General features: G+C 52.8%; 108 protein-coding genes and 1 pseudogene (1 of these 109 running past the window's edge). 32 read left to right on the top strand and 77 right to left on the bottom strand.

Features of this window, described 5'->3' with window-relative positions; all coding sequences use genetic code 11:
- The 4 genes from nrdA to bcp form a co-directional block, all read left to right on the top strand.
- Positions 1 to 189 carry the 3' portion of a class 1a ribonucleoside-diphosphate reductase subunit alpha gene (gene nrdA / locus Q8W24_RS08835; RefSeq protein WP_303433353.1) on the top strand. The gene continues 2,091 nt to the left of window position 1, outside the view, so the window shows 189 of its 2,280 coding nt (coding positions 2,092-2,280); its start codon lies off the left edge, out of view; its stop codon occupies positions 187 to 189.
- A gap of 176 nt (positions 190 to 365) precedes the next feature.
- Complete coding sequence (gene nrdB, locus Q8W24_RS08830) at positions 366 to 1,496, top strand: class Ia ribonucleoside-diphosphate reductase subunit beta (protein WP_303433354.1); 1,131 nt, start codon at positions 366 to 368, stop codon at positions 1,494 to 1,496.
- A 17-nt stretch (positions 1,497 to 1,513) separates the two neighbouring features.
- Positions 1,514 to 1,999, top strand: coding sequence for a class I ribonucleotide reductase maintenance protein YfaE (yfaE, locus tag Q8W24_RS08825; protein WP_305475070.1), 486 nt, complete (start codon positions 1,514 to 1,516; stop codon positions 1,997 to 1,999).
- 46 nt (positions 2,000 to 2,045) lie between these two features.
- Entirely contained in the window at positions 2,046 to 2,525 is a 480-nt protein-coding gene (gene bcp, locus Q8W24_RS08820) for a thioredoxin-dependent thiol peroxidase (protein ID WP_305475069.1), read from the top strand.
- A gap of 110 nt (positions 2,526 to 2,635) precedes the next feature.
- Here bcp and Q8W24_RS08815 read toward each other — a convergent pair whose 3' ends face one another.
- The 4 genes from Q8W24_RS08815 to Q8W24_RS08800 all read right to left on the bottom strand — a co-directional run bounded on the left by Q8W24_RS08815 (position 2,636) and on the right by Q8W24_RS08800 (position 6,420).
- Positions 2,636 to 3,934: a homoserine dehydrogenase gene (locus Q8W24_RS08815; protein WP_303433357.1), complete on the bottom strand. Its 1,299-nt coding sequence runs from the start codon at positions 3,932 to 3,934 to the stop codon at positions 2,636 to 2,638.
- Positions 3,935 to 4,080: 146 nt separating this feature from the next.
- Positions 4,081 to 5,292 carry an alanine transaminase gene (alaC, locus tag Q8W24_RS08810; protein ID WP_303433358.1) on the bottom strand — a complete coding sequence of 404 codons (1,212 nt, stop codon included), beginning with the start codon at positions 5,290 to 5,292 and terminating at the stop codon, positions 4,081 to 4,083.
- A 166-nt stretch (positions 5,293 to 5,458) separates the two neighbouring features.
- Positions 5,459 to 5,698: a hypothetical protein gene (locus tag Q8W24_RS08805; protein ID WP_303433359.1), complete on the bottom strand. Its 240-nt coding sequence runs from the start codon at positions 5,696 to 5,698 to the stop codon at positions 5,459 to 5,461.
- Positions 5,699 to 5,760: 62 nt separating this feature from the next.
- Positions 5,761 to 6,420, bottom strand: coding sequence for a YbhB/YbcL family Raf kinase inhibitor-like protein (locus tag Q8W24_RS08800; RefSeq protein WP_305475067.1), 660 nt, complete (start codon positions 6,418 to 6,420; stop codon positions 5,761 to 5,763).
- A 309-nt stretch (positions 6,421 to 6,729) separates the two neighbouring features.
- On the opposite strand from Q8W24_RS08800, the gene Q8W24_RS08795 reads away from it, so the two are divergent.
- Positions 6,730 to 7,242 (top strand): glycine cleavage system protein R, encoded by a 513-nt coding sequence (locus Q8W24_RS08795; RefSeq protein WP_303433361.1) that lies wholly within the window; start codon positions 6,730 to 6,732, stop codon positions 7,240 to 7,242.
- A 22-nt stretch (positions 7,243 to 7,264) separates the two neighbouring features.
- Here Q8W24_RS08795 and Q8W24_RS08790 read toward each other — a convergent pair whose 3' ends face one another.
- From Q8W24_RS08790 to Q8W24_RS08730, 13 genes are all read right to left on the bottom strand, one after another.
- On the bottom strand, positions 7,265 to 7,900 hold the full coding sequence (locus Q8W24_RS08790; protein WP_305475066.1) for a bifunctional 2-polyprenyl-6-hydroxyphenol methylase/3-demethylubiquinol 3-O-methyltransferase UbiG: 636 nt from the start codon (positions 7,898 to 7,900) through the stop codon (positions 7,265 to 7,267).
- A gap of 111 nt (positions 7,901 to 8,011) precedes the next feature.
- Positions 8,012 to 9,520 (bottom strand): ribosome biogenesis GTPase Der, encoded by a 1,509-nt coding sequence (gene der, locus Q8W24_RS08785; protein ID WP_305415390.1) that lies wholly within the window; start codon positions 9,518 to 9,520, stop codon positions 8,012 to 8,014.
- A 75-nt stretch (positions 9,521 to 9,595) separates the two neighbouring features.
- Positions 9,596 to 10,837 carry an outer membrane protein assembly factor BamB gene (bamB, locus tag Q8W24_RS08780; protein WP_305475065.1) on the bottom strand — a complete coding sequence of 414 codons (1,242 nt, stop codon included), beginning with the start codon at positions 10,835 to 10,837 and terminating at the stop codon, positions 9,596 to 9,598.
- Positions 10,837 to 11,496 (bottom strand): tetratricopeptide repeat protein, encoded by a 660-nt coding sequence (locus Q8W24_RS08775; protein ID WP_305415392.1) that lies wholly within the window; start codon positions 11,494 to 11,496, stop codon positions 10,837 to 10,839. Before Q8W24_RS08775 ends, bamB begins: the two co-directional genes overlap by 1 nt.
- Before the next feature lie 82 nt (positions 11,497 to 11,578).
- Positions 11,579 to 12,859: a histidine--tRNA ligase gene (hisS, locus tag Q8W24_RS08770; protein WP_303433366.1), complete on the bottom strand. Its 1,281-nt coding sequence runs from the start codon at positions 12,857 to 12,859 to the stop codon at positions 11,579 to 11,581.
- Between the two features lie 54 nt (positions 12,860 to 12,913).
- Positions 12,914 to 14,023 (bottom strand): flavodoxin-dependent (E)-4-hydroxy-3-methylbut-2-enyl-diphosphate synthase, encoded by a 1,110-nt coding sequence (gene ispG, locus Q8W24_RS08765; RefSeq protein WP_303433367.1) that lies wholly within the window; start codon positions 14,021 to 14,023, stop codon positions 12,914 to 12,916.
- Positions 14,024 to 14,048: 25 nt separating this feature from the next.
- Positions 14,049 to 14,849 (bottom strand): tetratricopeptide repeat protein, encoded by an 801-nt coding sequence (locus Q8W24_RS08760; protein ID WP_303433368.1) that lies wholly within the window; start codon positions 14,847 to 14,849, stop codon positions 14,049 to 14,051.
- Positions 14,850 to 14,860: 11 nt separating this feature from the next.
- Positions 14,861 to 15,979 (bottom strand): 23S rRNA (adenine(2503)-C(2))-methyltransferase RlmN, encoded by a 1,119-nt coding sequence (gene rlmN / locus Q8W24_RS08755; protein WP_303433369.1) that lies wholly within the window; start codon positions 15,977 to 15,979, stop codon positions 14,861 to 14,863.
- Positions 15,980 to 16,058: 79 nt separating this feature from the next.
- Entirely contained in the window at positions 16,059 to 16,484 is a 426-nt protein-coding gene (gene ndk, locus Q8W24_RS08750) for a nucleoside-diphosphate kinase (RefSeq protein WP_303433370.1), read from the bottom strand.
- A 108-nt stretch (positions 16,485 to 16,592) separates the two neighbouring features.
- On the bottom strand, positions 16,593 to 17,765 hold the full coding sequence (locus Q8W24_RS08745) for an aminotransferase class V-fold PLP-dependent enzyme (RefSeq protein WP_303433371.1): 1,173 nt from the start codon (positions 17,763 to 17,765) through the stop codon (positions 16,593 to 16,595).
- A 426-nt stretch (positions 17,766 to 18,191) separates the two neighbouring features.
- On the bottom strand, positions 18,192 to 18,674 hold the full coding sequence (gene iscR / locus Q8W24_RS08740; RefSeq protein WP_303433372.1) for a Fe-S cluster assembly transcriptional regulator IscR: 483 nt from the start codon (positions 18,672 to 18,674) through the stop codon (positions 18,192 to 18,194).
- 163 nt (positions 18,675 to 18,837) lie between these two features.
- A complete protein-coding gene (gene cysE / locus Q8W24_RS08735; RefSeq protein ID WP_305475063.1) occupies positions 18,838 to 19,734 on the bottom strand; it encodes a serine O-acetyltransferase in 897 nt (298 codons plus the stop codon).
- Positions 19,727 to 20,638, bottom strand: a complete 912-nt coding sequence (locus Q8W24_RS08730) for an RNA methyltransferase (RefSeq protein WP_368501382.1) — start codon at positions 20,636 to 20,638, stop codon at positions 19,727 to 19,729. The genes cysE and Q8W24_RS08730 overlap by 8 nt, the downstream gene beginning before the upstream one ends.
- Before the next feature lie 191 nt (positions 20,639 to 20,829).
- Here Q8W24_RS08730 and Q8W24_RS08725 point away from each other — a divergent pair, with 191 nt between their 5' ends.
- Positions 20,830 to 21,594, top strand: a complete 765-nt coding sequence (locus tag Q8W24_RS08725) for an inositol monophosphatase family protein (RefSeq protein ID WP_303433374.1) — start codon at positions 20,830 to 20,832, stop codon at positions 21,592 to 21,594.
- Between the two features lie 103 nt (positions 21,595 to 21,697).
- Here the strand turns inward: Q8W24_RS08725 and Q8W24_RS08720 are convergent, their stop codons facing one another.
- On the bottom strand, positions 21,698 to 22,141 hold the full coding sequence (locus Q8W24_RS08720) for a cold-shock protein (protein ID WP_303433375.1): 444 nt from the start codon (positions 22,139 to 22,141) through the stop codon (positions 21,698 to 21,700).
- A gap of 138 nt (positions 22,142 to 22,279) precedes the next feature.
- Between Q8W24_RS08720 and Q8W24_RS08715 the strand changes: the two genes are divergently transcribed.
- Together Q8W24_RS08715 and plsB are read left to right on the top strand one after the other, a co-directional pair.
- Positions 22,280 to 22,537 (top strand): SlyX family protein, encoded by a 258-nt coding sequence (locus tag Q8W24_RS08715; protein WP_305475061.1) that lies wholly within the window; start codon positions 22,280 to 22,282, stop codon positions 22,535 to 22,537.
- A 50-nt stretch (positions 22,538 to 22,587) separates the two neighbouring features.
- Positions 22,588 to 25,041 (top strand): glycerol-3-phosphate 1-O-acyltransferase PlsB, encoded by a 2,454-nt coding sequence (gene plsB, locus Q8W24_RS08710; RefSeq protein ID WP_305475058.1) that lies wholly within the window; start codon positions 22,588 to 22,590, stop codon positions 25,039 to 25,041.
- Between the two features lie 32 nt (positions 25,042 to 25,073).
- Here plsB and Q8W24_RS08705 read toward each other — a convergent pair whose 3' ends face one another.
- The 5 genes from Q8W24_RS08705 to ppc form a co-directional block, all read right to left on the bottom strand.
- A complete protein-coding gene (locus Q8W24_RS08705) occupies positions 25,074 to 25,859 on the bottom strand; it encodes a class I SAM-dependent methyltransferase (protein ID WP_305475056.1) in 786 nt (261 codons plus the stop codon).
- 11 nt (positions 25,860 to 25,870) lie between these two features.
- Positions 25,871 to 26,668: an undecaprenyl-diphosphate phosphatase gene (locus Q8W24_RS08700; protein ID WP_303433380.1), complete on the bottom strand. Its 798-nt coding sequence runs from the start codon at positions 26,666 to 26,668 to the stop codon at positions 25,871 to 25,873.
- A gap of 10 nt (positions 26,669 to 26,678) precedes the next feature.
- Complete coding sequence (gene tsaB, locus Q8W24_RS08695; protein WP_303433382.1) at positions 26,679 to 27,407, bottom strand: tRNA (adenosine(37)-N6)-threonylcarbamoyltransferase complex dimerization subunit type 1 TsaB; 729 nt, start codon at positions 27,405 to 27,407, stop codon at positions 26,679 to 26,681.
- 144 nt (positions 27,408 to 27,551) lie between these two features.
- Complete coding sequence (gene adk / locus Q8W24_RS08690; RefSeq protein WP_303433384.1) at positions 27,552 to 28,205, bottom strand: adenylate kinase; 654 nt, start codon at positions 28,203 to 28,205, stop codon at positions 27,552 to 27,554.
- A 330-nt stretch (positions 28,206 to 28,535) separates the two neighbouring features.
- The gene (gene ppc, locus Q8W24_RS08685; RefSeq protein WP_305415398.1) at positions 28,536 to 31,175 is read right to left on the bottom strand and encodes a phosphoenolpyruvate carboxylase; all 2,640 of its coding nucleotides are present in this window, start codon (positions 31,173 to 31,175) and stop codon (positions 28,536 to 28,538) included.
- A 159-nt stretch (positions 31,176 to 31,334) separates the two neighbouring features.
- Here ppc and Q8W24_RS08680 point away from each other — a divergent pair, with 159 nt between their 5' ends.
- Positions 31,335 to 31,667 (top strand): hypothetical protein, encoded by a 333-nt coding sequence (locus Q8W24_RS08680; protein ID WP_305415399.1) that lies wholly within the window; start codon positions 31,335 to 31,337, stop codon positions 31,665 to 31,667.
- Between the two features lie 53 nt (positions 31,668 to 31,720).
- Here Q8W24_RS08680 and mazG read toward each other — a convergent pair whose 3' ends face one another.
- The 4 genes from mazG to cysM all read right to left on the bottom strand — a co-directional run bounded on the left by mazG (position 31,721) and on the right by cysM (position 37,137).
- A complete protein-coding gene (gene mazG / locus Q8W24_RS08675; RefSeq protein ID WP_305475055.1) occupies positions 31,721 to 32,542 on the bottom strand; it encodes a nucleoside triphosphate pyrophosphohydrolase in 822 nt (273 codons plus the stop codon).
- On the bottom strand, positions 32,542 to 34,788 hold the full coding sequence (relA, locus tag Q8W24_RS08670) for a GTP diphosphokinase (RefSeq protein ID WP_303433390.1): 2,247 nt from the start codon (positions 34,786 to 34,788) through the stop codon (positions 32,542 to 32,544). Before relA ends, mazG begins: the two co-directional genes overlap by 1 nt.
- Entirely contained in the window at positions 34,781 to 36,097 is a 1,317-nt protein-coding gene (gene rlmD, locus Q8W24_RS08665; RefSeq protein ID WP_303433392.1) for a 23S rRNA (uracil(1939)-C(5))-methyltransferase RlmD, read from the bottom strand. The genes relA and rlmD overlap by 8 nt, the downstream gene beginning before the upstream one ends.
- A gap of 128 nt (positions 36,098 to 36,225) precedes the next feature.
- Positions 36,226 to 37,137, bottom strand: coding sequence for a cysteine synthase CysM (gene cysM, locus Q8W24_RS08660; RefSeq protein WP_303433524.1), 912 nt, complete (start codon positions 37,135 to 37,137; stop codon positions 36,226 to 36,228).
- Between the two features lie 250 nt (positions 37,138 to 37,387).
- On the opposite strand from cysM, the gene Q8W24_RS08655 reads away from it, so the two are divergent.
- The gene (locus tag Q8W24_RS08655; RefSeq protein ID WP_303433393.1) at positions 37,388 to 40,216 is read left to right on the top strand and encodes a response regulator; all 2,829 of its coding nucleotides are present in this window, start codon (positions 37,388 to 37,390) and stop codon (positions 40,214 to 40,216) included.
- Between the two features lie 29 nt (positions 40,217 to 40,245).
- Here Q8W24_RS08655 and acpS read toward each other — a convergent pair whose 3' ends face one another.
- From acpS to rpoE, 12 genes are all read right to left on the bottom strand, one after another.
- On the bottom strand, positions 40,246 to 40,653 hold the full coding sequence (gene acpS, locus Q8W24_RS08650; RefSeq protein ID WP_305475053.1) for a holo-ACP synthase: 408 nt from the start codon (positions 40,651 to 40,653) through the stop codon (positions 40,246 to 40,248).
- A complete protein-coding gene (gene pdxJ, locus Q8W24_RS08645; protein ID WP_305475051.1) occupies positions 40,653 to 41,390 on the bottom strand; it encodes a pyridoxine 5'-phosphate synthase in 738 nt (245 codons plus the stop codon). Before pdxJ ends, acpS begins: the two co-directional genes overlap by 1 nt.
- A 56-nt stretch (positions 41,391 to 41,446) precedes the next feature.
- Positions 41,447 to 42,175 (bottom strand): DNA repair protein RecO, encoded by a 729-nt coding sequence (locus Q8W24_RS08640; protein ID WP_305475049.1) that lies wholly within the window; start codon positions 42,173 to 42,175, stop codon positions 41,447 to 41,449.
- Complete coding sequence (era, locus tag Q8W24_RS08635) at positions 42,175 to 43,071, bottom strand: GTPase Era (protein WP_303433400.1); 897 nt, start codon at positions 43,069 to 43,071, stop codon at positions 42,175 to 42,177. The genes Q8W24_RS08640 and era overlap by 1 nt, the downstream gene beginning before the upstream one ends.
- Positions 43,068 to 43,754, bottom strand: a complete 687-nt coding sequence (gene rnc, locus Q8W24_RS08630) for a ribonuclease III (protein ID WP_303433403.1) — start codon at positions 43,752 to 43,754, stop codon at positions 43,068 to 43,070. Before rnc ends, era begins: the two co-directional genes overlap by 4 nt.
- Positions 43,755 to 44,114 (bottom strand): DUF4845 domain-containing protein, encoded by a 360-nt coding sequence (locus Q8W24_RS08625; RefSeq protein ID WP_303433404.1) that lies wholly within the window; start codon positions 44,112 to 44,114, stop codon positions 43,755 to 43,757.
- Positions 44,114 to 45,913: a translation elongation factor 4 gene (lepA, locus tag Q8W24_RS08620; RefSeq protein ID WP_303433405.1), complete on the bottom strand. Its 1,800-nt coding sequence runs from the start codon at positions 45,911 to 45,913 to the stop codon at positions 44,114 to 44,116. Before lepA ends, Q8W24_RS08625 begins: the two co-directional genes overlap by 1 nt.
- A 162-nt stretch (positions 45,914 to 46,075) precedes the next feature.
- The gene (locus Q8W24_RS08615) at positions 46,076 to 47,470 is read right to left on the bottom strand and encodes a DegQ family serine endoprotease (protein WP_303433406.1); all 1,395 of its coding nucleotides are present in this window, start codon (positions 47,468 to 47,470) and stop codon (positions 46,076 to 46,078) included.
- 96 nt (positions 47,471 to 47,566) lie between these two features.
- On the bottom strand, positions 47,567 to 47,989 hold the full coding sequence (locus Q8W24_RS08610; RefSeq protein ID WP_303433408.1) for a SoxR reducing system RseC family protein: 423 nt from the start codon (positions 47,987 to 47,989) through the stop codon (positions 47,567 to 47,569).
- Positions 47,990 to 47,995: 6 nt separating this feature from the next.
- Positions 47,996 to 49,015, bottom strand: coding sequence for a MucB/RseB C-terminal domain-containing protein (locus Q8W24_RS08605; protein WP_305475048.1), 1,020 nt, complete (start codon positions 49,013 to 49,015; stop codon positions 47,996 to 47,998).
- Positions 49,012 to 49,740, bottom strand: a complete 729-nt coding sequence (locus Q8W24_RS08600) for a sigma-E factor negative regulatory protein (protein ID WP_305451948.1) — start codon at positions 49,738 to 49,740, stop codon at positions 49,012 to 49,014. The genes Q8W24_RS08605 and Q8W24_RS08600 overlap by 4 nt, the downstream gene beginning before the upstream one ends.
- 20 nt (positions 49,741 to 49,760) lie before the next feature.
- Positions 49,761 to 50,348: an RNA polymerase sigma factor RpoE gene (rpoE, locus tag Q8W24_RS08595; RefSeq protein WP_303433412.1), complete on the bottom strand. Its 588-nt coding sequence runs from the start codon at positions 50,346 to 50,348 to the stop codon at positions 49,761 to 49,763.
- Between the two features lie 191 nt (positions 50,349 to 50,539).
- On the opposite strand from rpoE, the gene nadB reads away from it, so the two are divergent.
- Positions 50,540 to 52,165: an L-aspartate oxidase gene (gene nadB / locus Q8W24_RS08590; RefSeq protein WP_303433413.1), complete on the top strand. Its 1,626-nt coding sequence runs from the start codon at positions 50,540 to 50,542 to the stop codon at positions 52,163 to 52,165.
- A 27-nt stretch (positions 52,166 to 52,192) separates the two neighbouring features.
- Here nadB and Q8W24_RS08585 read toward each other — a convergent pair whose 3' ends face one another.
- Complete coding sequence (locus tag Q8W24_RS08585) at positions 52,193 to 52,621, bottom strand: hypothetical protein (RefSeq protein ID WP_305475047.1); 429 nt, start codon at positions 52,619 to 52,621, stop codon at positions 52,193 to 52,195.
- Positions 52,605 to 52,859, bottom strand: coding sequence for a succinate dehydrogenase assembly factor 2 (locus Q8W24_RS08580; RefSeq protein WP_303433417.1), 255 nt, complete (start codon positions 52,857 to 52,859; stop codon positions 52,605 to 52,607). The genes Q8W24_RS08585 and Q8W24_RS08580 overlap by 17 nt, the downstream gene beginning before the upstream one ends.
- Positions 52,860 to 53,036: 177 nt before the next feature.
- Between Q8W24_RS08580 and Q8W24_RS08575 the strand changes: the two genes are divergently transcribed.
- Complete coding sequence (locus Q8W24_RS08575; RefSeq protein WP_305475046.1) at positions 53,037 to 53,906, top strand: folate-binding protein YgfZ; 870 nt, start codon at positions 53,037 to 53,039, stop codon at positions 53,904 to 53,906.
- Between the two features lie 35 nt (positions 53,907 to 53,941).
- Here the strand turns inward: Q8W24_RS08575 and Q8W24_RS08570 are convergent, their stop codons facing one another.
- On the bottom strand, positions 53,942 to 55,063 hold the full coding sequence (locus Q8W24_RS08570) for an enoyl-CoA hydratase/isomerase family protein (protein ID WP_305415409.1): 1,122 nt from the start codon (positions 55,061 to 55,063) through the stop codon (positions 53,942 to 53,944).
- Positions 55,064 to 55,163: 100 nt separating this feature from the next.
- Between Q8W24_RS08570 and Q8W24_RS08565 the strand changes: the two genes are divergently transcribed.
- Complete coding sequence (locus tag Q8W24_RS08565; RefSeq protein WP_305475045.1) at positions 55,164 to 55,820, top strand: hypothetical protein; 657 nt, start codon at positions 55,164 to 55,166, stop codon at positions 55,818 to 55,820.
- Positions 55,821 to 55,899: 79 nt separating this feature from the next.
- On the opposite strand, the gene Q8W24_RS08560 is transcribed toward Q8W24_RS08565, so the two are convergent.
- The 9 genes from Q8W24_RS08560 to Q8W24_RS08520 form a co-directional block, all read right to left on the bottom strand.
- Complete coding sequence (locus tag Q8W24_RS08560; protein ID WP_305475043.1) at positions 55,900 to 57,195, bottom strand: tetratricopeptide repeat protein; 1,296 nt, start codon at positions 57,193 to 57,195, stop codon at positions 55,900 to 55,902.
- 11 nt (positions 57,196 to 57,206) lie between these two features.
- Positions 57,207 to 57,833 (bottom strand): energy transducer TonB, encoded by a 627-nt coding sequence (locus Q8W24_RS08555; protein ID WP_303433425.1) that lies wholly within the window; start codon positions 57,831 to 57,833, stop codon positions 57,207 to 57,209.
- Positions 57,834 to 57,835: 2 nt separating this feature from the next.
- Positions 57,836 to 58,246, bottom strand: coding sequence for a biopolymer transporter ExbD (locus tag Q8W24_RS08550; protein WP_303433427.1), 411 nt, complete (start codon positions 58,244 to 58,246; stop codon positions 57,836 to 57,838).
- Between the two features lie 17 nt (positions 58,247 to 58,263).
- Complete coding sequence (locus Q8W24_RS08545; protein WP_303433428.1) at positions 58,264 to 58,785, bottom strand: MotA/TolQ/ExbB proton channel family protein; 522 nt, start codon at positions 58,783 to 58,785, stop codon at positions 58,264 to 58,266.
- Positions 58,786 to 58,789: 4 nt separating this feature from the next.
- The gene (locus Q8W24_RS08540) at positions 58,790 to 60,160 is read right to left on the bottom strand and encodes a MotA/TolQ/ExbB proton channel family protein (protein ID WP_303433430.1); all 1,371 of its coding nucleotides are present in this window, start codon (positions 60,158 to 60,160) and stop codon (positions 58,790 to 58,792) included.
- Positions 60,160 to 60,924 (bottom strand): DUF3450 domain-containing protein, encoded by a 765-nt coding sequence (locus Q8W24_RS08535; protein WP_303433432.1) that lies wholly within the window; start codon positions 60,922 to 60,924, stop codon positions 60,160 to 60,162. Before Q8W24_RS08535 ends, Q8W24_RS08540 begins: the two co-directional genes overlap by 1 nt.
- Before the next feature lie 229 nt (positions 60,925 to 61,153).
- Positions 61,154 to 62,557, bottom strand: a complete 1,404-nt coding sequence (locus tag Q8W24_RS08530; RefSeq protein ID WP_305475042.1) for a hypothetical protein — start codon at positions 62,555 to 62,557, stop codon at positions 61,154 to 61,156.
- A 142-nt stretch (positions 62,558 to 62,699) separates the two neighbouring features.
- Positions 62,700 to 65,678 carry a TonB-dependent receptor gene (locus tag Q8W24_RS08525; RefSeq protein ID WP_305475040.1) on the bottom strand — a complete coding sequence of 993 codons (2,979 nt, stop codon included), beginning with the start codon at positions 65,676 to 65,678 and terminating at the stop codon, positions 62,700 to 62,702.
- Between the two features lie 315 nt (positions 65,679 to 65,993).
- Positions 65,994 to 67,046: a DUF2333 family protein gene (locus Q8W24_RS08520; protein WP_368501383.1), complete on the bottom strand. Its 1,053-nt coding sequence runs from the start codon at positions 67,044 to 67,046 to the stop codon at positions 65,994 to 65,996.
- A gap of 124 nt (positions 67,047 to 67,170) precedes the next feature.
- Between Q8W24_RS08520 and tsaA the strand changes: the two genes are divergently transcribed.
- Positions 67,171 to 67,983 carry a tRNA (N6-threonylcarbamoyladenosine(37)-N6)-methyltransferase TrmO gene (gene tsaA, locus Q8W24_RS08515; protein ID WP_305475038.1) on the top strand — a complete coding sequence of 271 codons (813 nt, stop codon included), beginning with the start codon at positions 67,171 to 67,173 and terminating at the stop codon, positions 67,981 to 67,983.
- A gap of 163 nt (positions 67,984 to 68,146) precedes the next feature.
- Here the strand turns inward: tsaA and Q8W24_RS08510 are convergent, their stop codons facing one another.
- A complete protein-coding gene (locus Q8W24_RS08510; protein WP_303433439.1) occupies positions 68,147 to 68,710 on the bottom strand; it encodes an alkylphosphonate utilization protein in 564 nt (187 codons plus the stop codon).
- 134 nt (positions 68,711 to 68,844) lie between these two features.
- Here Q8W24_RS08510 and Q8W24_RS08505 point away from each other — a divergent pair, with 134 nt between their 5' ends.
- Both Q8W24_RS08505 and Q8W24_RS08500 read left to right on the top strand, forming a co-directional pair.
- Positions 68,845 to 70,185, top strand: coding sequence for an RsmB/NOP family class I SAM-dependent RNA methyltransferase (locus tag Q8W24_RS08505; RefSeq protein WP_305475037.1), 1,341 nt, complete (start codon positions 68,845 to 68,847; stop codon positions 70,183 to 70,185).
- Positions 70,186 to 70,460: 275 nt separating this feature from the next.
- On the top strand, positions 70,461 to 71,027 hold the full coding sequence (locus Q8W24_RS08500) for a hypothetical protein (protein ID WP_305415411.1): 567 nt from the start codon (positions 70,461 to 70,463) through the stop codon (positions 71,025 to 71,027).
- 129 nt (positions 71,028 to 71,156) lie between these two features.
- Here Q8W24_RS08500 and Q8W24_RS08495 read toward each other — a convergent pair whose 3' ends face one another.
- The 3 genes from Q8W24_RS08495 to Q8W24_RS08485 form a co-directional block, all read right to left on the bottom strand.
- Positions 71,157 to 71,288: a hypothetical protein gene (locus Q8W24_RS08495; protein WP_303433444.1), complete on the bottom strand. Its 132-nt coding sequence runs from the start codon at positions 71,286 to 71,288 to the stop codon at positions 71,157 to 71,159.
- A 53-nt stretch (positions 71,289 to 71,341) separates the two neighbouring features.
- A complete protein-coding gene (locus tag Q8W24_RS08490; protein WP_305475036.1) occupies positions 71,342 to 71,533 on the bottom strand; it encodes a hypothetical protein in 192 nt (63 codons plus the stop codon).
- Positions 71,534 to 71,764: 231 nt separating this feature from the next.
- The gene (locus tag Q8W24_RS08485; protein ID WP_305475035.1) at positions 71,765 to 72,322 is read right to left on the bottom strand and encodes a Spy/CpxP family protein refolding chaperone; all 558 of its coding nucleotides are present in this window, start codon (positions 72,320 to 72,322) and stop codon (positions 71,765 to 71,767) included.
- Between the two features lie 605 nt (positions 72,323 to 72,927).
- Here Q8W24_RS08485 and Q8W24_RS08480 point away from each other — a divergent pair.
- The 4 genes from Q8W24_RS08480 (at position 72,928) to Q8W24_RS08465 (ending at position 75,130) form a co-directional block, all read left to right on the top strand.
- Positions 72,928 to 73,758, top strand: a complete 831-nt coding sequence (locus tag Q8W24_RS08480) for a BLUF domain-containing protein (protein ID WP_305475033.1) — start codon at positions 72,928 to 72,930, stop codon at positions 73,756 to 73,758.
- A 2-nt stretch (positions 73,759 to 73,760) separates the two neighbouring features.
- Entirely contained in the window at positions 73,761 to 74,339 is a 579-nt protein-coding gene (locus Q8W24_RS08475; protein WP_305415414.1) for an ATP/GTP-binding protein, read from the top strand.
- Positions 74,326 to 74,706: a roadblock/LC7 domain-containing protein gene (locus tag Q8W24_RS08470; protein WP_303433452.1), complete on the top strand. Its 381-nt coding sequence runs from the start codon at positions 74,326 to 74,328 to the stop codon at positions 74,704 to 74,706. The genes Q8W24_RS08475 and Q8W24_RS08470 overlap by 14 nt, the downstream gene beginning before the upstream one ends.
- Positions 74,707 to 74,767: 61 nt before the next feature.
- Positions 74,768 to 75,130 (top strand): hypothetical protein, encoded by a 363-nt coding sequence (locus Q8W24_RS08465; protein ID WP_303433453.1) that lies wholly within the window; start codon positions 74,768 to 74,770, stop codon positions 75,128 to 75,130.
- A 101-nt stretch (positions 75,131 to 75,231) separates the two neighbouring features.
- Here Q8W24_RS08465 and Q8W24_RS08460 read toward each other — a convergent pair whose 3' ends face one another.
- The gene (locus tag Q8W24_RS08460) at positions 75,232 to 75,519 is read right to left on the bottom strand and encodes a DUF3817 domain-containing protein (protein WP_305475031.1); all 288 of its coding nucleotides are present in this window, start codon (positions 75,517 to 75,519) and stop codon (positions 75,232 to 75,234) included.
- A gap of 238 nt (positions 75,520 to 75,757) precedes the next feature.
- On the opposite strand from Q8W24_RS08460, the gene Q8W24_RS08455 reads away from it, so the two are divergent.
- From Q8W24_RS08455 to Q8W24_RS08445, 3 genes are all read left to right on the top strand, one after another.
- Positions 75,758 to 77,383: an NAD(P)/FAD-dependent oxidoreductase gene (locus tag Q8W24_RS08455; protein ID WP_305475029.1), complete on the top strand. Its 1,626-nt coding sequence runs from the start codon at positions 75,758 to 75,760 to the stop codon at positions 77,381 to 77,383.
- Positions 77,384 to 77,506: 123 nt separating this feature from the next.
- Positions 77,507 to 77,932, top strand: coding sequence for a hypothetical protein (locus Q8W24_RS08450; RefSeq protein ID WP_303433458.1), 426 nt, complete (start codon positions 77,507 to 77,509; stop codon positions 77,930 to 77,932).
- Between the two features lie 439 nt (positions 77,933 to 78,371).
- Complete coding sequence (locus tag Q8W24_RS08445) at positions 78,372 to 79,145, top strand: type IV pili methyl-accepting chemotaxis transducer N-terminal domain-containing protein (RefSeq protein WP_303433460.1); 774 nt, start codon at positions 78,372 to 78,374, stop codon at positions 79,143 to 79,145.
- A gap of 48 nt (positions 79,146 to 79,193) precedes the next feature.
- On the opposite strand, the gene Q8W24_RS08440 is transcribed toward Q8W24_RS08445, so the two are convergent.
- The 8 genes from Q8W24_RS08440 to Q8W24_RS08405 all read right to left on the bottom strand — a co-directional run bounded on the left by Q8W24_RS08440 (position 79,194) and on the right by Q8W24_RS08405 (position 89,385).
- The gene (locus tag Q8W24_RS08440) at positions 79,194 to 80,063 is read right to left on the bottom strand and encodes a CPBP family intramembrane glutamic endopeptidase (RefSeq protein ID WP_305451958.1); all 870 of its coding nucleotides are present in this window, start codon (positions 80,061 to 80,063) and stop codon (positions 79,194 to 79,196) included.
- Positions 80,064 to 80,117: 54 nt separating this feature from the next.
- On the bottom strand, positions 80,118 to 81,452 hold the full coding sequence (locus Q8W24_RS08435; RefSeq protein ID WP_305475027.1) for a ferric reductase-like transmembrane domain-containing protein: 1,335 nt from the start codon (positions 81,450 to 81,452) through the stop codon (positions 80,118 to 80,120).
- Positions 81,453 to 81,684: 232 nt separating this feature from the next.
- Positions 81,685 to 82,350: a DsbA family oxidoreductase gene (locus Q8W24_RS08430; protein ID WP_305475025.1), complete on the bottom strand. Its 666-nt coding sequence runs from the start codon at positions 82,348 to 82,350 to the stop codon at positions 81,685 to 81,687.
- Between the two features lie 189 nt (positions 82,351 to 82,539).
- Positions 82,540 to 84,123, bottom strand: coding sequence for a DUF1501 domain-containing protein (locus tag Q8W24_RS08425; protein ID WP_305415420.1), 1,584 nt, complete (start codon positions 84,121 to 84,123; stop codon positions 82,540 to 82,542).
- An 18-nt stretch (positions 84,124 to 84,141) separates the two neighbouring features.
- The gene (locus tag Q8W24_RS08420; protein WP_305415421.1) at positions 84,142 to 86,028 is read right to left on the bottom strand and encodes a DUF1800 family protein; all 1,887 of its coding nucleotides are present in this window, start codon (positions 86,026 to 86,028) and stop codon (positions 84,142 to 84,144) included.
- A gap of 97 nt (positions 86,029 to 86,125) precedes the next feature.
- Positions 86,126 to 87,247 carry an ATP-NAD kinase family protein gene (locus Q8W24_RS08415; protein WP_305415422.1) on the bottom strand — a complete coding sequence of 374 codons (1,122 nt, stop codon included), beginning with the start codon at positions 87,245 to 87,247 and terminating at the stop codon, positions 86,126 to 86,128.
- Between the two features lie 28 nt (positions 87,248 to 87,275).
- Positions 87,276 to 88,367 carry a phospholipase A gene (locus Q8W24_RS08410; protein ID WP_305415423.1) on the bottom strand — a complete coding sequence of 364 codons (1,092 nt, stop codon included), beginning with the start codon at positions 88,365 to 88,367 and terminating at the stop codon, positions 87,276 to 87,278.
- A gap of 160 nt (positions 88,368 to 88,527) precedes the next feature.
- Positions 88,528 to 89,385, bottom strand: a complete 858-nt coding sequence (locus Q8W24_RS08405) for a DMT family transporter (RefSeq protein ID WP_303433473.1) — start codon at positions 89,383 to 89,385, stop codon at positions 88,528 to 88,530.
- Positions 89,386 to 89,554: 169 nt separating this feature from the next.
- Here Q8W24_RS08405 and Q8W24_RS08400 point away from each other — a divergent pair, with 169 nt between their 5' ends.
- Positions 89,555 to 90,130, top strand: coding sequence for a MarR family winged helix-turn-helix transcriptional regulator (locus Q8W24_RS08400; protein ID WP_303433475.1), 576 nt, complete (start codon positions 89,555 to 89,557; stop codon positions 90,128 to 90,130).
- Positions 90,131 to 90,139: 9 nt separating this feature from the next.
- On the opposite strand, the gene Q8W24_RS08395 is transcribed toward Q8W24_RS08400, so the two are convergent.
- Positions 90,140 to 90,913, bottom strand: a complete 774-nt coding sequence (locus Q8W24_RS08395) for a ferredoxin--NADP reductase (RefSeq protein WP_303433476.1) — start codon at positions 90,911 to 90,913, stop codon at positions 90,140 to 90,142.
- A gap of 140 nt (positions 90,914 to 91,053) precedes the next feature.
- Here Q8W24_RS08395 and Q8W24_RS08390 point away from each other — a divergent pair, with 140 nt between their 5' ends.
- Positions 91,054 to 91,938, top strand: coding sequence for a LysR family transcriptional regulator (locus tag Q8W24_RS08390; protein ID WP_303433477.1), 885 nt, complete (start codon positions 91,054 to 91,056; stop codon positions 91,936 to 91,938).
- 14 nt (positions 91,939 to 91,952) lie between these two features.
- On the opposite strand, the gene Q8W24_RS08385 is transcribed toward Q8W24_RS08390, so the two are convergent.
- Complete coding sequence (locus Q8W24_RS08385; protein WP_305475022.1) at positions 91,953 to 92,825, bottom strand: LysR family transcriptional regulator; 873 nt, start codon at positions 92,823 to 92,825, stop codon at positions 91,953 to 91,955.
- Positions 92,826 to 92,919: 94 nt separating this feature from the next.
- On the opposite strand from Q8W24_RS08385, the gene Q8W24_RS08380 reads away from it, so the two are divergent.
- A complete protein-coding gene (locus Q8W24_RS08380) occupies positions 92,920 to 93,420 on the top strand; it encodes a lactoylglutathione lyase family protein (protein WP_305475020.1) in 501 nt (166 codons plus the stop codon).
- A gap of 349 nt (positions 93,421 to 93,769) precedes the next feature.
- A pseudogene (locus Q8W24_RS08375) lies at positions 93,770 to 93,985 on the top strand (transposase); the annotation flags it as partial.
- A gap of 898 nt (positions 93,986 to 94,883) precedes the next feature.
- Here the strand turns inward: Q8W24_RS08375 and Q8W24_RS16905 are convergent.
- From Q8W24_RS16905 to Q8W24_RS08335, 9 genes are all read right to left on the bottom strand, one after another.
- Positions 94,884 to 95,150, bottom strand: a complete 267-nt coding sequence (locus tag Q8W24_RS16905) for a DUF3995 domain-containing protein (RefSeq protein ID WP_370693317.1) — start codon at positions 95,148 to 95,150, stop codon at positions 94,884 to 94,886.
- Between the two features lie 42 nt (positions 95,151 to 95,192).
- Positions 95,193 to 95,510 (bottom strand): hypothetical protein, encoded by a 318-nt coding sequence (locus Q8W24_RS08370; protein WP_303433479.1) that lies wholly within the window; start codon positions 95,508 to 95,510, stop codon positions 95,193 to 95,195.
- 17 nt (positions 95,511 to 95,527) lie between these two features.
- Positions 95,528 to 96,571, bottom strand: a complete 1,044-nt coding sequence (locus tag Q8W24_RS08365) for a YHYH protein (protein WP_305475019.1) — start codon at positions 96,569 to 96,571, stop codon at positions 95,528 to 95,530.
- 501 nt (positions 96,572 to 97,072) lie between these two features.
- Positions 97,073 to 97,360 carry a NadS family protein gene (nadS, locus tag Q8W24_RS08360; RefSeq protein ID WP_303433482.1) on the bottom strand — a complete coding sequence of 96 codons (288 nt, stop codon included), beginning with the start codon at positions 97,358 to 97,360 and terminating at the stop codon, positions 97,073 to 97,075.
- Complete coding sequence (locus tag Q8W24_RS08355) at positions 97,353 to 97,505, bottom strand: hypothetical protein (protein WP_305475017.1); 153 nt, start codon at positions 97,503 to 97,505, stop codon at positions 97,353 to 97,355. Before Q8W24_RS08355 ends, nadS begins: the two co-directional genes overlap by 8 nt.
- A 347-nt stretch (positions 97,506 to 97,852) precedes the next feature.
- The gene (locus Q8W24_RS08350; protein WP_303433486.1) at positions 97,853 to 98,323 is read right to left on the bottom strand and encodes a DUF302 domain-containing protein; all 471 of its coding nucleotides are present in this window, start codon (positions 98,321 to 98,323) and stop codon (positions 97,853 to 97,855) included.
- 41 nt (positions 98,324 to 98,364) lie between these two features.
- The gene (locus Q8W24_RS08345) at positions 98,365 to 99,021 is read right to left on the bottom strand and encodes a peroxiredoxin-like family protein (RefSeq protein ID WP_303433488.1); all 657 of its coding nucleotides are present in this window, start codon (positions 99,019 to 99,021) and stop codon (positions 98,365 to 98,367) included.
- Between the two features lie 163 nt (positions 99,022 to 99,184).
- On the bottom strand, positions 99,185 to 99,616 hold the full coding sequence (locus Q8W24_RS08340; RefSeq protein ID WP_305475015.1) for a hypothetical protein: 432 nt from the start codon (positions 99,614 to 99,616) through the stop codon (positions 99,185 to 99,187).
- Between the two features lie 255 nt (positions 99,617 to 99,871).
- Positions 99,872 to 101,089 (bottom strand): argininosuccinate synthase, encoded by a 1,218-nt coding sequence (locus Q8W24_RS08335; protein ID WP_303433492.1) that lies wholly within the window; start codon positions 101,087 to 101,089, stop codon positions 99,872 to 99,874.
- Between the two features lie 194 nt (positions 101,090 to 101,283).
- Between Q8W24_RS08335 and Q8W24_RS08330 the strand changes: the two genes are divergently transcribed.
- From Q8W24_RS08330 to pta, 5 genes are all read left to right on the top strand, one after another.
- Complete coding sequence (locus Q8W24_RS08330; RefSeq protein ID WP_305475013.1) at positions 101,284 to 106,404, top strand: alpha-2-macroglobulin; 5,121 nt, start codon at positions 101,284 to 101,286, stop codon at positions 106,402 to 106,404.
- Positions 106,397 to 108,868 carry a penicillin-binding protein 1C gene (gene pbpC / locus Q8W24_RS08325; protein ID WP_305475012.1) on the top strand — a complete coding sequence of 824 codons (2,472 nt, stop codon included), beginning with the start codon at positions 106,397 to 106,399 and terminating at the stop codon, positions 108,866 to 108,868. Before Q8W24_RS08330 ends, pbpC begins: the two co-directional genes overlap by 8 nt.
- A 173-nt stretch (positions 108,869 to 109,041) precedes the next feature.
- Positions 109,042 to 110,046 carry a methylated-DNA--[protein]-cysteine S-methyltransferase gene (locus Q8W24_RS08320; protein WP_305475011.1) on the top strand — a complete coding sequence of 335 codons (1,005 nt, stop codon included), beginning with the start codon at positions 109,042 to 109,044 and terminating at the stop codon, positions 110,044 to 110,046.
- 149 nt (positions 110,047 to 110,195) lie between these two features.
- Positions 110,196 to 111,377 carry an acetate/propionate family kinase gene (locus tag Q8W24_RS08315; protein WP_303433499.1) on the top strand — a complete coding sequence of 394 codons (1,182 nt, stop codon included), beginning with the start codon at positions 110,196 to 110,198 and terminating at the stop codon, positions 111,375 to 111,377.
- Positions 111,374 to 113,425: a phosphate acetyltransferase gene (pta, locus tag Q8W24_RS08310; protein WP_305415439.1), complete on the top strand. Its 2,052-nt coding sequence runs from the start codon at positions 111,374 to 111,376 to the stop codon at positions 113,423 to 113,425. The genes Q8W24_RS08315 and pta overlap by 4 nt, the downstream gene beginning before the upstream one ends.
- 20 nt (positions 113,426 to 113,445) lie before the next feature.
- Here the strand turns inward: pta and Q8W24_RS08305 are convergent, their stop codons facing one another.
- A complete protein-coding gene (locus tag Q8W24_RS08305; RefSeq protein WP_303433503.1) occupies positions 113,446 to 113,982 on the bottom strand; it encodes a DUF924 family protein in 537 nt (178 codons plus the stop codon).
- Between the two features lie 90 nt (positions 113,983 to 114,072).
- Positions 114,073 to 115,197, bottom strand: a complete 1,125-nt coding sequence (locus Q8W24_RS08300; RefSeq protein ID WP_305415440.1) for a putative zinc-binding metallopeptidase — start codon at positions 115,195 to 115,197, stop codon at positions 114,073 to 114,075.
- Positions 115,198 to 115,343: the final 146 nt, after the last annotated feature.

Here is a 115,343-nt window from a genome sequence, read left to right as displayed (position 1 = left end):
AACTATGACCCCGCCCGGTTCAGTGGCAACAAGGTGCCCATGCAGCAACTGATGCGCGACCTGTTAATGGCCTATAAATACGGCGTCAAAACCCTGTACTATCACAACACCCGTGATGGCATGGAAGACCCTCAGAAAGACGTGATCGAAGAAGACGATGACTGCGCAGGCGGAGCCTGTAAAATCTAGTACGAAAAATTCAACGTACTTTCTACTGATTCTCTTTTAACACTGCACAAGGCCGGTACAATCAACACGCTATGTTGATAGTACCGGCAACAACCCGCTGTGTAAGGAAGCGCACACGGGTCTTTTCAATCCGAAGAATGACAACGGCCGAACAGGCCAGCGAGACGATACTGGCTATGGCCTACACCACCTTCAACCGCAACGAATTTGATACCTTCAAACAGCCCATGTTTTTTGGCGAGCACGTCAATGTTGCCCGTTATGATCAACAGAAACACAAGATTTTTGAAAATCTGATCGAAAAACAACTGTCGTTTTTCTGGCGCCCTGAAGAAGTGGATTTGACTAACGACCGTAAGGATTTTCTTGATCTGCCCGATCATGAAAAACACATCTTCGTCAGCAACCTGAAATACCAAACCCTGCTCGACTCGGTTCAGGGGCGTTCTCCCAACGTGGCATTTTTGCCCGTAGTCTCGCTGCCGGAACTTGAGACCTGGATTGAAACCTGGTCATTCAGTGAAACCATTCACAGCCGCTCTTATACCCATATTGTCCGTAATATCGTGCCCAATCCGGCAACGATTTTTGACGACATCACCCGTAACGAGCACATCACTCGCCGGGCGGTCTCAGTGACACATTACTACGACAGCTTTATTGAACTGAGTAATTATTACCAGCAACTGGGCGAAGGTACGCATACCGTCAACGGCCAGACCGTTGAAGTCAATATGCACGAGCTCAAGCGTCGTCTGTATCTGACCCTGGTGTCCGTCAACGTATTGGAAGCCATCCGTTTTTACGTCAGCTTTGCCTGCTCTTTCGCTTTTGCCGAACGGGCCAAAATGGAAGGTAATGCCAAAATCATCAAGTTGATTGCCCGTGACGAAGCGCTGCATCTCACCGGCACCCAGCATATGCTGCAAATTATTGCTCGCGGTAAAGATGATGCCGACTTTGCCGTGATTGCCGAAGAGTGCAAAGCCGATGTTGTCCGTATCTTTGCCGAAGCCGCCCAGCAAGAAAAAGAATGGGCCGATTATCTGTTCAAGGACGGCTCCATGATTGGCCTGAACAAGGATATTCTCTGTCAGTACGTTGAATACATCACCAACCAGCGTATCGCCGCCCTGGGCTTTGATCGTATTTTTGAAGCCCGCTCCAACCCGCTGCCCTGGATCAACTCCTGGTTAAACAGCGACAACGTCCAGGTCGCTCCACAGGAATCTGAAATCAGCTCCTACCTGGTCGGTGCTCTCGACAGTGAAGTTGACACCAACGATCTCGGCGACTTTGATCTTTGATGAGTCGTCCATATCCCATGAGTCAACCCCCGGAGAGCAACCACCAGGATCTGTCTTCGTCAGCGAACGACAGCTTTGAGCTGGATGGCAACATCGAACCGGACAGTGGCACCGGACTGCCACCGTTCGAGTTGGAGCCCCCTCCGGCTACCTCCGACAGCTCTGCCCAACAGGTTGAGTTATATCTGCCGGAGCGTGACCCTGAACAGCCGGAGCAGACACCCCAGCTCGAGCTGGAGGGTATGGCTCCGCCTGTTTTTGCCATTACTCTCAATGATGGGCATCAGGCCCGCTTCCAATACGCAGCTAACTTGCTGGAGTCTCTTGAAGCCCAGCAGATCGATGTCCACTTTCAATGCCGGGAAGGCTATTGCGGCAGTTGCCGTGCCCAGCTGCTCAGTGGTGAAGTGCATTACGCCAACGACCCATTGGCCTGGCTGAATGAAGGCGAGATCTTGTTGTGCTGCTGTATCCCTCGCAGCGACGTCAAGATCAAGCTGTAGCGGTTGTAGCAGCGCTAATGAATCCAACGAATATAAGGAGAGCCTTATGTGCAGCGCACTTGTCTTACCAGAAGCCGGAACTCCGGCACCAGCCTTTACCACACTGAATCAGCGCGGTGACACCGTGTCACTCAGCGATTACCAGGGTAAAACCCTGATTCTTTATTTCTACCCCAAAGCCATGACGCCAGGCTGTACCACCCAGGCCTGTGGACTGCGGGACAGTCAGGCAGAGCTGGCAGCCCACAACGCCGTTGCCGTTGGTATCAGTCCGGATGCACCCGCCCGGTTACAAAAATTTATCGACCGCGATCAACTCAACTTCGACCTGCTTTCGGATGAAGACCATCAGATTGCCGAAGCCTATGGGGTATGGGGCCTGAAAAAATTCATGGGCAAGGAATATATGGGGATCAACCGCATCACCTTTATTATTGGTGCAGACGGTATCATTCAGCATGTGATGCCGAAGGTAAAAACCAAAAGCCATCACGATGATGTGATTGCGTTGCTGACCATCGCCTGAGTCCTTTCGGCCGCCTGACTGCGTGCGGAGAAAAAGCGTCGGAGAAAAAACCAACAAGGCGGCCAGAACGGCCGCCTGTGTCTATCATCTGTCTGCTACCAGTGTCTCTGTCAGTCGAGCTGCTCAACCCGGATCCGGGTTACTGCACCCACGGTGCTTTCCAGCGCTTCAATCGCTGCAATCGCCGCATTCATGGCTTTTTCCACAATACGGTGAGTCAGCAAAATAATCTGCGCCAGCTCTTCCCCTTCCTTGGGTTCTTTTTGAATGATGGCTTCGATATTAATGCCGCGCTCACTCAGAATCGTGGCTACCGATGCCAACACCCCGGTTTTATCCTGCACCTGAAGGCGCAGATAATACGAAGTGACCACTTCTTCCATCGGCAGGACCTGCTCATCTTCGATTTCGTTGTACGCCAGATGGTTCACCCGCACCGAGGCATCGGCTTCCAGCGTCCGCGCCAGATCAATGATATCCGCAACAACAGCAGAGGCTGTTGGGCCAGCACCGGCTCCCGCACCAACGTACAGCGTATCGCCAACGGCATTACCGTTCACCATCACAGCGTTTAATACGCCATCTACCTTGGCAATCGGCCGGGCTTCCGGAATCAGGGTCGGATGCACACGTAAATCAATGCCTTTTTCTGTTTGACGACTGACCCCCAGGTGCTTGATGCGATAGCCCAGCTCTTCTGCAAATTCAACGTCATCCCGGGTAATCTTGCTGATGCCTTCGGTGTAACAACGATCAAATTGCAACGGAATACCGTACGCAATCGATGCCAGAATTGTCAGTTTGTGGGCCGCATCAATGCCTTCAACATCAAAGGTAGGGTCTGCTTCGGCATAACCCAGCTGTTGGGCCTCTGCCAACACATCGTTAAAATCCCGGCCTTTATCGCGCATCTCGGTCAGGATAAAGTTGCCGGTTCCATTGATGATACCTGCCAGCCAGTTGATACGGTTGGCGGCCAGCCCTTCCCGCAGCGCCTTGATGATAGGAATACCACCGGCAACACCGGCTTCATACATCACCGACACGCCCTTGGCTTCTGCCTGGGCAAAAATCTCTGCGCCATGCTCGGCAATCAATGCCTTGTTGGCAGTCACCACGTGCTTGCCGTGCTCAATCGCCGTTAATACCAGCTCACGAGCGACCTCATAACCACCAATCAACTCCACCACTACATCGATTTCAGGGTTTTTGGCCACCTCAAAAATATCGTTAGTCATGGGAATAGTGCTGGTGTCGTAAGCGGGATTCGGACGACGAGCTCCGATCTGCGCCACAATAATCTCGCGACCTGCCCGGCGTGCAATGTTTTGCGCATTGGTCGTCAGTACATCAAATGTACCGCCACCGACTGTACCTAAACCGCAGATACCTACTTTTACCGGTTTCAAGGTCTTCTCCTCTTTGCTGGATAAAATCGAACGCTATAGCGCAGTGGCTGATCACCGTTCTTTATATATTGTTCACTGTATTTTAGCGGCTGTAATGCCTTGCCTTGCCGCATATCGCGCTGCCTGGTGCGAATTGTCAGCCCAGTTCAGTCACCCTGATAATGGCCATCCTTGCGCAGCATATGCTTGATACCACGCAGTGCCTGACGGGTACGCTGGTCGTTTTCAATCAGGGCCAGACGTACATGGTCGTCGCCGTATTCACCAAAACCGATACCCGGTGACACAGCGACCTTGGCATCCAGCAAGAGTTTTTTGCTGAACTCAAGTGATCCCATCGCCCGATATGGCTCAGGAATACGTGCCCAGATAAACATGGTGGCCTTGGGAATATCGACCTGCCAGCCCATATCATTCAAGCCTTTGCACAACACATCACGCCGATGTTTGTACATCTCGCAGATCTCGTGCACCACCGACTGGTCGCCTTCCAGAGCCGCAATAGCCGCCACCTGAATGGGAGTGAATGTACCATAATCAAGGTAAGACTTGATCCTGCCAAGGGCGTGAATCAGGTCTTTATTACCGCAACAGAAACCGACCCGCCATCCCGGCATATTGTAGCTTTTGGACAACGAGAAAAATTCGACCGCAACATCCCGGGCACCTTCAACTTGCAGAATCGACGGCGGTTGATAACCATCAAAGGCGATATCCGCATAGGCCAAATCCTGCACTACCCAGATCTGGTGTTCGCGGGCCATCTCGACCACCCGTTCAAAAAAATCCAGCTCAACACATTGCCCGGTCGGATTACCGGGAAAGTTAAGCACCAGCATTTTGGGTTTGGGCCAGCTGTTTTTGATGGCTTTTTCCAGCTCGGCAAAAAAATCCACGTCCGGAGTCATTGGCACATGGCGAATATCCGCACCGGCCAATACAAAACCATAAGGATGAATCGGGTAAGCCGGATTGGGCACCAGTACTGCATCCCCGGGGCCAAGCGTCGCCAGCGCCAAATGCGCCAGACCTTCCTTGGAGCCTATTGTAGTAATCACTTCAGTATCCGGGTCGAGCTCAACGTCGTAGCGGTTTTTATACCAGTTAGCCATGGCTTTGCGCAGCCGTGGAATGCCCTTCGACTGGCTGTAACGATGCGTGCCTTCTTTTTGCACCGTTTCAACCAGCTTGTCGACAATATGCTGTGGCGTATCCTGATCCGGGTTCCCCATCGATAAATCCACGATGTCTTCACCACGGGCTCGCGCCGCCATTTTCAACTCACCGATAACGTTGAAAACATAAGGGGGCAAACGCTCAATACGCGGAAAATGCTTGTTCATGGTGGACTCTTTCATCAATGGCAGAAAAGCCCAACAGGCTACTGGATGGCGGCGCTTTGATCAATGGAAGGCGTGCCGTTACGCTCACGCCTGGTGCTGTAGCGCAAGGCAACGACGGGCATGGAGCCATGTAGGAAGCACCGACGAGGCTTCCGTGTCGATGCCGTGAAAGCCTGCAATATTATGATTTTGGCATCGTCTTTATTTTACGTATCAGCCAATGACCCAACGCCACTTCCCCGATGGCCATCACACCGTACAGTGCGCCGAACATAAACGAAGAGCCGATAAAGGCAATAATGATCAAGGCGAGAAACGCCAGCATCAGGTTTCTTTTATCCCTGAGTAGTGTCGAATCACTGGATAAGACAAACCCAGCGAACATGCCGATCACGAGTCCTACAATAATGCGTCCTAACATGTGTCCATTTTCCTGAAAAAGCGATTGTTTATCGAAGCGACTCTGTTTCACAGCCGATATGTTTACGGTTTTTTGTCATGCGCCGGAATGGCTGTCCGTTCAAAGCTGACGCTTAACGAATCCGATGCCAGCACCCAATCATGCATGTGTTTTCGCAACATGGTGGCAGAAACCTTGTCTGCGGGCGTCAAATCCAAGGATTTTGACAGGGCATAAAGATGAAAGGTATAGACTTTGATGCCCGGACCTTTCGAGCAAGGCGGAGCATATTCGTTTTTCTGGTTCACAATATTATTCCCCAGTGTACCAACCGACTGCCCGGCTTCCGTACCCGCCACCGTTGGTGGAATATTGTACATGCTCCAGTACCAGCGTATGCCCTCCGGTCCTTTTGATGGCGGTGGCTGTGTGCCACCGTCTGCCCGACTGCCAGCGTCAGGATTGGGCCTGGAACTGGATTCGGGTGCTCGCGGAAGCTGTGGTTCCGGCCCTGGCCTGGGCTGATGATCCATAATGATCACCAGCGACCGGGTTCCATCCGGCACCCCACTCCAGCTTAGCGGTGGAGACATGCCACCACCGTCACAGGTAAATTGAAGCGGTAATGCACCACCATCGGAAAATGCGCGGCTGGTCAGTTCAAGACCGTCATTGGCCCGGACTGTCATTGGCATCAGCAATACCAGGCCTGCGATCGCGAGCGCCGTTATGCTTGCATTCATATTCATAATCCACCATCTCTTTGTATCATCCCGTCATCTCCGACAGGACTGTCAAGTCGAAGATCAGCCAGGCTATCCGGGGCTGAGCATTGTAGGGCCAATGCCCCGGAGCCACCAGACAGCGGGCAGCGACCATAGCGTCAGTCAGTACTGACACCCTGCTGCCAGGCTCGTTCAGGTAAAGAACAAGCGGCTTGTATTCAACCAAGACAAGGGCCTATCTCCTTGCTAGTCTTTTGATCTCAGGGCGTTTGACGACACCTCCCTGATCACAAAATGCCCTTTTCATTTTTCAGGTACTTTTTATTTATGACGTTATCTCTGGTTCTGACTGTCATTGCCGATGACAAGCCCGGCATTGTTGAAACAATTGCCGCCGTGATCAGTCGCCACCATGGCAACTGGACCGAAAGCCATCTTGCCAATCTGGCGGGCAAGTTTGCCGGTATTATTCTGGTGACTCTCAAAGAGTCTGCCGCTGCCAATGAGTTACAAACCGAGCTGGCAGCACTTGCAAGCCAGGGCATCGAGATTCGGGCCGAAGCTGGCTTGCCAGATCACCGCAGCAGCCACCATTTGAACCTGAGTCTGGTGGGTAATGACCGCCCTGGAATTGTCCAGGCCGTATCCAGGGTATTGGCCACCCTGGAGGTGAATGTACTGGAATTAAGCAGCGAATGCGCCCAGGCAGAAATGTCTGCGTTATCCCTGTTCAAAGCCCGGGCAGAGTTACAGGTTCCCGACACTCTGGATCACGAAACACTGACCGCCGCACTGGAACAGCTGAGTGATGAGTTGATGGTCGAAGTAACCCCCGTCTGAACCGACCGGCCAGCGGCCATCGTCAGCTATCCCGGTCGCGCCGTAAAATCACCGTTTGCCAGCTGACCTCAGGGCGTTCAAGCAGATCGCCCCGATCAGCTCTTGGGGTCAACTCTTCTACCGAGATTTTCAGAGGCTTGGCTATGGCTCTGACTTCAACGGCACTGACCGGGTACATCGGTCGTTCAGGATCTCCGGAACCACTGCGCAAGGTCATCACAATCACACCGGTATCAGCCAGCATTTGTACCAGTCGCCGCAAAGCGACTGGCCGATGCGCGATGGACAAATGCATCCAGACCGCTGACAGCAGAATCAGCTGATAACGCTCATCCGGTACTTTTTTCAGGGCTGGCAAGGAATCATCAATCCATTGCAGCTGGTCTGATCCCATTTCCAGTGCCATTGACCGCTGTTGACCTATTTCACGCATGCCGGCTGCCGGCTCCACCGCAGTGACATGCCAGCCTTGTTGCGCTAACCAGCAGGCATCCCGGCCGCAACCGGCCCCGACATCCAGCGCTCGTGCTCCTGGCTGCACAGGCACCAGAGGCAGCCAGCTACCGTGCACCTGCTCAACGGTCAGGCCGTCATAGCAGTCCGCCAGCCGTTTGGCATGGCGATGGTAAAAATCAACACTGGCAGTGGGAGATGGCATGACAACCTCAAAAAAAGCGCCGCCGCTACGACAATCGTAACGGCGGTTTGCGCTCACCCTATCACAACACCGGTAAGGGGCAAGATTTCAAACATTAAGCCCGGCAACAACTCAGGGTTTGTTACGTGCTTTACGATATTTATCGAGTTTGATCTGACGAATATTCGCCGTTTTGACCACCGCCTCTGCCCGACTCTTGCGACGGTGGCGAACCTCTTTCTGCTTGTCTGCAAACGGGTTTTCGCCCTGACGGAACTCAACCCGAATGGGCGTGCCCTTGATGGCCAGTACCCGGCGGAAGGTATTGGCCAGATAACGTTTGTAATCATCCGGCAAGTCATTCACCAGATTACCGTGAATCACCAGCACTGGCGGGTTGGAGCCACCCTGGTGCGCGTAACGCAATTTCGGCCGCCGATTACGTACCATCGGCGGTTGATGGGTTGCCACAGCGTCTTCCAGAATCCGGGTCAGCATATTGGTTTGCCATTTGCCCATGGCCGATTCGTAGGCCTGGTCAACCGATTCATACAGATGGCCGACACCCGTACCGTGCAAGGCCGAAATAAAGTGCATATCGGCGAACGTCAGAAAATCAAAGCGGCGGTCAATTTCATCTTTGACGCGCTGCTTTTCATCCGCTTCCATGCCATCCCATTTATTGATGGCAATCACCAGAGCCCGGCCTGCGTTCAGCACAAAGCTGAGCATATGCAGGTCTTGTTCAACAATACCGGTACGGGCATCCAGCACCAGAATACAGACATGACAATCCTGAATGGCTTGCAGGGTTTTGATAATAGAGAATTTTTCGGCGGCTTCACTGATATTCTTGCGACGTCGCACCCCGGCGGTATCGATCAGGGTGTAATCCTGGCCATGACGCTCATAGGGAATGTAAATACTGTCACGCGTGGTACCGGCTTCGTCATAGACCACAACCCGGTCTTCCCCCAAAAAGCGGTTCACCAGCGTCGACTTGCCCACATTCGGACGCCCGACCACGGCGATCTTGATGCCTTTGACGTCGAGCTCTTCGTGTACGACTTCTTCCGCCGGGCTTTCTTCGCCTTCATCCCAAACGTAGTGCCAGTCGTTTTCAGGGTGAGCAACCGGTTCGTCGGAGACCCCATGAAGCTCATCCATCACATGATCTATCAGTGAGGAAACACCACGGTTATGTGCTGCGGCAATGCCCAGCGGTTCGCCCATGCCCAGTTCGTACATTTCAACCAATACAACATCGGGGTTTTTGCCGTCGATCTTGTTGGCAATCAGATAAGCCGACTTGCCGCTTTTACGCAGGTAGTTGGCGATCATCCGGTCGCCTTCCAGAATACCGGCGCTGGCATCAACCATAAAAAAGACGATATCGGCTTCCTGTATCGCCTGAAAGCTCTGGGAAGCCATGGCTTCATCGATACCGACTTCTTCACCACTGATACCGCCGGTATCAATAACAATAAACGGCCGCTCGCCGACCTTGCCTTCACCATATTTACGATCGCGGGTCAGCCCGGCGATTTCCGCTACCAGTGCATCGCGAGACTTGGTAAGACGATTAAACAGAGTGGACTTGCCAACATTGGGACGACCCACCAAAGCGATGACTGGAACCATGAAATACCTCAGATAAAAAGGGGAGCCAATAAGCTCCCCGGAAAAACAACGCTGATCACTATGAAAGCAGCAAGACTATTCTTCTGCAGTGACCAGCATAACGTCACCGGCATTGGTATAGACCACTACGCCCCTGTCGGTGACCAGCAAGGGGCTACGCACACCAAAGTCACGACCATGCAGCTGCCGCCAGCGAGTGGCTTCCGACTGATTAGGATAGCTGACGTGTAAAGCATTGGGAATAAGAGACAAACGTGCCAGCAAGGCACCATCCACCTGACTGAGCAGATACAGGAAGCCTTCGCTGTCGGTGACGACCAGATTGTTCTGGTAAGCTTCGACGCCTCCCAGCTGGCGACCCTTCAGACTGCCCTGGGTCCAGACCGGATCACCACCATACACATCAAATGCGCGAATACTACTGTCATCCAGAGTCAGATAGACGTTACCCAGAGATAACACCGGGCTGGTATAGCTTGAGCCATCTTCTTCCCAACGCGTTTCACCCGTGGCACTGATGGCGGCTACCTTGCCGTGATAACTGGCGGCATAAATCAGTTGGTTTTCAACCACTACAGTGCCGTCTGCATCCACCAGGCGTTCCAGCTCGGAACGACCTTCCGGTGTTGCCAGGCGGACATCCCAGCGCGGAATACCCAAACGCCGGTCCAGCGCAATCACCTTGCCATTGGCCAAACCCAGTATTACCAGTTCACCGGATACCACAGGGGCGGCGGTACCGCGTACCGACAGAATCGGCATCGCGGTTTCATACGACCAGCGTTGTTCCCCGCTATAACGATCAAAGGCCGAGACCCGACCATCAATGGTGTGAACATAGACGCGCTCGTCATCCACTTCCGCAGCGGCCACCGCTTCACTGGACAATTGGGCTTGCCAGACAGGTTGGCCCTGATCAGCTGTCAGGCTATGCAGCACGCCATCAACCGTTACCAGAAACAGATGCTCACCGGCCAGCGTAACACCGGCCGATACCGGTTTTTCCAGCGTCTGTTGCCACAGCGTGCGACCGGAGTCCAACGCCAGCGACCAGACAGAGCCGGAGGTATCGGCGGCATACAGTACATCGTCCGCAGCCACGGCTTGCAAACGGCTGTAATTGCTACCCGGGCCATCCCCGATATGAGTGCGCCAGACAATATCCAGGCCATTACTGCCCAATGAAGGCAGGTTCTCGGCATCGGTTTGAGGTTGCGAAGAACAGGCGCTGACCAGAACGGCGGCCAACAGTAACCCGGTGCGGGTGACTCTGCCAGCGACCAGCCGTTGGCGGCCAAATTTCAGACCGCTCAGCATCAGGCGTCCTCAGCGGCGATCAGAAAATCGCTTTTGCGTTGCAGCAGCTGGGTATCCACACCCAGTACGGCAGCAGCATCCAGCGCTTCCTGATAGGCCACCCGGGCTGCTGCGCGGTCGCCTTTGCGGAACAAGGCATCACCACGGGCTTCCAGATACTGGGGGGCATAAGCCGGGTCCGGTACATCGCTCACCAGGGCCAGCGCCGCATCGGTATCATCCAGTTCAACCAGTACATCAGCCAGACGCGCGGTGGCCAGGTATTTGATTGGCGCTTCAGCGCTATCAACCAAGGCTCTCAGCTCGGCAGCCGCACTGTTCATATCACCGTTATCCGCAGCAAAGCGCGCCAGAAACAGGCTGGCAAACTGACTGTAAGTGCTTTTGCCAAAATCACTTTTCAGCTGCTCAGCCAGGACAATTGCTTCTTGCTGGGCAGCCTCATTACCAGACATGATAGCCGCAGAGGCTTTTTCAGTCAGTGAGGAATACAGCGCTGATGCCGCTTCTCCGGTGGTCTGTTGCTGGGTCTGATAATAATTCCAGCCCAACCAGCCAGCCGCAACCAACACAATGGCTATCAGCGTGCTCTTGCCATTTTCATCCCACCAGCGTTTGAGCATTTCTGCCTGTTCTTCATCCGTACGCAGTTCTGTCATGACCTGGCTACCTTATTCGTATTCGTTATGTTCATTCGATATCTATTAATGCCAGTGTAAGCACTGTTCAGCCGTCAGGCTGTTACAGCATTGCTTCAGCCAGCCAATCAGACAAGCCGGACTGGGCAATGGTTTGCTGCTCAGCATCATTCCGTAAATCCTTGATGGTGATCTGCTCTGCTGCCAATTCATTCTCACCCAGTAACAAGGCAAAACGAGCACCACTTTTATCGGCTTTTTTCATCTGGCTCTTGAAGCTGCCACCGCCGCAGTGGCACTGTATCCGCAGCCAGCTGTGTTCTTCGCGCAAGCGATCGGCCAGCAACAGTGCGGCCATGTCTGACCCTTCACCCATGGCGCAGAGGTACAGATCGACGGTTTGGGTGACCGCCGAAGGAATCACATCCAGGGTTTCCAGCAGCAGGATCAGCCGCTCAATCCCCATGGCGAAACCCACCGCCGGGGTCGGTTTGCCACCCAGCTGTTCCACCAGACCATCGTAACGGCCACCAGCACACACAGTGCCCTGGGAGCCAAGCTGGTCCGTGACCCATTCAAACACGGTCTTGTTGTAGTAATCGAGCCCACGTACCAGACGCTGGTTGATTTCATAAGCAACCCCGGCGGCATCCAGAATGGCACGCAGTTTGGCAAAATGTTCCCGGCTGTCGTCATCGAGATGGTCGTGCAACTGCGGGGCATCAGCCAGCAGCGCCTGGGTGTTGGGATCTTTCGAATCCAATACCCGCAGCGGGTTGCTTTCCAGACGACGTTGACTGTCTTCGTCAAGCTGGTCCTTGAACTGACTGAGATACGCCACCAGAGCGGCCCGATATTCAGCCCGGGCGGCGTTGCTGCCCAAAGTGTTCAGCTGCAGTGTGACCACATCCTTGAGGCCAAGTTGCTGCCATAAGCGGGCTGTCATCAAAATCAGTTCGGCATCGATATCTGCGGTGGCAATACCGAAGGTTTCCACACCCACTTGAAAGAATTGGCGATAGCGGCCTCTTTGTGGCCGCTCATGACGAAACATCGGGCCGGTGTACCATAACCGCTGGGTCTGGTTGTACAGCAAGCCATGTTCTTCACAGGCACGTACGCAGCTGGCAGTACCTTCCGGGCGCAGCGTCAGGCTGTCGCCATTACGGTCATCGAAGGTGTACATTTCTTTTTCGACGATATCCGTCACTTCACCAATCGAGCGTTTGAACAGGTTGGTGCTCTCAACAACCGGCATCCGGATTTCATCATAGCCATGTCCAGCCAGCAGATCCTTGACGGTACCTTCCAGGTACTGCCACACCGGGCTTTGCGCTGGCAGGATATCGTTCATGCCGCGAATGGCTTTTATTTTCTTGGACATAATCTCTGGGTTATTCCTGTAGTTCTGCAGTCTCAAATTCTGCTTTCTGCGGTCTCAGCCGGAGACAATCAGATTGTCACGTTCTTTGTCGAGCTGGTCGGCACGTTCACGAATCAGACGTTCGAGATCATCCACCAGCGTCTCGTTGTTCAGCTTTCCGGCCGGTTTGCCATCGATATACACCAGGTTGGGCTGACCACCGGCCAGACCCAGGTCAACTTCCTTGGCTTCACCAGGACCGTTCACCACGCAACCGATCACCGCTACATCCATATTGGTGCGGATATCTTCGACCCGGGTTTCCAGGTCGTTCATGGTCTTAATAACATCGAAGTTTTGTCGTGAGCAGCTGGGACAGGCAATAAAGTTGATGCCTCGGGAGCGCACTTTCAGTGACTTCAGCATATCCCAGCCGACTTTGACTTCCTGTACCGGGTCTGCTGCCAGCGACACACGAATGGTGTCACCGATACCGTCCCACAGCAGCAGGCCCAGACCGATGGAGGATTTGACCGTACCACCACGCAAGCCACCAGCTTCCGTGATACCCAAATGTAACGGCTGTTCGATCTGGCTGGCGATTTGGCGGTAAGCGGCCACCGTCATAAAAATATCGGAGGCCTTCAGACTCAGCTTGTATTCCTGAAAGTCGAGGCGATCGAGAATATCGATATGGCGCATGGCCGATTCCACCAGCGCTTCCGGGGTTGGCTCGCCGTATTTTTTTTGCAGATCTTTTTCCAGCGAACCGGCGTTCACACCGATCCGAATCGGAATATTATGGTCACGAGCAGCATCCACTACCGCGCGCACACGGTCTTCACGGCCAATATTGCCGGGGTTGATACGTAAACAATCCACTCCCAGTTCAGCCACACGCAAGGCAATGCGGTAGTCAAAATGAATATCGGCCACCAGCGGAATATTGACCTGCTTGCGGATCCGGCCAAAGGCTTCGGCAGCATCCATAGAAGGGACAGAAACCCGCACGATATCGGCACCAGCATCCTGAGCCTGCTGAATCTGCGCTACCGTAGCCGCGACATCCGTGGTTTCGGTGTTGGTCATGGTCTGGATCGAGATCGGTGCATCACCGCCAACCGCGACGTCACCGACCATGATCTTGCGACTTTTTCGACGTTTGATCGGATTTTCAAAATGCATCAGTCAGTCTCGCTCGTACCGGTTATCAATCGTTGCTGCTGTCCAGGGATTCCTGGTACAGACGGTATTCGTTGGAATTCGGAAATTGTTTTTTCAGTTGCGTCGCCAGCGTAATGACCTTGTCGGTATCCTGACGAATCGTCGCCAGCTTGATACCCAGCCACAGGCTGTGCGATGTATGACGGGTGTTACCCTTGCTGACCAGGCGATCCAGACGGTCAAAATACTTGCGTGACTCATCGTAGCGCTGGGCTTCAAACAGCAGGGTGGAGACATTCACCAGCGCATCAACACTGTATGGCGACAAACGTAATGCTTCCATATAGCTGTCAATGGCATTGGACGGCTGGTTCTGGCGGTAATAGTTCATCGCCAGGTCGTTATACGCACTGGCACGGCTGTCGTAATAACGATCTCCGGCTGCCGTTTCGAGCCATTTTTTCGCCTTGTCATACTCTTTCATCTGGATATACAGCCGTCCCAGATGATGTTTGGCGGCGGTATACGAGCTGTCGTTGGCAATGGCCTTACGCATAAAATCTTCCGCCAGGTCGTACTCGGCTTCCATTTGCCACACCAGCCCCATGGCGTCGTTGGCAGGGGCATGATTCGGGTCCATGGCCAGTGCTTTTTGCAACCTCTGGCGGGCCAGGTCCGGGCGATTCTGTTGCAGGTAGCCAAAGCCAAGCTGGGTGTAGTTTTCCAGCGCCTTGTCCGGGTTCTTGTTTTTTTGCAAGCGGCTTTCGGTGGTGGTTACACAGGCCGTCAAAACCAGTGCCAGGGTAATCATGACCAATTGCTGCAAGATATTACGGAGCTGTCTCATACCTGAGGGCCTTATTGGTTGGAATCCAGTTGCACCGCATTGATATAACGCTCACTGCGGCGAGTACGATCCTCGACCTTGCCGACCAGCTGGCCGCAAGCGGCGTCGATATCATCGCCGCGTGTCGAACGTATTGTCACAATATGATTCTGACTGACCAGATAATCACGGAAACGGTACACGCGATTATTGCTTGGACGTTTGTAGCCAGAATTAGGAAACGGGTTAAATGGAATCAGATTGATCTTGCAAGGTACCTGTTTCAGCAACTCTGCCAGCTCAATCGCCTGTTCCAGGCTGTCGTTGATACCATCCATCATGGTGTATTCGATGGTCGCCTTGCGTCGATCCGGCAACCTTGCCAGATAACGATTGGTAGCAGCAATCAACTCGGCAATCGGGTATTTGCGGTTGATCGGTACCAGCTGGTTACGCAACTCGTCATTCGGGGCATGCAGTGATACCGCCAGCGAGACGTCAGTGACTTCTCCTAGCTTATCCAGCATCGGCACCACACCGGAAGTACTCAGCGTTACCCGACGTTTCGACAAACCGTAGGCATTGTCTTCCATCATCAGATGCATGGCATCGACGACGTTATCAAAATTCAACAGCGGTTCGCCCATGCCCATCATCACCACGTTGGTAATACGACGTTCACGGCGTTCACCAGGCTCATGAAAACTCATCGAGGCAACGTAGACCTGGCCAATAATTTCCGCCACTGTCAAATCACGGTTAAAGCCCTGCTTGCCGGTGGAGCAAAAGCTGCAATCCAGCGAGCAACCTATCTGTGAGCTGACACACAGGGTGCCGCGTTCTTTTTCCGGAATGTACACGGTTTCAATCGAGCTGCCGCCAGGCATACGCATTACCCACTTGCGGGTACCGTCGGCAGAAATATTTTCATAGACCACTTCAGGCAGACGGATCTCGGCGAGATCGGCCAGCTTGGCACGCAAAGGCTTGCCCATATTGGTCATTTTTTCGAAGTCGGCTTCGCCATACTGATGAATCCACTTCAGCATTTGCTGGGCACGGAATTTCTTTTCACCAATATCGGTGAAAAAAGCTTCCATTTTTACTGGAGACAAGCCCAGCAAATTGATCTTTTGAGTGGTATCGGTCATCAAGCAGTTACCTGGCGTAGCGCTTCCGAGCAGGAAAAAACAGAACGAACGGGAGCAAACCGCTCCCGTTCAGACAAAATCAACGTGCGCAGATTTCGTCAGCAGAGAAGAAATAAGCAATTTCACGAGCAGCAGATTCTGCAGAATCAGAACCGTGTACTGCGTTGGCATCAATGCTTTCAGCGAAATCAGCGCGGATAGTACCGGCTTCAGCTTCTTTAGGGTTGGTTGCACCCATCAGTTCGCGGTTCAGCAGGATAGCGTTTTCACCTTCCAGAACCTGTACAACGACAGGACCAGAAGTCATGAAACCAACCAGATCCTTGTAGAAAGGACGTTCTTTGTGCTCAGCGTAAAAACCGCCTGCTTTATCATCGTCCAGGCGCACCATTTTGGCAGCAACAACACTCAGGCCAGCTTTTTCGAAACGGGCAATGATGTCACCGATTGCATTTTTGGCAACGGCATCTGGTTTGATAATAGACAGTGTACGTTCAACAGCCATGTGTAACTCCAATAGTAAATGTATTCAGGGGGTTAAAAATCCGGCGGATTATACGCACGTTTTGGTAAAAGGTGTACGCATGTAACCGCTGTCAGACCCAACCCCGTCTCAACCCCGGCTGGTCTGCTGACGTAACCGCGTTACAATCCGGCTCACCTGCTCAATGGCAAAGTCAATATCGTCCTCGGTGGTGTAACGGCCGACACTGAAACGCAGCCCGGCATGAGCCAGCGCATTGCTGCGCCCAATGGCTTTTAACACGTAAGAAGGCTCGATACTGGCAGAGGTACAGGCCGACCCGGACGATACCGCCACTTGCGCCAATGAGGCGAGCAGGATTTCACCGTCAACCCCGTCAAATGACAGATTAAGCAGACCAGCAACCCGCTGCTGGGCATGGCCATTCAGATAGACATCCCCCAACTCCAGCAAGGCCTGCTGTAACCGCTCGCGCAAGGCCGTGATACGCGGTAACTCTTCCGCCAGCAGGGTCGCGGCCATTTGCGCAGCCGTACCGATACCGACGATCTGGTGGGTTGGCAAGGTGCCTGAGCGCATGCCGCGCTCATGGCCACCACCGTGAATCTGGGCATCAATATGCACCTGTGGCTGACGGCGTACATACAACACGCCGATGCCTTTGGGGCCATAAAACTTGTGGGCCGATACCGATAACAGATCTACCCGCCAGTGGTTAACATTCACCGGCAGCTTGCCAACCGCCTGGGCAGCATCCACATGCAGCAGCGCCGGGTGATCACTCAACTGCTCTGCCACTGCGGCGATATCCGTCAGGGTACCGATTTCGTTGTTCACCGCCATCAGGGAAACCAGTACGGTATCGTCCCGCAAGGCATCGGCGACCTGTTGCGGCTGGATCAGACCATCGGCATCTGGCGTCAGCAGGGTAATGGCGACATCCTGTTGCTTCAGCCAGGCCAGGGTATCGAGTATCGCCTTGTGCTCAATGGCGGAACTGATGATATGGCAGGATTTGCCCGGATGATGGCGGCGGTAATATTCAACCACCCCTTTAAGGGCCAGGTTATTGCTTTCTGTTGCACCGGAGGTCCAGACAATTTCACGCGGTTCGGCACCCAATACGTCAGCCACCTGACGCCGGGCTTTTTCAACCGCCTGTTCCGCTTGCCAGCCAAAGCGATGGGAGCGTGAAGCCGGGTTGGCAAAATTGCCATCCATGGTAAGGCAAGCCGTCATGGCCTCAGCCACCGCCGGGTCAACTGGCGTCGTGGCAGCATAATCAAGATAAAGGGTTTTCATTGCAGATCCAAATCACATCGGGCGAAACAGATAACAGATAGTGTAGCGCTGCCACCAAGAGCGTCAGAATACAGTAAACACATGGCGGCAACGGGGAATAATAACGCAAAATTGCCGCTGATCGACAACAACCGCAGTTTACTCTCTCGATACGATTGGTCGCTTATGGCGTCGCGGACCTCTCTGATCCGGCTAACCTAACCATCCAATCAAACCGTTCAATCAAACCATCCAATCAAACCAAGCAGGTCGATCCGTTAACCCAAAGACACCGCTCAAACACCCGCTTGTCTGTTACTGCCCTTGGCTGTTACCGGGTGCCAACGGTGAAGATGATCAAACAAGGCCGTGTTTGACCGTTTTTGCCATACGCTTGTTGCGTTGCTGTCAGCGCCAGAAAAGAACAGTTCTGCAAGGCTGCAAGGGCTAGCCGTTCATGGCATCCGATAAAAATGCATTGATACGATTGCCGGTCTGCATATCCTGACGGTGTGCCGTGTGTTGGATTTCCTGGCGGGCGATCAGTTCTTGCAAGCTGATGGCTGACAGAAAATCGTGTATCTGCTCACTCAGATCCAGCCACAGATGATGGGTCAGGCATTCATCACCCTTCTGGCAATCTCCGCGTTTACTGCAGCGCGTGGCATCCATGGATTCATTCACGGCATCAACAATTTCTGCCACATTGATGGTATCCATTGCCCGGCCAAGACGATAACCACCTCCCGGCCCACGGACACTGGAAACCAGTTCACGACGTCGCAAACGAGCAAACAACTGCTCAAGATACGACAGGGAGATGCCCTGCCGTCCAGATATATCGTTCAGGCTGACAGGGCCATCTTCTGCGTGTATGGCCAGATCCAGCATGGCTGTCACCGCGTAGCGGCCCTTGGTTGTCAGTCGCATATAACAATTCCTCCGATCGGGTCGGTATTATGTTTATATCCGACTAATACAGTCAACTAAGTAAAGAGTAAAGTAAGCGGTAAAGCCTGTCCGTTGCCCCGGTTTCAGTCCTCACCGCTCTGATCCACCCACACAGGCCTTTTGATCAGCCCTCTGAGGGTCTTTAATCAGAAGTCCGTTCAGCAGTCCGTCCAGCTTCTGTTGCTGCAGTGTTTGGTGCTTCGGTGGCTGGTAATTCATCCTGATCCAGCGCGGCTTGTTTGGATGCGCCAAGCGAATCTGGCGTTGCCTCATCCTGATCATCCCCCAGGCAGACAAAATGCTCCCGCTCCAGTTCTGGCAGTGCGTCGTCGCAGTTATGAATACCCACCTGATGCAGGGCCTTGCACATGCGATCAATCTTGCTGTCCACCGCATCCATATGATCCATCATATTGTGGATCGAGCGGGCAATCGGGTCCGGGGTACCATCGGCAATACCGTAGGCGTCAAATCCCAGTTTTTCAGCCATACGGACAGTCCCTTCTGGCAAGGGATTTTTCTTGCCTGCCATCCGTACAATACGACCAGGAATCCCCACCACGGTAGCGCCGTCCGGCACGGGCTTGGTCACGACCGCATTGGAGCCGATACGGGCATTTTCGCCCACTTCGATTGGCCCCAATACCTTGGCACCGGCACCCACGACAACACCGTTGTGCAAGGTCGGGTGACGCTTGCCCTTGTTCCAGCTGGTGCCACCCAGGGTGACGCCGTGATACAGGGTGCAGTCATCACCGATCTCTGCGGTTTCCCCAATCACCACGCCCATGCCGTGATCGATAAAAAAGCGGTGACCAATCGTCGCACCCGGGTGGATTTCGATACCCGTCAGCCAGCGACTGCCGGTCGATAACAGCCGTGCCAACCATTTGAAGCCACGACGCCATAAACCATTGGCCAGCCGATAATGCAAAATGGCATGAACCCCCGGATAAGTGGTCAGGACTTCAAACGTATTACGGGCTGCGGGGTCGCGCTCGAAGACGCAGGCGACATCTTCACGGAGTTGTTTAAACATCAGAATGGCTCCCTTGGGTAGCACCATCAATGGCATCATCCATCGGTAGCTGGGCATCCGATCGCGGTGGTGTCTGAGGTGAGAATGATACATCGGTGACTGGTTGATCCTGGCGACGTCCAGCATGTTGCTGTATCGCTGCCAACATACCGCGCACCATATTGATTTCCATCTTGTCCGGTTCCGCCCGTTGATACAGGCGACGTAATCGGGTCATCAGTTGCTTGGGGGTATTTGGGTCCAGAAAGCCGATATCCACCAGTGTTTGCTCAAGGTGCAACATCATGCCGTTCAGCTCCTTGTGTGTGGCTGGCGGGTGATCCCATTCCACTCCCCAGCGTTGCCCCATCACCGCCGCCGTGTTGTCGGCATGGTTATCCGCCGCCGCAATGGCTGCCAGTCGCATTTCGTAACACAACACCTGAACGGCCTGCGCAACATTCAAGGAGGAAAAGGATTCCACCGTCGGAATATGAACATGGGCATGACAGAGGTGCAGTTCTTCATTGGTCAGGCCGCGGGACTCTCGCCCAAACACCAACGCCGCACGAGCGCCGGTTCCTGTTACCTGACACACACTCTCGGCCGCTTGCCTTGGGGTCATCAAAGGCCAGGGAATATGCCGACTGCGAGCACTGGTGCCGACAACCAGACTGGCGTCGGCAATGGCCTCTTCCAGGGTTGGTACAATACGCACCCGCTGCAGAATATCCTCCGCCCGGGATGAACGTGCCAGGGCTTCATCGTTAACGGTCGCGATCGGATCAACCAGAATCAATTGCCCCAGTCCCATGTTTTTCATGGCCCGGGCAGCAGCGCCAATATTGCCGGAATGCGTGGTATTTACCATCACGATGTCAATGGCATCGAGCAGAGGATAATGGTCACCTGCGTCTGAAATCACTTCACCCACCTTTCACTGTGCAACCATCAAGGATGGCTTGCTGGACGCAGCACCTGCCAATCGTCTGATTTATGTGGCAGGAACTGCTAAAAACCGCGAAGTGTAGCGAAAACATGCTTCGCCAACCAGAGCAGTACTGATATAATCACCGGTTCCCCGTTCTTTAAGAGATAGTTATCGCAATGCAGCCCATGGTGAACTTGGCGTTGCGCGCTGCGCGCAATGCGGGTCAGGATTTGGTCCGCCGACTGGACCGCTTCGATTCGTACCAGAGTACGGATCAGGAAAAAGCGAAGTTTATTGCAGACTGCACCATTGGTCTGGAAAAAAGCATCATCTTTGAACTGAAAAAGTCCTATCCGGAGCACAGCTATAACGGCCGTGAAACCGGTGTGAACTCAGGTGTTGAGAAACAGCCAATCTGGCAGATCTGTGTCATTGATGATATCGCCAACTTCCGTGTCGGTATCCCTGCGTTTGCCATTATCGTTGGCTGCCAGATCAATGGCAAAACCGAGCATGCGGTGGTAACCAACCCAATCAATGGCGATGAATTTACGGCTTCCCGTGGACGTGGTGCCCAACTGAGTGGCCGTCGTATCCGCTGCGGCCAGATCAACAATCTGTCCGATGCCATCGTTGGCTATACCCAGCCCGTTGGTGTTGGTGAAGATGCCTACGTCCAGCGCGAACGTATTATGAAACTGATGGGCAAGACCTATGAGTTGCGTAATATCGGTTCCAATGCCTTGTCTATCGCCTATGTCGCCGCCGACCGTTTCCAGGCCGCCGCATTAAGCAACGTTGACGAATTCAGCCTGCTCGCTGGCGGTCTGATCGCCTCTGAAGCAGGCTGTCTGATCTCAGATATCCATGGTGAACCACGTGTGCGCCAGGGCGGTAATTTGCTGGTCAGCAACCCACGCTTGCTCAAAAGCCTGATGTTCAAAGACTAACAGGCATTCGACTGCCATCCTTGGGTATTTTCTATCCAATGGTCTGGCAGGTCCCACAAAAAAAAGCGGCCAAGGCCGCTTTTTTTGTGCAGTATCAGCAGGCTTACTGCACCGCAGAGACATCTTCGGCTTGAGGGCCTTTATCGCCTCGCACCACAGTAAACTTGACTCGTTGCCCTTCTGCCAAGGAACGATGCCCTTGACCACGAATCGAACGGAAATGCACAAACACATCTTCACCGTTATCCCAGGTGATAAAGCCAAATCCTTTTTTGACGTTAAACCATTTCACTACGCCTCGTTCACGTCCATCTTCAACATCTTCCTCCACCACAGTGCCGGTGCTGCTGCGACTGCTGACTGGCTGTTCAACACTGGCGTTACCCAGTGAAACCACCAGCAAGCCAGCGCCAAAGGCAGCGGCAAAGACAATCAAGACCAAACCAGCGGGCAATGAAACACCATCCATCAGCCCTTGAAACGACAACCACAAAGCGACTGACACAATAACAGCTGTCAGTAATGCCAAACTTAATTTACGAACCATTGCGATACCTATAATTAACGTTTAAAACTGTTTTTAATTCTGGATCATGAGGCCATCGGGCCTCTCCGCATGAAATCCTAAATCCCTTAAAAAATCAATATGATAGCCATTGCCCCTCAACACAGTGAGCAAACCCGTATGAATAGTAGTACAAAGACCCCCGATCAGCACCGTTCTGACACACTGCAGCTGCTCGATCGTATTACTGAGCTGGAAACCCGGCTGAGCTATATGGATGAAACCGTCGACACCCTGAATGAGCAAATCACCCACCTGTCGGCAGACTTCACCCTTGCTCGTCAGGCCATGCAGCTGATGAATCGCCGTCTGGAACAACTGGCAGCCAATACCGGCGACCTCAAATCCAGCCAGGATGATGCCCCTCCACACTATTAATCTGTGCCCGCCCGATCACCCCAAAGGGATCACACAAAAGGACAGTATCGATGAACCGGTTCTCTCGCTGGCAACTGCGGCCACTTGGATGGCTGCAGGCACTACTTTACAGCCTGATCAAAACCCGCCTGATTGGCCCGGCCCAGCAACCCGCCACCCACAATACCTTGCGGGTTTATGCCCTGCTTTATCCTTCGCTCTCAGAAACCCTGGTCATTGACCGTGAAGTACAGGAGCTGAACTGGGCCAGCCCCCTGGATGCCGCCAACTCGCTCAACCAGACGGGACTGCCATCGTTTTTCCATGTTTACGGCCGTTCAAGAAGCCTTTTCCACCGTGCTGGCAAACCGGTCATCTGCGATTCACTGAAAATGCTGGCCGAATGGCAATTGGCCCACCCGGATCGTCCTCTTGAAGTGGTTCCTGTACGGGTTTTCTGGGGCCGAGGCCCCCAAAAAGAAGGCTCTTTCCTGCGTATCTGGCTGCAAAACAGCGGCTCGTTTGGTGGCCGTCTTCTGACCCTGCTGGCGATTTTATTTAATGGCCGCAATACCTTTGTCCATTTCAGCCAACCGTTATCACTGCAACAGCTGGCGCAAAAGGCTCGCACTCCCCACCGCCTGGCCCGTAAAACCGCGCTCTTGCTGCGTATCCATTTCCGTCAGGTCTCCGCCACTGTCATTGGCCCTGATCTCTCTCACCGTCGTACCCTGATCAGCCAGATTCCGAATCGCCCACTGGTGCAGACAGCCATTGAACAGGCGATAAAGGAACAGAACCTGACTCTGCCCCAGGCGCGTCAGAAAACACGCCAGTATGCCGACGAAATCGCCTCCAATATTTCCTATACCACGGTGCGGTTTATGGATGTCCTGCTCAGCTGGGTCTGGAATACCCTTTATGACGGCGTTCAGGTCAACCATATCGACCCGCTCAAAACAGCCGCCCGCGATAACGAGATCATCTACGTCCCTTGTCACCGCAGCCATATTGACTACCTGTTGTTGTCTTACGTGCTGTATCACAATGGCTTGCAACTGCCGCAAATCGCTGCTGGTATCAATCTGAATCTGCCAGTGGCGGGACCCATATTACGTCGAAGCGGGGCATTTTTCATGCGTCGTTCATTTCGTGACAACCCCTTGTATGCCGCGGTGTTCGACGAGTATTTACACAGTATTTTTACCCGGGGTTATGCAGCCGAGTATTTTGTTGAAGGAGGCCGCAGTCGGACTGGTCGAACCCTGCAGCCCAAAGCCGGCATGCTGGCCATGACGGTGCGCAGCTATCTGCGTGACTGCCGCAAACCCATTCTCTTTATGCCCGTGTATCTGGGCTACGAAAAGGTCTTTGAAGCAGGCAGCTACCAGAAAGAACTGAATGGCAAGAAAAAACGGCAAGAAAGCCTGCTCGGTGTTTTCGCCACACTGAAGTCCTTTCGACGCCATTTTGGCAAGGTACAGGTTACTTTCGGCGAGCCGATCTACCTGACCGAATTCCTGAACCAGCAGTACCCCGACTGGCGTCAACAGACTGCTGCCGATCATCATTACCGCCCGGACTGGGCACGGCCAGTGGTCGATCAACTGGCCCGGCGTATCGTCACAGGTATCAATCAGGCCACCTCCGTCAACCCCATCAACCTGGTCGCCATGGCACTACTGACCAGCCCTCGTGAAGCCATGGAAGAAAGCGTCCTGATCCAGCGACTGGAAAACTGGGCAGCCCTGATTCGGCAACAACCACTCAGCAATCGTACCCAGGTAACAGAAGGCAGTGCCAGCGACTGGATTCAGCAAGCCGAGACACTTGGCAGCATCCAGCGCCAGAGCCACAGCATGGGCGACCTGATATACGCCGACGATCGCCGCGCGATCGCCCTGACCTACTATCGCAATAACGTCTTACACCTCTTGGCCATCCCGTCGGTACTGAGTTGCCTGCTGGTGCACCGCCAGCCACACCAGGCCAAACAATTACACGCTCTGGTGCTGACCCTTTACCCCTATTTGCAGGCCGAGCTGTTTTTACCCTGGTCAAAGGCACAACTGGAAACAGTGATTAACGACTGGCTCGACACCCTGTGCCAGGCCGACTATCTCGAATGCAGCAACCATCACTATTGCGCCGTGGATGACCGTGAAGCCAGTTATACCGAACTCACGGCACTGGCAACCCTGATGATGCCAACCCTGGAACGTTATTACCTGACACTGGCCCTGCTGCGTCAGCGGCGGTCCGCTACCCTGACGGCAGAGCAGCTGGAGCGGCAATGCTCACTGATTGCTCAGCGAATCAGCTTGCTACATGGCCTGAATGCCCCCGAGTTCTTTGATACCAGCTTGTTCCGGACTCTGGTTGCAGAGCTACTGGAACAGCAGATTCTGACCCGACAAGACAACCATGGGGTACTGGTATTTGGTGAAGCCCTGGTCACATTGACCGAGCAGCTCGAACAGGCGCTAGACGGCCCCATGCGTCACAGCATCCTGCGCTGTATATAGACAGAAACCGATCATATACAAGCGCCAGAAGCTTACTCAGCCAATGGCGCCACTTTCGCCAACACATACACATCGAAGCGATTGGACTTGCCCGTCAGGGCATAGGAAGGAGCACGATTGGCCAGCGGTGCCGCCTTGCGGCCCCGCTTTACCACCACCCGGCAACGCGCCGCTTGTAACGCAGCATCGAGTAACTCATCGGCATCCGCATCACCACCCACCAGCGACCGGAATGCCTGCATGTCTTTTTTAACCTGGGCCGACCCCTTGGCATCCTCGCCAAACATAGGGTCGAGATAGACCACATCCGGCCGACGTGCCATATCCGCTTCCGGGATCAGTAACGTATGGCTGGAGCCAAACGAAAAACGGATACGGCGCACAATTTCCCCGGCTTCAACATCTTGTCGACCACGTATCAACCCATCGTCCAGCAAGGCCGCCACGACCGGTTGCCGTTCATGGGCAACCACCTGGCAGCCCAGTGTTGCCAGCACAAAGCTGTCGCGTCCCAAGCCGGCGGTTGCATCGATAACACTTGGCTGATAAGCCCCGGAAACGCCAACCGCTTTGGCGATATCCTGACCCAGCCCGCCACCAAAACGGCGACGATGCGCCGTAGCACCGGCCGCAAAATCAACTCGCACCACCGCCTTGCCGCCTGCACCTTCCCGCAGCGACAAGCCATCGCCCCCCAGACACAAATGAAAACCGGGCTGCTGCAGCCGCTCCACAGTGGCCGCCGTCAGGCCATAACGTTCAGACCAGACCGCTGCTTCAGCCGCATACTCTGGCGCCAAACAAATCAACTCAGCCATGGTGCTGCCACTCAGACAAAAAACAGAAACAGCATCGCACCCAGCAACAAGCGGTAAATCACAAACGGCAGCATACCCAGCTTGTCGACCAGCTGCAGGAAGTAGTGAATCCCCGCCCAGGCGCTGATGCCCGACACCGCCATCCCCAGCAACAGGCTAAACCAGTCCACTCCATCGGCAGCCTGAATCAGCTCCACCACTTTGAGGCCGGATGCTGCCAAAATCAGCGGGACCGACAACAGGAAGGAAAAACGGGCCGCATCCAGGCGATGAAAACCCAAAAACAGCGCCGCTGTCATGGTGATACCAGAACGCGAAGTCCCTGGAATCAGTGCCAGCGCCTGAGCCACCCCGATAATCAGAGCCAGGGCAACGGTCATCTCGACCAGGCTATGACGGCGTGACTGACAGCGGTCCGACAGCCCCAGTACCACACCAAAGAGGATTGTCGTGGTTGCAATCACCATGGTCGAGCGCAGGTTGGCTTCAATAAAACTCTCACCCAGCAAGCCAACAATCACCGCCGGTACCGTGGCAATCGCCACCATCCAGGACAAGCGACCATCTTCATTGGGGGTGCGGCTAAACCCAGTCGTGACCCAACCGACAATCATGCGTTGCAGCTCATTGCGGAAATACCAGACAACCGCCAGCAAGGTGCCAAAATGCACCGCGACATCAAACGCCAGTCCCTGATCCGGCCAACCGAACACCTGTGAGGGTAAAATCAGGTGAGCCGAGCTGGAGATCGGTAAAAACTCGGTAATCCCTTGCAGAATTGCCAAGACAACAGTTTCAAAAATTCCCACGATTGGTTCCTCAGCGTTTGAGCAGGCTTGGTTGCTCGTCCAGTTTTTTCCATGCGACGGAATCGCGCAAATATACGGGGGGGAAATCCTCGATGCCAGCAAATTCCCCTTGCTGCCAGGCAGCCATGACCTGATCTGCGGCGTAGTGGCTCAAAGGCTCAATCCCTTCGATCAGCGCTAGCGCGACCGGGTTATCATCCAGCGCAGCCAGCAGCGATACGCCATTGCCAGCCATCACACAGTCATTCGGATCAAGCTGCCGGGTCTGTAGCAACGCCTGCAACTGTTCGACACAGTGTCGGGGCTGACTGACTTGCTCAGTACCCAGCAGCCGACAAAGCGGCCCATTACGCTCGTACACAGCCCAGAATACTTCACCCATATGAGCATCCAGCACAGTTACCACCCGGCCTGCTGTTGTCTGCGTCAGCGCCTGTTGCGCCAACAGTTGCAGGGTAGAAAAACCGTATACCGGCACATTCAAACCCAGGGCAATCCCTTGAATCACACTGACGGCAATACGAATACCGGTAAACGAACCCGGACCACGGCTAAACGCCAAACCATCCAGCGCTGACTTGTCCACTGCGGCAGCTACCAGCACCTCATCGATCATCGGCAACAAGCGCTGGGCATGGCGGCGGGGCTGTCTTTCGGTCAGATCCTGGACACCTGCGGCGGAAATCAGACTGACGGAACATAATGCCGACGAGGCATCAACAATCAGCAAATTGGCCATTCCAAACCCTGCCCTCTCGTAAAAAGCGCGCAGTATAGCAGAGCCAATCCGACGCGCTGGCAAAACACCGGACATAAATACGGCGCATAAACAGCAGCCATAAAAAAAGCCCCCGAAGGAGCTTTTTTTATGGCTGGCAGGTGGTTAACCCAGCGCAGACATCACGGTATTGGTAATGTCTTGCATGGAGCCTACACCCGGAATATGGCTGTACTTGGGTGAGCTGGCATCCTGCTTGGCTTCCAGTTGCTTGTAGAAAGCAACCAGCGGCTCGGTTTGTTCGTGGTAAATAGACAAACGTTTGCGAATGGTCACTTCCTGGTCGTCGTCACGTTGTACCAGATCTTCACCGGTTTCATCGTCTTTACCGGCCACTTTTGGCGCATTGTAGATTACGTGGTAGACACGGCCAGAGCCTGGGTGCACACGACGGCCACTCAGACGTTTGACGATTTCTTCATCATCAACATCGATTTCAACGACATGATCGATCACCACGCCAGCTTCCAGCATGGCTTCCGCTTGAGGAATAGTGCGAGGAAATCCATCAAACAGAAAACCGTTAACACAGTCTTCCTGAGTAATACGTTCCTTGACCAGACCGATAATGATTTCATCCGAAACCAGACCACCGGTCTCCATGATTTCCTTGACCTTGAGGCCCAGCTCAGAACCTGCCTTGACTGCGGCACGCAGCATGTCACCGGTTGAAATTTGTGGAATATCGTACTTTTCACAAATGAACTTGGCCTGAGTGCCTTTGCCGGCACCTGGTGCGCCCAAAAGAATTACGCGCATGCGCTTCCCCTCGTTGTTAGATTGGTTTGGATCCATCTGGTTAATTTATGGTTATTTTTTAACCAGCCAAAAAATAGCTGTAACCTTACTCTGGCACAGGTCTGATCTCAACTTATTGTGACCAAAATCCTGTGGGAGTAACGCCCGACTTTGGTATACCGCATTGATTGTTATCATTTTAACGCGGCGTATTACGACCTGAGGTGCTATCCCCAGGTCGTATATAATCAATCAATCTGGCCCGCTTGTCTTGGTCAAAAAACCCCGTTTCTTGCTCCGAAAACAGAGGCGGGCAATCTGGTGATCCATCGAACCGGCCATACTTTATTCTTAACCGGTATTCCTCATACCGGCAGCAATACCGGCCATTGTGACCATCAATGCCTGCTCAACTTCCGGATTGATCATTTCCGGATGTCGCCGCTCACGATATAACAATTCCACCTGCAAATAGTGTAACGGGTCGGTATATGGATCACGTACCGTCATGGAATCACGCAATACCGGCTGACTGTCGAGCAATGCCTGCTGGCCATTGATGGCCAGTACCCGCGCCTTGACGTTATCCAGCCGCTGACGCAGTTGCTCTCCCAGTGGCTGCAAGCCTGGCTCAACCAGACGTGATTCATAATACTCGGCGATTGCACTGTCGGCTTTGGAAACGACCATCTCCAGCATATCGATATAGGTACGAAAGAAAGGCCAATCCCGGTACATGCCCTGCAAAACCGGTAACTCTCCCCGTTGTTGGCAGTCATCCAATGCGTCATCCGACCCTAACCAGGCCGGTAGCATCAGCCGCATCTGGGTCCAGGCAAAAATCCAGGGAATAGCCCGCAAGGTTTCGATACCGCCACCGGCTTTACGGCGGGCCGGACGACTGCCCAGAGCCAGTTTTCCCAGCTCCGGTTCCGGTGTGGCGCTACGAAAGTAGCGTACGAATTCCGGCGTATCGCGCACCATCGCCCGATACGATGCCACGCCTCGCTCGGCCAATCGGGTCATTTGTGCCCGCCATTCATCCCGCGCAGGCTCCGGTGGCAGCAAATTGGCTTCCAATACCGCCGACACATAGATCTTCAGGTTACGCCGTGCAACGTCTGGCTGGCCAAACTTGAAACGAATCATTTCACCCTGTTCCGTCACCCGCAAGCCACCGGCAACAGACCCCGGCGGCTGGGCCAGAATCGCCCGATGCGCCGGGCCACCTCCGCGGCCAACGGTACCACCACGGCCATGAAACAAGGTCAGAGAGATCCCGGCGTCACTGGCAGTCCGGGTCAAGGCTTCCTGAGCCTGATACTGCGCCCAAACCGCCGCCAGCTGACCGGCATCCTTGGATGAATCCGAATAGCCAATCATCACTTGCTGACGGTGCTGACAATAGTCGCGATACCAGTCCACCGCCCACAGCTTGCTCATGCGTAACGATGCCTGTTGCAGGTCGCCCAGGGTTTCGAACAGCGGTACCACCGGAAAATGCGCCCGCACGCCGGCGTCTTGTAGCAGCAGGATCACGGCAAGGATATCCGAAGGCTCGCTGGCCATCGAGATAATGTAGCACGACACCCCTTCACCGGCTTCGGTTGCCAGTACTGCCACAGTATCCAGCACCTCCTGCACATCTGCGGACGGTTGCCAGTGCTTGGGCACCAGCGGTCGCCGGGAAGCCAGCTCACGCAGTAAAAATGCCTGTTTTTCGTCTTCGTTCCAACTGAGGTAATCACCCCAGCCGTAATACTGGCAAATGGCCTGCATCACTCCGGCATGACGGGATGACTCCTGCCGTACATCGAGTCGCACCAGTGAGACCCCGAAACAAGCCACACGGCGAATGGTATCGAGCAGCTGGCCATCGGCAATGGTCTCCATGCCGTTCTCGAGCAAGCTGCGGTAACACAGGGTTAACGGTTCCAGCAGTTCTTCATCCCGGGTCAGGGGATTACCACTGGTTTCCTGCTGCTGAATGCAGTCTGTTGCCCACTGTTTGGTATCTTCCAGTCGCGAGCGCAAGACGTGCAAACAGGCCCGGTAAGGTTCGTCAGGGTCTTGTGGAAAGGCCTGCAAAAGCTCCTCTGACGCTGCCATCATCGACAGCTGGTTCCCCAGTTTATCGATGTCGCGTAAATACAGGTCGGCCGCCATCCAACGCGCCAGGTAGAGTACTTCCCGTGTTACTGGTGCCGTTACATTAGGGTTGCCATCACGATCACCGCCCATCCAGGAAGCAAATCGTACCGGCGCAGAATCCAGCGGCAGTACCTTGCCACCATGTGCCAATAGCTGCTGGTCGAGGTCACGCATCATTTTCGGCACCGCTGCCCAAAGCGAGTTTTCCACCACGGCAAACCCCCAGCGGGCTTCATCAATGGCGGTTGGCCGGGTCTTGCGGATTTCATTGGTATGCCAGACTTCTTCGATCAATCTCGCCAGACGTTGATCCAGTTCCTGCAGCAGTGGATGCTGGTCATGCAAATCATCACGCTGCTGTAGCAAACTGGTGATGGTGTCGTATTTCTGAATCAGGGTACGACGCGTGATTTCGGTAGGATGGGCCGTTAATACCAGTTCAATATTGAGGTCGGCGATACGCTCACTCAGGCCGTCGGCCTTGACCCCGGCGGCCTCAAGCCGTTCGAGCAGATCCGGAAACATGGTATCCAGACCGGGCGATAACTCTCCGGCCCGACGCCAGCTGCTGCCATGTTGCTGGTCGGCAATATTGGCGAGGTTAAGAAACTGGTTAAATCCCCGTACAACCGGCAGCAGGTTTTTTTCAGGCAGGTTTTTCAGGGTTTGCAGCAACTGCTCCCGTTCTGCCGGGTTCCCCTGGCGAGCTCGCTTGGCTTGCTGGCGTATCGATTCAATCGAGTCCAGTACATCACTGCCCTGACTGGCCTGAATGGTCTTGCCCAGCATGGTGCCAAGCATTTTTACCTTGTCTCGTAATAGTGGATCCAGTTCGCTCATCACGCTCCCTCCTGACTGATCGGTTTGACGTCCAATAGTGACGCGACAGAGCTGGCAGTGGTCTTGTGCTGCTCAGGTTGCCCCGTGATATCCATAAATTTTCTGAACCATCCCTGTAATTCATACCAAAATAAAGGGACCTTGTGAAAGGAGATTAATATGAAAGCGTCAGCTTTGATGGCTCACTGGCAGCAGGAATATGGCGACCCGGTGGCTGAGCACCACTATCCCGTTTCACTCAACATCAAGGATGCCGCCCGGGTGGAGGCGTTACTGGATATGTTTCCCGGTCTGTCGCGAGAGCGATTACTGGCAGACCTGGTACAGGCGGCATTAAACGATCTGACCAGCGGTTTTCCTTATGTCGCTGGCAACACGATTGTTGCACGGGACGAAGAAGGATTTCCGCTCTATGAGGATATCGGCCCAACACCGACCTTTCTGGCGTTAAGCCGTAAACATCTGGCCAGGATGGATCCCGGCCAGCATTAAAAACAAACCCCGGGACAATAGCAGATCAACAACAGGGCGGATAAGCGACTGCGTCAATCGGCCTGTTGTTTTTCCTGCTGTTTGGCGATTTGCCAGGATGCTTCCATATCGCTGAGTGTGGCCTGCTGCCAGCCACCAGACGCCAGTGCCCGTTCTTCAACCACGGCAAAACGCTGACTGAAACGCTGGTTGGTACCACGAATGGCCACTTCCGGGTCAATTTGGTAATGACGCGCCAGATTGGTTACCGCAAACAGCAAGTCGCCAATTTCAGACTCCAGACGCTGACGATCATTGGCCTCCACTTCCACGCTTACTTCTTCCAGTTCTTCACGGATTTTATCCATGACCGCTTGTGGGTCTTGCCAGTCAAAACCGACCGTCGCGGTTTTTTTCTGCAGTTTGACTGCCCGGGTAAGCCCCGGCAGATTCGCCGGAACCGAATCCAGCAATCGATCTGGCTGTTGTGATTTGGCTGCTTTCTCGGCTGTTTTAATGGCTTCCCATTGACGGCTGATATCCACTTCCTGTGGAGCAAGCCCAGCCTCCCGTTCACTCTCCAGGGTCCCTTCAGGAAACACATGGGGATGGCGACGGATCAGTTTGGCCACCAGGCGGTCGATAATGCTAGCAAGGGAAAAATACTGTTTTTCAACCCCTAACTGCCCGTAAAAAATCACCTGAAACAGCAAATCACCCAGCTCTTCTTCAAGGTGTGGCCAGTCCTGACGTTCAATGGCATCGGCTACTTCGTAGGCTTCTTCCAGTGTGTGCGGCACAATACTGGCGAAATCCTGTTGCAGATCCCAGGGACAGCCGGTTTGCGGGTGACGCAAACGGGCCATCAGGGTGACCAGGTCTTCCAGTTGATACATCAGGATTTCTCTCCGCGAATACGCCGCGCTGACATAATATTGGGCAGTTGTTCAACCTTGTTCATCAGGCGACCCAGATTTTCCAGACTTTCAACCTCGACCATCAGCTGCATGCTGGCGGTATTGTCTCCCTGGTTTGACTGGGTGGTAACACCGACGACGTTGACCCGTTCATTGGCCAACACCGCACTGACGTCCCGTAGCAGACCCGTACGGTCATACGCCAGGATCGATAACTCGACCGGATAGGTGCGGGTCGGTTTGACGCCCCAGGTAACTTGCAGCACTCGGCTGGGTTCGATTGCTTCCAGATGCAGCAGGTTTTCACAATCGCTGCGATGCACGGTCACTCCTCGCCCCATGGTAACGTAGCCCCGGATATCATCACCGGGCAGCGGCTGGCAACACTGCGCCATCTGGGTCAGCAGATTGCCAACGCCTTCGATGTAAATATCATCCTTACCCGGTTTGACGGTTGCTTCCAATGCTTTGCGGATAAGGGGTAATTCTTGCTGTGACTGGCCTGCATCGGTCTGCCGCAAGACAGCGTTCACTATTTGGCCAACACGCATATCACCGGCACCCACGGCGGCAAACATGTCATCTATCGATTTCATGTTCATTTTCTGGGCGATGTCATGCAGTGGCTCTTGCGCCAGATCCATGCGATCCAGTTCCCGTAACACCAGCGCACGGCCTTCTTCGATGTTCTGATCCCTGGCCTGCAACTTGAACCAGTGCGCCACCTTGGCTCTGGCTCTGTTGGTGTGGATATAGCCGGATTCGACATACAGCCAGTCACGGCTGGGGTTGGCGTCGGGATGGGTCAGAATCTCGATCTGCTCACCGGTTTTAAGGGTGTAGGTCAGGGGCACAATCCGGCCGTTGACCTTGGCACCACGACACTTGTTACCCACTTCGGTATGTACCCGATAGGCAAAATCCACCGGGGTCGCATTGGGCGGTAAATCCACCACATGGCCACTCGGCGTAAACACGTAGATACGGTCCGGGTTGATATCACTGCGCAAGGCCTGAGCCAGCTCGGGCAGATCATCCAGTTCTTCGTGCCATTCCAGTACCTGACGCAGCCAGGTAATTTTCTGTTCGTAGCCGTTATCCTTGCCGTTGGTGTCCGTGCCCTTGTATAGCCAGTGGGCGCAGACTCCCAGCTCGGCGTCTTCGTGCATTTCATGAGTACGAATCTGCACTTCCAGAATCTTGCCTTCCGGACCAATCACCGCCGTATGCAAAGAGCGATAGCCGTTTTCTTTCGGGTTGGCGATGTAGTCATCAAATTCATTGGGAATATGACGCCAGAGCGTATGCACTGTGCCGAGAGCGGCGTAACAGTCGCGTCGTTCCGGTACCAGAATCCGGACAGCCCGAATGTCATAGATCTGCGAGAAGTCGAGATTCTTGCGGCTCATTTTGCGCCAGATACTGTAGATGTGCTTGACCCGGCCATACACATCACAACGGATACCGTAATCCAGTAATTCTTCCCGCAGGCGCTGCACGACATCTTCAATATAGTCTTGCCGGGCAATCCGTTTTTCATCCAGCAAACTGGCAATCTGTTTATAGGAGTCCGGCTGCAGATAACGAAACGCCAGGTCTTCCAGCTCCCATTTAAGATGACCAATCCCTAACCGGTGAGCCAGTGGCGCATAAATATTAAACACTTCTTCGGCCACTTTCTGACGCCGGTCCGGTGGTGCATCCTTGACGGCACGGATGGCCGAGGTGCGTTCTGCCAGTTTGATCAGTGCCACCCGGACATCATCAATCATGGCCACCAGCATTTTGCGCAGGTTATCAACCTGGGCTTCACGCTGGCCCAGCACCACATCATCGGTTGAGTTCTGAATGGCACTGATGGCGGCCATGCGCAGCACGCCTTCAATCAACTTGGCCACCGTGCCACCAAAGTCACGTTCGACGCGTGGCAGCGACAAGCGCCCTTCCCGTACCGCACGGTACAGAATAGCTGCCACCAGCGATTCGGTGTCCAGTCGCAGATCCATCAACAGTTGAGCCATTTCAATGCCCATTTGCACACTGTCGACCGACCAGTAGGTCTGGTTGGCAATGGCTTCATCGGACAACTGCTTGGCCAGCTGCAGTGCTTTTAACAACACATCAGGATCGCGGATTTCATATCTCTGGGCGGCCCGCTCCAACCAGCGTTCAGCGTCCAGGGAACCATCGTGCCAAAGAGGAAGATCTTCTCTTACCTTAACCACGACGCTTGTCCTTATAGCGGAGCAGCACCATGGTTTCGACATGATGCGTCTGGGGAAACATATCCATAATTCCTGCCTTTTCTATCTGGTAGCCACCAGCCACCAGCGTACTCAAGTCCCGCGCAAGGGTCGCAGCGTCACAAGACACGTAAAGTACCTGCGATACCTGACGGGTGTTCAATTCTTGCATAAGGGCTGCCGCACCTGCTCGTGGCGGATCCAGCAGCACTTTGTCGGGGGCCGGCAGGTGAGCCAGCACGCCAGTATTTGATAAATCGGCTTCAATCGCATGCAAAGACAGCGCCAGAGACTCTGCCTGACGCTGCAAACTGCCAATCATGCTCTCTTGCACCTCGACAGCACAGACCTGTTGGCTACGCCGCGCCAGCGGCATACTGAAATTGCCGTGTCCGGCAAACAAATCCCAGATGACGTCCTCAGATTGGGGCTGCAGCCAGTCCAAAGCCTGTTGCACCATTGCCCGATTAACCGGGCCATTGACCTGAAAAAAGTCGCTCAGTTGCATTTTTAATGGCTGCTCATCGACAAAATGAACCAGATCGACCGGCTGGTCGGGAAAAATGCACACCGATGGCTCATCACGCCCCGGATTCAGCCATAGCTGTAATAACGAATCCCCCGTCAAGGCTTCGGCCTGGGCACACAAGATTTTCTGGTCAGCCAATGACAGCGGCTTGAGGATGCGGAACACCAGTGCCAGCGCGCTATCTGCCGCCACCACTTCAATCTGGGTAATATGATCCCGGCCTTGCAAGGTCGAAATACACTCACGCCAACGACTCCAATCCAATGCCGGTAAGGCTGGTAACACTGGGCAACGATCAATATTGGTCAGATGTTCGGAAGCGGCTTCACGAAAGCCAAGAAAGTTACGCTGCTTGTTTTTACTGAAACGCACGCCCAGGCGGGCCTTGCGTCGATAGCCCCACGGTTCCGCGGTAATCGGTGTGGTCCATTCGGGCACGATCAGGCCCTGTCGACTGAACTCGCGCTCAACACGTTGCTGCTTGAAAGTAACCTGGGCGGGGTATGACAGATGCTGCAAGTCGCAGCCACCACAACGCTGGTAGTGTGGGCAAGCTGGTGTCACCCGGTCGGGGGACATGGTGTCGATCGTGGTCAGCTTGGTCATCCAGACTTTTTTGCGGCGACCATCCAGGCGGGCAGTCACCTGTTCTCCAGGCAAGGCGCCCGGTACAAAATAGACATCGCGACCAAGGCGTGCGACCCCTTGTCCATCCGATGTCATGTTATCTATATTCAGCTGCAAGGTTTTTGCCGTAGCCACCCGTATCTCCTGAGCAAATGCCAGCTGGATATAGCTCCGCTGGCGGTAACGGCGCACAGTATTGGTACTCTCAGCGGGATTGCAACCCTGAAGCCCTGTCACGACCGGATTGGTGGCTATTTCCGGGTTTATTCCTGCTCGGGCGCAAAAATCCCGGACGACAAATAACGATCACCCCGGTCACAGACGATCGCTACAATCGTGGCATCCTCTAGCTGTAACGCCAACTGCAACGCGGCGTATACCGCACCACCGGACGACACGCCACAAAAAATGCCTTCTTCCCGGGCCAATTGTCGCATGGTGTTTTCAGCCTCTTGCTGGCCGATATCAAGGATTTGATCGACCCGCTGCCGCTCAAAAATGGTAGGCAAATACTCTTCCGGCCAACGCCGGATTCCCGGGATGGAGGCGTTATCTGCCGGCTGCAAACCGACAACACATACATTCGGGTTTTGCTCCTTGAGGTAGCGCGAGATGCCCATGATGGTACCGGTTGTTCCCATCGAGCTGACAAAATGAGTGACTCGCCCACCAGTCTGCTGCCAGATTTCCGGCCCCGTACCGACATAATGCGCCTCCGGGTTGGCCAGGTTGCCAAACTGGTTCAGCACCTTGCCTTGACCTTCGGCCTCCATCGCCAGGGCCAGATCACGAGCGCCTTCCATCCCATTACTGACCAGGATCAGTTCCGCCCCATAGGCTTGCATGGCCCAGCGCCGCTCCATGGTACTGGTGTCTGGCATGATAAGAATGATGCGATACCCCATCATTGCCGCGGCCATCGCCAGCGCAATGCCAGTATTACCGCTGGTCGCTTCAATCAGTGTATCTCCAGGCTGGATATTACCCTGCTGCTCAGCCAACCGGATCATCGACAGTGCTGGCCGGTCTTTAACCGAACCGGCCGGGTTATTACCTTCCAGCTTCAGTAGTATCTGATTACCCTTGCTGTTGATCCCCATACGCTGCAGCCGTACCAACGGCGTATGACCAATGCAATCTGCAATGGTTGGGTAGTTACAATCGGATTGGTTTATCACCGTCGTCACCTTGCCTGTTATTCATATAACCAAATACGCGATATAGTACGTGTTGGCTGAATAATTCGTTAATAACAATTACTGATTTCCATATAGCCCTCACTTGTCTTCGCACCAATGCAAGTAGCCATTGTGATTACCGTCAACCTGCGCCAGACAGATGTTCGAAGATTGCGTATAGCGCTATTACTCAGTACTCTTCAGGTTCATTTATCGACCTGCTGGTTCAGGTTGTCTGGCGAACACCATGAAAACCTGGAAGATTCAAAAGCGCGCGTTATTAATGGGGCTGGTGCCTGTCCTGATCGCCTCTGTCACTCTTGGCGGTTATTTTATCAGCCAGCGTTTCCGCGACCTCAATGATTTGCTCGATCAACGCGCACTGGCCATGGCCAAACAGCTGGCGCCGGTTTGCGAATATGGCGTCACCATTGGCAATGTGGCCATTCTGCAAAATATTGCCAATAACATGCTGGAAGAGCCCGACGTTCGTTCCGTCAGTATCTATAACCAGGATATGGAATTGATGGCCCACGCTGGGCCGCGAATGATCAGCCACCAGCTATCCGATTCCACACTGAAGCGCGGTCAATTACATCTGATGCATACCAGCGAGTCGGTACGGGTACGCACTCCGGTACTGGCACAGAATCTGGTTATTTCGGATCAGGTATCCACCCAGTTTTTTGCCGAGCAGGTGGCCGAACCCAAGTTACTGGGATGGGCAGAGCTGGAATTATCATCCAACAACACTCGCCTGCAGCGCTACCATTACGCCGCCTCCTCAATACTGATTATTCTGTTTGCGCTGATCTGCGGTTTTATCTCGGCAGCTTATATCAGCCGCCTGATTTCCCGTCCCATTACCAGCATCCTGCAAGCAATCCGCTCACTGGAAGAAGGCAAACATGAAGTCAGGGTGCGGGTTGAAGAAGGTGGCGAGATGGGTGAGATGGCCAGTGCGATCAACAGTCTTGCCGCCGGTCTGCATCAGAACGCGGTCGAGCAGCAGCGCCAGATCGAAGAAGCAACGCGCGACATACTGGAAACCATGGATGACCTTGAAATCCGTAACCGCCAGTTACAGCTCGACCAGCAAGAGGCTCAAGCAGCCAGCCGCCTGAAATCCGAATTCCTTGCCAATGTCAGCCATGAACTACGTACCCCGCTGACAGGGATTAAAGGCTACGTACAACTGATGGAGCGCACCACCCTCAGTGAACGACAAAGTGATTATATCGACACGATGCGCAAATCATCCGATGACCTGATGCGCATCATTAACGATATTCTCGACCTTTCCAAACTCGAAGCAGGCAAGTTGATCATCGAGCACAATCCGGTCAACCTCAGGGAGCTCACCGAGGATGTACTGATTGCCCTGACGCCGGACGCCATCAACAAACGGCTGGCACTGTCTCTCTCGATTGCGGACGACGTCCCCTGCCAACTGCTCAGCGATGAATTACGCCTGAAGCAGGTGCTGACCAATCTGGTAGGGAACGCCATCAAGTTCACCCCGTCCGGCTCAGTCGCCGTTGATATCAGTCTGATTAATGTGCGCGACAGTCAGGCCAACATCAGTATTACCATCAAGGATACCGGTATCGGCATGTCAGCGGAGCAGCAGAAACGCTTGTTCAGTGCTTTTAGCCAGGCCGATGCCAGTACCGCCCGCCAGTTTGGCGGCACCGGGCTGGGGCTGATTATCTCACGCGCGTTGGTGCAGTCCATGCACGGTGATATCAGTGTCAGTAGCAAACCAGGCGAGGGGTCCGAGTTCAGTTTTTACGTCAGTGCGGATATCGACCAGAACCCGCCGCCACCGCTGTGCAGCCTGAAACCGGGCCAGATCGCGGTACTGGATGAACATCCGGGTAGTAACCGTAACCTGTGTATTTTGCTCAAGGAATGGCAACTGGTTGGTACTCCCTGCTCCTCCATCCCGGAACTGGAGCAACGGCTACAGGCTCAAGGCAATCGACCGGATGTCATTATTATCACCGTCGATCATGATCACCTGAACAACAATTTATACCAGCAAATTACCCGGCAACTGCTGCCCTATGATGTTCCGATTATTACCCTGATAGACAGCCTCGATCACGACCAGCAAGATCAGTTCCGCCGCATTGGTGCATTCGCCTGTATGACCCGGCCATTCAGCAGCCGCAAACTGCACGCGCTACTGGCCAGCATCCTGAAGGGTGAGTCCGTCGAGGACGAACCCTCCACGGCCCTGCATCAACTCAACCAGGCCAGTGGCCTACCTCCACACGTGCTGGCAGTCGACGATAATGAAGCCAATTTACGTTTGGTGGTCACACTACTGAGAGAGCTTGGCTTACCCACTTATGGTGCCTCCTCTGGCCAGGAGGCCATCCAGATTATCCAGCAGCAATCTATTGATCTTGTGTTTATGGATATTCAGATGCCGGGGATGAATGGCCTGGAAGCCACCCGCAAAATTCGTTTGTTACCAAACAAACAAAGTATTCCTGTCATTGCCCTCACCGCTCACGCCATGGCCGATGAACGCCAGCAACTGCTCAATAATGGTATGAACGACTATCAAACCAAACCGATCTCCATGGATCAGCTGGTGCAGTGCATTCATCGCTGGACAGGGTATATGCCACCGACGGAGCCGATGCAAACAGCGGCAGAAACAAGCGCCGATAACCGACAGCAAGGTGAGCAAACCGATCAGCCCTGTCTGTTTTCGCTGGAGCTGGCCTTGCGCTGTGCCAGCGGCAAACCTGGCCTGGCGTGTGACATGATGGAAATGCTACTGACATCATTACCCAAAGAGATCATGAACATCCGCACACTGTGGGAAGAAGAAGCACTGGAAGATTTGCAGGCGGCAGTGCACCGTCTGCATGGCGCCTCACGTTATTGCGGCATACCGGCCCTGCGACATGATCTTGATGCGCTTGAGACAGCACTCAAATGCAAACAACACAGTCACTTGCCAGGACGGTTGCGAGCGATGATTGAAAGCGCTGAAAAACTGCAACAATGGGCAGATCAGCACGACTGGCGCAGCGACCTCAGTAACAGTAACCGGGATTAAATCACCGAAACCCCAACCCACTGTCTGGATTAACGGGACAGCACCGCAAATGCCAATACCAGCGCTTCCTCATCCGACAAGCTGACCCAGGCCTGTTTGCCTCCCAGCTGTTGCAAGCGGTCGGCGGCCGCGCCGTAGAGTGACACGCGCGGCGCCCCTGCAGCGCTCCGCAACACCTCCAGCTGCTGGAACCCCACTCCTTTGGCAATCCCGGTACCCAGCGCCTTGGCGAGGGCTTCCTTGGCGGCAAACTGCTTGGCAAGGAAGTTCACCGTGCCACCACGTTGTCGCCACAAGGCCTGCTCCGCCGGCGTCAGGATACGCGTCACCAATCGCTCACCCTTGCGGCGAAAGACCAGCCCGATACGCTCCACCTGAAGGATATCCGTGCCGACACCAACCACCGCTGACTCGCCAACGGGCAGGCTGTCTGGCATCACGCTGAAGCAGCAGCCAACAAGCTACGCATCTCGGCAACCGCTCGTTCCATACCAACAAACAGCGCCTGGGCAACAATCCCATGGCCGATATTCAATTCATTGATTTCAGCAATAGCCGCGATTGGCTCCACATTGTGGTAGTTCAGGCCATGTCCGGCATTAACCACCAATCCACAGCCATGAGCATAACGCGCCGCTTCCTGAATCCGCTGCAGCTCTTCATCAACCACCGCGGCAGAGGCATCGGCATAACGACCGGTGTGCAACTCAATCACAGGGGCTCCTGTGCGAACCGCAGCGTCAATCTGGGCGGTATCCGGGTCGATAAACAAGGACACCACACTGCCGACCTGTTGCAAACGGGCCACGGCTTTCCGGATTTGGTCTTCTTGCCCCACCACATCCAGGCCACCTTCCGTGGTCAGTTCTTCTCTCTTTTCTGGCACAAGACAAACACATTCCGGCTCTACTTCTTCTGCCAGTTGCAACATGGCTTCGGTAACGGCCATTTCCAGATTCATGCGCGTAGTCAGAGTTTCTTTCAAGACGTACACATCGCGGGTCTGGATATGACGACGGTCTTCACGGGGATGAATGGTAATACCATCGGCACCGGCCTGCTCAGCCACAAAAGCAGCCTGTACCGGGTCAGGGTAACGGGTACCACGAGCCTGCCGCAAAGTGGCTATATGATCGATATTAACGCCAAGAAGAACACGGCCGTTTTTAATCACAACAATTTCCTCAATCAATAGGGGATAAGTCACTGAACAAGCAGTCTTTGAACAGCTCAATGACAATCAGAGGGTAAATCACCAGCGGGGAATTTAACAGCAGCGAGGCGTCCGGCATCCGGTGCCTGTACCTGTGCCGCATGACCAGGCAGGTCAAACAAGCGGCGGCTGTTTAGCGGCCGTGACAAGCATTCCGATAACGCCTGCCGCAATACCCACTTGGCCAGCCGCAGTTCGGTTATGCCTAACTGGCCCTGATGAATCGCCAGTAATATCGAGCCGGGGAAACCAGCAGGATCTCGGGTTACTGCAAACCCGGCCTGCGCTTCAAAAGCATAATAAGCCGATGCCTGGATTGCAGCGCCAGTCTGATCCCGATGCCAATGAAAACCCAGCCCCAAATCCGACAGCAGCTGATACTCAAACATACGCAACCAGGGTTCCGCTGCCTGCCCGTCGGCCAGTGCCCTCAAGGTATGGGTATAACGCTGATACAAGCCGGGAAACGATTCACCCTGAGGTAACAGACGTAACAACAGCTCGTTCAGGTAAGCGGTACAAAACAGCGCCTCTCCTGTCAGGAAAAACGTCTGCTGAGGGTCAGCCAGCACCAATCGGGGCCAATCCTGTTCGGCTTGCCAGACCCCCTGATAAACCTGGTGCAGGTGTAATGTTTTGCGCCGGGGAGCCAGCAACAGCTGAAAACCGTCTTGCTCACACAGGGCAGACAGCAACCAGCCGGATTCTCCGGCCGGTTGCCGGTGTAACACCACCAGTGCTTGCATCAGACGCGGTCGTCGTAACCCAAACTACGCAAGGCACGCTCATCATCAGACCAGTTGGCTTTGACCTTGACCCACAGGTTCAGCATCACCTTGCAGTCGAACAGAATCTCCATATCCTTACGGGCATCCTGGCCAATTTGTTTGATACGAGAGCCAGCATCACCGATCACAATACGCTTTTGCGATGAGCGTTCGACCAGAATCAGGGCGCTGATTTCTGCCAGCCGACCGTCGTGGGTAAACTCTTCGATTTCAACCGTCATGGCGTAAGGAAGCTCATCCCCCAGCTGACGCATGATTTTTTCGCGCACCAGTTCTGCCGCCAGAAAGCGGGAGCTGCGATCAGTAATCTGGTCTTCCGGATAAAAATACCCGGCTTCTGGCAAATAACTGTTGATCAAGGATTCCAGCCGATCGACGTTACGGCCGGTTTTGGCGCTCAGCGGAACGATCTGGGCGAAGGCATACCGCTCGGACAGGGTTTGCAGATACGGCAGTAATTCTTCGTCTTTATCCTTGATAAAGTCGACCTTGTTGACCACCAGCACCACCGGCGCCCGTTGTTGGCTGACGGCTTGTAATACCAGGTCGTCTTCTTCCGTCCAGCGCGTCCGGTCGACGACCATAACAACCAGATCAACATCTTTTACTGCCGTTGTGGCCGCCTTGTTCATATAGCGGTTGATGGCTTTTTCCTGATGCAGGTGTATGCCTGGTGTATCGACATATACCACCTGCACATCCTCTTCTGTCTTGATACCCAGAATCTGGTGGCGAGTGGTTTGCGGCTTGCGGGAGGTAATGGACAGTTTCTGCCCAAGAATACGATTGAGCAGTGTCGACTTGCCCACATTGGGGCGACCGACGATGGCAACAAACCCGGTGCGTTGTGTCATTTTTCTTCCTCTCGGATACCGAGCTCGGTCAGTACTTGCATCGCCGCAGCCTGTTCTGCAGCCCGACGACTGGCACCTTCGGCGACCTGGGGTTCGGCATCCTGAATCTGGACTTCGACCTTGAATATCTGCTCGTTGGTTGGCCCCGTCAACGCCAATACATTGTATTTGGGCAGAGGCAAGTGTTTGCTCTGCTGATACTCCTGCAAGCGGGTTTTGGGGTCCTTGATCGGGTCTTCCAGAGACAGTTCATCCAGCCGGGTCTGATACCAGCTCAGAATACAGCGACGCGCAGCATCCAGGCCAGCGTCCAGATAGATGGCACCAATCAGAGCCTCTACCGTATCCGCCAAAATGGACTCGCGCCGATGTCCACCACTTTTCAGTTCACCAGACCCCAGAATCAGGAAATCTCCCAGGTCGAATTCACGAGCCAGGTCGGCCAGGGTTTTACCCTTGACCATGCGGGCACGCAAGCGACTGAGTTTGCCTTCACGAGCCTGATCAAAACGCTGGTAAAGATCTTCAGCAACAACAAAATTAAGAATGGAGTCACCCAGAAATTCAAGGCGCTCGTTGTTGGTACCACCTTTACTGCGGTGGGTAAGCGCCAGAGTCACCAGTTGTTCATTTTTAAAGGTGTAGCCCAGGCGCTGGGAAAGTTTTAACAGAGGGTCATTCACTTATTGAAATTCTTCATGATGAGTAAATTGGCCAATAACATACAGGTTGCCCATGAAATGTTCTTTGACTTCGTAAGTCCAGTCGATGGTCACTGCGCCTTTGGTGCGCATCACTACCATGTCATCGATAGTAATATTCAGGTTGTTGGAGCTGATACGCGCTGCCATGACCTTGTGTACTTCTTTGACCGACGTGGTCGCCGTGATGGTTTTTGAACTATGCAAGGTATCCAGCACCTGCTGCAACATGCGGTCATCCCAATACATGGGCATAACGGCGATGGCCGCTTTGGCCAGCACACCAACCATCACCAAGACCATAATGACAGAGTAAAACGACATGCCTGCTTGCTTTTTCATTAGTCATCCACCTTGAGAACAGCCAGAAATGCTGACTGGGGAATTTCAACACTGCCTATTTGTTTCATACGCTTTTTGCCGTCTTTTTGCTTCTGCAACAGCTTTTTCTTGCGACTGACGTCACCGCCATAACACTTGGCTGTCACGTTTTTACGCAGCGCCTTGATGGTGGTGCGGGCAACTACCTGATTCCCCATCGCCGCCTGAATCGCAACATCAAACATCTGCCGGGGAATCAGTTCTTTCATTTTTTCGGTCAAGGCCGCGCCCCGACGGCGGACATTATCACGGTGCATAATCACTGCCAGCGCATCCACCCGTTCTCCATTAACCAGCACATCCAGTCGCACCAATGGCGCCGCTTCAAAACGACTGAAGTTATAATCCAGCGAGGCAAAGCCACGACTGGCCGACTTCAGGCGGTCAAAGAAGTCCATCACCACTTCACCCATTGGCAATTCGTACTTCAATGCCACCTGGCTGCCGGTGTATTGCATATCCAGCTGCACGCCACGCTTGTCGATACACAGCGAGATCACATTACCCAGATATTCTTGTGGTACCAGAATATTGGCTTCAGCAATCGGCTCACGCATTTCCGTGATAGAGCCAATATCTGGCAGCTTGGACGGGTTATCCACTTCCAGAATATCGCCCTTCTGGGTAACCACCTGATAAATCACCGTTGGCGCAGTGGTAATCAGATCCATGTCGTATTCGCGTTCGAGCCGCTCCTGGATAATCTCCATATGCAGCATGCCCAGGAATCCACAGCGGAAACCAAACCCAAGCGCATCAGAATTTTCTGGCTCGTGAAACAGCGAAGCATCGTTCAGGGAGAGTTTTTCCAACGCATCGCGGAAGCTTTCAAAGTCATCCGAGCTCACCGGGAATAAACCGGCATACACCTGTGGTTTGACCTTCTGGAATCCTGGTAACGCTGCCGTATCCGGGAACTTGGCTCCAACGATAGTATCCCCCACCGGCGCCCCATGAATGTCCTTGATACCGGCAACCATATAACCCACTTCACCGGTACGCAGCTCTTTCTTTTCGTGGCGCTTGGGTGTGAAAATGCCCACCCCATCAACCAGATGATCCTTGCCGGTACTCTTGAGACGAATCTTGTCGCCTTTACGCATAACCCCGTTCTTTACCCGTACCAGAGACACAACGCCAAGGTAGGAATCAAACCAGGAGTCAATGATCAGGGCTTGCAGCGGGCCATCAATATTGCCTTCCGGAGGCGGAATATGGGCCACCAGATCTTCCAGTACATCTTCGACGTTCAGGCCGCTTTTGGCACTGCAACGTACCGCTTCAGTAGCATCCAGCCCAATAATATCTTCTATTTCCTGGGCAACCTTGTCCGGGTCAGCCTGCGGCAAATCCATCTTGTTCAGAACCGGCCGCACTTCCAGGCCTTGCTCAATGGCGGTGTAACAGTTGGCAACCGACTGGGCTTCAACCCCCTGGGCAGCATCCACCACCAGCAAGGCCCCTTCGCAGGCAAACAATGAACGCGACACTTCGTAGCTGAAATCAACATGTCCCGGCGTATCAATAAAGTTCAGCTGATAGGTCTCGCCATTTTTGGCAACATAATCCAGCGTCACGCTTTGTGCCTTGATGGTAATACCACGCTCACGCTCAATATCCATGGAATCGAGCACTTGCTGCTGCATTTCACGGTTGGTCAACCCGCCACAGATCTGAATAATCCGATCCGACAGCGTGGATTTGCCATGGTCGATGTGGGCGATAATGGAAAAGTTACGAATGTGGTCCAGGTGGCTCACAGAATTACATCCAGGCAGCAAAAGAAATGGGGCGGGATTTTACTTGAAAGCGTCATACATGGCTAATAAAGAGTCAACCCGGATCGCCAACCAGGTTGCAGATACAACAACGGCAACCTGACGTTGCCGTTGTTGTATCGCTATCTGCCCCCGGTTGCGAGGTTATTTCGGAACTCGCAGTGGAATAAACAGTGCCGAACCGCGGCGTACAATACGCATAGGCACACTACGATCCCCTGGCAATCCACTCACAACCCGTTTGAAATCATCCAGATTATTAATGCTTTCGCCATAAATCATGGTAATTACATCTCCCGGCATCAAACCAGAAACCGCAGCTGGGCCATCCTTGATCGCCTTGACCAGCACGCCATCAAAGCCCAGTTTCTGACGCTGACTGTCGTTCAAGTCGGCAACCAGCGCCCCGATTGCATCGCTACTGAACTCTCCCGGCGTCGTGTTGGATGCCAGTGTCTGTGTTTTATCATTCGACAGCGTCCCTACTTCCACATTCAGGCGCTTGCGTTTGCCATTACGAACCAAGTCAATACGGACCTCAGTACCGGGACGAACCCGCCCGACCTGATGCGGCAAGTCTGATGACAGGTAAATGGTTTCGCCATTAAAACGGGTAATAATATCGCCATTTTTCAATCCGGCTTGCTCTGCAGGACTGTCTGGTACCACCTGGGCAACCAGTGCACCCGCGGCTTTCTCCAGGCCAAACGATTCTGCCAGATCCTTGCTGACTTCCTGTATCACGACACCCAGCCAGCCACGACTTACGGCGCCACTTTCTTTTAGCTGATCCGCCACATCCATGGCGACGTTAATCGGAATGGCGAACGACACCCCCATAAACCCACCGGAACGCGTGTAAATCTGAGAGTTAATACCCACTACCTTGCCATCCAGGTTAAACAATGGCCCACCGGAGTTACCCGGATTGATCGCCACGTCGGTCTGGATAAACGGCACGTAGTTTTCGTTTGGCAAACTGCGTCCTTTGGCGCTGACAATCCCCGCGGTTACGGAATAGTCAAAACCGAACGGCGAGCCAATAGCCACCACCCATTCCCCCACATCCAGAGCGTCGGAGTCTCCCATCCTGACGATAGGCAGATCATCGGCTTCAACCTTGAGCAAAGCCAGATCGGAACTCTTGTCGGCCCCGATCAGCTTGGCTTCCAGTTCGCGCCGGTCGTTGAGCCGCACGATAATTTCGTCGGCATCCTGAATCACATGGTTATTCGTCAGAATATAACCATCGTGCGACACGATAAAACCGGAGCCCAAAGATGTTTTTTCCTGCTCTCCACGAGGGGAAGGCGACGGCACGCCAAAAAAGTGCCGGAATATTTCCGGAACATCTTCCGGCAGGCCATAACGTTGCTGATACGAACTGCTGGATCCGCTACTGACATGCTGTATCGTACTGATATTCACCACTGCCGGTGACGCTTCTTTCACCAGATCACGAAAATCCGGCAGACTGGCGTGCACTGCAGATGCCAGCAATAACACAACGGGAAACAGTAATTTGAATATCCTGGTCATAGATAACCCTTTTTAACGGCAATACGAGATCATGATTAACACCAAGGGAATGGTGAACCAACGTAACAAGCAGAGATTATAGAGTCGATTTTGTGGCTAGAATTCCGAACACACAGAAACAATTGCCGGCAGCCATTGCTGGCGTTTCAGATTGGCAATATAACGCGCCAGTAACAAGCCTCCTGCCAGCCCCAGAACGCCGACCACCAAGGCAGCGACATCACCGCCAGAAGTCTGGCCAGCCGCAGCTCCCAGAATCAATCCCACCAGTGGCACGCCATACAGCGTCGCTGCACTGGCAGCCAGACTGCCAGACGGCAGATCCAGCACCACTTGCTGACCGGGTTCCAACACGTATTCTGTGGCAACCCACAGTCGTATCGGCTTGCCCATACTGCTAAGTGTCGCCTGACCACAGCCCGCCCGTGAATTACAACTGCCACAAGCGCTCTGTTGCAGACCTTCAACCCAGACGCCGCCGTTTGCGACTTCTTTTACTTCAACCATTTCACGTGGCATGGATGGTTACCTCTCTGAAATCGGATGATTACCCGCATAACGTACCGACAAAGCAATACGCTTGGCCGTCGCCATCGGCAACTCGCCAACAACTGTAATCCTCATTCTGCGTTCGCCAGCACGCTGATGCCGTACCACCGCCGCCGTTGCGCCCCAGCGCCGGCTCATATCCGGCATGGAGTCCTGCTCAACCTGGTCAACAAACAAGGTAAAGGCCGACAAACCGTCACTGTACAATAACGCTGCACCCGCTGTCGCATCGGACTCCGTTGACCGGGTAAAACCAGGGGGTACCCAGTCCGGATACCAATCTTGCTGATGCTGGATTAACGCCGTCGCCGCTGAAGCTCCCAAATGAGAGACATACTGATGGCTGTCTGGCGGTGCATCAAACTCGGTGGATGGAATGCTCTGGCCAATACGGATCTCGGCGAACTGATAACGCTCGATCACCTGGCGCGACTGGTCAACCAGATCCGATCGTAACAACAAACCGGTTTCTTTATCCAGCCAGAGGTTCTGGCCAAAACGGAAAGTATCATTCGGCACTACCTGGATTTGCAAGGCATCCCGGCCAGCAATTCTTTCGGATCGGGCTTGTCGAATCTGGTAGTAGGACCCCAGGGCCGGAAGATCCGGGTCAATGCCAGACAACAGATTAGCGGTCTGATCATACATCCGTAATGCCTGATCATCCGGGTGGGTACAACTGACGTCCTGTCCGACCCGGATGATTTCCCGGGGGTGGCCGGTCAGATGAGAGATTTTTTCATATTCAACACCATCGACCATCGCATGACTGATGGCCATGGTGTGCCAGAGCCGGTCATTGCCGAATACCAGTACCCCCTGGTAGTTGACTTCCTTGATGGCGTGAGACATGCGGGCCAGCCACTGTCTCGGACCGGAGGCATGTACTGAGGCTATAGCGTTATCGGTAATCTGGTTATCCGAACCTGCCGGACTGGCATTAACGGGATTAACCAGCGCCAGCCCCAGGGTCAGAACACACCAGGCGGCTCTCACTGCTGGGCATCTCCGCCTTGTTCAAAGCTGGTAACCCGGGCAAATGGCATCAGTCCTCTGCCAGTATTCAGTGCCGCGTGCTCACTGTGCTGCATCACATATTCATGCAATCGGCTTTGGGCAGAGCTTAACTGCTCTTCTGTCAGTGTGTCGGAAAGCTCGCCGGCATCCATGGAAACCAGGCTGATATTGCTGCCGTTCAGACCAAAACCACTTTCAAGCGTCGAGGCTGAGTCTGTGGCAATATCCGATCCTGCCACCATCTTGCTTTCAGCACTCTGCACATTCAGGCTGGGTGTATCCACCGCCGCAACAGAAACCGGTTGCACCGAGCTTGCGCCATCCATCACCCGGACACTCATCAGCACCGCCAGAGTCACCGAGGCAGCCACGGCACCAGAAGCAATCCAGCCACTGCGTTTACGCCATGAATGGCTGTGTTCGGTTTCCGCAACGTCGACAGCCGGAACCGGCTCATGAGCAGCGGTTTGTCGGGCCGGTACTTCATCCATCGGCTCACCTGAAATGGCTTGCATGATACCGCGAGACAAGTCGACCGTAGTGGCCGGTTCTTCGCGCATCAGCGCGCCCATCAGCTGATAGCGGCTCCAGCGCTCACGCAGTTCTTCATCCTGTTCAAGCTGGTTCAAAGCCCGACGAACTTCAAGTTCATCGGCTTCTCCGTCAACCAGGGCCGAGATAGATTCATTCATACGATCGTTCATTATTGTTACCTTCCAGACCGTCACGCAGTGGCCATAAGCAATGGCTGCATTTTCTTGTCTATCGCTTCACGAGCCCGGAAAATCCGGGAGCGAACCGTACCAATTGGACAATCCATTGCTTCAGCTATTTCTTCATAGCTGAGTCCGTCCATTTCCCTCAATGTGATGGCCATACGCAGATCATCGGGTAATGCCTCAATGGCGCCAAACACCACGTCGCGCAACTGGTCCCGTTGCAACAACCCATCCGGTGTTTCGATATCACGCATAGGGCTATAATCGCCGAAAAATTCGGCATCATCCGGATCGATGTCATGGGTCGGTGTCTTCCGACCACGGCTGACCAGATGATTTTTGGCAGTGTTTACAGCGATCCGATACATCCAGGTATAGAACGCACTGTCACCGCGAAAATTGGGCAAAGCCTTGTAGGCTTTCACAAACGCTTCCTGGGTAACATCCTGTGCTTCAGCAAAATCGGACACAAAACGTCCAACCAAAGACAGGATACGATGCTGATATTTGAGCACCAGCAAGTCAAAGGCGCGACGATCACCTTTCTGAACCCTTGCGACCAGTTGCCGGTCCGTATTTTGATGATCTGTCATGCCTTGTTCCGACGCCTTCTTGGGCTGTTTTGTCAAAATTGCTGCGCTGGTCACTGTACGGGCCTCCACTGTGGCTGTAAATGGAAGACTGGGCGCCGAGCGAAAAGTTCAGGAATATTTCCCTGACACGTATTCTGTCAGCGCTTTGGCTGGCATTATAAACCCCTATCGTTAACAGAAATCAGATGACCATGAGCGAACAACTGACCTTCGACGTCCTCATCATTGGCAGCGGAGCGGCTGGCCTGACACTGGCGTTATCATTACCTTCTCACCTGCAAGTGGCAGTGATCAGCAAAGACCAACTGGACAGCGGCTCAACACGCTGGGCACAAGGGGGCGTAGCTGGCGTACTCGACGCCACCGACAGTGTCGACGCCCACGTCTCTGATACCCTGATTGCCGGTGCCGGACTCTGTAACGAATCTGCCGTGCGCTTTACGGTAGAAAACTCAGCCTCTGCCATCCAGTGGCTGATCGATAGCGGTGTGCCCTTCACCCTGGACGGTATTGCCGAACAGGGAGGCGATCAGCGTTTCCACCTGACCCGGGAAGGCGGTCACAGCGCCCGCCGTATTATCCACGCCGCCGATGCCACCGGGCTGGCCATCTCCGACACACTGATCGAGCGTGCCAGAGAGCAACCCAACCTGCATCTGTTACACCAGTATATCGCCGTTGACCTGATTACTCGAGACAAGCTCGGACTTGATGGCCAAGCCTGTATCGGGGCTTATTTCCTCGACAAGGACACTCGCAAGGTTGCCGCCATTACCGCCAGGGCCACCGTGCTGGCCACTGGTGGTGCCAGCAAAGTGTATTTGTACACCACCAACCCGGATATCGCCTCGGGGGATGGCATTGCCATGGCATGGCGCGCTGGTTGCCGTATCGCCAACATGGAATTCAACCAGTTTCATCCCACCTGTCTGTACCATCCGGTCGCCACATCCTTCCTGATCAGTGAAGCGGTACGGGGGGAAGGCGGCAAGCTGTTACTGCCCGATGGCAGCCGCTTTATGGATCGTTTTGACGCTCGGGGCGAACTGGCACCCCGGGATATCGTTGCCCGTGCCATCGACCACGAAATGAAACGCCTCGGAGCTAACTGTCTGTATCTGGATATCAGCCACAAGCCGGACGACTTTATTCGCCAGCACTTCCCCACCATTCTGGAACGTTGCCTCGAACTCGGCATCGACATCCTGAATGAACCCATTCCGATTGTACCGGCCTCGCACTATACCTGTGGAGGCGTCGTCACCGACCATTTTGGCCGCACTGATATCGACGGTCTGTATGCCATTGGCGAAACGGCCTGTACCGGATTGCACGGTGCCAACCGCCTGGCCAGCAACTCTTTGCTCGAATGTCTGGTCTACGCCCGTTCAGCGGCTACCCATATTATTGAAAGCCTGAACTCGGTACCGGATATTCCGGATGTACCGGCCTGGGATGCCAGCCTGGTGACCGATTCCGATGAAGACGTCGTGATTGCCCACAACTGGGATGAATTGCGGCGTTTCATGTGGGATTACGTCGGGATTGTCCGTACCACCAAACGCCTGTTACGCGCCAAACACCGCGTGCAACTGTTGCGACAGGAAATCCAGGAGTTTTACAGCAACCATCTGGTTACCGCCGACTTGCTGGAATTACGTAACCTGGTCGATGTCGCCGATATCATCATCCGCTCAGCCCTGTTGCGCCGTGAAAGCCGGGGGCTACATTACAGCCGGGATTACCCAGAGCCACTGCCAAGAGCCTTTGATACCGTCGTCACTGCCAAACATTTACGAGAACTGGGTGAGCTGTAGCGTTACACAAGAACCAACCGTGGCGATTTACAGTTCGCTGTACAACACCCGTTGCAGCGCCTTGAAGTGCTGCTCCGAGTCAAAATTACAACGGCGCAGTACCAGCCCCTGCCAGGGCCAGACAGAATAACGCAAGATCAGCAGATGGCTGCGCCGGACACTCCCTGCCCGCCAACGTACCATTCGGGTATAGCCACTGCGATGGATCAGTCGCCAATGAGGAATACTGGCGGACTCATCCATAACGCCAAGCTTCTGCAAGCCAACCACCGGATCCTGTTTGCCATACCAGACAGCGTATATGGCCAATACCAACAGACCCGCGGACAACGCCAGCCACACGCCATACTGATACACCAGCAGCAGCGAGCAGAGTGTCAGCAAGGCCAGCACATCCAGGACGGTTTGCCAGAGGCTGGAATGCAACCGCCACAACAGCTCAGGGGTTCCGTGCATGTTCCAGTACCCGCACCACTATTTTGTGCATTTCCGGATCATCCGGAATCACCCGCTCCAGAAACCAGGCAAACAAATCCGTGTCTTCATGATCAATCAGCGCCTGATAACGCAACTGGTCTTCACGCTCCAGGGTGCGATAGGCTTTTTCAACAAAGGGCACCAGCAATACATCCAGTTCCAGCATCCCGCGACGGCTGTGCCACCACAGACGTTTAACTTCAGTTTCGTCGATCACATTACTCTCCTGTTCAATGGCGCCAGTATACCAGCGCCACCCCATCCTTGAACCTGCAACGCACACCAAAAACAACACCATCCCCGTCACTTACTCAGGCGACAGCCATACAGAGATTGAATGCGAATCATGCACCCCGAATACAAACCGGAGTACACTGGCTGAAAGGAGGAATTTATGAACACGATCTCGACTGCACCAATAGCAACAGACAACCGCTTGTCAGACTTTTCATTACTGGAAGTGACCGGCCCGGATGCGGCCCGACTACTGCAAGGCCAACTGACCTGTGACGTAACCGGGCTGGCCGATGGCCAGTGGACCCTTGGCGCTTGCTGTAACGCCAAAGGCCGGATGGTGACCAACTTTATGCTGGCACATACGGATGACCGCTTTATATTTCGGCTCGCGACGGATGTAACGGAGTTATTCCAGCGCCACCTCAGCAAGTATGCCGTCTTTTACAAGGTGTCACTGACTCCCTTGTCAACGGCCATCTTCGGCTATCAAACATCCGTACCTGCTGCGGTTAGCGAACGCACACTGCAAAAACAGCACGATGCTCTACTGCTGAACTGGCCGGATGGCAGGATTGAATGCTGGGCGGATACCGCCCCTACAACACCAGACAGCACACCATTAGCGCAGGCGGAATGGCAGCAGCAGGATATTCAGGCCGGGCTGGTATGGGTCACTCAAAAAAGTGTTGAACACTGGATTCCGCAGCATATCGCTTGGGACAAGCTGGATGGCGTCAATTTCAAAAAAGGCTGTTACACCGGGCAGGAAGTAGTCGCCCGAGTGCAGTATCTGGGTAAAGCCAAGAAGCAACTGGTCAAAGCGACCTGCGCGGACGAAGCCACTCCGGATTTGCTCAGCCCGGTCAAGACCAGTATCAAAGCGGTTGGCGAAGTGGCCAGCTGGCACGGTACCGGTGGTTTACTGGTTTTGAACGGTGAACCAGAAGAACCTCTGACCCTTGACGATGGAACGCCAATCACGGTTACCCCACTGCCTTTTGCTATCAGTCCAGCAACCGCGGAGTAACACGTCACTCTCGAAGTCAAGGCACCCGTTGCACGCTACAAATTAGCGAACGGGTGCTCATCACGCTTCCAGGGCGATGTCATCAAGGCTTTGACCCACTGATCCGGCACACTGGCAGGGGTCGCATGCTGCCACTGCGGCAGCGCTCCCCGGTCAATCAGTAACGCCCGGATACCTGCCACCAGATCCGGGTGACGACATGCCTGCCAGGCCATAACCAGCTCCAGCCGGGCTGCTTCAACCAGACTCATGTGCCTGCCGAGCGCCAACTGGGCAACCAGCAATCGGGCCGTGGCTGGACAACCTGCATGATGCTGGTTCAACCCACGCTGAACCCAGGCATCCTGATCCGCATCAGCGGCAGGCAGTGCCACAAGTCCTTGCTGGATAACCGGTGCCATCATCTCGGTGATCGTCGCTCCGGTACGTAACCAGTCACTCTCAGGCTTGTCTGCTGCCGCCGGCGTTGACCAGTTACCCAACAAATGCCGCACCAACAGCTGGTTATCCGGTGTGCGTTCCGTCCAGTCCAGGCGACGTAGTTGCCCGATCAAGGGTTCCAGGTCACCATCGGCCATCTGGTAGTCAATCAGGCGTTGCGACAGCGCATCGGTCGAATTGATCGGCATCCCGGTCAGCCCCATCCAATACCCCAACGCCGGTTCAATACGGGATAAATACCAGCTTCCCAGTACATCCGGAAACAAGCCGATACGCACTTCCGGCCAGGCCAGCTGCATTGAGGTAGTGCCAATACGATGATTGGCCGTCAGGAATAATCCCAGCCCGCCGCCCATCACATAACCATGGCCCCAGGCGATCAGTGGTTTGGTAAAACGGTGCAGCTGGATATTGGTTTTGTATTCCAGCTCAAAAAACTGATCCGCTTGTTTGAGCCCTGTTTCATCGCCATCGGCAATACCGTCGTACAACTGACGAATATCGCCACCACTGCAGAAACAGCGCCCTTCTCCCTGAATCACCACAGCAACAATACGCTTGCTCTGTTGCCAGCGGGCCAGGCGACGACCAATGGCCTGAATCATCTCCCGGGTCAAGGCATTCATCGACTTGGCGCGAGTCAGACTCACCAAGCCTATCTTGAAGCCACCCCGGGCAGACAGTGTTTTGAATGTAACGTCGGAGGATGTACTCACACTCGATTCCTTTGGACTGGAGACCGGCCGGATCATTCCAGCTCGGGTAGACCGGTGAGATGGTACACTCCACGGAAATACGAGCCAAAACGAATCTGTTATGACCATTGTCTTATCTGTGCTGATTGTGTTCTTGCTGGCAGGCACTTTGGGGGCGCTCTTGTATCTGACACAAAACGCCGCAGGGAAATCACGCCGTCAACTGGCACCACATCTGGAAGCAGAGTATCAGGGATATGCGGCGCTGGATCGGGAACTCAGGGCAGCAGGCTTTGAGCTGTTCCACCAGAGCCAGATTCGCCATGGCCGCCACCAGCTGCGCGGAGACTGGCAGCAACGAGCCTACAAGATTTTCGATTATCCGATGATTACGGCTCATGGTATCTCCCAGCAAACGCTGCTGCTGATCGAATGCAAACACCAGCATGTGGGGAGATTCCGGGCCAGCCCTTACAACCCCGGCGCCCACTCCCGCGACCAGTTTGTTGACCCAATGCCAGACCGCTGCATCCCGCTGGCCAGCGCCGAATTGCCGCCTACATTACAGCAGTGGAAAATCTCAGCGATCAAGCCTCATGCCATCCGTATCAAACTGAACGGCGATCTCTGTCAGTGGCTGGAGCAGCATGACTCGATCAATATTGAACTGAGCGACGGGTTTTTGTTGATCTATCGCCCCGACAGTATCCTGGAGGCAGAAAGCATCAGCCCGGCGTTAAACAAAGCCAGAGAGCTGGTCTCTATTCTGGAGTCATGACTGGATGCGGACGATGCCGATAAACAGACACAAAAAAACCGCTACAAGAGCGGTTTTTTTGTGTCTATTGCTGTTGCTATCAGGATGAAGCGGCCATATATGCCCGACGCTGTTCTTCGTCTTCGATATATTTGATCCACTGGTCGGCAGTCTTGGTTGCCGCGTCATAACCCCGGGCTTTAACAAACGTGCCTTTGGCCGCCGTTAACTCATCGAGATTAAACAGGATCAATCCCTGCAGAATCAGCGCCGAATGTGGCTGCGTCAAGTCGCCTTGTGCGATAGCCAACTTGACGTTGCTGAGGGCAAGATTCCATTCCTGACGCTCAGTATGAATCTGCGCCAGCTTGAAATAATCACTGCCCTTGTGCGACAGATCCGCTGCCTTGGTCATCACACCAATGGCCTGATCGTATTCCTTCGCCAGCATCCAGGCATCACCCAGTAACGACAAGCTGCGAGCGCTTTCCTTGATCACGCCTTTTTCCATCCCTGAAGTCAGAATACTGGCGGCCTTGTAAGGAATATCCTGACCCAGCAGCGCTTGTGCATAATTCACCAGCTCACTTTCCTTGGTCAGCATTCCCTGCTCAAAAGCGGTTTCCAGTGTTGCCAGCTCTTTCTTCGGTTGGTTCAGCTCACTGTAAACGGCCGCAAGTTGCACCCAGTATTGAGATTTCGGATACAAGGTCGCGAGGTCTTGCAGACACCGAGCCAGGTTTTTGAAGTCCTTGTTCTGGTAATACACAGCCCGCTCCAGCATCAACCAGTTTTCACGGGGCATCTTGCCCGTTTCCTTGGTCATGGCGATGGCCTTCTTCACATCCGGCAACGCCTTGCTGTATTGCTCGACCTGGAAATAAATCTGCGCCCGCAGGACAAAGGACTCTGCATTCGCAGACTCGACGATCCCGAACCACTTGTTCAGAGGAACCAGTGCTTTTTTGTAGTCCTCCTGAATCAAGTACAACTTCGACAGGCTGTACAGCGTGGTTTGTTCCAGACTTTCCGGAATGTTGCCAACGGATAAAACCTGTTCATAAGCGGCAGCCGCTGACTTGTATTTTTCCTGATTGAAATACACATACGCATACATGTTATGCGTCATGGCGGTCTCATAGGAGTTACGTCTGCGTTTCTCCAGCGACTGCAGTTCTTTCAACGCATCCTGATATTTCTTGGCATCAGCCAGCTCACGTGCGCCGTCCAGTTTCTTGTAAATAACCGGACGCATGGTCGCGGAGCGACGCACACGTTTTTTGCTGGATTCAGCGCTGGACTGCTCTGCCGCCTGAACACTGACGGCACCCACACTGATAAAAGACAGCGAGCATACCATCAGGCCGGCACTCAACAAGGCAATTGGCTTTTTCATGCTACCTCCGGTTATCTGCCGTTTTTCTCAAGTTCAAAGCGAATAATGTTACGAACACCGGTGACGGCAACCGCTTTTCCATCTTCCACCTTGGGCTTGTATTTGAATTTCTTCACTGCCGCCATCGCCTCACGATCAAAGATATTCGGTGGCGCGGCTTCAATCACGACAGGGTCAATCACGGTACCCAGACTGGTTACCGTAAATTCAACCACCACATAGCCCTCGATACCTTTCTGTGCCGCACGACGTGGATAGTTAGGGGCCACTTTGACGATTGGCAAGAAATCACCATCGCCGGAACCACCAGACAACCCGGCATCAACGCTCAGCTCGGCACCCATATCAAATCCGCCAACATCAAACCCATCGGTTGATGCCTTGGCAATCTGGGGCTTGGGCATATCCGGCTTGGGCGGCTCTTTTGCTGCAGCCGGTGGCTTGCGCGGTTTGCGTTCCTTGGTTTGCACCTCATCATCCGGCTTGCTCATGACAAAGCTTTCGATGCGGCCAAAATCATTCTCGTTAAGTACAGAGCCGCCAGTACTGATCAGGCTCTGCATCATCCAGAAAACGGCAAAGGTCGCAACCGCTGCAACGGCCAGGGCTGCACCAAAGCGTAGCAGGGTCAGGAACATACCTAGCGCTCCTCTGTTGCCAGAGATACGTCATATACCCCGGCGGCCCGAGCAGCATCCATCACTGCGACCAACTGCTTGGTCTTGGCTTCTTCGTCTGCCTGAATCACCACCGTACCCTGTGGATTTTCAGCGTGCATCCGTTCGATGTTGGCCCGTACCTGGCTTTCATCAACCCGGCGCTTGTTAATCCAGATTTCGCCAAGGTCATTGATGGCAATCAGGATATTCGCCCGTGGTTTGGCGTTGGATGTACTGGCATCCGGACGATTGACTTCGATACCGGATTCTTTTACGAAAGAAGCCGTCACGATGAAAAAGATCAGCATGATAAACACTACGTCCAGCATGGGAGTAATGTCGATCTCGCCCTCTTCAGCCTGTGGGGTCAAATTTGAAAAACCGCGTCTCATAGCAATCTTCTCTTGAATTAGTGATCGAAGGTCAGCTTGTCTTCAATGCGGATCTTTTCACGCTTGATATAGCGATCCAGCAAGGACTGAGCAAACACACCGGTAATAGCACCTACCATACCTGCCATGGTCGGAATCGTCGCTTTAGAGATACCGGATGCCATGGCCTTGGGACTGCCATTGCCCAGATACGCCATCACGTCAAATACCTCGATCATGCCACTGACAGTACCCAGCAACCCGAACAGCGGTGCAAGGCCGATCAACATTTTGATAGTGCTCATATTGGCAGAAAGTTCAAAAGACAGCTGACTGATCAGATCCTGGCGGATCTGGTGCGCTGCCCAGGAGCGACGTTCGTTGCGCCCTTCCCATTCGCTTATCGCCGACGTCAGCGACGTCCGATAAACAAACAGGAAGTAGCCAACACGCTCAAGAACCAACAACCACAGAATAAAAACCAGCCCACAGATGGCGTAGAGGACATCGCCTCCACGCTCCATGAACAGGTAAACGGGTTCGTACAGTTCACCCAACATGAGATTACGCCGCTTTAGCGTGTTGTTGTTCGGACTGGCGCGCCAGGATCCCTGTCGCCCGCTCTTCCAGAATCATCATCAACTCGCGACTGCGGTTGTTGGTGAGTGTGTGCAAGAACACACAAGGAATTGCAGCCACCAGACCCAGAACCGTCGTAACCAGTGCCTGGGAAATACCACCAGCCATCAGTTTCGGATCACCGGTACCAAACAGCGACATGGTTTCAAACACATCGATCATACCAGTCACCGTACCCAGCAGACCCAGCAGCGGTGCTACTACAGAGATAATCTTGATCCAGCCAATAGCACGGGTCAGCTTTGGTATTTCAGCCGAAATGGCCTCACCCAGATGCAATTCCAGTGTTTCGATATCGGCATCTTTATTGGCCTGGAAAACCGCCATCACGCGACCCAGAGCGTTATTATCACTCGGGGTTTCAGTAGCCATTTGCTTGCGGATACGACCGCTTTCAAGCATCAACACCAGCATCCGCCAAATCGCCAGCAGGATACCAATGCCACCCAGTGCAATAATGATGTAACCCACAACACCACCCTGGTCGACACGATCGCCCAGTTCTGGTGATTGGCCCATGATTTTCAGCAATTGGCCACGTGACGGGTCAATCCAGAAGCTGGTCAGGTCGGTACCTGAAGCAGCAGCCAGTTCGGTAGCCGGGTCGGTGTAACGTCCACCAGGTTGCTTGTCCAATTCGACCAGACGACCGGCTTCCAGATCCCAGTTCAGGTATTTGCCACCGGACACAACGTTGAACCCACCCACACGGATAACGTCTTTCTGTACCGTTTCACCACTGGGGATAACAACATCTGCGTTGTATTTGGCAACACGACCGCTATAAGTCATTTCACGCTGCATCTCGAACCACAGCTGTTCCAGCTGTTCGATGGATGGCAGCTTGGAAGATGAACCGGCAGTAATGATCAGGTCTTTCAGGAAAGCATCACGGCCTGGCAGCTCAGAGCTGATAACCGATCCTTCAAAAATCGACTTGGTATCACCCGCCACTTGCTGCAGTACACCAAACAATTCTTTCAACGAACCCATGCGGTTGGTCAGACGCTCTTGTGCTTCTGCCACCGTGGTTTCGTTGGTCTGAAATTTGTTTTCCTTGGTTTCGCTGTCTTTCAGCAGGTTGTTACGTTCTTTACGGGCATCGGCCAGCATTTTTTCCTGGGTGGCCTTGTCGGAATTAAAACGCTTGAGGCGTTGTTGAAATTCCTGATTGTCCCGGGCCTGTCCCTGCTTCACCAGATTCAACAGGGAATCAACAGAAACGGCTTCAGCAGCCACTGCGGTGTTGATACCCAAAGCCAGCGTAGCTGACAGTAATAGTGCCTTGAATTTCATTATTTGGCCTCCTGAGCTGCTGCAACAGGTACTTTGATCAGGCTGGGAGCCGCTTGCTCACGTGCAATACGGATACCTGCCATCAGCTTGCTTTTCATCGATGGGTCCAGTGTTTCCCAGGCTTTTGCGGCGCTGTTCCAGACGCCCAGAACGTTGCCATCCAGAGACTGATACATCAGGGAAATACGACCAACCCGCAAGAAGTCCACTTCACGGCCTTCCAGGGTGCCCCGGAACGATTCGATGGTACGGCCATAATCGATTTCAGCCTGGTAGGCTTCCATCACCTTGCGGTATTTTTCTGCCACGGTGACGTCGGAACGTCCCATCAAGGCTTTCAGCGCGTTGACACGCCCAGTGCGTTCTTCAAGCAGAAACGGTACATCGGCTTGTACAAACTGATCAATCGAATCAATCATACGTAGCATCAAAGGTGTTACCTGACGCTCAACCAGTGTGACCTGTTCAATGCTTTCTTCAATACCAGCCAGCTCTTCTTCCTGAGCGGCAAGCTGCTTGTCGAGTTGCTCGATGTATACTTTCAGACCATCGGATTCCTTGACGACACCACGATATTCACGCTCTGCCGCACGAATGCTGCTATCGATGGAATCGATTTTTTGCTGAGACGCCTGCGCGTTACTGACGCGGTTGACACCCTTGTCGATCGCCGTGTTGACATCAGCGGCCGTAGCGCCAAACACAACACCGGCGCTGAGTATGGCTGCGGCCAGAATATTTCGAGTTCGCAGTTGCATTGGCATATGTATTACCCGTATAGACTCCGTGATGCCTGTTATAAAAACAGACTCCCCAATTTGAGTGCGCAGACTACTCAAGCAACATGACACTTCTGTTACATTGCTTGCGCGCCGCGCTCTATCTTGTGTTGATGCTAATTATGACGGTGATAGATGACAATAACGTGAGCAACACCAATAAAAACGGCGCCCGAAGGCGCCGTTTTTGTTTAATCAGGCAGTAGCCAGATTATTAGTCTTCAAAAGCAGCTGGGATAACTTCGCTTGCCCAGAACCACCAGGCATTTTCAGCAGAGGTAACTGTCGGAGCAACAGCACCGATGTAGTTAGTCTCTACAAAGAAACCAGTGCTACCGTTAGCAGACTCATCCGTAGTAGCGGCGGCCAGAGTTGACTCAGAACCAGTTACTTCAAAAGCAGCGCCCAGTTCAACAGTGTCACTGGTAGACGTTGAAGACCAACCACTGATGTTGTCTTCTGTTGCTTCATCATCCAGACGCAAAATATTGCTTGCTTCAGTACCGGTGAATTCAACCAGAACGTTATCCAGAGTCACAGAAGTTTCTGGGTTAGCGATACGGAAAGCGCTGGCATAGTTATCAGCCGCTACTTTAGACAGAGTGCCTTGAGTACCGACTTTGGCGCGCATCAGGAATGAAGAACCTTCAGCGGCAGTCTGGAACGTGATGTTAGACAGCATTGGGTTAGAGACTGGCTCAGCGGTGTTAGACAGGCCAGCATTGTCTGCTTCGATGCCGTTATCGCCAGCGTTTGATACGCCTTGACGAACCAGAGCAAACTGGATGTTACCGCGGTAACCGTCATCCCAGTCGATAGATTCATCACCGTTATCAACCAGAATCAGGTTTTTAACGTTAACCGCACCACCAAAGAATTCAACACCGTCATCCGCGTTGCCATATACCATCACGTTTTCAATGCTGGTGCCGTAACCAACAGAGTGCATGGTGATACCGTTGACTTCTTGGTCTTCAGCAACTTCGTAGCCACCTTCAGCAACGATCAGGTACTGGATAGAACCGCTGTTGTCTGCATCGTCGTTACCGCCATGGAAACCGGTATCGGCTTCATCAGCAACGTTACAGACTTCAGGCATATCCGGGCCACAGTTGTTGTTCTTGGCGAAACCTTGCAGAACCAGACCACCCCATTCGCCTTGACCTTCCAGGTCATAATCTTCAGACGCCATCAGGATTGGAGCATCAGCTGTACCGTTGGCTTCGATGTTAGATCCACGAGAGATAATCAAAGAGCCACGACCAGAAGAGCGGAACTGAACGCCTGCATCGATAGTCAGAGTAACTTCTTCGACATCACTTACTGCAGAGATTTCATCAGCGCCGTTACCAACTGTAACGTAACCGTTCAGGCGATAAACGTATTCATCGGTCAGTGTGGCATCTTCAGAAATAGTGCCTGACAGGTTACAGATAGCCATATCTGTTCCATCGATGGTGTAAGTCTCATCAGACAAAGTGCCAACAGTGGCACAAACTTCAGAGCTATCGTCATTGCTGCTGTCACTATTGCTATCGCTATCGCTATCGCTACCACATGCAGTCAGAGCCAAGGCAGATACCGCTGTCAAAGCTACGAATAATTTATTCAGTTCCATGGTCTTTCCTTTAGATTTAGGCATACAAAAATTCAACGTCCACAAATTAACAACATTGCATGACATTTTTATTAAATAAACAGGCTGAAGATGAACCGAATATAGGAAAGCAACCATCTCCCCCCATACTCGGTTCAGTCGATCAGAACATCATGGACAATCCAATCGTTGCCTCACGACCTTTTTTATAAGAACGATAAACATTACCACTTTGGGTTAATTCAACTTCTTGATCCAGCAGGTTTTTAAGGCTGCCCTTGATCGTCATATCATTACCCAGGTCGTAATTCATATTAAAGTCAACTTCTGTACGCGGCTCTTGAATAACTTCAGGGCTGCTACTGCCTGCCAGTGTTGCCGAATACAATGATTCACCTTGATAATTGACGACAACGGTATATTCCAATCCATTTTCAAAATCGTCATAACCCGCTTGCACGTTAGCCAACATATCCGGCTGGCCTTGCATATCACGGGATTCACCCGAAATGGTCACTTCAGATTCCATAATCGACAGGTTACCTGAGACAAAAGTACTTGCTGCCATCAGTTCCATTTCTTTCCTGAAATCCATCTCCACGCCACTCACCGTACCGTCTTCCCCATTGCGGTATGAAAAGACTTCACCACCGGTCATCAAGGTTTTCTCAATCGGATTGTCAAACTCCTTGTGAAACAGAGCCAATGTGACGGACTCAGTTTCAGAGAAGTACCATTCACCACGCACATCGTAGTTCATGACATCAGCACTCACCAATTCGTCATAGCCGCGAATTGTGTCGCCTGTTTCAGGATCGGTGTATTGAGCGTTAGCCAATTCCCGGAAGTCCGGACGATTCTGGGTTTGATAAACAGCCAGACGCAACTGGGTATCTTCAGTAATAAATGCCGTACCACCCAGCGACAGAAAAACGTCGTTATTATCCAGCTTCGCCTTGATCGCCGAACCGGTACCCAAAGAATAGGTATTTACTTCGATGGAGGAATCTTCAATACGGAAACCAAGATTGGCTTTAAAGGTATCGAACTGATCAAATTCTGCACCCAAGTAATATGCCATATAATTCCAGGTCGCATCGTAATCACTGGAGGCCGATGAGTTATTCAGCAGATATGTATCACCCGCGGCGACAGTTTCATTAACAATTTCCTGAATATTCTGATTGCCTTCATAACCATCAGCAGTCGTGGATGTAGAAGAATAACCAAATTCCGTACCATCCGCATCACGCTCCCGGCTGAATACAGAAAAACCATATATTGCTTTCAATTCATATGAATCTTCAGATATCAACAGGCTTTCCACATTGGTGCCAAAATCGATATTGGTATCTGTCATTTCATTATAGCTGCGATCCAGAGTACTCCAATACAGCACATAGTCATCATCTCCCTCAGGAACCTGGAAGCTGTACGAACGACGATCAGGGTTATCCAGTGACGCCTGCGAGAAGGAAATCTGCCATTGCAGTGTGGAGTCAAGCAGTTCTGGCACATAATGATCGCCAGTAAATTGCTGGAACAGGAATTGACGCTCCAGCCAATCCATTTCGTATGAAAGAGACAGTCGATCCTGGTCACCACCAATACCGTCTTTTACCGTGGTTTCCGAATGCGTCTGACGCAGCAACAAGGTGTTACTGGCATACTCTGCATTACCGATGATAGCGCCCAGCGTCAAACCAAAACCCAGATTGATATCGTTTGATGTGCGCGCTACATCGTACGAATCATCGACCACAACACTATCGCCCGACAGTAAGTTCGTCGCGTCTTGGCGATCCTGGCTAGACCAGGTATTGGAATACTTTACCGATGCTTTATAGCCAAAGGTGAGATCATCGTTATCCACCAGCGTATTTCCCATGCTCAACTCAAGCGACAGGTCCGGCATGATGGTACGGCTTTCAGTAGCCAGATTTTCAGACATGGCCTCTGCAGCAGCAACACGATCACTACTGGAAGCTGTATCCGAATCATAGGATTCTAGCGACGCCGGGATTGCACGATCACCGTCGGCACCAAATCCAAGGAAATCCAATCCTTCCGACTGTTGCACAGTACGATCTTCCAGCGTCAAACCTTCGGTATAACCCAGGCTAGCGGAAAACTTTCCTTCAAATTCAGTCGGGAATTTTTTAGTGGTCAGCTTGACGATACTGCCAGTAGAGTCAGCATATACATCCGGAGTTGCGGTTTTCTGAACATCAATACCATCAAGAATCGAGGAAGGGAAAATATCCAGAGGCACAACACGACGGGAAGGATCAGGGCTTGGCAACGATGCGCCATTCAGCATAATGCTGGTATGACGTTCATTCAAACCGCGTGCAACCACATATTTGCCACCCGCAATCGTCACACCGGCAACACGTTTCAGTGCAGACGCCGCGTTTGAATCCCCAAAACGTGCCATCTGTTCAGAACCGATTGAATCCAGTACCGCCGAGGAATCACGCTCTTGCGCAGTCGTGGTTGAAGGAATGTAGGAACCAACAGCCACGACTTCTTCGATCACGCCGTTGCCCGACATACCCAGCGTCAGGTTAACGCCGGTGTTCACATTGGCCATCACTCGTACGTCACTGACGTCACGCTGGCCATAGTTCGGGTGAGCAATCGATACATCGTAGCTGCCCCGTGGTAATTCAAAGCTGAAGTAACCATCTTCATCAGTCACTACCGCCATATCTGTTCCGGACAACGAGATGCTGGCACCCGCCACAGCACCACCGGTTTCTTCTGATTCCAGATAACCTGAAATCTGCCCTAACGCCGGTACTTCTTCTTGTCCTGGCGTGTAAACAAAGACGTCTTCCAGCGCTTCACCACCCAGAACATCTATCTGGATTTCGGCATTTTGATCAACACTCTCGGTACTGAACTCAAACTCACCGAGCCATTCGCCATACTTGGACAGTTCGACACTGTGAGTACCGCTGTTGATATCAAAACTGACAAAACCGGTTTTACCGATCAATTGCTTTTGTCCATCAACACTGACTGCTACATCACGGATGGATGCACCGTCTTCGGTGATATAAAACACGGCTTCACCAGCCATCACTTGAGAAATGAATAGCGTTGACGCTGCGGTAAGCAACACTCGAGTCGGTTTCATTGAGCCCCCTGAAGGATTTTAAGATATTAAGTTCGGGGGAGGTCTGATCTGCCGACAACGAACGCCAACAACCGATTAAGGTTGCAACATTGTTTCGGTGATAAACGGCAAGCAAACAAGCACCCGCACCCTATTTTCAGGCTGCAGTATGTTTCTGTAATATTTCAAAAAGGTTGCTTGAATATGACACTTGTGTGACAGGCACATTGGCAGGCGGAAGCCGGGGGGTAAACGGAGAGGATAAAACGATAAGCAAACATAAAGCAAAACAGCCAGACCCTGACAGGTCTGACTGCTTGTCAGCTCACAGAACCATCAGCCCTGGGACAGCAGCTCCCGCAAGTCGGCAATCGCCGCATTGGCCCGAGAGATATAAGATGCCATCACCAGTGAGTGGTTGGCAAACAAACCAAAACCGCTGCCATTCAGAATCACTGGAGACCAGATGGGTTCTTGCGTACCTTCCAGCTCACGAATGATTTGACGCAGGCTCACCAGCGCATTTTTCTTTTCCAGTACGTCGTTAAAATCCACTTCGATCGCCCGTAATAAATGAGACAAGGCCCAAGCCGTTCCACGGGTTTCATAAAAGACGTCGTCAATCTTATGCCACGGGGTTTTTACTTCCTGATCGTAGTCGTTCGGGGTTGCCTGGCGGGCCGCCGTATCACCGGCCAAATCAGTATTCAGGCGACGTTTGCCAACCGATGCACTGAGGCGCTGCGACAAACTGCCGAGACGGGTCTCAACGTCCATCAGCCATTGCCGGAGATTGTCAGAGCGGGCATAAAACTGGGCCGTTTGTTCGTTCGGGTCAGACAAACGCTGCAAGTAGGCTTCCAGCGCTTTCAGACCACGGCCGTATTCCGACTCGGTAGACGGCACTGCCCAGCTGTCACTGTCGAAATTCAGTTGTGGTTCCGCGATGGCCAGATCCTTGTCTTCGGTCGACTGGCTCTGGGAGCGGCTGAAATCCTTGCGGAGCGCCCGGGAAAAATCCCGTACCTGCACCAACACACCAAATTCCCAGTTGGGAATATTATCGAGCCAGAGACCCGGAGGAAAAATGTCGTTACTCAAATACCCCCCCGACTTATGCAACAGGGTGTCGGTAATGGTGATCAGGGTACTGGTGGTGGTGAAGCCGATCACCGGTGTCACGCCCATGGCTTCGGCACGGGTATTGGCGGATTCCCTGACGGCAAAGGCATCGGGTTCATTACTCCAGATAAACCCCAGCACCACAGACAACAACAAACAGACCGCCAACAATACCAATATACCGGTACGCCAGGCACCACCATCCGACCACCAATTTTGCAGACGTGCTGTCAGAGACGAAACGCCTGGTTCTGCTTGCTCACTCATTCAACCGTATCCTGTATTCAGTCCAACATCAGCTCTCTGAAAGCGGAGAGCGCTATGGCCAATTTAACCATGTTCCCCCGCGACTTCACATGCTCATTGTCATGGGCCTGCAAGGATAACAACCATGACAATCACTGCAACGCAACAAGCCACCCGATATACTGACATTTTGCTCCGCAAGGGGCCGCTGCAGCCGAGACATCACAGCACCATGTATTCTTTATCACCCGTTGCCATTGCCCATACGCCATTCCGTGAAAAATTTGCCATCCCGAGGCAGCCCATGCTGGCACCGGCTGCCCGGGGAGAAATCACCCTGCTGCCACCATTTGATGATCCGCTGGCATTCGATGGCCTTGAGCAAGTCAGTCATGTCTGGCTGATTTTCCTGTTCCACCAGGCCATGGCAGCACCGGGCAGTACGCCTCGAATGCGGGTTCGTCCACCGCGTCTGGGCGGCAACAGCAAACTCGGCGTATTTGCGACCCGCAGCAGCCATCGCCCCAATGCCATTGGTCAATCCCTGGTCAAAATCGAGCAGATCAACGCCACAACCCTGACCGTCAGCGGAGTCGACTTGCTGGATCGGACTCCCATTATCGACATCAAACCCTATGTCCCTTATGCCGATCATATCGATCAGGCCTGGAATCATATTGCCGCCGATGCCCCTGAACCCATTCAGGTGCACTGGGACACCGACGCCCTGGCAACGGCCCAACAACTGCAGCAACACAGCGGCAACCCCCTGGTCGATCTGATTGAACAATGCCTCAGCCAAGACCCCAAACCGGCGTATCAGCAACCAGCGCCTGAGCGTCAATACGGCACTCGGCTATGGGATATAGAAGTGGGCTGGTATTACCCGACAAGTGGCTGTATTTGTATTAACCGAATTCAGCCTGTGATTGAGCTGAATACGCCGGCAGGAAAATGATTCAATCAGTGACGGGGCTGCCCAGCAGCAAACAGAAGAGATAATACGCAGAGACTATAAGAGACTATTAAAGGATAAAGGAACGAACATAACACACCGACGAGGCCCAGCCCCGTCGGTGATTTGCTTTTGGCCCACAGGGCGCAAACATTGGGGTGGGGTATCAGGATTTTTTGCAGTAAGCCGCAATAATCACAATCCGCTGGCCATTTACACGACCTTCAATGTGCTTGGGATTATCGCTTAACGAAATCCCTCGTACCGCGGTGCCGCGTTTCGCCGTCATACTGGTACCTTTGACATCCAGATCCTTGATCAGTGTCACGTTGTCGCCGGCCGCCAGGGCCACACCATTCACATCCAGGGTTGGCTCCTCATCCTCAGCGGCTGCTCCGGCTTCGGCCCACTTGCGGGTATCGTCTTCCAGATACAGCATGTCCATCAGATCCTGGGCCCAGGTCTCGGTGCTCAAGCGCTTCAGCATGCGGTAAGCCATCACCTGAACCACCGGCACCTGACTCCACATGCTGTCGTTCAGGCAACGCCAGTGATTCTGATCCAGTTCGGCCCCTTCAATCTGCGCCAGACAGTGAGGACACAACAGAATATGGTTATCCGACGACGCCAGCTCTTGCGGCGGCACTGCCCACGGCGACAGATCATCTGTCGCACCGCATAATTCACAGCTGTGGTTGCTACGTTCCAGCAAAGTATGCTCAATGCTCATCGGATTACCCCTTCAGAAAAAGCGGGCATTATGCCTTATGAAAACGGGATTACCAGCGAACACACAAAACAGCACAACGATCACCGTATATTCGGGTAAACTGGGCACTGATTTTTTACAGCTGTGAACGCCGAATGACCCACCAGGATACTTTTCTGATTACCTACTCCGACCTGCTGACCGTTTGGCAGGACTGGCTGGATACCATCCCTCACCCGCCGCTTGACCGCTGGCTGAAGCAACGCGCCAAATACCAGAAGCGTTATCACGGTGGTTACCGCATGGCGATCGACAACGCCATGATGGACGCCATGCGTTATCGCCAACTGGCCGACGCGCTGGAGCATAGCTTCCAGGACCCGGGGTTCGACGACTGGGTCGGATGGGATCAATCCTGGTCGCCGAATGACACCACCGAGGCCGACCCGCAACATTTCTGGTACTGGCTGCAGTTACGCAATGAAGCCGACTGGCGTCTGCCGGAAATCGCCCAGCAAAAAGCCCGCCGCGAGCATTTTGCCGAATTCAGCCAACGGGTGGCGCAGTCTGCAGACAACGCCCTGTTTCTGTTATGGCATGGTCTGCGTCCAGGCTGGGAACCGGCGCTCAAACGTCGGGCCGAAAAATCCGGCTGGAGCGACGACACCCTGCAGCACTGGATTGAACAACAAACCCGCCGACCACCACTGTGGTTGCGTCAGGTCGCCAGTAAAACCAGTGCCGATGATGAATCACTCGAACGGGCACTGAAACGTGATGGCGTCATCGTCCGTCAGTACCCTGTCAGCCTGGATGGCCAGACCCATACCGTTCACGCTGCCGAAGGCGGCAATGACGTCACCCGCAGTGATGCCTTCAAAGCCGGCAGAGTTGAAATCCAGGATGCTGCCAGCCAGTTGATCTGTGAGCTGGTTGATGTCCAGCCAGGACAGAAAATCTGGGATGCCTGTGCCGGAGCCGGTGGCAAAACCCTGACACTGGCTTCTGCGCTGGGTAAAAAAGGCGCGGTGATTGCCACGGATTTGCACCAGTACAAGCTCGATGAATTAAAAAAACGCGCCAAACGCGCCGCCATCGCCAATATCCGCAACTTTGTCTGGGATGGCGAAGCACCGCTGCGCCTGCCCATCGAGATTGCCCGCCAACAAGGCTTTGACCGTATTCTGGTTGACGCTCCCTGTACCAATGCCGGTACCTGGCGCCGCAATCCGGACGCGCGCTGGCGTCTGACGCCAGACAACACCAAAGAACTGCATCTATTACAGTTCAACCTGCTCGACCGTGCCGCCAAAGCACTGCGTGCCAGCGGCCGCTTGATCTACGCCACTTGCAGCTGGCAAGTGGAAGAAAACGAAAGCGTCTGTCATCGTTTTCTCGAAGCCAATCCAGACTTTGTGTTGGTCAAACAGACACTGCTGGGTGCTCCTGGCATCGATAGCGATACCATGTTTTGCGCGGTTTTCAGCAAAGCCTGATATCCCTGACAGTGACGGGCCACTGGCCCGTCACTGTCAATCAACACGTCCTCGCAGCAACTCAAACCCTCCTGCTCCACCGCTTGCCAGCACGGTATCACATACTCTGCAGCTGCCATGCCTGGCAACAGCGCCTCACCACCATTAATACCTGATCGACATCCAATCCAGTACCCAAGCAGCATGGTAATCCCCTGACTGCCCGATACACTGCCCAGACTGTTCATATATCGCACAATAATAACAACGCAAGCGACGCCCCTGCAGGAGGTTGTATGTTGCAACAAGCCAGAGCATTTATTTTGATGAGTTTCCTCATCATCACGACGGTTTATATCCCCGGAGCTTACGCAAACGCTCTGGATGGTGAAAAAACCATTTTCCTGATCGATAAAAAAGGCAATGCCATCGATATTGGTCGGGTGACGTTTGATACCAGCGGCACACAGATCAGCTATCAGCTGCAGCGGCACCATGACAAGTTCAAGGACTTTTTCCTCTCCATGAAAGAGATGAAATGCCTCGAAGGGCCAGAACTGATGTGCCATCTGTCGTACCCCTACACCCAGCCCCATACCCTGACCCCGGACAACCTTGTCTGGCTCTCCCACGACCTGCTGTTTATGTATAAACAGCCAGCGGAGTTTGGTGCCAACTTCTGGAACGGTATTTATTACGACTTGCGGATTGAAGACGGAATCATCAAGGGAACAGCACAAGCCGTGGATTTGAACCTGCTGGCTTCTCCCCCGGACAACCTCGATATTCCGCCCATCAGCGCAGCAGAACGTGATGAAACAGACCCCAAATCACGCTGGCTGCCTTATCTTGAGATTCGCTAGCGAGGGCGCTAATGGATTGCTTTCCCCCAAAACTCAGAACCCCGCACAAGGCGGGGTTCTGTCACCGCCAGACTGGCAGTGTCGCGGTCACGTCCATGGCAGGCTAAACGGCCATGACGATCACGGATATCAAGCGGCTTTTTTCAGCTGCTTTTTCAGTTGCTTCAGTTTGCCTTCATGCTTGGCAACTTTGGCTTTGCGTGCCTTGATCGCTTTCTTCAGGCTAACGACTTTTTTGGATACGTTGGTTTTCTTGCTCATACTTATCGCTCCTGTCAGTACTACTGACTGATATTGTTACGCGTGAATTATCTTCAATCGTGGATGTTTTCTCGTACAAACGTACGAATAAACCGGCGGATCTCTCGGGCTGCACTGGTATCCAGCTCTTCGCAAAGACTGATGAATTCATCCCGCTCTGCGCTGCTGATACGAATAAGCAGTTGGGCATCTTTCTTACTTGCCTTACGCCTGGCAGGCTTGTTATCCGTTTCATCTACAGCCATGGAAATCCCCTCACGTCCAAAGATAGCAATAGTATATACAAAATATATCTTTTAGATATGCTTTTATTGGTACTGACATACACAACCATCACAGTGGCTTGAAAAGCCCAAACTGCCGATCTGGATTGATAGAGGGGTGATACAGAAGGATGTATTGCAGATGTGGTACGAAGCAAACAAGCTCCACGCGCAGGCGTGGAGCCAAATCAGAAAAGCCCAGAGACTAAGCCATTAGCCGCGAGCACCATGATGACGCTCTTCCTTCAATTGCTGACGCTGTTCAGTAGTCAACAAAGACACCATGCTGGTTTTGGCCTGAACACCAATCATGAACATTTCCTGGTACAGCTCAGCCAGCTCTTCGTAGGCTTTGTTGATGGCTTTTGCATCAAACTTATCGGCCTCGCGCAAATCACGAATCTTGTTGTGCGCATCCATCATTTTACCAGTCACAGCCCAACGATCTTTCTGCATGCTATCGCGGATATCCCGAATATCGTCACGTTGCTTATCCGTCAAGTCGAGGCCACGAAACGCCAATTTGTACCGTCCGTCCATGCGTTCCATGCCCTGGCCCATACCCATACCCATACCCATACCGTCTTGATCGCGACGATGCATTCCAAAACCACCACTTCTTTCGTCAACGCAAGCCTGGCCATCCTTCATGCCCTTGGCTTTATCTGGTCGGTCATCAGCCGCTATCGCCATGATCGATGTGGTGCCCAGCAAAATAGCCAGCATGCCACCAGCAACTGCTTTACGAGAGTTCGTTAAAATATGTGTCATGATTATCTCCTGTCGATTCCTTGCTCCTGTTGGAGCTCATGGCTGAATGATTCAAATCATCAGCGTTGTACCGAGTATAGGAAATAATCAGCTGTTAAAAATGACACCAGGACAGGTATTGCACAGCTTTGCACCGTTACACAGTACATGGCAATTCCCTGACACTTTGGCTTTTTAATTGGGAACTATCTCCAAGCAGAGCAGTCCAGCCATTACTACTCCGTAGAAGTAGATATAAGGGAAATTTATCCGAAGTATCGGAACCTTCCTGACTATTAATAAGTATCTCAATGAGTACCTGCCAACCAACCCCAAAACCGGTTGATGCCTGATGCAATGGCTGCTAGCATCAAAAAATCACAGCAGACCGAAGCACCGCGCAACGATTTTTAAAGTCTGCATCCAGCTACCCAACTATCTTTAAAGGAGTAATAACCATTTATAATGTAATGACTTAAGGGAGAGTAAGTTCATTCAGGAGCAGTGACCATGATCAATCAGCCTTAGATATCGCATAGCACCACGTGTTTATAGCAGTCATGCCATAGTCAATGGCCCATAAGTGATCGTTCAAATAGCCTACAAAGGAAAGGTGGTCAAATATTATGAAGCGAATTGGATGCATAGGAACCCTTCAGACCGGGGCTTTTGACAATCACTCAGCCTATATTCTCGATATATTCAACGAACTAAGATCGTACAGATTGTCACATGAGTCAAATGGTATATTTATTGCTTTTGATGATAATTTCCTCCTGATTCTTGAAGGCAACCCTGACAGTTTAGCCACCAACCTGTATCGAATCCGGCGTGACCATCGTATTAAATATATTTCCATTTTGTTCAATCAGAATATCAACAAGGTAATATTTACTCATTGGCGATTGAAGTTTTTTGACAAGCAATCTGAAGCCCATGCTGACTATCTTTTCAATCTCAGGAAAAAAGTCATTCCTTCTATCACTCTTGGCTCACCAGAAGATCAGCTTATTTTTGATACTTTTTTCCCCTCAGCCAAACCACCCGAACCTCCAGAACATTCGCATCCCAGTATATCTGAAGCGGCTCCTCTTGCCTGTACTAAGTCGCCACAATCACCCGCCAGTATTGATTTTGAACATAAATTATTGAGTCTTTCAGCCTGGCCAAAACCGACCCAGTTACAACTCACGCCCCCCATCATGAAAACCTGCAGTTTATTAAGTCATCATAAGATTTCCTATCAGACCTTATACAACAAGGGTATCTGGGCATCGGAACCCGAGCTGAAAGCATTACTGTCGGCACTCATCAAGCTGGGGGTCCTGATCGTCAATGAAGCACCAGCAGAACAACACCTCAAGGTAGCTGAAAAATCTGTTAGCCAGCCCGCCCCACTGGATCGTTTTGGTTCACTGATGAAGCGCTTTCTAACCAGTTCCCGCAAGGCGATGTAAAGATGGATCGAATTTATAAAAAACTGGCAATTGTTGGCGAAGTAGGCGCTGGAAAGACCCAGATCATCCAAACCATCAGTGAAATTTCACCCTTCGCTACTGAAGCCCGCTCCAGCGTCGATATTGGTAAAGAGTTTACAACCGTTGGCATCGACTACGGCCGCCTGTCACTCGATGAACAGACCGCTCTTGGTTTATATGGACTACCAGGACAAAAGCGCTTCAGCATGCTGTGGAATATGGTTCGCAATGGCCTATGGGGATTATTTATCCTGGTAAAATACGGTGACGGCCTTAACCTGGAGGAACTCGACCAGATTCTCACCTTTTTCCAGCCAGGCCAGACCAAAACGCCACTGATTATCGGTATCAGTCACTGTGAACAGGCTCCAACTGATGATATGGAAGTATTAATCGATTATATTGAACATGTTTTATCCAAACATCAACTGGTTGCCCCTATCATTCCGGTAGACCCTCGAGACAAGGAGTCTTCATTGTTATTATTGGAAATATTCTTGTCGCTTCAAATAGATGAAGAATGTATAACAACAGAGGCCAACCCCAATGATGATTTCTGACAATTTACATCAAAAAATAAAAGCAATATTCTCAGAACACTTGGCAAGACACAGTGAGATAGAATGCCTCTGTCTGTCTACACTCGATGGCTTTCCTGTTATCAACATTCTCAAAAATGGCATATCATTTGAAGCCGATACCATGGCTGCAGCCTCCAGCACCCTTTACTCCGTCAGTAATGCAGTTGCACGCCAAATTTTATCCAAGCCGTTTCAGACAGCATTCATTGAGTCTGACAATGGAAATATCATATTTACATCCTTAACGATCCAAGAAAATGATTATATATTGACAGCTTCTGCAACAGACAGCATGAACATTGGCCAATTGAGAGCAATTATAAAACGAATTGAAATCAGAGAGTAACAATCGCCATATAGAATATTTTAGAGCACCACACATCATAAAATACGATAAGGAGATCCATATGTTAACGATCAGTGATACCGTCAACGGCATGGCAAATATTGACGGTGCAATGGGAGCTGCCGTAGTCGATTACACATCAGGCATGCTATTGGGCAGTGCCGGCAGTGGCGTCGACCTGGAATTGGCTGCCGCAGGCAACAGTGAAGTAGTCAAAGCCAAGTTAAAAGTGATGGCCAGCCTGGGGGTCCAAGGAAGAATTGAAGATATTCTGATCACGCTGGAGAGCCAGTTACATATTATTTGCCCCAGCATCAGCAACGAAGGGCTGTTCCTCTACCTGGTACTGAACAAAAGTACCTCCAACCTGGCACTTGCTCGCCGCAAGGTGCATGACCTGGAAAAGCAACTGCAACGTATCTGACCATACCGGTACCGTAGTCATACGGTAATCCGTCTCTGGCGCAGCCCTTGAACGAGACCGCTGCGCCAGATCATATCCGAATCACCCCCTGTTGCTGCAGGCTAGGAAGCAGCTACCGGGCGCACCGCTTGTTTACGTAAAAAGAGTTCAACCGGAATAAAAGCAAAGGGGATCAAAGAAGCCAGCAACACCAGCACCCAAACACCAACTGACCACTGTTGCCTATTGACTACCAGCAGCGAGCAGACCATGTACAGCATAAACAACACGCCGTGTGTCATCCCTAACAGAGAGACATAATCACGTGAAATCAGCCCCAGAGTGACACTCAAGATTACCAGATACGACAATCCTTCCAGCAAGCTGACCGTACGAAAAAAAGACAACATAACAACACCTTATAATGTAATGCGCCCATGCTCTTTGGTTCGCCGGAAAATTTCAACCTCTGAATGGATACGATCCGCCAACGTCGTTCTGGCAGCCTTGTGAATCCATGGGATCGCTCCGCTTTTCAGCGAATAGGCCAAGGGCATTTCTGGTCGCCCAAGCGCAGATTTTTACACCATTTTGACGTAAAATTTCGACCTTTAATGCCAACCTATTCTTTGAGTACACCCATTCCCCATGATACGACTGTCCAATATCCAGCTTCCCCTAGATCACGATGATGCGGCTTTGGAAGACGCCATATTATCGCTGTTGAATATACCGGCAGAGCAGTTACTTGGGTTTCAGATCTTTCGTCGTGGCTACGATGCCCGCAAAAAAACCAGAATCCGCCTGATCTATACACTGGATGTAGACGTACAAAACGAAACCGGGCTACTGGCAACCTTCGCCGATCACCAACAGGTCAAAGCGACACCTGATCTGGACTATCACCCGGTTGCCCAGGCACCGGCGTCTCTGGATGAACGGCCTGTCATTATCGGCTTTGGCCCCGCCGGGTTACTCGCCGGTCTGGTGTTGGCACAAATGGGTTACAAGCCACTGATTCTGGAACGAGGCAAAGAAGTCCGCGAACGCACCAAGGATACGTTCGGTTTTTGGCGCAAGCGGGAGTTGAATACCGAATCCAACGTCCAGTTTGGTGAAGGAGGTGCCGGGACATTTTCAGATGGCAAACTTTATAGCCAGGTCAAAGACCCCAAACAGTACAGCCGCAAGGTACTGCAAGAATTTGTTGCTGCCGGAGCACCAGAAGAAATCCTCTACGTCAGCAAGCCTCATATCGGCACTTTCCGGCTGGTCTCCATGGTTGAGCAAATGCGCGCCAGCATCCTTGAGCTCGGCGGCGAAATACGTTTCAGCGCCCGGGTGGATGACCTGCACATTGACGACGGCCAGGTAACGGGCGTTACATTGGCCAGTGGTGAGCGGATCAATGCCCGCCATATTGCCCTTGCCGTTGGCCATAGCGCCCGTGATACCTTTGAAATGCTGCTGAATCGGGGGGTGTATATCGAAGCCAAACCCTTCTCTGTAGGATTTCGCATCGAGCACGAACAATCCGTCATCGACAAGGCCCGCTTTGGTCCGAACGCAGGTAACCCGATTCTTGGCGCTGCCGATTACAAACTGGTACACCATTGCAAGAACGGCCGCTCAGTCTACAGCTTTTGTATGTGCCCTGGTGGCACCGTTGTCGCCGCCACATCGGAAGAAAACCGTGTCGTTACCAATGGCATGAGCCAGTATTCCCGTAACGAGCGTAATGCCAACAGTGCCGTCGTCGTCGGCATCGATCCTTCTGATTATCCTGGCGGCCCACTGGCGGGAATCGAGTTCCAGCGACAACTGGAAAGCCATGCCTATGTCATGGGCGGCAGTAACTACGATGCTCCCGCACAAACCGTTGGCGCGTTTTTGCGCGGCGAAAAACCGGCCCGACTCGGTACCGTACAACCCTCTTTCAAACCAGGCATCAAGCTGACGGATTTATCCGAAGCGTTACCGGACTTCTGCATCGATGCAATCCGCGAAGCCATTCCGGAATTCAACAAGAAAATCAAAGGGTTTTCATTCGATGGCGCCCTGCTTACCGGAGTAGAAACCCGAACGTCCGCTCCCATCAGCATCAAGCGCGATAACGAGACATTACAAAGCATCAATACTCAGGGATTGTTCCCAAGTGGAGAAGGGGCAGGCTATGCCGGTGGTATTATGTCAGCCGCTATCGACGGCATTAAAGTTGCTGAAGCCATGGCCCTCAGCATCAATCAGGCGCAAGCAGCGCCCACCAAAAACTAACATGCGTTAGTAATCATATCAGAGGCCAGAAACAGGATATTTTATCTGTTCCGGCCCTCTGCTGTTGGTCATTTTCCCTGCTATGATATGCCTCCTTCCTATACTCCCCGCAGGATATTGTTCATGGCTACTCTGATGCAAATTCCGTTGGCATCTGCCGAAAAAGAACTGGCGCTCAACGGCGTCTGTAGTTATCACATTGAAGGTGAAACCCTCTACCTGGATGTTGCCGAGGTGGCCAGCCGCCGCAGTGCCGACAGCGTCAGCGGTGGATTGGTACTGGAAATATGGGCCCTGGAATCGGATTATCGCGGCGGTGATTTCTCCGGTTACCTGATTGCCAGCCAACCACTGGGAAGTCTCGACGGGCAACATTGTTTTCGCAATTGCTCTGCCTCCTTGCCAATGCAAATGCCAACCGAAGGGATCTGGACCATCGTACTGATGTTGCGTGAATCCATGCCTGAAGGTCTGGTCACTCGTGACTATATTAATTTTGCCCAGCAAGTACTGGCAGAATGCAAAATGACGCTGAGTTTGTGCAGCTGATTTGAAATTTGAAGATCTACGCTCCCGGGAGCCACTCCCGGGACTGCATTACCAGGCGGATTCACCGAACCCCACTCGCCATCGTCGCTAGCACCACGATCCAAACACCACGATCCAAACACCACGATCCAAACACCACGATCCAAACACCACGATCCAAACACCACGATCTATATGTATCGCAGCCTGCTGCCGACTGCCCAGTCAGGATAACGGTGGGATCTGTTCGTACTGCCGTTCGTACTGCCTATTGATATGGTCTGCGCCACCCTGTTGTGGCATTCACAAAAAGACACAAAGCTGATCACAAAATAAAACATACAAACATTTTTGTTGTACTACAATTTAACAATTACTGACCTAAAGTAAGCCACGCCAGCGCTCATTGGCACGTTCACTCCGGTCAAGGCATCTATTAATATACTGTGAATATGACCCTATGAAATATCTGGCTTCTTCTGCTTTAACACTCTCCTTGCTTTTCCCGCTGTGTTCACACGCAGCCGATTTAACCCTATCTGAAGCAGAATACCTGACCGGAAGCCTGTGTATGCTATCGCAACGTATGGCCAAGGATTATATGGCTATTGGTGCGGGTATCCGCCCCGATGAAGCGATGAAAGATCTGGATGAAAGCATTGCCACCTTTGAAGCCCGCTATCAATCACTGATGGAATATTCCGAGAACAACGCTGCTGGCAAATCCATTCAGGCGATTGGTAATGTCTGGGAGCACTACCGCAGTGCCATCATTACCCCGCCAAATCAGGCCAACGCTACCGCCATCATTCAGGAAAGTGAAGAATTGCTGGTTATTTGTGACAAGGCTGTGGCGACCATCGCCCGTCAATCCAACTCACCGATTGCTCACTTGATTGAAGTATCAGAACACGGCACCACCCTGACACAAAAAATTGCCAAGTATTATTTTGCCCTGTACTGGAACGTCGATGGTAAAAACCTGAAGCAGGATTTTGATCAGTCGGTCAAAGAATTTGATGATTCCCTTAACTCCCTGACCGACTCAAATGCCAATACATCTGAAATCTCTACAGCGTTAGCCAAGGTGAAATCGCAATGGAAATTCTCCAATTCTGGCTTCAAGCTGGATGAACAGGGCCATTTTGTTCCGACCGTGATTTCCGTCACCAGTGAGTCCATCTTTAACAAGATGTCCGCAGTCGCCATCATGTATGAACAGCTGGCGGACTAGCAGACCCAACGGATACACCAGAAGCAAGAAAACAGCCTGTCTATGCAGCTACCAGTGATCTGGCAAACCGCGCGTTTGAATCAGCGCGGCCAGATCCATGGTCAGGGCAATCGCCACATGCACCGCCACTCCTCCCCAGATCGAGCGTGACATCAAGGCCAGGATGCCCAGAAAAAAACCGAATAAAATAGCACCCAATGACTCTGGCCAGAGCTTCGGAAAATGCAGCATCAAGTAAGGCAAGCACATCACCGCTACCGACAGGCTACCAAACTGACGCCGCAACCCATTCACCAAATAGCCACGAAAAAAGAACTCCACCGCCACAAACTGCGTAATATAAATCAGCTCCCAGGACAGCAAATCCAGGCCGCTACGATGCGCCTGCTGGTAAAAAGGATAATGCCTGGAAAAGTCATCCCCAAAACTGGCGATCACAGCAAACCCCATAATCGGTAACGCCAGAAACAGATAACCAGGCCAGTGCTTGTGTACCTCACCCCATTGCCAGCCATACTGTCCCAATCGCTGTTTGAATAGCCACTTGATGGTCAGCATCGGTATCACGATAAAACCAACAAGGTGGATGCCTCCCCACCAGCAATAGCCATACAGCGACCGATATTGGCTGCGCATAAAATCGTTGATCCAGCGCCCATCAGCCGACCAGCCAGCATCCAGCCAACGGATCAAGGCTTCCAGATTCGAACTGTATTTACCGTAATGCACCAAGGTCAGACACAGACAGGCAATGCCCACGACCATCCAGACCCGATGCCGTTCGTACTGATGATCAGACAAGGTATACGCTGCTTTTTCCGCCCTCACCTCATCATCAATACAGTCCAGCTGTTGCCACACAAAACCCGGTGTTAACCAGCGCCATACCGTCACGGAGTACCCCTTATTAAACGGCATATAAATATGCCTCAGGCAGTGATCATACAGAACAGGCAGCTGGCATTCGCAGGGCTAACGCATTTCGAACATTTCCTGATGGAATTGGTCCCTGGGCATACCGGCAGCACTCAGATCACGCTTGAGTTGCTGACCAAATACCGATGGGCCACAGAACCAGACACTCGCCTGCCGCCACGTCGGCAGCTCCGCCATGATCTGCGCGGCGGTCAGACGCTGGTGTTGGCCAGACAAGACCAGATGTAATGTAACACCAGCCTGATCAGCAGCAGCTTGCAGCTGCTCGAGAACGTCACTATTGATCTCGGCCACCGCATAATACAGGTCAATCTGCTGTGAACCGGGCTGCTGCTGTAATTGCTGCATGCGGGCAATAAAAGGCGTGATACCAATCCCCCCACCAATCCAGATCTGATGCGTAGCGCTATCCTCAAAATTGAAACAACCATACGGCCCCTGCACCGAGACCGCCGTACCGGGAGCAAGCTCATCCAGCATACGGGCCGTGTAATCTCCCAACGCTTTACTGATAAACACCAGCACCGGAGCCGCCGGATTCCAGGCCGATGCAATGGTGAAAGGATGAGGTTCTTCATCAGCGCAGGTTTTCAAAAAGGCAAACTGCCCCGCTTGATGACCCGGCCAGCCACGCTCAGGACGAATACGGGTAGCTATCGACTGCATCTCCGGATAACGAGTCACGTCCTCCACCTGGCCAGCCACCGTGCGGCTTTTGCCGACCCGGCCTGCCAGAATCCACAAGGCAGCGGCTGTTCCTGCCAACATCAACACAGCCAGTAACCAGCCAATCGGTTGTGACCAGTAATCGAACTCCACCAATACCACCGCATGAAAAACCAGAGCCAGATACGCTACCGCAATCAGGGTGTGCGTTTTTTTGAACCAGTGATAGGGAAAGCGCTTGATCAACGCCAGCACCATCAACAACGCCGCACCATAAAACGCCCATTCGCCAACATCCTTGGCCAGACTGCGCACACTACGGAATATTCCTTCAATCAGCCCGTACACCTGTTCCGGTTTTGGCCCGCGCTCCGGTCGTTCCAGCCAGCCCCAGCCCACCATCCATTTGGTTCCCTTGGCAAACCACCAATGCAAGACTGAGGCGACCAATGCCGTGATACCCAGCCACTTGTGTAGCCGATACATCTTGTCCAGGCCATTCAGGTGGACTTCCAGCCAAGCAGAACGGGCGGCCAGTATCATGGCCAGGCTCATAACGGTAATCGCGATAACGCCGCTGTACTGGTTAAATACATGGCGAAAGGAAAAATAGGTAAAAGGATCAGGCAGCAGAGTATCGGCTAACAACCACAACAGGGTCGTGGTCAATAGCAAGCCGATATACAGGCGTGTAGCGGATTTCATAGAGGTTTCCATACTCAGTCAATTCAGATCAACATGTACAGCGGGTTGATAACCAGCTTATGTCTATCGGTGAATTCTGTACGAACAAAGGTTAATAAAGCGTTAACAAAACTCTGAAAGTCAGAAATTAACGGCCCAAACTTAAACCTCTTGAGTACAACTGGAAACCACTTTGACTAAAAACATACCACTGGTGACTCAATCAACCTGACCAACCACCAGCCTAAAAAGGCTAGTCAGCCGCCTCGGAGCGTCGTAAGACTTCCTGTATCACCCGAGTCAATGCGGCCTCTGGCTGACCGCCAGACACCAGATAGCTATTATTAAAAATCATCGCCGGCACCGAACTGATGCCCTGTTGCTGCCAATATTGCTCCGCATCCAGCACGTCTTCAGCATACTGATTACTTTCCAGCACGCTACGCGCAGCTTCAGCATCCAACCCCACCTGTTGGGCCAGATCACACAACAATTCAATATCGTCCGGATTCTGGTTATGGCTGAAATACGCCAGCAGCAAGGCTTTTTTTAGCGCCAGCTGAGCATCACCAGCTTGCAACCCAGCCCAGTGTAATAACCGATGCGCCTTGAAAGTATTGTATTTTTTACTGTCGTCCCGAAAATCAAATACAAAACCAACCTCCGTCCCACGAGCAGTAATCTGCGCCTGATTGTCGGCTACCTGTGCGGCAGAAAGACCATATTTTTTTGATAAATATGGCCCGACATACTCACCTTCACTGCCCATGCCTGGCGTCAATTCGAAAGGATGAAAACGAATCGAAACATCCACGTCATCACCCAATGCTTCCAATGCCCGCTCCAGACTGGCAAGACCAATGGCACACCAGGGACATACCACATCGGACACAAAATCGATCACTAAAGACTGAGACATAACAACTCCTTTATTGGAATGGTGGTTAGGCCACCCAATAATAGTACGTATAAAATAATAAATCTGCCCAATATTTAAAGCAGTTACTTGCCGGCATTACTAAAAAAATGATATCCAGAATATCAAGAAGGCTTATTATATAGTAAGCCAGTCCTTATTTTTTGTAATACATGTAGTCCAATATCCAGATTATCCATTCTTCATCAAATCCAGCCAAGCTGAAGATATTGATTCTGAACTCTGGAAATTAGCCAGATGTGGAAACAAATACGGCATATCAGAATCACTAACACCGAACCAGCTTGCCAAAGAAGCCAACGTTTGTTCATTGGCCAAACTCGGGATCATTCGACCTCGCTTATCTGGCACAGACTGCAGACTTTCTGTACGTAAATCCGGTACCTGCCCATAAATACCAGCGTTAACAGCTCCGCCAACAACAAATTGCTGCCCTCCCCAAGCATGGTCCGTACCATCACCATTGTTTTGCAGAGTTCTGGCAAAATCTGACTGACTATAGAGAGTAACATTATTTTCCATGCCTAATTCTTTCATTGCTTGCTGAAAGTGCCAGATAGACAAGCTCAGATTACGCAATAACAATGGATGTTTATTGGCTTGCTGGGCATGAGTATCAAACCCCCCCAGAGAGACTGCAAATACCTGACGCCGTAAACCTTGCCGTTTGCCAATTTCTATCATACGAGCAACAGTCTCAAGCTGCCGCATCAATCCAGCATGTACTTCACTACTGAGACCAATCAAACCGGCGTCTGGTATGCTGAACAATGACTCACCATAACTGCCCAATTGTAATAACGAATAGTCCTGTGTATTGCCCCACTCCACATCCAGCAACGTCTGCATCTCAATGATCGTTTGCTGGCGGTTAGCAAACAGTTGTTCATATAAACCTCGACGAGGAAAAGCATTCAAAGCATTCAGCACATCAGCTCGGTGTTGTTCATTCTCCGAACCAACCTTGCTGATTCTATCCATTTTTAAAGGCTTACCAATCGGGATAACTCTCTCTGGAGCCAGTGCTGATGCAAACATCGGCTTTCTCCTCCCTATCGCCATATTCATACCCAGCAGATGCCCACTATTAATCCCCTTGGCAGCCCCCGATAGCCACATGTCTGCCAAACGCCCAGCCCAGCCCAGCGATTCAGTAGCTGTGCCATCTGCTGTCGCTAGATAGCGCTGCTGATGGTTATGAGCAAACAAAAAGGATGGTAAGCCTCCCAATCCATACTGTTGACGATTGATCGGCTTTACCAACACCCCCGAATTAACAATCCAAGCCAACTGATTTTGCTGCTGCAAACGAGCCAATTCTGGTGCGCATCCGTTAACCGACCATTGCTTACCTACCCGATACACCCCCTTGAAATAGCTACCAACGACATTGTTTTGATCATAATACGGATTCGCTGCTGCACTACCAACCTGCTCAGGAGGGAGATCCAGCTGCTGCTGCTTGACAGCCATACCAGCACGGCGGGAAGCATATGTTTGATAACCATAACCGACATCCACCTCACTACTTTCATTTGCGGATGGAATCAACAAATTCCAGGAATCATTGCCACCAGATAAAAACAGACAAACCAAAGCCTTATAGCCTGTATCTGTAGGTAACAACAAAGAACCGGAGTCATTTCCCCAAGCCCGATGTGTTATGCCAGTTCCCGTCGCTGATAATAATCCGCTTGCTGCTAATTGTTTCAGAAAGTGACGACGAGACCCGCAGAAAGGACGTTGGTCTGACATAGTAGATACTCCTCGAAATTAGTTCTGAGTCCAATATTCCGGCATGGCAGCCAATAACCGGATACTATCTTCTATAATTTGGAGTGCTTCCAAACGAGGATTCTTAGGTTGCTGAGGCACCATAAGATACTCAATCAGACGTGTTCTGGCTGGCTCTGGCATCGTTTTCCCTAACATAGGCAACTCCAGTTGATCCAATACCGCATCCAGTGCTCGACGGCGTGCCACGTTATCGCTATTCAACCGTAAAAAGTCTCCATTACTGTCATTTTCCAATGCCAATTCCAGTCGTTTCAACCATGGTCCAGTATCTACCAATAAATTGACGTGGTGTCTTCGGCGTTGTTTATTAATATTACGTGCATATTTTTCACCTCGAATAGCCAGCGATTGCTTGTCATTCCTCAATAATATGTGCCGCAGGATATTACTGAATGCAACCAAGGCCTCAACATCCAGAATTTCAGCTTCTGGAGCAACCCACTGCCGTTCGACAAAGCCTGCTTCAGAGGGCTGATAATCGGCAGAATAAAAATTGAATACCGAAGGAGAGCGATAAGCATTTTGGCCAATGCCCAGATCACGAAACCAAATCACATCATGCATCTGCCCACCATGAATCGATTCCCAAGGCTCTGCAGGCTGAACATCAAGCATTCTCAACACTGCCGACAATGCCAGCACTGGCTCTTTCAGTTTCATCGCCTCAGAGGTTTGGTCTCTAGCTTCAGAGTCAAGTAAAATAGCCCGAACCATTGCTGCCATATCACCTCGTATTCCTTTGCCATTATCATTAAACACAGTACTGACTCTGCCGATATACTCTGGTGATGGGTTCGATGACACTAGCCTCTGAATCAGATGTTTACTGACAAAAGGACCCACATTCGGATGGGCAAATAAAATATCCAAGGCTCTTTCAATATCCGCCTTACCTGTCAGGTTCGCCTCGATTGGCTCACCCAACAGTATCTTGCTACCAAAATCATGGAACTTTTTGGTGAATTCCAGTGGCTCAACAACCAAAATCTGACGCTGGTTTCTGCCACCATAGTGCTTGTTCCCTCGTAGGTCCCAGCCAGTCAATACTCTGGCCAATTCCATAACATCTGTCTGTGTATAAACTGGTATCGGATTACCCTGTTTATCTGTCTTAATGGAACCATCCAGATTCAGGTTATACAGCCCGATAGTAAATAATTGCATCAGCTCGCGGGCATAGTTTTCATCTGGAGATGTCTCGGTTTTTGGGTTTGATTTACGATTTCCCTGATAAGACAAATAAATACCCATTGCCGGAGAATAAGTGACCGCTGACAGCAGATCCCGATAATTGCCAAAGGCATATTTAAGCAATAAATCGTTATATGCCGCCAAGGCTTCTGCTCGCACCTGTAATGGCGGCTCATTAATAGAAACTACAACCAATTGGCTTAATGCAAAAGCCACTCGCTGGCGTAGTTGATCCTTAGCTGTCAGTGCTTGCTCCCACCAAGCTGATTGCTGAAAGTCTCGTACACGAGGTATTGCTTGAGAATTAAAACTGGATGTTTCAAACCAATTCCGGGAAGGATCCTCCATTAACGCCAGTTGAATCGTACGCTGCAGTTGACTGTATTTTTGTGGCAGTACCAGCTGCTCATCAACCCAGTCTTCAATGCCCTTCGACATCACTGCAGCAATACTATCAGGACTAGGGCCAAAGCTGGCCTGCTGTAATAGCTTAATCGCTGCAGACCGATCAACGCTTTCTTCGCCTGCCTGTACCCATGAACCCAACACTGACAAAATGGTAGCCAACAGCCATACTGACGGTCTGCTCGGCCTGCTTTGAACAACATAAGTTACTTGGGCTTGAAACACACTCAAAACCGCGCAGCAATATAGCTGAATTGGCACAGGCATCCTTCGGCTCCTTCATGTTGAGCGGTTGAATTACAGAGACGACCACAAAATCCATAGGTTCCCTCCAGCCAAGCAGTTTCTTACCTATAACTGCCTACTAGCCCACAGGATACAAGATACGGTCCTGATAACCGGTCAGGATTTCCATGGTACCGGCCCAATGTGCATCAAACAGACTGTCTCCGCTGTCGATCACCAGCGGTCGGCCTGACAACGCGGTGATTTTGGTTTTGGTCGATACCAGCAGGATATTGTCACGACCGATACGCGTCAGCACCGTGCGGCTGAACTGCTGATTGCCACGGCCAATAATATGCCCCTGTCCTCCCATCACACTCAACACTGCCTGACGTTGCGGGTAAACATCCAGCAGTGCCAGAATACCCTGCTCATTCAGGTCACGACCGATCAGCTGACCATCAAGCACGGCATCTACGCCCAGCAATGTACCGTCCAGCCCCATCTCTGCCAGAATCCCCTGGGTGGTTTTGCCTGAGCCGATCAGATACAAACAGCCATCGTCCATTTCCTGCTGTACCGTGGCTGCGATATCCGCCAGAACCAGTGTTTCCTGCTCCACGCCTCCCTGTTTGACCGCCTGGATAAAATGTCCGGCCATTGGCACTCGCATATCACCATAATGTCGTGCCCGTACCTCACCCTGTCGAAAGGCGTCTTCATCCAGGTCCCGTACTTCTGCTTCACGGATATCCACCAGCCCGCCGTTCACCAGCTGGCAAATCACCTCTGCACTGGCCACCGGTGTAATGCCGTATACCCCGGAGTGGATCTTGACCCCGGCGGGAATACCCAGCACTGGCAACTGATCAGCCACCACGCTACAAATATCTCTGGCGGTACCATCTCCGCCAGCAAACAACAGGACATCGAGAGCTTCATCCAGCATTAGTCGCGCTGCGCTCAGAGTATCGTCACGAGTGCTCTGACGGCCGTCAGTTGACGGCAGATCCAGCAGCGAACAAGTCAGCCCGGCTTGTGCCAGCCAGGTCGCTCCCATATCCCCAGGGCAGCTGACAAACTGGCACTGATCCTTCAGCGGAGCCAGTCGCTGCAGAGTCTGCAACGTCCGTAATCCGGCCTTTTTTTCAGCTCCCAGCGCCAGCGCCTGGGCAATAGTCTCCGCACCATCACTGCCTTTCAGACCCACCGACCCACCGATTCCAGCCAATGGATTGACAATCAAGCCCAGTCGAATCATATCGTTCCCGTTGCGGTAAAAGTCATGATTATAACCAGTCCGTCAGTTTGATACCGACTCCCAGCCGCTCCTGCCAATGGTTGTAGTCAATCAGGCTGTCGCCATAACCATTAAAATACTGCACAAAACCCTTGAGCTTGCGCGTCAGAGGAAACGTAAAATCCATTTCGACGGCGCCACGATTGTTTGTGGTATCCAGATTGTTACGCAACATAATGCCCACGGAGCGCTGACCATAAACCCGCATATAACGCAGCTCGCCATATCCCAGATAATCTTCAATATCCGGATTATCGTTATCGGATGGATCATACGGATCGGCTTGCTTGCCTTCAGGGATACGCCACCAAACCTTGCCCATCCAAATTCCATGCGAAAAAGCGGATGCCCCTTCAAGAATAACCCGGTTCCAGCTACGGGATAACGAACTGGTCTGACCGTTGGACTGGTGATTCAAACCAATACCCACACGATCCAGCCAGTCAATACCCGGCTGCCAGGAGTAGATAATCTCTGGTTCGTGGTTGGTTTCCCGAAAGGGTCTGGAAATATCGGAGTTATAGGCCTGCCAGTAAGAGCGGTTGGTATAGGCGACTTCAAGTCGATCAAGCTTGGTCAGAATCCCTTCCAGCAATTCGTACTTGATGCTGAACTGCATCACCACTTCCACATGATCAAAGCCCCCGTCATACGATGTATCATCGGCAGAATAATGCTCGAACAGGCGTTCGACTTCCTGATTGTTCGGGCTGCTCTGATAGGTGAATGGCATCACATAATTAGGCCGATGAGGTAACAACACATGAGGACTGTTCGCTGCCAAGGCTTCGACCTGACGTTTACGTATCATCTGCGGATAATATTTCTGGATCGCTGGCTTGAATTCATCCGGCGAGATCATCTCGACGTCTACGGTTTCTGTTTTCAGGGGTTCATCTTCCAGCCACGGAGTCTCCTGCTGGTCATTTAACTCATCCCGCCATAACCGGGACGCGCTGATGGACTCCTCAGGCTTGTCTGCCAGCTCCGTGCCGGCAACCTCAGCCGATGGACCCACCACGGTTTCAGCAGCCAGACGGGCACTGCCCAGCAACATCACCAGCAACAGCCCACGGGCCAACGTTCGCCAACAGCAAAATATACCAACAGGGAGGATTGTTATCACAGGCACGACCACGAGAAAGTAGAGACTGCTACAGGATAGTTCAGTCACTCTCCCTTCTCCATGATTCTTCATGACGGACGGACACCACCTGCCATCTGCACCTGCCACAATTCGCTCACACCGGTGCCATTACCGCTTTTTTCACTGGCCATTGGGCCGCCACAACACACGCCAGCACCACCACCATGCCCAGCAACTGGGTCGGAGTCATCGTTTCCCCCATCAACATCAGACCACACAGCACGGCGACCAGTGGATTCAATAAACCAAGAAAACTCAAACGCTCCACCGGAATATGCCCCATGGCCCGAAACCAGCAGAAATAACCGACGCCCATCCCAAGCGGCCCGATCCAGCCCATCGCCAACACCGCCGGTAAGGTGATCTCTGGCAACGGTGCAGCAGTCATGAACGCCAACACGGTCAAACTCACGCCAGAAAACAGGAATTGGCCAGTCGCCATTGCCAAGGGCGCAATACCAGCTCCCAGCACGGGAATCAGCAAAATACCAATCGACATCGACAACCCCGCCAGCAACGCATACATCACCCCTAGCCAGTTCAGCGGTTCCGGAGCCTGCCACACCAGCAGCGCCACACCCGCAACACCACCGACCGCCGCCAGCAACTGCCTCAGTGCCGGTGCTCGCCCTTGCAGCCAACGAATCAGCAATATTTGTAGCGGTACCGTCGACACCAATGTCGCCGCCACGCCACCGGGTAACAGCTGGATCGCTTTAAACAGCAAGACGGTAAACAGGGCGATATTAAACGTGCCCAAGACCACCACCTGACGCCAGCGCAGCAACAAAGGGGCAATACGAATAAATGGCAATAACATCACGCCGGGTAATAACGTACGCAAAGCCGACAACCAGATTGGGTCCACCTCGCTTAGCCAGTGTTGTGTAACGGAGTACGTCGTGCCCCACAGCAGTGGAGCAATCAAGGCAATAAGGCCGTACTTCAACATAAACACAGGTTCCCGAATGAATCAGCTTTGAATTTATCTTCAAACAAAGATATTTCAGGTAAAGATACTTTACCCACCCCTCGCTGTCGACTATCTTCACCACAGGCAGCAAAATAAGCCGTCTGTTACCTTCTTTACCGACTGTCCGGCTGCACGCCGAGGAATCACCATGAGCCACCCCGATCACGTCGATTTTATTGCCAGCCAATGGGCCACAGAAAAGCCCGACCTCGATACCGGCCCGATGCAGCTGATGGGACGCTTTTACCGGCTCAGTCATTTACTTCGCCAGGAAATCAATGACAGCCATAAACAATCCGGCTTAAACGCGGGAGAATTTGATGTATTGGCGACCCTGCTGCGCAGTGGTGAACCCTGGACACTAACCCCCACCAAGCTGTTCCAGAGTGCCATGCTGACTTCTGGTGCCATGACCAATCGCCTGAATCGACTGGAAAAAGCCAAACTGATCCAGCGCCTGCCCAGTGAGCAGGACCGCCGCTCACTGCTGGTACAGCTGACCGAACAAGGCAAGATAGTCACAGAAAAGGCACTCAAGGGTCACGCTGCCACAATGAAGCGACTGACCGGCCTGCTGCAGGAAGACGAACAACAACAGCTCAACGCCTTACTGCGTCAATGGCTGGCCTGTTACCAGCAGACGCAAAAAAGCCCGGATCGACAAGCCGAACCGGGCCAACTGCCAGAAGCGGGGGAGCAGTCTGAAAACGTCGTCGAGCCTTGAGAAAATTCGCTATTTTTCCACAAATGCCCGTTCGATAACAAAGTGCCCTGCTTTACCAGCACGGGCTTCTTCAAATCCCAACCCTTCCAGGATGCTGGTCAAATCATTCAGCATTGCCGGACTGCCACACAGCATAAAACGGTCGGTTTCCGGGTCAGGAGCTGGCAAACCAATATCCTCAAATAACTTCCCGGATGTAATCAGATCCGTCAGCCGCCCCTGGTTACGGAAAGCCTCACGGGTCACCGTGGGGTAATAAATCAGCTGATTACGAATTTCTTCACCAAAATATTCATTTTGGGGCAACTCGTTTTCAATCCGGTCTTTGTACGCCAGCTCACTTACCTGCCGCACCCCATGTGTCAAAATTACCTTATCGAACTGCTGATAAACCTCGTAATCCTTGATAATACTCATAAACGGCGCCAACCCGGTGCCGGTGCTCAGCAAATACAGGTTCTTGCCCGGCAAGAGATTATCCGCAATCAGGGTGCCGACCGGCTTGGTCCCCACCAGCAGCTCATCCCCCACCGCCAGCTTTTGCAGGTGTTGAGTCAGCGGGCCGTCTTGCACCTTGATGGAGAAAAATTCCATCTCATCTTCATAGTTGGCACTGGCAATACTGTACGCCCGCAATAGCGGCTTATCTTCAATTTCCAGACCGATCATAGTGAAGTGACCATTCTTGAAACGTAGCCCTTGATGACGCGTGGTGGTAAAACTGAACAATGTTTCATTCCAGTGGTGCACGCTGGTGACGGTTTCCTTGATCAGTTTACTCATGATGACTCTCTCGCGATAAATGGCGTTGGCTGCACGGGTACAAACCACCCGTTGTGCATTAATTGATGGTCACACTGTACTGCCAGCCCACTTTTCGGTAAAACAAGGAGTTCAAATATCTATAATCGGAAATACCGAAGATGAGATACACCCTGCGCCAGCTGGAAGTATTTATAGCCATTGCCCAGAGCGGTAATCTCACCCGCGCTGCCGATCACCTGGCGATGTCCCAAAGCGCCGCATCCAGTGCCCTGAAAGACCTTGAGTCCCAGTTTGACCTCAAACTGTTCGACCGGGTTGGCAAACGCTTGCAACTGAATGAACAAGGGCGGTTGCTGCTGCCCGAAGCCATGGCACTCGCAGAGCAGGCCATGGCGCTGCAAAACAAATTGCTGCAACACCAGGGCACCGGCAAATTACGGGTCGGCGCCACCCTGACCATCGGCAACTACCTCGCGGTCCGCATGGTCGCCGATTACATGCAGCAACACCCGGAAGCCGAAGTCACCCTCACCGTCGACAACACCGAACACATCGTCAACAAGGTACTGAATTTTGAACTGGATATCGGCCTGATCGAAGGGGAAATCAACCAGCCCGAACTGGATATCCGCCGCTGGCAAACCGATGAACTGGTCGTGTTTTGCCACCCATCCCACCCTCTCGCCCAGGGAGAACAGGCCGAAGATAACCAGCTGCAACAAGCACGCTGGATTCTGCGAGAAGAAGGCTCTGGCACCCGTCAAGCATTTGACCGCGGAATGTACGGCTTGCTGCCCCATCTGAACATTGCCATGGAGCTGGAACACACTGAAGCCATTAAACGGGCGGTTCAGGCTGGCTTGGGCATCAGTTGCTTGTCACGTATTGCACTGCAAGATAATTTTCGCCGTGGCGACCTTTGCGAAGTCAGTACTCCCCAACGGGACTTTGGCCGCAACCTGTACATCGTATTGCACAAAAAGAAATTCAGAACCGCCGGACTGACTGCCTGGCTGGCACTGTGTGATGCAGCGCTGGACTGACCTTCAAGCCCTATTCAGTCAAGCCATTGGCTGGCTTCGTTAATAACCACCTGCATCCGGCGGGGCAGCACTTTCTGACGTGTGACACACAGATACAGTGTTTCACTCACCGGGTTCGGCAGCGGCTGCACCTTGAGTAAATCTGGCCGATGGAACGCTTCCACCGCATACGCTGGCAACACAGTAAAACCCAACCCCAGACTGACCGGCTCCAGAATCAGACCAATCTGATTGGAAAACCCCTGTTTGGGTATCAGCTGGCTGTGCTGGTACTCCGTGTAATTGGCCCCCAGCAGTAAATCCGCATGATGACAGCCATCCGGGTGATCGATAAATCCCAACGCCATCAAGGATTCCCAGCTCGGCTCAAGCAAGGCCGACGGCGTTACCAGCCATAACGGCTCCTCGGCGATGGCCTGGCAACGAACATCGGTCAGACTGGACTTTGAGGTCATCAACCCGATATCCGCACTGCCATCGGCAATGGCCTGCTCCACATCCGCATTAGGGGCAAAGCGATAGTCAATCACCAGCTTGGGATGCGTGCATTGCAAAGCCAGTAACTGAGGATACAGTTTCAGGCCAACACTGCCCGGCGACATGACTCTTACCCCACCTTCATAAGCCGGGTCTGCAGCAACTCGCTGCTGCAGATTTGCCAGCGCCAGTAAAATCTCGCGCGCTTCGCGGTACAGCCGTTCACCCGCATCAGAAAGCGAAAACTGCTTGCCCTGTCGCTGCAGTAATTCCACCCCCAGTTGCTCTTCCAGCTTATGTACCTGCTGACTGACACCCGATTGTGTCATGTGCAGCTTCTCGGCCGTGCGGGTAAAGTGCCCTACCTCGACAAGAGTACAAAAAGTGCGGAGCCAGGTCGGATTAATCATTACAAAAAATAACCATTTTGATCATATTTGATAATTTTACGTAATCATTATGGCTTTGTAACCTGTGCTCAGACTCAATACAGGAGCACACTTTATGAGCAAGGTTTACCCGCGCAATTTTTCACACATTGGGATCTCGGTACCGGATCTGGATGCCGCCGTTAAGTTTTACACCGAGGTGATGGGCTGGTATCTCATCATGCAACCCACTGATATAGAAGAAGACGACAGCGCCATCGGTGACATGTGCACCGACGTATTCGGTGCAGGCTGGGGCAGCTTCCGTATTGCTCACCTGTCGACCGGCGATCGGGTTGGTGTGGAGATTTTCCAGTTCAACAACCAGCGTAACCCGGACAACAACTTTGAATACTGGAAAACCGGCGTTTTCCACTTCTGCGTACAAGATCCGAATGTAGAAGAACTGGCTGAGCGTATTGTCGCCGCCGGCGGTAAAAAACGTATGGCAAAACCACGCTACTATTATCCAGGAGAGAAGCCTTACCGCATGATGTATATGGAAGACCCGTTCGGCAATATTCTGGAAATCTACAGCCACAGCTATGAACTGATTTACAGCGCTGGTGCTTACTGAACCGCCGCTTGTGACAATGCGCCCAGTACACCGGATAGCTTACCGATAAGCGCATCACAGCCCGTTATATGATGACATTTCTTCAAGTATTCCGGGTTGTAATACAACAGCCAGACCTTGTGGTCGGCATTCTCTACGATTAACACTTTCTGCGGTCAATCAATCACCATATGATGCAGCCACCAATAGCAGGCTGATTGAAACTGATTTAATCATATTGATAAGCCCTGTTAAGCCATCGATAACATGGCATGTTCTTTTCCTGGCCCTCCTCTGTTAGGTTTTAACGTAAAATTTTCATCTGAAAATTATGCTGACAAAGAGCTTTGAACACCCTCTGCGCTCAAGCAAACGTAAAAAGCTGAAGGTATCGTCATTGGAAGCCAAGAAACAGACTTTACAGGCAAGCATTCGGGCCAAGGTCGAACATCCGTTCAAGGTGATCAAACAGGTCTTTGGATATAACAAGGTTCGATATCGAGGACTGCTCAAGAATACGGAGCGCTTGATGACACTGGCGGGTTTTGCGAATTTACTGAGGGTTCAGAAAGCACTGCTGGATTGAAGCAGGTCAATAGCCCGACCATGTGGCTATCACCCATAAAAATGGGAATGCTGAACTGTATTCGGTCGTTTTAAATGACTGATTTGACGTAGATACAAGCAATCGAAAGGCTTTTGTAGAGCTTCCCTAGCCTTATTTATATGGAGGGATCGGGGGAATCGAACCCCCATGGCGTGCTCCCAGGCAGACTACAAAAGTATTTTTGGCTGCGACTCGCTCGAAATAGAATCTACCACCAGGCCCCCAGAAACGCCACGATTCCACTTTTTACGTTTTTCATAATATTGCTATTACTATTGCTCTTCATATCTACTTTCTCCTGTTCCAAAGTTACCAAAGGGGCAGTTGATAGTTCTATTTCGAGCGACGCATCGACCTCGATACTTACTGTAGTCCATACTCCCAAGTCGTTTTCAGTTTGGTGAACCAAACTCTAAATTCTGTGATTGTGAACATCTAACAGTTCTATTTCTGAGCATGCACGTTTTATCAGTGGCTCATCTTGTTGCAAATATTAATTAAGCCTTTGATTTTATTGCTGATTTCATTATCTGCCCAATCGTCCCTACCCGACTAAATAAACGCGCATGCGCATTTTCCCATCCTTGATGGCACGCAAAGCACTTTCTCCGATACGCTCATGCCCCTTACTTCAGCCATATACGCTAACAGCTGATGGAAAAACAATCAATTAACTCTGACAAAACGCGCACGTTTTTACGTGTATGGCCACATCACAGCCCGTTATATGATGGTGCTTCTTCAAGTATTCCGGGTTGTAATACAACAGCCAGGCCTTGTTGCGATTAATACTTTCTGCGGTCAATCAATCGCTATGCCTTGGCCACATTGCATCAACAGTGTCCCGACTTTTGGAGGTCGGCGGTCCAGCGACTTGTTATATCCTGCCTGCCGCCAGTACCAAGAACGCCCTGCCAGCTAACAGACAGAAAGGCGAAAACAGCCGGCTGTCATACGTTGCGAACTTCGAGCCATTCACTCGCTTGAAGAAACCAACAGACTTGAACTTGCCAACCGCCCGCAGGACGAGTACGCCTCCGACTGCGAAGTCGAGAAGGACATCATAAGGAGTGATTGCCCAATACCAATACAGCGCTGCCAATCCGATAAACGATAGAAGGAGAATGATCGCTATGGTTTCCATAGCTCCCGGCATGGGATATAACGCCCAAATCAGCCGCACAGTTTACTGTGTCGTTTGCATTTGCTGGTTATGCTCATTGGAATTTTCGATTTTCTTATTTACTTCGAGCTTCACCATATCATCTTCAATTTTTTGAATTGGTTTATTTCTTACGCAAATAAGCTTTGTTTCCGTTGCTAATTGGCAGGTGCCAATATACAAATCATTATGATGACCTGAGTATTGGCAATCTTGAGATTTTTCTTTCGCTTGGCAAGCTTCTATCGCCATACTGTTGAGTGGAAGTGAATGTGCATAAGCCCAAGAACACATCGCATTGGATAACAACAAAATAGAGATGCTGAATAAATTGTTTTTCATTAAATCAACCTCATTTATTAGTGTTGTTTTTCATGTGGAGGTGGTGGACGTTGACCATCGCGAGGGCCGCCTTCAGGCAGGACAAACTCACCTCGTATACAACCAATAATCATATTTTCACTAGGGCTGGCGGCACGATAGTGGTATCCACGGACAGAGTCGCTCGTGCCGCGACATTCATCGAGCGATTCAGCCTCATTACCCAGAGCATCAAGCATAGCGTAAATAGCATAGCCATCAGGCGCATAACCTATCAGTGGCGCATATCCGTCATCACTAACCGGCGTATCGGTACAACCTGTTGTTGAATGATAATGATACCCTTGATGTGCATTGATGTGGCCACCGCAATCATCAAAGGCAGCAATGGTGTAGCTTCCTAAAATAGCATCAACCGGAGCAGGCCCTGCAAGCTCAGCTCCATCAAGTGCAATACCTACGGTTCGAACACGTTCAGGCTTGGCAGCCTGGATAGGCTGGGTAGGAATCAGATATGTGCGTGAAAAATCATCATCAAGGTAAGCCAATTCACACTCGATACAGTTTTGTTTGTATTGTTCCTCTACATCGGGCTTTGCAGCCCCAAAACACGCCTCTTTTGTCGCGGTATAACGTACTTTACCTGTCTCTGGATCATAGAGTTTCCAATTAGGGTCATCATAATAGCTTGCCAGATTGGCAATAAATTCCCCGCTTAAATCAACCAGATCCCCGGCTCCATCTTTACTAAACCAGCCACCCGATACATCAGCCCCATCAGTGATATTTCTTGGGCAAAAATCACCAGGCTCACGCCCTGCGGGGCCACCTGATGAAACTAACTTGTAACAAGTGGTTTTGGTGCCAGCGTTTGTTTCGCAATCGACTATTTCAGGATCTTTAATAAAAGCTTCATCTTTAAATAAAGAAATATCCAGACCTTGCGTCATTATGGTCTTTTCATTATTTAAATCTGAATTCTCAGTCTCTATAGAGGAACGGTCACATGCAACCAATAAGAAAGTACAAGCAAAAGGCAGGGCTATATATTGGCTAAGCCTTGAGGCGTTTATAAATTTCATTCCGTTACTCCTGGTATTTCTTTACCGTTTGAGGCTAGCATATGCAACGCTGTTGGCGGCATAACGCAGAGCACAGCAACACCCTGACAAGGGCGTCCGAAGGCCTGACTTTCCCGCGTATTTCTGCGGTTTGTTATACCGGCTGCTCATCTGATGGCCCGACCCAAAACAGCAGATTATACGCTACTTCCCAGAGATAACTGTCAGGATAAGCAAAGTACCTACTCCACCCCAATCTGTTTTCTGGGCTGGCTTGGTCACAACGGCCCCGGCTGACACCACTAAGAATACTGATTCACATAACGCCTTGCTCACCGAAAAATCGGGAGCATAGCGAGTAATTTCCCTTGAGAATGCTCAGTTGGCAAGAAGTGTCCGCACGAATTATTGGTTCAATATATCTTCGATCCAGTTTAGAAATCTGGCTGTATTTCCAGTTTCCCCGCTAGCGTCTGTTAAAACAGGGAAGATCCGCGAATTTGATATGCTTGTTAGCACTTTTTAAGAGGCCAAAGCTCGAAGAACAGCACCAGGCTCTTTGGCGACTACATTAAGCAAAACCAATGCCGGGCCTTGTGGAGTGCGGTCACCACGCTCCCAATGGCGAAGCGTACTTACACTAATACCAAAGGCAGATGCGAATTCATTTTGAGACATGCCAACCTTTGCCCGAATATTTTTTACATCCACCGGGCCAAACTCGTGAACGATGGCTTTTTTAACTTTACCCTCAGAAAACTCAATTGCCTCGGATAAGCCCTGTTTGATACTTGAGAAAGCGCTAGCCATTTGAACCACCATAGTGCTTGAGTAAAAGTTGAGTTAACTTAGCAAGTTCATTGCGTTCGGCTTTGTTGATATTAGCTTTTTCGCCCTTGCCAAAAACCGTTAAAAGAAAGAGTGGAATCTCACCATTGTGATAGTAGTAAATCACTCTGACTCCACCACTTTCCCCTTTCCTTGAGCAGACCATCGAAGCTTCCTGATACCTCCAGTACCCTGCATAAGATCACCGGACTGAGGATGAGATGCTAAGTAATTAATAATGCTCGACTTTTCATCAGGCTTGAGTAAGCCTTCAGCGCGTTTCTGGAATTCAGGGAGCTCTACAATTGTCTGCATAGACTTTATTGTAATCCATTGGATTATAGATCATCAATGAATGGGGTTGTAGTGCTAACACCCGCTTCAGCTGCGCCAAAGCCGGAGTGTTTTTGTGTTAATGTTTGAGCACAGCGAGTAACACAAAAACGCGCATGCATGTTTTTCTATCGCTGATACTTACTGAACCGCCGCTTGTGACAGTGCGCCCAGTACACCGGATATTTTACCGATGACCGCATCACAGCCCGTTATATGATGACGTTTCTTCAAATATTCCGGATTGTTATAAGACAGCCAGACCTTATTGTCGGCATCCTCTGTGATTAACACTTTCTGCGGTAAATCAATCGCCATGTCCTGGGCGCATTGCATCAGCAGGGTCCCGACTTTTGGATTACCAAAAATAATCACTTCGGTAGGCCTCAGCTCCAGATCAACGCCACGGGCATTTTTCTGATGATCTATCCGGGTAAATAACGTCAGGCCTTTTTGTTTGACGATATGCTCAAACCGGTCGGCGGTTTCAGCGACCGAATAACGGCTTTCATAGCGGACCAGGCTGTCAGTCGCTGCTGCGTCGGCAGCCTGTGTGGTCGTCGAAAATGTCGCAGCCACCAGTAGCAGGCTGATTGAAACTGATTTAATCATGTTGATAGGTCCTGTTAAGCCATCGATAACATGCCATGGGATTATTCACCGGCCAGCTGTTGCAGTACGGCAACCACATCCTCTGGCTCGGCACGTTTGCGGTAGTCGACATCAACAAACTGCCAGGCCACCACCCCATGGCGATCCAGTACAAATGTCGCCGGAATCGGCAAGATGCTGCCATTACCCTTGTTAAGATCGGCCAGATCCAGTTTTCGATCGACCCGCATATGCTCCAGAATGATATCCGGTACTTGCCAGGCCACACCAAACTGAGCAGCCACCAGGGCATCCTGATCCGACAATACCGGAAAGGCCAGAGCACCTCGTTCAGGCTGTGTTAACGACTCATCCGGCATTTGCGGGCTGATTGCGATCAACTCAGCACCCAATCCATGAATGTCTGCCAGCCGAGCCTGCAATGCCCGTAATTCCAGGTTGCAGTAAGGGCACCAGCTGCCCCGGTAAAAGGCGATCACCACCGGTCCGTTGGCCAACAAGGCAGCCAGTGAAACAGGTTCACCACTGGCATTGGGCAGGCTGAAATCGGGAGCTGTCTGACCGACGGCAATGGCCTCACTGCCAGCTTCAAAGCGCCGGGCGGATTCCAGCACGTCTTCAATGGCTTGCATAAACACAGGATTTGCCTGGCGGGTTTTCTCGATCTGGGCGTCGGTTTGCTGTCTGAGACTGGTCATGTTTTTCCTTTCAAGCTAAAGGGATTGGGCCAGAGTACAGACCACAATGCGTCAGTAAAGTTGAACAATTATTCCAACGGACCATATCAACGGGCCATGGCGCTGTAAATCCAATGCTGTCCGTATCCGCAGGTATGTTAATCCGCCGCCGGGTGTTCACTGCCTAGCGCGGCACAGGGTCGATAAAAAATGTTTCCAGTCCACGGCTATTGGTCTCTCCATCCGCCATATACAGATAACAGCTGATGCGAGCATAATTATCCAGGTCGCCACTGAACAAACAGCTTTCCTTATAGTTCACGCCGTTATCCGTAAACTGGATCTTCAGCACATCGGCATCGCCGCTGAATGACTTTTCAAGCGTTGCATCAGCCAGAACAACCCGGTTATTGATCGCTCGTTTCACCTTCAGAGCACCATGTTCCTGATAGAGGGTGACTTTTCCGGTGTAAGTGGCATTGGAATTAACCGCCTTGCCGACCAGGGTGTAATGACCAGATAAAAAATCGGCCAGAAAACCAGCGGCAGAATCGATGTCTTTAGCGTAAGAAACCGATGATAAAACAACCAACAATAACCCAATCAATCTATTCATCTGACTCACCTTTCACCTTTACCCTTTTATTAGCCGTTCTATCCGCTGTTCTATCAGCCGTTCTATAAATACCCAACCCCATTCTCTCAGTCACAAGCGGGCTTTAGGGGCTGTTTCCGTTGCTACTGCTTATTGCTACTGCTTCCGTTGCTACATCACCCACCGTTTGATCTGGAGCAAGCCTGGCATAAGGCAATAAAAAACGGGAGCCGAGGCTCCCGTTTCTGGTCTTGCGGTCATCCACTACAGACCCTATTACAGCATGCCACGGCCTTTTTTGGCAGCCGTGCGCAGACGCAAGGCGTTGAGCTTGATAAAGCCTGCGGCGTCTTTCTGGTCGTAGGCACCGGCATCGTCTTCGAAGGTAGCGATGGCTTCATCGAACAACGAGCCTTCTGATTGACGGCCAACCACAATAACGTTGCCTTTGTACAGTTTCACCCGTACGTCGCCGTTAACGACGGCTTGAGTGTCGTCGATGGCGGCTTGCAGCATTTTGCGTTCTGGCGACCACCAGTAACCGTTGTAGATCAGGTTGGCGTATTTCGGCATCAACTCGTCTTTCAGGTGCGCCGCTTCACGATCCAGGGTGATGGATTCGATCGCCCGGTGTGCTTTCAACATGATGGTACCGGCCGGGGTTTCGTAACAGCCACGGGCTTTCATGCCGACGTAGCGGTTTTCAACGATGTCGACACGACCAATGCCGTTATCGCCACCCAGTTTGTTCAGTTCTTCCATAATGGTGGCCGGGGATTTCTCCACGCCATCGATGGCAACCGGGTCACCGTTCTTGAAGGTCAGTGTCAGGTAAGTTGCTTCGTCCGGGGCGTTTTCCGGTGAAACAGACCACAGCCACATGTCTTCTTCCGGCTCGTTCCACGGGTTTTCCAGCAGATCCCCTTCGTAGGAGATGTGCAGCAGGTTGGCATCCATGGAGTATGGGGATTTTTTACCGGCTTTGTTCTCGACCTTGATGTCATGCTCATCACAGTAAGCCATCAGGGTTTCACGGGAAGTCAGTTCCCATTCGCGCCATGGCGCAATTACTTTAACGCCGGGCTTGAGAGCGTAGGCTCCCAGCTCAAAACGCACCTGGTCGTTACCTTTACCGGTTGCGCCGTGGGCAATGGCATCGGCACCGGTTGCGTTGGCGATTTCGATCAAACGTTTGGCGATCAATGGCCGTGCAATCGAAGTGCCCAGCAGGTATTCACCTTCGTAGATGGTGTTGGCGCGGAACATCGGGAAAACGAAGTCACGGGCAAACTCTTCACGCAGATCATCGATAAAGATTTCTTTAATACCAAGCGCTTCTGCTTTGGCGCGCGCAGGCTCTACTTCTTCGCCCTGACCCAGGTCAGCGGTAAAGGTGACGACTTCGCAGTTGTATTCAGTTTGCAGCCATTTGGCGATCACGGATGTATCCAGACCACCAGAATAGGCCAGCACCACTTTTTTGATGTCTGACATGAAATTCTCCAGATGAATTCAGCCTTGGGAAGGCTCCGGCATTTCAATCAGAATGAGGATGAAACGACCGGGAAAAGAAAAGGGCGACATTCTATCGGCCCTGCGCCCTTTTAGCCAGCTGGTGTGATGGTGTCACTGGCTACCCACATGCAAATATGGCTTAATTCCGCCCCATTATTTTTGGGGGAAGGGAAATGTCCAACAGGTTACTGCGCAAGGCTTGCGCTCATCTCGCGCTGACTGGCCTATTGGCTGTCATCACAGTCACCGGCGGTTGTACTCAATCGGAACCAGAAACAGATAATGCTGCTGTGCGTGAAACCTCTGCGCCGGCACAAGCAGCCGCCGCTGCAGAGACGCTCCCGGCGGCCCCAACGGCAACCGCTGACTCGACTTCTGACTCGACTTCTGACTCGACTTCTGACTCGACTTCTGACTCGACTTCTGACTCGACTTCTGACTCGACTTCTGACTCGACTTCTGGCGTTGAGTCCGCCAACGCCATACCAACCGATGATATTCAACAACGTTACGACGGTATACCGCTCTCGGTCGTGCGTATCAGTGAAGCCAGTTACGACGGCGGCAGCACGGTACATATCCAGTTCTCCGTACCACTGGACGACCGTCAGGCATTCGATGAATATATCAACGTCAACAGCTCCAAAAGCAAAAGCTGGGTGCTGTCGGATGATCGCCGCATTTTGTACATGCTGGGTGCCGAGCCAGAAACCCAATACAAGCTGACCGTCAGCGCCGGTTTGAAAGGCATCAACGGCTCAGTATTAAACAGCAGCAGCAAGGCAACCGTTAACACCCAGGCAGCTCCCGCCAGTCTGGCGTTTGCCAGCGATGGCCGGGTATTGGCCTTCAGCAGCCAGCAAGGCTTGCCGGTTATTACCCAAAACGTCCCTGAAGCCAATGTCAGTTTTTTCCGCATGCAGGATGACCAACTGCATCAGGCCGGTCTCTATCTTGGTAAAAACATCCGCTCATCCAGCTGGACCCGACAGTATCTGTCACAGGTGGCCGAGCTGAAATATGAAGGCCGTTTCAAGCTGACCGACGAACAAAACCGCCGCCGCCAGATCAACCTGCCTATTGGTGATATTCCCGAGCTGGCGGCACCGGGTGTCTACCTGGTCGTGATGAATATCCCCGGCACCTTTGATTCCCAACAAGCGACCACGTATTACAGCCTGACTGATCTCGGCTTGCACCTGCATCAATACGCCAATCAATCAGAACTGCTGGTGCAAAGCCTGGAAACCACCCAGCCAATTGCCAATGCCAAGGTGGAACTGCTGTCCAGGGATGGCTCCGCCGTCCGGCTGGGTACAACCAACCAGAGCGGCCAACTGAGTATTCGTAACACCTTGCTTCATGGTCGTAATTCCAACAGTACCGCACTGGTGGTGCGCAAAGGAAAATCGGTCAGTCTGTTGCCGCTGAAAACCAGTGCCATTGACCTGTCGGATTTTCATTTCAGCCAACGCTCCCCCCATCAGCAGGAGCTGTTTATTTACAGCCCCCGTGATTTGTATCGAGGAGGCGAAACCGCGGAGTTTTCCGCCTTGCTGCGCGGCCAGGATGGCGAAAAAATTCGTCAGCCCAAACTCAAGGCCCTTGTCACACGCCCCGACGGCCAACAAGTCAAAACCCTGACGCTTTCACCGTCCACCTCCGGTTATTACCATTGGTCACTACCGCTGGCCGCTGATGCCATGACCGGCGACTGGCAGGTCAGTATCCGCTTGCCCGACAACACCACCAGCCGCTATCGCTTCAAAGTCGAAGACTTTATGCCGGAACGACTGAAAATCAGCTGGCACCCGGAAGCGACTCAGAGCGATGCCAACCTGCACCACGGTAACAGCAATCTGACCGTGCCACTGTTGGGCGAGTATCTGTACGGTGCTCCAGCAGCAGGGAATCGACTGCAGGCAGCACTGGATATCCAACCCGAGTTACACCCGTTTGAACGCTGGTCCGACTACGTCTTTGGCAACGCTGCCGAAACCGACTGGAATAACCAGCAACAGCTTGAACACACGCTGGATGCACAAGGAAAAGTGGATCTCGCCATTACCAACAGCTGGTCAGCGTCGCCCACACCGATGGCCATCACCATTACCGCCAGTCTGTTTGAAAGCGGTGGCCGACCAGTCGTACGGCGGCAAAAAGAAATCTGGCTACCTCACTCGCCATTGGTGGGGGTTCGCCCACTGTTTGATGATCGTGCCCCTTCCAATGGCCTGGCCCATTTTGAACTGCTGATGACTGATGGCAGCGACCAGCTCTTGGCCGCCCGTCAGGTCAAGGTACGCTTGATCAATACCAACCCGGATCACGACTGGCGTTACAGCAGCGACCGGGGTTGGTACTACGAACAAAAAGAGCGCACCACTGTTGAACTGACCCTGGCGGTGGATCTATCGGCCAATCAGCCAACTCCGGTTGCCGTCCCTGTCGACTGGGGCAGTTATCGACTGGAAGTCGAAAACCCGGACAGCGGCCAGACCGCCGTACTGGAATTCCAGTCCGGCTATAGCTGGTATGGCAGACAAGATGGCAATGCGCGTCCCCGCCAGGTAACGCTGAACTGGGACAAGAGTGGTTATCAGGGCGGGGATGTTGCACGCCTGGCCATTACCCCACCCTCTGCAGCGGAACAGTCACCACAAGCGACCTCTCAGGCGCTGGTGATGGTCGAAGCCGACCAATTGTTATGGCTCAAGCGCGTCGACCTCAGTAGTCAGGGAGGTCATGTTGATATCCCGATCGACCCGAGCTGGAAACGCCATGATATTTACGTCAGCGTGTTGCACCTGCAACCGGCCGACAGCCAGAAACGTATTACCCCCACCCGCGCCATTGGCCTGATTCACCTGCCTCTGGATCGCAGTGACCGCCAACTGACGATTGAGTCCAACGTCCCTGAACGCTGGCTGCCAGACCGCACCGTCAACGTCGAGTTACAGGTCAGCCAGCAACAGCAAGCGCCCAAACAAGCCTGGGTGACACTGGCTGCGGTCGATGTTGGTGTGTTATCAATCTCTCGTTTCGACACCCCCGATCCGTTCAGCTTTTTCTTTGAACCACGTCGCTACAGTGTTGATATGTTCGATATCTATAGCCAGGTGATCGACTTCAACAACAGCCAACCGGCGACGCTCAACTTTGGTGGTGATGCCGCCATGGCCCGAGGCGGTGACATGGCCCGTTCACAAGTACAAATCGTGTCGTTGTTTTCCGGCAAGGTCGACGTCGTTAATGGGGTTGCCAATATTCCGCTGCAGCTACCCGACTTCAACGGCCGTCTGCGGCTGATGGCCGTGGCCTTTACCGACGATGCTTTTGGTCATATGGAACAGGAAGTCACGGTGGCCGCCCCCATTGTGACCCAGCTATCGATGCCACGGTTTGCCGGTATGGATGACGATGCCCATATCGCTCTCGACGTCACCAACCTGAGTGGCCAACCCCAGACCCTGACCGTCACCCCCAGTGCCTTTGGCCCGGTCGAATTTGAGGCCGAGCCACGTACCCTGACGCTGGCCAACCAACAAAAACAGACGCTGCGTTATCCATTCCGGGCAACCTATCCGGAAACCATCTCACTGGGCGAAATTGAATTCCGTATGCAAGTCACAGGGCTACCGGAATACCCCATCGACCGCCGCTGGACCCTGATCAGCCGCCCGACGTTACCGGCCTACTCCGAATTTATCCGGGGCCGTCTCAGCAGCAATGAACAACTGCAATTGACTGCCGGGCAACTGCACGGCATGGACAGCCGCTACCTCTCCACCCGGCTGACACTGGACCCCCAGGTAAACCTCAATCCACACCGTCAACTCGACCAGCTGCTGCATTACCCCTATGGCTGCCTGGAGCAATCAGTGTCCAGCAGCTATCCCTGGTTGTTTGTCGAACAACAGCAAATCGATGCCCTGAACGACAGGCACGCCAGCAGCATCTCCCGTGAACAGGCAATGGCAGCCGGCATTCAGCGCATTATCAAAAAAATGCTCAGCAGCGGTGGTTTCAGCCTTTGGTCATCCAGTGATGCCTACGAACAACACTGGCTCACCGCCTACGCGACCCAGTTTCTGGTTGACGCCAAAAACCGTGGTTTTGATGTCGATCAGGAAATCATCGACAAAGCGCTGACGCGTCTGCACGACTACATTCGTGGTCGCGGCCATAACACCGAACGCTGGAACGAAGACAGCACGCTGTACCGCTTTATCTATCGCTCCTATGCCGCGTATGTACTGGCCCAGCAGCAACGCATCACCCTGACCGATGTCCGCTCACTCAGTAACGCCCAGCCCGTCAACGCCACCCCGTTGGCACTGGTGCATCTGGCCCTGGCAGCCCAACAGCTCGGCGACAAGGCACTGGCAACACAGCTGCTGCAACAGGCCCGACAAGCACAACGACCAGAAAACCTCTACATCGGCGACTACGGCTCTGCCATCCGGGATCAGGCCGCCATGGCGGCGCTGCTGATGGCCAACAACCTCGATACCGAGTGGGCAGATGACCTGCTGTTCTCGCTGGAAGCCAGTCTGCGCAGCCGCCGCTACCTCAGTACCCAGGAGCGTATTCAACTGCTGCGTGCGTCACACCAGCAAGCGCAGCAATCATCACAACAAGGCAACCACTGGCAAGCCAACCTGAGTTATGCCGATGTCAGCCATGACCTGACCGGCCAACAGATGCAGCACTTCAACTCCGGTGACGCGGGCGTATTGGCAGGATTAACCCTCACCAACACCGGCACCGAGACATTCAGTGCCGAGCTGCTGGTGCAAGGCTACCGTGAGCTGAACCAATCCAGGAGCTCTCACAATATTGATATCCAGCGCCGCTACTATCATCAGGACGGTCAACCCATCGCCCTTACCGATCAGCCTCTGACTCTGGCTACCGGAGATTTGATGCTGGTGGAGTTACAGATCAGCAGCACACAATATCGCCCGGATCTGTTGGCCGTCGATCTGTTACCTGCGGGCCTGGAGCTGGAGAACCAGAACCTGCTCGACAGCCTGTCGGTAGCCAAAATCAAGATCGATGGCACCTCAGTTGCCGACTGGACGGAGAACAACGGTGTGATCCATCAGGAATACCGTGACGACCGCTTTGTCGCCGCCCTGGAAACCGGCGACCATCGCAGCGCGCGGGTGTTTTATCTGGTACGTGCTGTCACCCCCGGCAAATACCGTATTCCCGGCCCGTTGCTGGAAGATATGTACGATCCGGAAGCCCGCTCGGTGGGAGCCAATACACACTGGCTGATCATTGAGTAAACCATCAATCGCCAAACGCCGGGCCAGGCCCCGGCAGCACGAGCGCCAACACCGGCAGCAGCCTGAACAACCAACCGGGTTACGATGGGTCATATGGCTGGGAGCCGGTACGGCTCTCCTGATCCTGCTGGCACTGCTGCTGAACTGGCGTTATCCACTGCAACTGCCGGAGCACAATCAACAAGCGTTTTCCCGTGTGGTGGTTGATCGTCATGGCCGCACCCTGCGCGCCTTTCCCGACGCCCAGGGGGTCTGGCGCTTGCCAGTCACTCTCGACCAGATTGCCCCCGACTATCTGGCCGCGGTATTGCACTACGAAGATCGCTGGTTTTACCACCATCCCGGTATCAATCCATTCGCCATCGCCCGTGCTGCGTGGCAAAACCTGCAATGTGGCTGTGTGGTATCGGGAGGCTCCACTCTGACCATGCAGGTCGCACGGCGTTTGTATCCGCACCACCGCAACCTCAGTGGCAAACTGCAGCAGGCATTACGGGCCTTGCAACTGGAATGGCAACTGGGCAAAGAAGAAATTCTTACTCTCTATCTGAATTATGTTCCGATGGGCGGCGTGATCGAGGGAGTCGAAGCGGCTGCCCAGATGTATCTCGACAAACCCGCCGCTGAACTGTCGTTATCAGAATCTGCCTTGCTGGCGGTATTGCCCCAAGCGCCCAGTCGACTGCGCCCTGATCGCCACCCACAAAGAGCACGGGCCGCCCGGGATAAAGTACTCCGGCGCCTGCTGCGTTTTGAGGCCATCAGCCCGCACGCCTATCAACAGGCGCTGCTGGACCCGGTCTTTGCGCGCCAACCCGACACCCCGCAACAAGCTCCCTTGCTGGCTCGCCATCTGATTCAGCGTTATCCGCAACAACCGCTGATTCACACCACTCTGGACGGCGACCTGCAACGGGAAATCAGCCGTCAGTTACAGCGCGATATCCAGCTATTCCCCCGCCATCACTCCGCCGCCGTGCTGGTGGTACACAACCCCAGTCATGAAATCCGCGTTTACAGTGGCACTGCCGACTTTGGCAACCCGCAACGACTGGGGCATGTGGATATGGTGCAAGCCATTCGTTCCCCTGGCTCAACGTTAAAGCCTTTTATTTATGGTCTGGCGCTGGATCAAGGGCTGATTCATGGTGCCAGTTTGCTAACCGATGCCCCCCGGCTGCGCCAGGCCTATCAGCCGGGTAACTTCTCGGCCGGTTTTTCCGGGCCGGTCTCACCGCCACGGGCCTTGAACTACTCTCTCAACCTGCCAGCGGTACAGGTGCTGGAAGCATTAACCCCGGCACGTTTTTATGCTGCCCTCAGCAATGCCGGTTTCCATTACCAACTCCCCGATGCTGCCCGCCCGAATCTGTCGCTGGCACTGGGCGGTGGTGGCGTCAGCCTGTGGCAACTGGTCATGCTCTACAGCTCGCTGATGAATCAGGGCCAGGTGTTTCCGTTACAACCCTTGCTATCGGCAGCACATACACACTCATTGCCTTCCCGCCCAGCGATAAACACCCGGCCCATTGCTCCTCCCAACCGTGGCCGCCAGCTACTCAGCCCGGAAGCCGCCTGGGTCACCGCCGACTGGCTACGTAACCCGCTCCCCAACCGCACCCGCAGTGTCGACGTGATCCAGCCCCGCACCTTCGGTTGGAAAACCGGCACCAGCTATGGCTTTCGCGACAGCTGGGCCATTGGTATCACCCCGGAGTACACCGTCGGCGTCTGGTTTGGGCGCCCGGATGGCACGCCGTCACCCGGCTATTTCGGGGCCGTTACCGCCATGCCTGCGCTGCAACGTATCATGACCATGATCGATCGCCGGCCACGCTGGCCGGAACCGCCTCCGCCAGTACAGGCCATCGACGCCTGCTGGCCACTGGGCCGTCTGCTCAGCAACACCCCTGACGACCAGTGCCACCGCACGGTAACGGGCTGGAGTATTCGCCAACTGGTGCCACCAACCTTGCCAGACAGCGCCAATCCCGGTGCTCCCAACCCTCTGCCCGTTCTGGTCAACCAACATGGCCAACGCGTCAACGCTCACTGCGACCGCAGCGGCACCCCAACCCGCTTACAATCATTAGCCCTGTGGCCAATCATGCTGGAATCCTGGATTCCCGCCTCGCAGCGTCTCAGCCAACAACTCCCATCACCGGCACCTGGCTGTGAATCATCTTTACGACTCGAACGCCAGCTGCAAATCACAGGGATAGAACCCGGCGAACATATCCGCGCCAGCCAAAACAACCCGGCCGGGGAACATGTACTCCCCAGCCTTACCCTCAGCGCGAATGGCGGCGTTGGCACCCGCAGTTGGTATATCAATGGTGAATACCGTGGCAGCAGCACCGAACAGCAGCCATTGACCCTGTCTTTACGCCACGCTGGCGCGCAACAAATCGTCTTGATTGATAACGAAGGTAACAGCGATCGTATAACGGTTTATGCGGATTAGTGGCGTGGCGCCAAAGACAAACGTTTGCAGGCAGCGCAACTGACGATCAGGCACAAGCTGTCAGACACAAACTATCAGAGACAAGCTGTCAGGCATCGAGAGCCACAATCGGGTCGCTGCCACTCAGACAGCCGGGTATCCTGAAGGTTGATACCACTACCCGACTGATTGTCATGAGCAACTCACCAGCGTTTTCTCTGCTACAACAGCGCTCTGTTCAACCTGCCACCCAACGCTCTGCCCAGGGTACCGAGCCATACGCTGGCGAGCAGCAAAGCCGTGATTTTCACCGTATTGCCGCCGCGATCGATTATCTGCAGCAGCATGTAACGGAACAGCCAACCCTTGATGCCCTGGCGGCGTATCTACAGCTCAGCCCAGGTTATTGTCTGAAACTGTTCCAGCGCTGGGCGGGAGTATCGCCCAAACGTTTTTTGCAGACACTCACCACCGAACAGGCAAAACCCTTGCTGCTCGATCATCACAGTCTGCTGGATACCAGCCTGGCACTGGGGTTAAGCAGTCCATCCCGTCTTTACGATCATTTTGTTGCCATCGAGGCTGTGACACCCGGTGATTTCAAACGCATGGGAGCAGAGCTGCAGATCCGTTATGGCCGTGGTTTTACACTGTTTGGCGAGGCGTTTATCGCCTGGACCGACCGCGGGATCTGCCAGCTGACGTTTCTTACGACAACGCCAATGGCTACCGGCCAGCACCCGACCGCTGCCGATCACCATGCGGCCTTTGAGCGTTTATCGGGCAGCTGGCCTAACGCGCAGCTAGTGGCAGACACTCACGCTGCCAGCCGTCTTCTCGATTATGTGTTTCAACCATTACAAACGCAGACGTTATCGCAGCAGCAACCGGTTCCGCTCTTGCTGCGTGGTACCAATTTTCAGGTCAGTGTCTGGCGCGCATTACTGGAAACTGGCAGTGGGTCACGTACCACTTACGGTGCGCTGGCGGCAGCGCTGGGTAATCCCAACGCCAGCCGTGCCGTGGGCGGGGCGGTGGGGGCCAATCCGGTGGCCTGGTTGATCCCGTGTCACCGGGTGATCCAGGCCAGTGGTGCCATCGGCGGTTATCGCTGGGGAGTCCAGCGTAAAGCGGCCATGCTGGCCCGGGAGTCTTGTTACATGGCAGATACCCACCCCGCCACGGCGCCTAACCGGTAACAAAAACAAACACACGTCACTGCCAACCTGTGTAATGAATGTAAGAAATACAGCACAGCCTGTTACTAATCAATTTTTAAACGTCAAGCATGACTCATCATGTTGGCTTGAATCACCCTATTGATCTCACTCATCATCAAGGACAGCGAATGAAACAGCCTATATTGGTTATCAACTGCGGCAGCTCATCCATCAAGTTTGCCCTGTTTCCCGAAGATCACTGCCCCAAAACCACCTTCACCGGTGTTGCCGAACGACTGGGCGAAGATGAACCCCATTTGATTCTCCACGGCGACCCCGAAGTACGCATCGACCTGCCACCTGGCTCTGGCCACAAGGAAGGCATGCAGGCCTTTATCGAGGCCACGCGGAGCAAACTCCACGACCTGGCCGGTGTTGGCCACCGGGTGGTTCATGGCGGCGAACGTTTTCACAGCAGCATTGTGCTGAATGCCGATAACGTCGCCGAACTGGAAACCTTGTCGCCGCTGGCACCACTGCATAATCCGATGAACCTGGTCGGTATCCATTTATGCAAAGAGCTGTTTCCGTCTGCCCCGCAAGTGGCTGTATTTGATACGGCGTTTCATCAGAGTATTCCAGAGCAAACCTGGCTCTACGGCACGCCATATGAGTGGTATCAAAACGCCGGGGTACGCCGTTATGGGTTTCATGGCACCAGCTATCGCTACATTCTTGAGCAAGCCAGCCAGCGCCTGGCCAGACCGGCCGAATCACTTAATTTACTGATCAGTCACCTGGGCAATGGCTGCAGTGTATGTGCCGTCCGGGATGGGCAATCGGTTGATACCAGCATGGGGCTGACACCGCTGGAAGGGGTGGTGATGGGCACCCGCTGCGGTAATATCGATCCGGGGCTGGCCCAGCATATGCTGGATCATTCGGATCTGGATATGACAGCAATTATGACAACGCTGAATAAACACAGCGGCCTCAAAGGGTTGTCTGGTATCGGTAACGATATGCGGGTGTTGCTCGAATCCGAAGCCGAAGGCCATGAAGGTGCCCAACGGGCAATCAATGTCTTCACCTTCCGTATTGCCCGCGAACTTGCCGCCCTTTCCTGCTCTTTGCCACATATTGATGCGGTGATTTTTACCGGTGGTATCGGTGAGCATGCCAGTGATATTCGCCAGCGTATTCTGGCCCAGTGGCTCAGCATGCCATTCCGGCTCGATGAACAGCTGAACCAGCAGCACGGCGACCAGCAAGGCCGTATCAGCCAGCCAGACAGCCCGCTGGTGATGGTGATTCCCACCTCTGAAGAAACCATGATTGCCAATGACACACGGGAGTTGATCAGCCAATGATTCATCTGCTTATTGTCCCTACCGGCATCGATGCCGGTCTGACCAGTATCAGCCTGGGCCTGTTACATGCGCTGGATACCCTGGGCGTTAAAACCGCGTTTCTGAAACCCGTTGCTCCCGCATCTCACGAGCCAGAACGCTCCACTACGCTGGTGCGCTCGGTGCTGGGGTTAACAACTCCGGATTCCATGACTCTGGATACAGTACAGCAGCGTATCAATACCGGGCAGACCGACCGGGTATTGGAAGATGTGGTGGCCCTGCATGCCAAGGCCTGCCAGCAGCAGCCGGATGTGGTGGTGATCGAAGGTGTTGTCCCCGACCGCACCGAGCCATACACCGCCCGGCTGAATGTTGATATGGCCAAAGCCCTGGGAGCGGATGTCTTGCTGGTACTCAGTGGCCACCATCACAGCGGCGACCAGATTGAGCACGAGCTGCAATTACAATCCGGCCTGTTCCGTGTTGCCGATGTCAATGTGGTGGGGCATATCATCAACAAGGCGGATAGCAGCCATCAGGTCAGTATTGATGCCAAACTCCCTCCTTGCTTTGGCCGTATTCCCTGGAACCCGGAGCTGACGCAGCCGCGCAGCCGTGATGTCTGCCATGCCATCGGTGCCAGCCTGTTGAATGAAGGTGAACTCAGCCAGCGTCGGGTTGCCCGTATTCTGCTTGGGGCCGGTTCCCTGAGCCACACCTTGCCGCAATTACAGCCAGATACTCTGCTGGTGACTCCCGCAGACCGCGACGATCTGATCCTGGCAGCCTCCATGGTCAGTCTTGCCGGAACGCCCCTGGCTGGCCTGCTGCTGACCGACCTGGGAGGTGACAGTCTGCCCGGCGAGCCGATCCAGCAAGCCTGTCGCAGCGCCTGGGCCGGAGGTCTGCCGGTCATGACCAGTACAGAGAACCTGACCTTGATTGCCACGCGTCTGCAGCAACTCAGCCGTCAGGTGCCGGTCGATGATGTCGAGCGGGTATCACGCATCATGGCCAGCGTCGCAGCAGAACTGGATACCGAGGCTCTGATCAAGACCCTTGGTGCCCCTCACGCCACCCGACTCAGCCCTGCTGCCTTCCGCTATTCGCTGGTGCAAAAAGCCATCGCCGCCAATCGATGTATTGTATTGCCGGAAGGTAATGAACCGCGCACCATCGAGGCCGCCATTGAATGCCAGAAGCGCGGTATCGCCCGCTGTATTCTGCTCGGAGAACCGGAAGCAATCCGTCAATCGGCCGAGGTACGAGGGTTGGTGCTACCGGAGGATCTGCAGTTGTTGCCGCCACAAAGCCTGCGGGAACAATACGCCGATGCCATGGTTGAACTGCGCAAGCACAAACAGCTGACCCGGGCTTGCGCACTCGCTGAACTGGAAGACAACGTGGTGCTCGCCACCATGATGCTGCAGTGCCAGGACGTTGATGGGCTGGTCTCTGGTGCCGTGCATACCACCGCCAATACCATTCGCCCGGCGTTGCAGCTGATTCGCACCGCACCGGGTGCCAGACTGGTGTCGTCCGTGTTTTTTATGGGGTTGCCGGATCAGGTGCTGGTATACGGCGATTGTGCCGTTAACCCGGACCCGAATGCCGAAGAGTTGGCGGATATTGCCATCCAGAGTGCCGACTCTGCGGCCGCCATGGGTATTGAACCCAGAGTTGCCATGATCAGCTACAGCACCGGAGCTTCTGGCAGTGGTAACGATGTCGAGAAGGTACGGCAAGCAACTGCGCTGGTAAAACAGCGGCGGGCCGATATTCTGGTGGACGGGCCATTACAGTACGATGCAGCCACAACCCCGGCGGTCGCCAAAAGCAAGGCTCCGGACAGTCTGGTAGCAGGCAAGGCGACGGTGCTGATTTTCCCGGATCTGAATACCGGCAACACCACCTACAAGGCTGTTCAGCGCAGTGCCCGGGTGATCAGTATTGGCCCTATGCTGCAAGGGCTGGCCAAGCCGGTCAATGACTTGTCTCGAGGTGCAACGGTTGAGGATATTATCTATACCATTGCTCTAACGGCCATTCAGGCGACACAAATCTGACCGCAGGACCAGCAGCCCGGCTAAAAAGACGAGCCGGGCTGCTGTAAAAACAAGGACTCAGCCTCGGTCGATTCTCGCCCCAGCACCGCATTACGATGCGGATAGCGCCCAAACCGCTCGATAATCTCCCGATGGCGGCGCTCGAACAACAGTGTATTTTCGATACCGTTTTGCGCAAACAAGCGCCCACCTTCGTCATGCACCCGCAAGGATTCACTGTGCATAAACGGCATATAAAGGAAGTTGCGTTGTATTGTGTTCAGCTCCAGATCAGCCCGTTGCTGGACCGCCTCCTGAGCCATGACCAGTGCCATGCCATCCTGGGCAAAGGCACGTGGACTGTCCCGAAACAGATTGCGGGAAAACTGGTCCAGCACAATCACTTCGGCCAGTCGGCCATGAGGCTCGCGACGCCAGTGCCATAATTCTCCGGCACAGGCCCGTTGGTGCACGACTGCGAATTGTTGCCGAATCTGCTCATCAAACGCGGCATTTTTAGCAAACCACTGCGTTGGTTCTGTCTCCTCAAACCAGAAATCAATGACTTCCCAAAACATCCTGTTATACCTCCCGGTGGGTTGAATATTCGTGGTCTTGCTTTGGATGCCTTTACGGCCTTGCGGTTCCTGTGTTTGCAGTGCCTGAATTCACACACTGCCAGACCGGGTAACTGTCACCTGTGGCGTTGCCTGCCGCCAGTGCCATAATAATTCGTGAATAAAAGCCAGCTTGGCGACCACGGCATCCGATAACACAAAGGGGTACACGTCCGGCTGCCCCATGCTGCGATTCAGACTGTTCACCGCATAGGTCACTGGTAAACACACATCGAGAATAGTGCCAAAATCCTGCTGCAAATAAGGGTCAAAGGTTGCCTCGGTGCTCAGCAGTGATTCCCCGGATGGCGATTCGTCCACCGCAGGGGCCAGCGATAACCCGAACGCAAAAGCGGTTTCCAGCATATCAATCAGATGCAGGTAGTGCGCCCAGCTCTCGGCCCAGTCTTCCCATGGGTGTGAGGTCGCATAGGCGCTGATAAACTGCTGGCGCCATGAAGCCGGAGCACCTTCCTGGTAATAACGCGCCATGGACTCACCGTAGTTCGCCCGTTCATCGCCAAAACAGCTGCGAAAACGAGCCAGTACCTCATCATCTGGCTGCACCAGCAGCTCCCAATAATAATGGCCAATTTCGTGACGAAAATGACCGATCAGGGTGCGATAGGACTCATCCATATCTTCCCTCATCTGTTCCCGCTCGACGTTATCCGCTTCGTTGATATTGATCGTCACCAGCCCTTCGGCATGGCCAGTGGTCGCCGCCACTCCTTCTGGCAAGTGCCCGTCTTCATCCACAAAATCAAATGCCAGGCCACTGTCGGGTTGATCCAGCTTGCTGGCCAGCGGCAAATGAAAACGGTACAAGCTGTACACCAGCCGGTGTTTGGCCACTTCCAGCGCTCGCCAGGCCTCGTGATGACTGCTATCGGATAAGTTGGGAATATGCCGGTTCAGACGACAGGCGGAACACAATTCGTCCGGATCGTCCGCTGCAATCAACCAGTTACACACATCTTGTTGATGGTTTTCACAATACCGCCAAGAAGCACTTGGCATTGCGGTCGTTTCCCAGATATCTTTCTGAGTGGTAGCCACCAGCGGTACCAGCTGCTCCAGTTCGGGCAGATATCCCAATGGACTCTTGCAACGTTCACAGCGTGTATTCTCAAAATACAGAACATGCTGGCACTTCGAGCATTGAAACAGTTTCATGGATAATTCCTGACAACCCTGGTGGAAAACCGGTTGATCCGTTGATTATTATCGATGCCGTCCCTACAAGGGACATCTATTTAATCCTGCACGGCTCTGCGCGAGTGTTGCCGTTGTTCAGGGCAAGGCGACGAATGCAGCGAAAT

Source organism: Oceanobacter sp. 4_MG-2023 (genome assembly GCF_030689165.1).
In the GTDB taxonomy this organism is placed as follows: Bacteria; Pseudomonadota; Gammaproteobacteria; order Pseudomonadales; family Oceanobacteraceae; genus Oceanobacter.
Note: the sequence above shows the minus strand (reverse complement) of the source record. Positions and strands in the feature narration are given on the sequence as shown.

Bases quoted from the DNA above. Each gene is read 5' to 3' on its own strand.
- nrdB (WP_303433354.1), top strand. From the start codon at position 366: ATGGCCTACACCACCTTCAACCGCAACGAATTTGATACCTTCAAACAG.
- yfaE (WP_305475070.1), top strand. From the start codon at position 1,514: ATGAGTCAACCCCCGGAGAGCAACCACCAGGATCTGTCTTCGTCAGCG.
- bcp (WP_305475069.1), top strand. From the start codon at position 2,046: ATGTGCAGCGCACTTGTCTTACCAGAAGCCGGAACTCCGGCACCAGCC.
- alaC (WP_303433358.1), bottom strand. From the start codon at position 5,292: ATGAAAGAGTCCACCATGAACAAGCATTTTCCGCGTATTGAGCGTTTG.
- Q8W24_RS08805 (WP_303433359.1), bottom strand. From the start codon at position 5,698: ATGTTAGGACGCATTATTGTAGGACTCGTGATCGGCATGTTCGCTGGG.
- Q8W24_RS08800 (WP_305475067.1), bottom strand. From the start codon at position 6,420: ATGAATGCAAGCATAACGGCGCTCGCGATCGCAGGCCTGGTATTGCTG.
- Q8W24_RS08795 (WP_303433361.1), top strand. From the start codon at position 6,730: ATGACGTTATCTCTGGTTCTGACTGTCATTGCCGATGACAAGCCCGGC.
- Q8W24_RS08790 (WP_305475066.1), bottom strand. From the start codon at position 7,900: ATGCCATCTCCCACTGCCAGTGTTGATTTTTACCATCGCCATGCCAAA.
- der (WP_305415390.1), bottom strand. From the start codon at position 9,520: ATGGTTCCAGTCATCGCTTTGGTGGGTCGTCCCAATGTTGGCAAGTCC.
- bamB (WP_305475065.1), bottom strand. From the start codon at position 10,837: ATGCTGAGCGGTCTGAAATTTGGCCGCCAACGGCTGGTCGCTGGCAGA.
- Q8W24_RS08775 (WP_305415392.1), bottom strand. From the start codon at position 11,496: ATGACAGAACTGCGTACGGATGAAGAACAGGCAGAAATGCTCAAACGC.
- hisS (WP_303433366.1), bottom strand. From the start codon at position 12,859: ATGTCCAAGAAAATAAAAGCCATTCGCGGCATGAACGATATCCTGCCA.
- ispG (WP_303433367.1), bottom strand. From the start codon at position 14,023: ATGCATTTTGAAAATCCGATCAAACGTCGAAAAAGTCGCAAGATCATG.
- Q8W24_RS08760 (WP_303433368.1), bottom strand. From the start codon at position 14,849: ATGAGACAGCTCCGTAATATCTTGCAGCAATTGGTCATGATTACCCTG.
- rlmN (WP_303433369.1), bottom strand. From the start codon at position 15,979: ATGACCGATACCACTCAAAAGATCAATTTGCTGGGCTTGTCTCCAGTA.
- ndk (WP_303433370.1), bottom strand. From the start codon at position 16,484: ATGGCTGTTGAACGTACACTGTCTATTATCAAACCAGATGCCGTTGCC.
- Q8W24_RS08745 (WP_303433371.1), bottom strand. From the start codon at position 17,765: ATGAAAACCCTTTATCTTGATTATGCTGCCACGACGCCAGTTGACCCG.
- iscR (WP_303433372.1), bottom strand. From the start codon at position 18,674: ATGCGACTGACAACCAAGGGCCGCTACGCGGTGACAGCCATGCTGGAT.
- cysE (WP_305475063.1), bottom strand. From the start codon at position 19,734: ATGTTTAAACAACTCCGTGAAGATGTCGCCTGCGTCTTCGAGCGCGAC.
- Q8W24_RS08725 (WP_303433374.1), top strand. From the start codon at position 20,830: ATGGTGAACTTGGCGTTGCGCGCTGCGCGCAATGCGGGTCAGGATTTG.
- Q8W24_RS08720 (WP_303433375.1), bottom strand. From the start codon at position 22,141: ATGGTTCGTAAATTAAGTTTGGCATTACTGACAGCTGTTATTGTGTCA.
- Q8W24_RS08715 (WP_305475061.1), top strand. From the start codon at position 22,280: ATGAATAGTAGTACAAAGACCCCCGATCAGCACCGTTCTGACACACTG.
- plsB (WP_305475058.1), top strand. From the start codon at position 22,588: ATGAACCGGTTCTCTCGCTGGCAACTGCGGCCACTTGGATGGCTGCAG.
- Q8W24_RS08705 (WP_305475056.1), bottom strand. From the start codon at position 25,859: ATGGCTGAGTTGATTTGTTTGGCGCCAGAGTATGCGGCTGAAGCAGCG.
- tsaB (WP_303433382.1), bottom strand. From the start codon at position 27,407: ATGGCCAATTTGCTGATTGTTGATGCCTCGTCGGCATTATGTTCCGTC.
- adk (WP_303433384.1), bottom strand. From the start codon at position 28,205: ATGCGCGTAATTCTTTTGGGCGCACCAGGTGCCGGCAAAGGCACTCAG.
- ppc (WP_305415398.1), bottom strand. From the start codon at position 31,175: ATGAGCGAACTGGATCCACTATTACGAGACAAGGTAAAAATGCTTGGC.
- Q8W24_RS08680 (WP_305415399.1), top strand. From the start codon at position 31,335: ATGAAAGCGTCAGCTTTGATGGCTCACTGGCAGCAGGAATATGGCGAC.
- mazG (WP_305475055.1), bottom strand. From the start codon at position 32,542: ATGTATCAACTGGAAGACCTGGTCACCCTGATGGCCCGTTTGCGTCAC.
- Q8W24_RS08655 (WP_303433393.1), top strand. From the start codon at position 37,388: ATGAAAACCTGGAAGATTCAAAAGCGCGCGTTATTAATGGGGCTGGTG.
- acpS (WP_305475053.1), bottom strand. From the start codon at position 40,653: ATGCCAGACAGCCTGCCCGTTGGCGAGTCAGCGGTGGTTGGTGTCGGC.
- Q8W24_RS08640 (WP_305475049.1), bottom strand. From the start codon at position 42,175: ATGCAAGCACTGGTGGTGTTACACCGGCAACCGGCCGGAGAATCCGGC.
- era (WP_303433400.1), bottom strand. From the start codon at position 43,071: ATGACACAACGCACCGGGTTTGTTGCCATCGTCGGTCGCCCCAATGTG.
- Q8W24_RS08625 (WP_303433404.1), bottom strand. From the start codon at position 44,114: ATGAAAAAGCAAGCAGGCATGTCGTTTTACTCTGTCATTATGGTCTTG.
- Q8W24_RS08615 (WP_303433406.1), bottom strand. From the start codon at position 47,470: ATGACCAGGATATTCAAATTACTGTTTCCCGTTGTGTTATTGCTGGCA.
- Q8W24_RS08610 (WP_303433408.1), bottom strand. From the start codon at position 47,989: ATGCCACGTGAAATGGTTGAAGTAAAAGAAGTCGCAAACGGCGGCGTC.
- Q8W24_RS08600 (WP_305451948.1), bottom strand. From the start codon at position 49,740: ATGAACGATCGTATGAATGAATCTATCTCGGCCCTGGTTGACGGAGAA.
- rpoE (WP_303433412.1), bottom strand. From the start codon at position 50,348: ATGACAGATCATCAAAATACGGACCGGCAACTGGTCGCAAGGGTTCAG.
- nadB (WP_303433413.1), top strand. From the start codon at position 50,540: ATGAGCGAACAACTGACCTTCGACGTCCTCATCATTGGCAGCGGAGCG.
- Q8W24_RS08585 (WP_305475047.1), bottom strand. From the start codon at position 52,621: ATGCACGGAACCCCTGAGCTGTTGTGGCGGTTGCATTCCAGCCTCTGG.
- Q8W24_RS08575 (WP_305475046.1), top strand. From the start codon at position 53,037: ATGAACACGATCTCGACTGCACCAATAGCAACAGACAACCGCTTGTCA.
- Q8W24_RS08565 (WP_305475045.1), top strand. From the start codon at position 55,164: ATGACCATTGTCTTATCTGTGCTGATTGTGTTCTTGCTGGCAGGCACT.
- Q8W24_RS08560 (WP_305475043.1), bottom strand. From the start codon at position 57,195: ATGAAAAAGCCAATTGCCTTGTTGAGTGCCGGCCTGATGGTATGCTCG.
- Q8W24_RS08555 (WP_303433425.1), bottom strand. From the start codon at position 57,833: ATGTTCCTGACCCTGCTACGCTTTGGTGCAGCCCTGGCCGTTGCAGCG.
- Q8W24_RS08550 (WP_303433427.1), bottom strand. From the start codon at position 58,246: ATGAGACGCGGTTTTTCAAATTTGACCCCACAGGCTGAAGAGGGCGAG.
- Q8W24_RS08545 (WP_303433428.1), bottom strand. From the start codon at position 58,785: ATGTTGGGTGAACTGTACGAACCCGTTTACCTGTTCATGGAGCGTGGA.
- Q8W24_RS08540 (WP_303433430.1), bottom strand. From the start codon at position 60,160: ATGAAATTCAAGGCACTATTACTGTCAGCTACGCTGGCTTTGGGTATC.
- Q8W24_RS08535 (WP_303433432.1), bottom strand. From the start codon at position 60,924: ATGCCAATGCAACTGCGAACTCGAAATATTCTGGCCGCAGCCATACTC.
- Q8W24_RS08530 (WP_305475042.1), bottom strand. From the start codon at position 62,557: ATGGAACTGAATAAATTATTCGTAGCTTTGACAGCGGTATCTGCCTTG.
- Q8W24_RS08525 (WP_305475040.1), bottom strand. From the start codon at position 65,678: ATGAAACCGACTCGAGTGTTGCTTACCGCAGCGTCAACGCTATTCATT.
- Q8W24_RS08520 (WP_368501383.1), bottom strand. From the start codon at position 67,046: ATGAGTGAGCAAGCAGAACCAGGCGTTTCGTCTCTGACAGCACGTCTG.
- tsaA (WP_305475038.1), top strand. From the start codon at position 67,171: ATGACAATCACTGCAACGCAACAAGCCACCCGATATACTGACATTTTG.
- Q8W24_RS08510 (WP_303433439.1), bottom strand. From the start codon at position 68,710: ATGAGCATTGAGCATACTTTGCTGGAACGTAGCAACCACAGCTGTGAA.
- Q8W24_RS08505 (WP_305475037.1), top strand. From the start codon at position 68,845: ATGACCCACCAGGATACTTTTCTGATTACCTACTCCGACCTGCTGACC.
- Q8W24_RS08500 (WP_305415411.1), top strand. From the start codon at position 70,461: ATGTTGCAACAAGCCAGAGCATTTATTTTGATGAGTTTCCTCATCATC.
- Q8W24_RS08495 (WP_303433444.1), bottom strand. From the start codon at position 71,288: ATGAGCAAGAAAACCAACGTATCCAAAAAAGTCGTTAGCCTGAAGAAA.
- Q8W24_RS08490 (WP_305475036.1), bottom strand. From the start codon at position 71,533: ATGGCTGTAGATGAAACGGATAACAAGCCTGCCAGGCGTAAGGCAAGT.
- Q8W24_RS08485 (WP_305475035.1), bottom strand. From the start codon at position 72,322: ATGACACATATTTTAACGAACTCTCGTAAAGCAGTTGCTGGTGGCATG.
- Q8W24_RS08480 (WP_305475033.1), top strand. From the start codon at position 72,928: ATGAAGCGAATTGGATGCATAGGAACCCTTCAGACCGGGGCTTTTGAC.
- Q8W24_RS08475 (WP_305415414.1), top strand. From the start codon at position 73,761: ATGGATCGAATTTATAAAAAACTGGCAATTGTTGGCGAAGTAGGCGCT.
- Q8W24_RS08470 (WP_303433452.1), top strand. From the start codon at position 74,326: ATGATGATTTCTGACAATTTACATCAAAAAATAAAAGCAATATTCTCA.
- Q8W24_RS08465 (WP_303433453.1), top strand. From the start codon at position 74,768: ATGTTAACGATCAGTGATACCGTCAACGGCATGGCAAATATTGACGGT.
- Q8W24_RS08460 (WP_305475031.1), bottom strand. From the start codon at position 75,519: ATGTTGTCTTTTTTTCGTACGGTCAGCTTGCTGGAAGGATTGTCGTAT.
- Q8W24_RS08455 (WP_305475029.1), top strand. From the start codon at position 75,758: ATGATACGACTGTCCAATATCCAGCTTCCCCTAGATCACGATGATGCG.
- Q8W24_RS08450 (WP_303433458.1), top strand. From the start codon at position 77,507: ATGGCTACTCTGATGCAAATTCCGTTGGCATCTGCCGAAAAAGAACTG.
- Q8W24_RS08445 (WP_303433460.1), top strand. From the start codon at position 78,372: ATGAAATATCTGGCTTCTTCTGCTTTAACACTCTCCTTGCTTTTCCCG.
- Q8W24_RS08440 (WP_305451958.1), bottom strand. From the start codon at position 80,063: ATGCCGTTTAATAAGGGGTACTCCGTGACGGTATGGCGCTGGTTAACA.
- Q8W24_RS08435 (WP_305475027.1), bottom strand. From the start codon at position 81,452: ATGAAATCCGCTACACGCCTGTATATCGGCTTGCTATTGACCACGACC.
- Q8W24_RS08430 (WP_305475025.1), bottom strand. From the start codon at position 82,350: ATGTCTCAGTCTTTAGTGATCGATTTTGTGTCCGATGTGGTATGTCCC.
- Q8W24_RS08425 (WP_305415420.1), bottom strand. From the start codon at position 84,123: ATGTCAGACCAACGTCCTTTCTGCGGGTCTCGTCGTCACTTTCTGAAA.
- Q8W24_RS08420 (WP_305415421.1), bottom strand. From the start codon at position 86,028: ATGCCTGTGCCAATTCAGCTATATTGCTGCGCGGTTTTGAGTGTGTTT.
- Q8W24_RS08415 (WP_305415422.1), bottom strand. From the start codon at position 87,247: ATGATTCGACTGGGCTTGATTGTCAATCCATTGGCTGGAATCGGTGGG.
- Q8W24_RS08405 (WP_303433473.1), bottom strand. From the start codon at position 89,385: ATGTTGAAGTACGGCCTTATTGCCTTGATTGCTCCACTGCTGTGGGGC.
- Q8W24_RS08400 (WP_303433475.1), top strand. From the start codon at position 89,555: ATGAGCCACCCCGATCACGTCGATTTTATTGCCAGCCAATGGGCCACA.
- Q8W24_RS08395 (WP_303433476.1), bottom strand. From the start codon at position 90,913: ATGAGTAAACTGATCAAGGAAACCGTCACCAGCGTGCACCACTGGAAT.
- Q8W24_RS08390 (WP_303433477.1), top strand. From the start codon at position 91,054: ATGAGATACACCCTGCGCCAGCTGGAAGTATTTATAGCCATTGCCCAG.
- Q8W24_RS08385 (WP_305475022.1), bottom strand. From the start codon at position 92,825: ATGATTAATCCGACCTGGCTCCGCACTTTTTGTACTCTTGTCGAGGTA.
- Q8W24_RS08380 (WP_305475020.1), top strand. From the start codon at position 92,920: ATGAGCAAGGTTTACCCGCGCAATTTTTCACACATTGGGATCTCGGTA.
- Q8W24_RS16905 (WP_370693317.1), bottom strand. From the start codon at position 95,150: ATGGAAACCATAGCGATCATTCTCCTTCTATCGTTTATCGGATTGGCA.
- Q8W24_RS08370 (WP_303433479.1), bottom strand. From the start codon at position 95,510: ATGAAAAACAATTTATTCAGCATCTCTATTTTGTTGTTATCCAATGCG.
- Q8W24_RS08365 (WP_305475019.1), bottom strand. From the start codon at position 96,571: ATGAAATTTATAAACGCCTCAAGGCTTAGCCAATATATAGCCCTGCCT.
- nadS (WP_303433482.1), bottom strand. From the start codon at position 97,360: ATGGCTAGCGCTTTCTCAAGTATCAAACAGGGCTTATCCGAGGCAATT.
- Q8W24_RS08350 (WP_303433486.1), bottom strand. From the start codon at position 98,323: ATGATTAAATCAGTTTCAATCAGCCTGCTACTGGTGGCTGCGACATTT.
- Q8W24_RS08345 (WP_303433488.1), bottom strand. From the start codon at position 99,021: ATGACCAGTCTCAGACAGCAAACCGACGCCCAGATCGAGAAAACCCGC.
- Q8W24_RS08340 (WP_305475015.1), bottom strand. From the start codon at position 99,616: ATGAATAGATTGATTGGGTTATTGTTGGTTGTTTTATCATCGGTTTCT.
- Q8W24_RS08335 (WP_303433492.1), bottom strand. From the start codon at position 101,089: ATGTCAGACATCAAAAAAGTGGTGCTGGCCTATTCTGGTGGTCTGGAT.
- Q8W24_RS08330 (WP_305475013.1), top strand. From the start codon at position 101,284: ATGTCCAACAGGTTACTGCGCAAGGCTTGCGCTCATCTCGCGCTGACT.
- Q8W24_RS08320 (WP_305475011.1), top strand. From the start codon at position 109,042: ATGAGCAACTCACCAGCGTTTTCTCTGCTACAACAGCGCTCTGTTCAA.
- Q8W24_RS08315 (WP_303433499.1), top strand. From the start codon at position 110,196: ATGAAACAGCCTATATTGGTTATCAACTGCGGCAGCTCATCCATCAAG.
- pta (WP_305415439.1), top strand. From the start codon at position 111,374: ATGATTCATCTGCTTATTGTCCCTACCGGCATCGATGCCGGTCTGACC.
- Q8W24_RS08305 (WP_303433503.1), bottom strand. From the start codon at position 113,982: ATGTTTTGGGAAGTCATTGATTTCTGGTTTGAGGAGACAGAACCAACG.
- Q8W24_RS08300 (WP_305415440.1), bottom strand. From the start codon at position 115,197: ATGAAACTGTTTCAATGCTCGAAGTGCCAGCATGTTCTGTATTTTGAG.